This is a genomic window from Paraburkholderia saeva (assembly GCF_907164555.1).
GTDB classification, from domain to species: Bacteria; Pseudomonadota; Gammaproteobacteria; order Burkholderiales; family Burkholderiaceae; genus Paraburkholderia; species Paraburkholderia saeva.
The window spans coordinates 515,125-630,467 of sequence record NZ_CAJQZC010000001.1 but is presented as its reverse complement, the minus strand read 5'-3'; the positions used below and the strand labels follow the sequence as shown (position 1 = coordinate 630,467).

Below are 115,343 nucleotides of genomic sequence, written 5' to 3'. Positions count from 1 at the left end.
GCGCGCGTCCCAAGGTTGCTAGGGCCGCAGCGCTGGCTTTGAGGCTGGATTCAGGCCTGTCTGAGCGTGCCCGCGATTTTCTTGCCGATCTGGATGACCAGTAACCGCATTCCGATGACGACGATTCGCTACGCTCAGGGAGCCTCGATGGTTCACCGGGAGTAGTTGACATTGAGTGGCGAGGCGAGCCTGTCGCTAACCCAGCGTCGCCAGCAGCTTGATGAAGTTGCGCTTGGCGCGATACACCTGGCGAACGGTCTCGAGCTCATCAACGAACTGTGCGTGCTCCTTCAACCCTGCCCGCAACGTCCCTATGGTGCGCACGATACCAAACGCTTCGTCATATCGGGCGTTTCGTGTTCCGCTCTCCACCGCAATCGGCAGCAGTCGGTGATACAACGCAATGGCGTCGTGCGGATGCGTCTTACCGCGCACGGCCGCCATCGTTGCCCACAGGTTTATCGCCACGGGACCCCCGCAGAACGCTTCCCATGCGGTCTCGCTTTCGCACCCGGTGAGAAAAACCTTGACCAGTTCGGTGCGGCTCGGCGTCTGCCAGTAGCTGGACTTCACTTTAGTCGGCGCCTCTTCAGTGCGGACAAGCGCCCACAGATGGTTGAGTGCGCGCTCGCGCGTTGTATCGTACCTCCCGGTTGCCGTGGCGACATCCATTAGCGCCGTGAACGCTTCGGCAACGGGGCGCGACTCGAAACGCTGCCAGGCCAATGCACCGGCTTTCTCAAAATCCTCCCGCCGCAGGTACTCGGTTATGCTGAAATTCAGCAGACGCACGTCACTATTCTTCCCCGATTCCGCAAGTCCGCGCTCCGCCCAGACCAACCCTTCGTCATGACGCCCATACTTCGCGCAAAGCTCCGCGAGCTGCAAAAAACGGTACGCATTTGACAGGTCTTTCGAGCGGATGCGAATCAGTGCGTCGACGTCACCATCAAGCTCCGCGAGCGTCTCCATCGCGCGCTCCAGTCGCATCCGCAGCGGGTCGAACGACCTGTGCAGGTCGTTGGCCGGGGCGAGTTGCGGTAACTCGTCCCATCCACGCTCCACCAGTTCGCGGTAACGACGCAATCCGTCGTCGCCGAGTGATTCGCCGTATGCCGGCAATACGTTGTAAAACGTATCCCATGCCCCCTCTGTCTGCAAACGGAACAGCCGCTCCGCGAGCTTCACTGCATCAGGGGCCGTCCGGCGGCATGCATCGAGATGCACGCGCGCAAGTTCCATGATTGCCGGCATGACATCACCGCCGGAGTCATCAATCTGTTCGAGACTCTTCTCCGCACCGGCAATCGCCAGCTCCGCGAGTTCGACTACCTGCGCCGCATTCGGCCCTACGAGACGCTGGCGCAGCAGATCTGCGAGCGACATCAGGCCGTCCCCGTACGCTCCCGCTTCCCGCCAGTCGAGCGGTCGCGAAATTCGCGTTGCCTGACGCACCGCAGTCTTCATGCCTGGGAGGTCATTGGCAGTCGCCGCGCGCGCGGCAAAGAGCAGCTTGTCGCGCAGAGCCATGTCGCGCCCGGCAACTTCGAGCAGCAGGTCGCGCATGGCATCTTCACCGAGTGTCGCGACGTACTCGCCAATCATCTCTCCATGCGTTTTGCGCTTCTTGCGAGGTCTCGCCGGTTCGGCGTCGTCGGTATGGAACACCTCTTCGCCTGTGTTCTCGAGCCACGACAGCGCGACCGCTACCGCGTGTTTACAGAAAATGCCGCCGGCGCCCACCGGGCAGTCGCATTCGTACGTCAATTCGCCGTCAGCGCCAGCTCCAAGTTCGACGCTGTACCGGTGCGTGCCGCGCACATTCCCCTGGAGCACACCGTCGTGCTCCTCAAGGCGCGACACCGCCCCGTTCTGGAAATAGGCGTTGCCCCGAGTAAAGGTCTTCAGGTCGGCCAGCGACTGGACCTCGGCGAGGGTAATGACGTCTGTAAGGGAGATTGAGCGAGGCATCAGTAAGTAAAAGCGGTTCGAACCATGCCGCAAATCACGGCTAGCGCCAACAATGCTACCCGGTCCGATGCAATGTCTGGTCGCTCTGTCAGCGGGTTCGCACATCACACCCCTCGATTTTATATGGGACGCGCACGCCGGGTTCATCCGCAGGAAAATCCTTCGTGTTGCGCGAAACCAGCAACAGCGAATTAACTCGGGCCGACGCCCGAACAATCGCGTCGGGCAAGCGAATTCGCTTTTCCTTGCGAATCTTGACCGCTTGATTTGCAACGCCTCGTCAAAAGCACCGGCTTCACGTCATTCGCGATGGGACCGAAGACCCGCATTTGCCGATGTGTTGATCATCGGAAAGAGGAAGGTCCTGCCCGAAGACTCGCCAACGCAAATCCGGAGGATCTGGTTGATGGCCTGTGTCGCCAACCTTGTCCCATCTGGCGCCGGCTAAGGTTTTGAGCCACCTCGCCGGCCGGCATTGCGCGAAGAACGGCATCTGCCTGTTGCAGACACAACCTCCCGCACGCCGGCCGGGACATTTCGAAATGGACACATCGCGGCGGAATTAACGTGGCTTGATTGCGACCTTGAGTACGCCATCCCGCTGATTCGCAAAGAGGTCGTATGCGGCGACGATGTCGTCGAGAGCGTAGTGATGCGTCACCAGGACGCCGAGATCGAGGCGCTCCGACGCCACCACGTTCATCAGCCGCCGCATCCGCTCCTTGCCGCCGGGGCACAGGGCCGTGACGATGCGGTGATCGCCCAGCCCCGCCGCGAACGCGGACAGCGGAATGCGCAGATCGGACGAGTACACGCCAAGGCTTGAAAGCGTCCCGCCAGGCTTGAGAACTCGCAGGGCTGCCTCGAACGTTCCCTGCGTACCCAGGGCCTCGATCGACGAATCGACGCCGCGCCCACCCGTCAGCTTCATGATTTCATCGACGACATCGCAGTTCCTGAAGTTGACCGTGACGTCCGCCCCCATCTTCCTTGCGACGGCGAGACGCGCGTCGTTCCCGTCCACGGCGATAATCGTCGTCGCGCCCTGCAGGCGTGCGCCCGCCGTGGCGCACAGCCCGATCGGGCCTTGCGCGAATACCGCGACCGTATCGCCGATTCTGATATTCGCGTTCTCCGCCCCCTTGAAGCCCGTCGACATGATGTCCGGACACATCAGCACCTGCTCATCGGTAAGGCCGTCGGGGATGGGCGCAAGGTTCGCCTGCGCATCCGGCACGAGTACGTATTCGGCCTGCGTGCCGTCGATCAGATTGCCGAAGCGCCAGCCCGCCGTCGCCTTGTAGCCGTGGCAACCGCACTGACCCTTCGGAATCAGGTAACTGCCATCCTGGGACGGATAGCCGTCCATGGCCGCATAGGAGTTGAAGTTAGGACAGATCGCGCCCGCGATCACGCGCTGCCCTTCGGTGTAGCCCACCACCGCGGCACCCAGTTTTTCGACGATGCCAACCGGCTCGTGTCCGATCGTCAGACCTTCTACGACCGGATATTCGCCTTTGAGGATATGGACGTCGGTACCGCAGATGGTGGTGGTTGTGATGCGAATGAGTGCGTCGTTGGGGCCGACATCGGGGATGGGTTTTTCGCGAAGTTCGATGCGGCCGGGTTCGACAAAAACCGCAGCTTTCATCATGGCGGACATGATTTTCACTCCTGTGGAAAGGACTGACATGACCGGCGGGCCATCACGGCGAGCCCGCCTCGTGGCACGCCGGATTTGCCTGGCGCGCAGTACGGATAGACTACGCCGCTCGGGGCGTCTCGTGATCCTGCCGGTGCTGCCCGGCCTCAACCGGGCAAGGTCACGTTTCACACCAGCACCGCGTCTGGCCACTTGCCGCTCTCGACCAGTTGCGTCATCTGTTGCCGGACGGTTCGCAGAACCTGCCACTGGCTCGGAATGGGCGGCCGGTTGCGACCGGAGACGATCGCGACATCGCGCGCGACCTCCGGGCCGACCAGCGGCGTGGCCTGTAGCAGGCCGCTGCGCAGTTCTTCCTGGACGGCTGCGAGCGGCAGCACAGTGCACCCGCAGTTTTCGGCCACAAGCTGTTTGGTGATGTACACCGATGCGTCGCACTCCATGCTGATATCGAGCGTCTTCGCAAACCGCCCAACCAGCGATTCCGACAATACCCTCAGCCCGTGAGGATGCGAGGGCAGCACCATCGGTACATCGCCGAGACGCTCCACCGGGAAGCCCTCGCCCAGCGGGCCGAATTCAAGCGGCGCCACGAAGCTGAGCCGCTCGCGCAGGATCACGTCGACGCCGAGCGAGGCGTGGTTTTCCGGCAGATAGACAATCGCGGCATCGATCTCGCCGCTGGCGATCCATTCCTGGATATGACCGCCGAGACCCTCCTTGAAGCGCATCCTGATGCCCGGATACTGCTGCTTCAGCGCCTTGCCGATCGAGCCGAACAGGATCTTGGCGATGGTCGGCTGCGCGGCGAGCACGATGCTCGATGGCCCCTGGTGCGAAGGCGCGGAGAGTGCCTCAGCGGCGGCGGCCAGCGTGTCCTTGATTTCCCCCGCGTACTTCATCAGGCGGTGGCCGCTTTCGGTCAGGACCACGCCACGCCCGCTGCGATAGAAGAGACGCGTGTTCAGTTCGGATTCGAGCGCCGCGATACGCCGGCTCAAGGCCGACTGCGAAAGGCCGATCTCGATGGAAGCGCGCGACAGGTTGCCACTGATCGCGACGCTCAGGAACAGCATCAGATCCTCCGAATGCACTGCCGCCTCCTGATGGCGACATGCTTCACTTGAGAACGAGAGCACGCCGACCTGATTTTTGTTGGCAACAGTATATCCCGACGCCCGAAGCGTTCAGGCACGCATATGGGGATCCATGGCGGGACGGTCTGCCACCGGTCGCCGGGATCGAGGGTTGAGCAATCCTGCGTCGCGCTAACCACCGCCCACGTCGCGATACAGGCGTTCATCGTGCGGCGAACCGAGCAACGGGTCGAGTTGCTTATGGAACTCACGTGCCGCGCTGGAACTGATATGTGCCTCATAGGCATCGCGGCTTGCCCAGCTCTCGACCAGCGTGAAGTGGTTCGGGCTGGAGACCTGCCTCAGGATCTCGACATCGAGATTGCCCTGTTGCTGGCGCGAGGTCGCAGCGTACCCGTCCAGCAGGACCACCGCGCGATCCAGGCCGGTACGCGCCACGTCGAGGTGGGCGATGACCGTGACAGGCGGGCCGCCTGCGCTGCCGGCCTGCTGCCCGCTCCCGTTCGCACAACCTGCGGCGCCGAGCCCGAGCCACGCTGTCCACGCAAGCAGTGATACGAGACGTTTCATGATCGATCTCCTCTGACTCCTGTTTTTCCCGGCCAGCGCGACCTTTGCGCCGTCTCGCTGCGGCGCGCCTACTGTCGCGCCGCCCCGCGAGCACGGCAAGGCGCGGGAGCAAATAGCAGCTATGCATCGGCGTCATGGACAAAGGTGTCGAACCGGTTGCCAGGCCATATCGCCTTTGGTGATACTCCTGCTTGCAGGAACGCCGCAGCACCGTGTTGCGCGATAACCCGAACGGAACCCGCCATGCGAAGCCCGATGACCAGTATGCCTGCACGAGGGCGGACCGCGATCTTCCGTCGGCTCGGCACAAACATCCTCGCAGGCATCGGCGCTGCGTGCGTTGCGTCGCTCGTTGCCTGCTCGAACGGCGCGCTGGCGCCCCAGGTTCCGGCCGACGCCGTCGCCCAGCTCGCCCCTTCCGGCACCTTGCGCGCGGCGATCAACTACGGCAATCCGACACTCGCCACAAAGGATCCAGCGACCGGCGAACTGCACGGCGTATCCGTCGACCTCGCTCGCGAGCTTGCCCGGCGCCTTGGCGTACCCGTCGAGTTCGTCCAGTATGCTGCTGCCCGCAAGGTGGTCGAAGGCGCGCGTGAGCGGGCCTGGGATGTCGGCTTCGTCGGCATCGACCCAGACAGGGCCAGGGACATGGTGTACACAGCGCCTTACCTGATCATAGAGGGCGTTTATATGGTCCGGCAGGATTCGGCAATACGGACCAACGCAGATGTCGATCGGCCAGGCACGCGTATCGCGGTAAGCGGTGGCAGCGCCTACGACCTGTTCCTGACCCGGCAGATCAAGTATGCGCAGCTCGTGCGCGCACCGGACCCAACGCAGGTCGCCGACACCATGATCCAGCAGACGCTCGAGGTCGCGGCTGGCGTAAAGCAGCGCAGCGAGGTGGATGCAAAGCGTATAGGCGGTCTGCGCCTGCTCGACGGCAATTTCATGGTGATCAACCAGGCGATGGCAACGCTCAAGGACCGGCCCGCGGGCGCGCGCTACCTGAGCGCGTTCATCGAGGACGTGAAGGCGTCGGGGTTTGTAGCGGCTTCGCTGCAACGCAATCACATCGAGGGCGCGAGTGTCGGGCCGCTTACCTCGCCGCACGCGCCCTAAAGCGGCCCAATTCGCACGCTGCGAAACCTGACGACGCCGCCGCGATATTGCAGCACGATGCGCCCGTCCACGAGCTTGCCGTCCTGCACGTCCACCGTTTGCACGCCGTTGAGCACGACCTTCAGGTGGGCGCCTTGCGCGGTGATGTCGCAGGTGTTCCAGCGACCGCCCGCCAGCATCGGCGTCGATGTATCCGCGACGTTCACGATCGATCCCGTCCGATAGCGAGGCTCAGGCCGCTGGTCGTAGATCTGGACTTCATAGCAGTTCCTGCTCGTGAATGTCTGCGGGTCGGCGCAGCGCAGGAAGATGCCGCTCTTCGCGTCCGGGCTGACCCAGAACTCCACATGCAGCCGGAAGTCCCCGTAATGCCCCTTCGATACGAGATAGCCGCCCGCATTGCCGGTCATCCCGTCCGCCTGGATGACACCGTCCTGCGCGCGCCAGTTCGCAACGCCCAGCGGCGTCCAGTTGTCCATGCCGCCTGAGCCGTCGATCAGCACACCGCTGCTGTGGTCGACATGAGCGCATGCTCCGACCAGGCCAAGCAGACAGGCGACGGCCATCGTCCTCACGCGAACCCGATTCATGGCGGACCCTTCGCGTGTTGCCAGCGGATCACGCGAGCGTACGACGCGGGATGCAGATACGCGTCTCATTGCATGCGCCCATGGATACGCTGATCACTCGGCCCAACCAGCCATCCGCCGATTTGCTGCCTTAGCGCGAGCGTCGACTGAGCCTTGCGATGCTGGTCGAAGGCATCACGGTTGGCCCAGACTTCGAGCACGACGTAGCGGCTGTGCCGTTCCGCGTCGTCGAGCACCCTGAAGGATACGGCACCGGGTTCGCTTGCCGCTTTCGCCACATAGTCGGCGAAGATCAGCGGCGGTCGGGCGCCCTCGGGAACCGGCTGACTGGCGGGGAGAAGCTCGTAATACGTGACGACATAGAGCGGCGCGGCTGAAACAGGCGCGGCTGCCGGAGCAGGAGGAGACACGGGTGCTGGCACCTGCGCAACACCCGTGCGGCAGGCAAGAACCAGTAACGCACCAGCCAGTGCGAATCGCTTCGGCATATTTCGTCTCCTGTCGACCCGAGTTAGCGCTTCAGCTGTCGGACGGAGTTGCCGCTTTCACGCGTTACTCCGGTTCCATGCAAAGCAATGACTCTGGTCCCGTGCAAGATGTTTGTTGTCCCTATGGTGCCGGTCGCGCGCGTTGAGCGGCACCGGCCTGGGGGCATCGGACGTTGCCGCCCGCGCCTGTTTGCGTCGATTGTAGCCGCCGCTTTTGCGGCGCCCTGCGCAATTCAGCTATGCAGCGTTCACAACGCCACCCTTGCATGTACTCGATAGCTGCTGTGCATCCAGCACATGGGCGCACGGCGATGGCTGTGGCATTCTCCGGACAGCGACTCAGGCAGTGACCCCGCGCCGGCGCATACAAAACATTAGAAGATGAGGAGACGACATGGCGACCTGGTACGGCAGCATGAATCCGCCGCAAAAGCGCACATTCTGGGCATGCCTGATGGGCTGGGCGCTTGACGCCATGGACGTGCAACTCTTCGCTTTCGTTATCCCGACGCTCATCACGCTGTGGGGTATGACAAAGTCGGAGGCGGGCATCATCGGCACGTCCGCGTTGATCACGTCGGCCATAGGCGGCGTACTGGCCGGTCTGCTCGCCGACCGGATCGGCCGGGTCAAGGTATTGCAGATCACCATCGTGTGGTTCGCGGTCTTCACGGGAGCCTCTGCCTTCACGCACAGCTTTCACGAACTGCTCATCACGCGCAGCCTGCAAGGACTCGGCTTCGGCGGCGAGTGGGCGGCGGGTGCGGTGCTGATCGGCGAGGTGGTCGACAAGCGCATTCGCGGGCGGGCTGTCGGCACCGTACAGGCAGGCTGGCCGATCGGCTATGCACTCGCGGCGCTTGCCTACTTCACGATCTTCAGCCTGCTGCCCGCCGAGACCGCGTGGCGCGCGCTCTTCATGGTCGGCATCCTGCCGGCGCTGTCCGTGATCTGGCTGCGGCGCAATGTGAAGGAATCGGAAGCCTACCTCGCCGTGAAGACAGCCGGCGCGCGCGGCAGCATCGGGGGCAACCTCAAACTGATCTTCTCACGCGGCATCGCGGGCAAGACCCTGACGGCTTCACTGCTTGCGGGCGGCGCGCTGGGCGGCAATTACACCATCCTCACCTGGCTCGTCACCTATCTGCGGCAAACGCACAGCATGTCCGTCGGGGTCACCACCTGGTATCTCGCCATCAACATCTTCGGATCGTTTTGCGGCTATGTCGGCGCGGCCTACCTGAGCGACATGCTCGGGCGGCGCAAGACATTCGTGTTGTCCGCACTCGGGGCGACGCTCGCGATCCTGACCTATACGTTTCTGCCGGTCGTCGGCGTGACCATGCTCCTGCTCGGCTTCCTCGTCGGGATGTTCCAGTCGGGCATCGTATCCGGGATGGGCGCCTGCTTTTCCGAACTCTTTCCCGCCCAGATCCGCGCCAGCGCGGGTGGCTTTTCGTATAACTTCGGGCGCGCCTTCGGCTCGCTGATTCCGGCCGCGGTGGGTATCACGAGCGCCCGCTACGGCCTCGGTCCCTCGATCGGCGCCTGGGCGGCCGCGTCCTACGCCCTCGTCTTCCTCGCCGCGCTGGCGATGCCTGAAACGCGCTTCAAGGAGCTCGAACTACATGTCTAACCCCACCTTTCCCGGCACGCGCAATGGCGGCCAGATCGTGGTCGCTGCGTTGCTCGCGAACGGCGTGGATACGGTGTACTGCGTGCCGGGCGAAAGCTACCTCCCGGTCCTGGACGCGCTGCGCGACGCGACATCCATCCGTACCTACGTCGCCCGCCATGAAGGCGCGGCGGCGAACATGGCCGATGCCTACGGCAAGCTCACCGGCCGCCCTGGCATCTGTTTCGTGACTCGCGGGCCGGGCGCGACGCATGCAAGCATCGGGGTGCACACGGCAAGCCAGGATTCCACGCCGATGATCCTGTTCATCGGCCAGGTCGACACGCTGTTTTCCGAACGCGAGGCGTTCCAGGAAGTCGACTACCGGCGCATGTTCGGCGGCATGGCGAAATGGGTGACGGAAATCCAGGACCTCGCGCGCATTCCCGAAGTGCTGGCGCGCGCATTCAGCGTGGCCAGGTCCGGGCGACCGGGCCCCGTCGTGATCGCGCTGCCTGAAGACGTCCTCTTCGCGTCGGGCATCGCGCATGACGCCGGTCTTTCGCCGGCCACTCAGCCGGGCCTCGGCGCGGGCGCAACGGAAGCCTTTCGAGGCTTGCTCGCCAATGCGAGCCAGCCGCTGCTCGTAGTGGGCGGTTCGGGTTGGGACGAAGCGGCATGCGCGGACCTGCGCTCCTTCGCCGAAGCCTTCGACATACCGGTTGCCGCTTCCTTCCGCCGCCAGGATCTGTTTGACAACCGCCATGCGAACTATGTCGGCCAGATTGGCCTCGGCGTATCGCCACAACTGGCCGACCGCGTGCGATCCGCAGACCTTGTGATTGCGCTCGGCACGCGCCTCGCCGAGGTCACTTCAGACGGCTACACGCTGTTCCAGAGCCCGCTGCCAAAACAAACGCTGGTCCATGTGCACGCCGACGCCGGCGAACTGGGCCGCGTCTATCAACCCGCGCTTGCCATCAACTGCGGCATGCGCGAGTTCGCCCGCGCGCTGGCCGCCATGCCCGCAACCGACGTCGTCTGGCATACGTGGACCGCGTCCGCACGCGCGGATTATGAGCGGCATTCGGGGGAACCGGCGTCGGACGTGCCGACCGAAGGCGTCGACATGACGCAGGTGCTGAGACACCTGAACGCCACGCTGCCTGATGACGCCATCATCGCCAACGGTGCGGGCAACTATACGGTCTGGGTGCATCGCTACTACCGGTACCGCACGCCGCGCACGGAACTCGCGCCGACGAGCGGCGCCATGGGCTACGGCCTGCCGGCGGCGGTGGCTGCAAAGCTTCAGCACCCCGGGCGAACCGTGGTGTGTTTCGCGGGCGACGGATGCTTCATGATGTATCCGCAGGAACTCGCGACGGCGGTGCAATACGGCGCCGCGCTGATTGTGATCGTCGTGAACAACGGCATGCTGGGCACGATCCGCATGCATCAGGAACGGGAGTATCCGGGACGCGTGGCAAGCACGGACTTGCGCAACCCGGATTTCGTCACGCTTGCCACGGCATTCGGCGCATTCGCGGAGCGCGTCGAACGCAGCGAGGATTTCCCCGCCGCGTTTGCCCGCGCACAGGCTTCAGGGGTCGCGGCGTTGATCGAACTCAGGGTCGATCCGTTCCAGATCACGCCCGGCGCGCGGCTTCCTGCCTGAGACGCGCTGCATGGCTTCCGACAGGAGCCAGCTCCGGAAGGCTTCTGCCCCCGGGTGATTCATTGCCGCGGGCGGATAGACAAGCCAGTAGCTGTAATCGTTGAGTAGCTCGATATCGAAAGGTTGTATCAGTCGCCCACTGTTCAGGTCGTCCGCAGCGAGCATCAGGCGACCCAATGCCACGCCTTGTCCATCCGCCGCTGCCTGCAGCGCGAGGCTCGCATCGTTAAACGAAGGGCCGACGTCCGATACGAACCGCTTTATCCCTGCCTTTTCGAACCAGTCTGTCCATCCCTGCCTCGGCGTGTCATAGAGCAGGCGTACGTGGCGTAAGTCGGACGGAGCGCGAATGGCAGGCGGCCCGATCACCAGCGCTGGACTGCAGACGGGGCTCAGTCTCTCACGGCCTATCAGGTCGGCTGTCAGTCCTGCCCATTTCCCCAATCCCGAACGAATCGCCAGATCGAAACGGTCACTCGAAAACGACCAGACGGCCGCCGAACTATCGAGACGAACGTCGATGTCCGGATGTTGGGTACGAAATGATTCGAGGCGCGGAACGAGCCATCGCGATGCGAAGGACGGGAGCGCGGTGATGCGCAGAGGCCGCCGGTCAGGTTCCATCAGTCGTGCTGTGGCCGCCGCAACGCGATCAAACGCGCCCGTCAGCTCGAGAAGATAGGCTTTCCCGTCCCGGGTGAGCTCAAGCGCATGGCCCCGGCGTTCAAACAGGCGGCGGCCCAGCCAGCCCTCAAGCTGGCGGATCTGATGACTGATCGCCGCCTGTGTCACGCAGAGTTCCGCGGCAGCGCGGGTAAAGCTCAAGTGCCTTGCCGCGGCCTCGAAGGCGCGCAGCGCACTGAGTGGGGGCAAGCGTCGCATGGATGGCGTCGATTACTTTGGCTTATCGAGAGCATGAAGATAACCCGTTTGTGTGGTCGACGGTAGCCGGTTCTAATCACACACGTGCCGGGCAGGCATGGTGCCCGGCCTCTTGACGAGATAAGGCTAGCTAATGATCGCATTGAAGATATGGATTTTGTTCCTCGGTTACGCCGTACCCATGGTTGTAAGCCCGGGTCCTGGCAACACGGTGCTCGCGACTGCTGGCGGGCGCTTCGGCGTGACCGGGACACTGCCATTCTGGTTTGGCTTCGAGATGGCGAATCTCGTCCTTTCCGGCGTATACGGAGCAGGTCTGGGCAAGGTCCTGCAGGGTCATTCACAGATAGAGATCGTGCTGAAGTGGGCTGGCATCGCTTATCTGCTGTATCTCGCCTGGGGATTTTTTCGGCCAGCCAGTGGATCAGAAAAGGACGGCGAGCGTCGTTCGCGTCTGCGGGTCAAAGACGGATTTCTTGCGGTGATGCTGAATCCCAAGATTCACTCGATGATTCTTGTCATGTTTTCGCAGTTTCTAGACCCGGCGAAATCGCTTCCGACGCAGATCGTGCAGTTGTCCGCCGCTTTCCTGATCGTGTGCGTCGTCTGCCACTTCCCATGGATTTATGGCGGCCAGCTGATTCTCCGACGATTCCGTTCAGCGCGTGCGATGCGCGTCCAGGGTTGGGTATTTGGCACCAGCATGATCCTTGTTGCCGGATATGTTGCTCTTACCTGAACATCCGCTCGTGAACCCATATTGGCCGCCCTAAGTGGGCGAGTTCGCGCATCAGTCAACCAACCACGCCGGGGCGATTGTCGGGCAGGCTTCCCCGTTCCCTCGCCTGAACCACTATTTCGATCCAGTTATCCCAACTTGAGCCATCAAGGTCAGATTGCCGCCCATCCGCGGTTCACGGAACGGCCCGGCATCGTGCAGTGGCTCAAAGAGTTCAGGGTGAACCGCACGCAGGCGATAGAACTCGACCCAGCCCGCTTCGCCATCCGGCTTCCACTTTTCCTGCTTGACACCCGACTGCGCTGCAAACCAGGAGTCATCACGGTACCCGCTTGCCACAAGCTCGGCCAACCGGTTGATGCGGTGGTCCTTGTACGCGTACCAGTCCTCGCCCTTCAGTCGCGCCATCTCGGCCATCAGCACGAGCGGAGCCAAAGCATAGTTGTGATAGTGCAGCGCACGCTTGCCCCGCTTCATTTCCATAGGCAGGCTGCCGTCGTCTTCGATATCGTTGATGCCCTTTTCGTAGACGCCGCGCGCCGTATCGAGAAGCGCCGGATCGCCGGTCGCGACGGCCGCTGCCATCACGCCCACACCCGTCCAGTAGTAATGGTTGTTGCGGGTTTTCTTTGGGTTATCCCAGTACGCCATATTGGCTGTCGCTAGTTTTTCGAGCCACGCGTCGATCTCGGCACGCTGCCCGGCGGTCGCGAGTTCACGTGTTTTCAGGTACGCGATGCCGGCACCCCCGGCCACCCACTGCCGCAGATAATCGGACTGGTCGTTGTTGATGTGAATCATCTCGCCAAGCATCGCGCCATCGCGTGCCCAGCTGCTCAACCATTCGATGGTGCATTGTCCCGCAGAGACATCGTGCTTCGCCAGATAGCGATCCGACATATCGGCGACCTGTTTCGTGTAGTCGTCGAGCGGTCGGGTCATCTCGGTGTTGGCGCGCTTCTTTGCCTCGTCGATCACGGAATGTGCGGCATCGGTGTAGTAACCCTGAGCCTTGATGTCCCGCATGGCGGGAGGCGCCGACGGACAATCCATCGCGAGTGCGTCCAGCGAGAAAGCGAGGGCGGCGAGGCAAAACGTAAGACGTGCGAGCTGCATCAAAACTCCATCAAGATTGTTAGCCGTTAAGGGACATGCCGTCATTACCTGAAGGCCCAAGGCGAAAATCGATAATCACGCTATGGCTTCAGGTGAATACAACTTCCGCGTCTCGCCCGCGTCGAAGCCGTGATCGGCCATGAGGCGCTCGATTGCACGATTCACCTGATGCGGCGTAATCAGCCGCGAGCATTCGAACTGACGATCAGTGCCCGCATGACGCGGACACCACATAAAATCCTTGTGATCGAATTCGACGGTCGTGTCGTTCCAGCAACTGTTGCACGTGTGGAAATTGATCACCCGATAAGGCGTTTCGAACTCATTTTGCGGGTGCGTGAATCCGCTGATCATCACAACCGGCTTGTTGAGCGCCCACGCGAGCCATGACAAACCGCTCGACAGTCCAACGAAAAAGTCTGCGTGCATGAGGAGGCTGGCGCGCTCCTGCAACGGCAGATTGCCGGTGAAGTCTTCGGCGCCGTAAGGAATGTGATTCCACTGCAATCCGTGGCCGTTGACGTGCTCGCGATCGATGCAAAGCACGCGATATCCCCTGGCTTTAAGAAACTTGACGGTTTCAAACCAGCCCGTCGGGTTGTTCCAGTACTTGCATTGCGACGACGATTGCGCAGCGATGCATACGTAGGGTTCGGCGATGCGTCGCGCGGTGTCGCGAACGCCGATGCGCGGACGACATTCGTTTGCGGGAAGGCCCAGCAGATACGCGATTGTCTTCTGCAAACCGCTGACCCGGAAATCGGTCGGCTGATGCGTGCGGTCTTCGCAGGGAAAGAAAATGCCCAGGTAGTAGCTCGCGTAAAACTCGTGTTTGCGCGCGTCTTCATCCTGCGGACGAATGTAGTGCAGCTCTGGATACGCATCTTCGAACAAAGACCATATCCCCTCGCCCATCGAGAGATACATTTCGCAGCCGTGGCGCTTGCGAAATTCGTCGACATAGGGAAACCACGCGACGATGTCGCCAATCGTCCCGACTGGCAGACGTGCATATACCTTCTTGCCGCACAGGTCGAAATCGTGTTCGAACACGAGCTCGTCGTTGCGCATGACTTCAATGCGAAAGTTGACGAAATAGCGCTTGGTGCTCGCCACCGTCGCGTCGGCAACCACTTCGTCAAAGAGCACAACGTCCGCGTCCCGGTCGAGCAGCCGCACACGCCAGCCGTCGCCCTCAACCTGCACACGGCAGCCGTAGTTGAAGTCGAACTGGATGCCGGCAGGGCCGCTCAATGACGGCACGCCAAGGTTGACGAACGGACCTGCGTCCATCGCACCAGGCTGCGAACCCGCTTGCAGCGGCGCGCTCCCGTCCTCGCGGGGCATCACGGAAAAACTGGGAGATTCGCTCATTTTGGCTTGCTCTTTTCGCTCAAGATTCGATACATGACGCTATTACTTCTGATACGAAAGGCCGACATTGACCGCGATCGGGCTTTGATAATGCTGGCCCTTCGCATAGCTCACATCGACGTAGAAATGAGAACTGCGATTCAACGATGCCGCGACACCCGCCGAAACCGAGCCCCAGGAATCGGGCGTTTGCGCATTGATGTCGCTGCCGGCCACAGTCACCGTCTGCTGACTGTTGAAGGCGTGCACGGCGTTAAGGCTGACGAATGGTTGCATCGGGGTCTGCCACAACGTGAGGGTCTTGCTGACCGTCACGCCCGCGCTTCCCAGCGCTGTGTTGTGTGCGGCGAGCTGAATCGGCATGCCGTTGGCGAGCGTATAGCCGATCGAATTGGCGCTGAGATACGAGAACGCCACACGCGGCTCAATGATCCAGTCGCCTGCGAGTTCCAGGCGCTTGCCGCCTTCGAGGGACGCAGCGAAACCGTTGTCGTTATAGCTGCCCGTGTTGTTGCCGGTAATCGAAAGCGTGTTCGACGTGCTGATGAAACGGACAACCGCGTCCGTGAACCAGCCGTTCTTGCCGGCGAGCCCACCGTACAGACCCACGTTCCATGGATACACGCTCGCGGACCCGCTGTCGCCGGTGGTGGTGCGCGCTTCGGCCACGCCACCCGTCAGCCCGACGTACCAGTCGCCATACGGGCGCGCAAAACGCAGATCGCGGCCGAACTGCACGCCACCCGCGTCAACGGATGAGGAGATGCCCGCCGAATCGAGCGTAAAACGCTGACCGTACGCGTGAATCCACAGCCCCTGATCCGTGCCGCCCCGCAGCTCCGCCATCCGCGACATGGTTTGCTGGATCTGCTCATACCAGAGCATCGTCGAGACAGCCGGTAACGCCTGGGCGACCGACGCTGCATCACCCAGTTGCCCGGTGTCCGCGAGATAGAATTGCCCGGCGACATCCTGCAACGCGTACTTCTCGGCGCCGACATCGATGGTGCCCGACTGCAGCGTGAAATTCGCGTTGTCGTTGGTGCCGCTGACCAACGCCATGCGTGTACCTTTGGGCGCCGGTGTCGTGCTGGCGTCCTGGACGGAGAGCACGTAATTGCCGCTGCCGTTGTTGACGATCAATTGATCGCCCTGCCCTGCGGCGACGTTGGTATTCAGCGAAAACTGTCCGCTGCCGCTCAGCCCGTTCACGGTCAATGCCTTATAACCTGCTGAATCCGGTGCGCTAAAGACGACATTGCCGCCGTTAAGCACAAGCGCGTTCGCTGTCGCGTTAGCGTTGCCCGTGACGACGATCGACGTGCTGGTCGCGACAAGCAATGTGCCCTGCACATTGCCCGACGTGAAGACAGGACCGGGCACCACGCCCGTCGACGTCATACCGCCTACGTACAGCGCTGCGGTGCCCCCGCTCGTCACGACCGAGCCACTTGCCGTGCCGCCGCCGACCACTTGCTGCATGCCACCATTAGCGACCATCGTGCCATTTGCGAGACCGCCGCTCGAAACTGTCTGCGTGCCGGCCGACAGAACCAGCGTGCTGTTCGCGGTGCCGCCCGGATAGATCGTTTGACGGGCCTTCTGACCGACCGTCGTGTTGAGCGTCACGCCGCCAGCGGAGACATACTGTGTGCCGCCCGAGGAGACCGCACCGACCAGCACGGTGTTGACAGCAAGACCGCTCGTCACGGTCTGCCGTGCGAAAGGATTCACCACGGTATTGGTCGCCGTGCCGCCACTCGCCACCGAGGCGCTGCCGCCAGAATTGATCACCGCCCCGTTTGCCACGCCGCCTGCAACCGTGAGCACGCCGCCTGAATTGACCACGGTCGCGCTCGCGACACCGCCGCCGCTAACGATCTGGGTGCCGAGATTGTTAAGCGTCGCGGCCGATGCCACGCCACCCGATGACACCGCCTGCTTGCCGCCGTTGTTAATCACCGCGCCATTGGCCGTGCCGCCCGCAAGCACGGCCTGCGAGCCGCCCGAATTGATCACGGTACCGTTCGCCACGCCGCCCGCTGTGACCGACTGCTTGCCGCCGTTAAGCGTCGCCGAGGTAGCGGTACCGGACACGATCTGCGTGCCGCCGCCCATGATCACGACAAGCTGGTCGCCCGCGCCAGTCATGATCGTCTGCGTGCCACCCGAGGCAACCGTGACGCCCATCGTTGCGCCGCCTGAGGAGACAGTTTCCTTGCCGCTGACTGTCGCCGATGTGACCGTTCCGGACACGAGCTGCGTACCGCCTCCCTGTACGGTTGCAAGCTGGTCGCTTGCGCCGGCCATGATCGTCTGCGTGCCGCCCGAGGCAACGCTCACGCCAGTCGTCGCGCCGCCCGACGAAACGAACTGCTTGCCGCCCGCATTCACTGTTGTTCCGCTCGCTGTACCCGCGATGTTCTGCGATCCACCGCTGTTGACGATTGCGCCCGTGTCGTTGCCGCCGGCGAGAACGGACTGCGTTCCTCGCGAGTTCACGATCGTGGCGCTGGTGAAACCACCTGAACCGACTGTCTGCACGCCGGTACTGTTAATGGTCGTGCCCGTCGCGCTCGCGCCGGCCGACACATTTGCCGCGCATCCCGTACTCGGCGGCAGGATCTGGCCGACGCACTGGGCAAGCGCGTGATTGCTGATGGCCGGGAACACGATCGCCATAACAGCCGACAGCGCATTGACGGGCAACATCGGTTCGATGCGTGCGCGGCGCTGTTGCAGCATCGCCAGATCGGACACCACTTGCCACGGATTGGTCTCGTTCATGATTGTCTTTTTCCCTTGCCTGTACCCGTCCCCGCCGGTCCGGCGTTGCGCCGGGCTGTCGTGGGCCACCATCGTGATGTGGAGTCTCAGAAGATGTGCGTGATGCCGACGCCGCCGCCTGTTGGATTCACCCCTGGCGTGCGGGCGCTGACGCTTTGCACGACGGGTGTCGAATCGAAGTCGTACAGGCCCTGGCTTCCGTTCCAGATACGGCTGATGTAGGCAGAGACCAGCGTGCGTTTGCTGAGGCGATAGATGTAGGCCAGCGAGAACTGCTGTGCCGACGTCCCGCTTCTCACGTTCGACGCGCAACTTGCGACGGCGCCGACCGCGGCTCCCGAACACTGCAAGCTGCGGGCATAGGCATAGCCGCCGATGAATTCGTTGTTGCCGACCACTTTCCCGAGGCTGACCGTTGCGGCCTGGCGTGAGACACGGCCCGGTCCGGCTGCAGTCTTCTTGCCGTAGGTGCCGTCCGAGCCGGAATAGTCGAGACCGAACGCGAGACTGAACGTGCTTGTGAACGAGTACCGTCCGACGATACGGTTCGACCAGTCGTTTGACGACCCCTGTGCGAGCTTGTCCTGGTTCGCGCGGGACTCGTACACGTACTGCAGATACATCGGGCCGGCCCCGTAGCTCGCGGACAGCGAATACACGCGATCCGCGTTGCCGGTGATGCCGTTCGCCGGGTCGGCGCTCTGGCTGTTGGTGTAAAGGAAGTGACCGACGAGCCCGCTGGAATCTTTCGACGTCGCATAAAGCACGGCGTTTGCGACGCGGTTGTTGAACTGCAGCGACGTGCCGTTGAGCGTGGTCATCAGCGTCGTCGGGCTGGCGATCGGCATCTGGTCGCCGAGAAATTTGTAGGTGCCGACCGTGTCGTACAACGGTGACGTCAGCAGGCCGAATTTCAGCACCCCAAACGTGTCGTTCTGTATCCCGATGAACGTATCGCGACCCGCAAACTGGCCACTGGCATTCGTATTCGTACCCGTGCCCACATTGACCGTGTTTTCCAGCTGGAACAGCACGTACCACGTCGACCCGAGGTCCTCCGCACCGCGTATGCCCCAGTAGGAACCGTTGCTGGCGAAATTCGTCCTGCTGCTTTCATCTGGACCGTTACGCGCGCCATTGGCCGTCATGTAAGCAATGGTTGGGCTCAACAGACCGTAGAGTTGCAGCGTGTCGCCGCTAACCGATACGCCATCGCCGGAGACGGGTGAACCCAGCGGATTGAAGCCAGCTTCTTCGGAACCCGCGAATGTCGGCGCCTTCGCCGCTTCCTGTGCATGGGCCATGGCGCCGTACGCGAGGCACGCGCCGACGAGGCATGCTTGCTTGAAATTCTGCTTTTTCACGTTGTCTCCAGTCTTCTTCTCATTCTGCACACTTCATGAAGCAGGTCGCGTATGCGGCCCGTTGCTCCCCGGTGTCTTCGATGATTTGTCAGTGTTTCGCGACGGCTAGTAAAACGATTTCCTATATTCGCAATCTGATTCCGCTGCGTCAAGAATTTTCCGCACACACGCTCTTCGTTTCACGTTCTTTACAGGTCTTCGTTCTGCTGCGGTACAGGCTGTGAAGAAGAGCATTTAGCGGGCTTTTTCCCGGCACATTCGCAATTTCATCGCACACTTTCTGCACGCATATCCATATTCATTCGCCCGCTTGATACACCCAACAACGTTCGAACTTCCAGTCACACACAGTGAGATTAACGTTTTCCTTCGTGCATACTTTTCGACCTGCTCGGGTAGCGCTCTCCCAGGAGAGCGCTACCCCTCTCAACCCCTTACGTGGATTGCGCGAGGACGCGCGAGATCATCTGATGTTCAGCCGGGAACAAGGCATCGGCATGCCACTTCTGAAGGTCGCGAAACGCTTTGACCAGCCGCGTTCGCGTTTCCGCAGTCGCGCTTACCATTGGCCAGTTGTGCATCAGGTAAGCGAGCGGAATCACGTTGCGCCGCTCGCACCAGACATCGAACAGGTAGAGGCAGAGCGCGTGCAGATCGCGCTCGACGCCCGTTTCGATGACATCCGCTTTCATGATTTTTCCGGCCGCTCTTCCCGCTTCGTCCGCGCAGTAGTTGTCTCGCATGGCCTGCATTGCACAATCCACTTCATTGCCACCTTCCTTCAACATGCGCACGCCCACGGTCAGGCACTCACCGCGGTCGCAGCATCGGAATGCGCTCCGTCCGCTGCCCGCTTGACCAGCGTCCACAGACATACCGCACCGATGAGGTCGCCAAAACCCAGCACCGTAAAGAACGGCGTATAGCCGATGCGTCCCACGAACCAGCCAATCAGCAGCGTGAAGCAGAGATTGCCGATGCCAGCGACGAATCCGGCAAGCCCGGTCACCGTCGCGACTTCCCTGCGCGGGAACAGATCGGCGGACATCGATATCACCGTGACCGACAGCGTCTGGTGTGCAAATCCGCCCAGACACAGGAGGAATATTGCGGTGCCCGGGCTCTGAACGAATCCGACGCCAGCCATCGCGATCATCAGCACTGCGCCGAGTGTGAAGACCGCGCGCTTGCCATCGACGATCGGCGTGCCAAACCGCCGGTTTAACCAGACCGACAACGAGCCACCCATCATGCAGCCGAGGTCGGCGGTCACGAATGGTAGCCACGCGGTCATGGCAATTGTCTTGAGATCGAAGCCGCGAACCTGATAGAGATAGAGCGGCATCCAGTACACGAGCGTGCCCCAGACCGGATCCGCAAAAAATCGCGGCAGCGCAATGCCCCAGAAATTGCGCTGCGTGAGAATCTCGCGCAACAACGGGCGCGCGCTTACGTGCGCATCGACATCGGGCGCCTGGCCGGCGGCGATGTACGACGCCTCTTCGGCTGTCAGCGCCTTGTGCTCATCGGGATGGCGGTAAAACACAAGCCACAGCACGGCCCAGCACAGTCCCAGTCCGCCGGCGACGATAAATGCCATGTGCCAGTTGTACGTGAGGATCGACCATGCGATGAGCGGCGGCGCCATGATGGCGCCAAGCGACGTCCCAAGATTGAACACGCCCGCCGCGATGCCACGTTCGTGCGCCGGAAACCAGTAGGCAGCCGCGCGCATGCCACCCGGAATGAAGGCCGCCTCGACGAATCCGAGCATGCCCCGCAGCACGAACAATCCGACCCAGCCGCCTGCGAAACCGTGGGCCATGCAGATCACCGACCACGCGACACCGCAAATCAGAAAGCCTGCCCGGAGCCCGACCCGGTCCATCAGATATCCAGTGAGCGGCGCACCGATTGGATACATGACGAGAAACGCGCCCGTAATCCACCCGTATTGATGGGTGCTGATATGGAGATGCTCCATGACCGCCGGCGCTGCGACACTCAGCGAACTGCGCGCGAGATAGTTGGTGATCGTGCCAAGTGTCAGCAGACCGATCATCCACCATCGAAGACCTTTAACCTTGATTGTCACGACGTCATGCTCTCTTTCGATGAAGTACGGGCATCGGTCTCTTCCCATTGATATTGCGGCAGGCGCATCGGAACTTCATGCCGCCGCTGGCACGCGCAGTTGCGCGAGCAGTCCGCCGTCCACCGGCAACACGTGTCCTGTAACGAACGACGCCGCGTCGGAGGCGAGGAACAGCACTGCGAGCGCGGCTTCGTCCGCGCTGCCGTGTCGCGGCAGCGGCAAGCCGCGCGCTGCGGCCGGATCGACTGTGAGCGTATGCGAGTGCGGAATCTGCGCGGGAGCGATTGCGTTCACGCGGATGCCGTGGTGACCGAAGTCGGCGGCAAGACAACGTGTGAGCGCATCCATGCCACCTTTACTGACGTCGTAGATCGCGTTGTTGCGATGGGCACGCTGCGCGCCCGGCGACGACACGTTCACGATCGCACCACTGCGCCCGCTCGCAGTCCAGCCACGGATTGCATCGAGGCTGAGCGCATACGTCGCGCGCAGGTTCACCGCGATGATTTCGTCGAATTCGTCGAGAGTTGCCGTGTCGGTTGGCTTTTTTGTCTGCGTGAGACCGGCGTTGTTGATCAGGATGTCCAGGCCACCGTGCCCAGCTGCGCGCGCGAGGATCTCGCTGCGATGACCGTCGTCAGCAATATCGCCTGCGAGCACGTCGCAATGCGCACCCAGGGTGTCTCGCAATCCGGCGAGCGCGTCGCGATTGCGCCCCGTCGCCACCACGCGGGCGCCGGCTTCGCAAAAGCGCTTTGCAATTGCCGAGCCGATTGCCCCGCTCGCCCCCGTCACAACCACAACCTTGTCGCTGAAATCGAATTGGATCTGCATAGTTCTTTTAAGAGCCCGGAAGACACGTGAGATACGTGCCAGAAAAACGTTTTCCCAAATATAATTGGGGCGAGCGAGTGAAGTCAATCGTTTTCCCGATTGGTGAGCATCGGTGAAAACCCGAGGCAACAACCCGAGCGAAAACGAGACCGCGTTTCCGCACGTGATAGAGGCCGCCTGCACCGGCGCGCCACGCAAGACAGTAGTTTGAACAATCAGAAAGTGCCGTGTTTATAGAGGTAAACGAGAATTGATCGGGCGTGCACGTCCGATACATGAAAACCAGTCGAGAAGGTTTAGAGGGCGCCCGGCATCACATCTTTACTGCTGGCCGGATTTCAATTAGCATAGAAAAACGTTACCCTAAAACATATGAAAAAAACCTCCTCGACGATCCGAGACGTCGCCGCCGCCGCCGGCGTATCCGTCACCACCGTGTCGAAGTTCATCAACCACGCGCAGCGCTTTTCCCCGCCGGTCGAAGCGAGGGTCCAGGCCGCCATCGATGAACTGGGATACCGGTCGAATCCGCTCGCACGCTCGATGATCACGGGCGAGACACGCACCATTGGCCTTGCGATCCTCGACATCCTCAATCCGCACTTCACGAGCATCGTCAAGGGCGCGAACCGCGTGGCGCTCCAGCACGACTACACGTTACTGCTCGTCGATACGGAAGAAAGTCAGGACCATGAGCAGGTCTTGATCGAGGCGCTTGCCCAGCGGGTCGACGGTGTGATCGTGAGTTCCCGCATGCCGGAGCAATCCGTGCAATGGATGCTCGAGTTGCACAAGCCGGTCGTGCTCTTCGGCCGGAACCATCACTTCCCGATTCCAAGCGTGGGCACTGACAGCTATCTCGCCTCGTACATGCTTGCGAGACACCTGCTGAACCAGGGCCACCGGTCGATTGCCTACGTGGGATTTGGCCAGTCGCGATGGAATAACGAGCGGATTCGCGGCGTACAGGCGTGCCTCGCCGAACAGGGACTGTCGGCCAGCGTGTATGACGCTCAGGCGGCTTCGCCGCAGGGTGGCGAGCGGGCGTGCTCCTCCATCATGCTCGGCCCGAACCGGCCCGATGCGGTGATCTGCTACAACGACCTGATCGCGCTCGGCTTCATCAAGGCGGCCCGTGCGCTTGGCTTTTCACTGCCGCAGGACGTTTCGATAGCGGGCTTCGACAACGTGCCGTACGGCGAATACGCTTCGCCCGCGTTGACTACGGTCGACCTGCAAAGCGAAAAGATGGGCGAGATTGCGATGCTAAAGCTCATCGACGCACTCGCCGGCAAGAATGACACCGAATACTCATTACTTGAACCGCGCCTTGTCGTGCGCGACTCGACCATGCGCCGTGCAGGTGCGTCTGCGTCCGAAGATGCTTCCGCTGCCCGCGCAATCCCAATCCGGAAAGGAACCAGTAGATGAAGATCGTCGCCGTTCACGTCACACCCATTGCCATCAGCGATCCACCGTTGCTCAACGCGAGCGGCGTCCATGAGCCTTTTGCGCTGCGTTCGATCATCGAGGTGGAGACGGACAACGGGCTCGTCGGCCTGGGTGAAACGTACGGTGACAAGCCGGTGCTGGAAGGACTTCTGCGCGTCAAGGATCTGCTTGTCGGACTCAGTCCGTTCGATCTCAATGGCCTGTGGCAACGCGTGCTTTCCGTGGGTAAGCCGGTTGCACACGGTGTCGAACTCGACGTGGCGCCAGGCTCGCAGGCGAGCAGCGCCGAGCGCAAGATCTTCGGTGCATTCGAAGTTGCGCTACTCGACGTGCAGGCGCGTTCGCTTAACGTGCCGGTTTACGAACTGCTCGGCGGCGCGGTGCGTCGGCAGATCCCTTTTTCGGCGTACCTGTTCTTCAAGTTTTCAAGCGATGTCGATTCGTCATACCGGCCCGATGCATGGGGCGAGACGTTAAACGCCGAACAGCTCGTGGCCCAGGCGCGCACGATGATCGACCGTTACGGCTTTGGCAGCATCAAGCTGAAAGCCGGTGCGCTCGATCCGGACCACGAAGTCGAATGCCTGAAGGCGCTCAAGCGCGCGTTTCCGAATCACCCGCTGCGTATTGATCCGAACGCGAACTGGTCGCTCGAAACGGCGGTGCGCATGGCACAACGCCTCCAGGGCGACCTCGAGTACTACGAGGACCCGACGCCGGGCCTCGAAGGCATGGCTGAGCTGCACAAGGCAACCGGCCTGCCACTCGCCACCAACATGGTGGTGACGGATATGGACGAATTCCGCCGCAACGTCACGCTGAACGGCGTGCAGATCGTGCTGTCGGATCATCATTACTGGGGCGGCCTGCGCGCCACCCAAACGCTCGCTGCGATGTGCGATACGTTCGGGCTCGGGCTGTCGATGCACTCGAATTCGCATCTTGGTATCAGCCTGATGGCGATGTCGCATCTGGCCGCGGCCGTGCCGAATCTGACGTACGCGTGCGACACGCACTATCCGTGGCAGGACGATGAAGTCATCAAGGGCGGCAAGATCGCCATCAAGGATGGCTGCGTCACGGTAACGGATGCACCTGGGCTTGGCATCGAACTCGATCGCGATGCGCTCGCGGCACTCCACGACCAGTACCTGCATTGCGGCATCACGAATCGCGATGACGTTTCGCAGATGCGCAAATTCCGTCCCGACTGGACGCGCAAAAAGCCCCGCTTCTGATTTCTCCTCACACATCCTCCTTGACATGCAACCAAATGGTTGCATAATGAAGTCATGGATGACGATTCTGTTTTCAGGGCGCTGGCGGACGCAAGCCGCCGAGCCCTGCTCGACCGGCTGCACGAAGACAATGGCCAGACGTTAGGCGAACTCTGCCAGGGCCTGAACATGACGCGTCAGGCGGTTACGAAACATCTGTCGATCCTGGAGCAGGCGAACCTTGTTGCGTGCAAGTGGCAAGGTCGCGAGAAGCTGCATTTCATCAACCCGGTTCCCATCAACGAGATTGCAGAGCGCTGGATCAACAAATTCGAACAAACAAAATTGGGCGCGCTCGCGAGACTCAAGAAATCGCTTGAAGGAAAAGATCATGGCTAGCGCGACCGCATCGACATTCGTCTACGTCACCTACATTCGCACAACGCCCGAGCAGTTGTGGACGGCGCTGACAAGCCCCGAATTCACCCGGCAGTACTGGTTCGGCGTGGTTCAGGAGACGGACTGGAAAGTGGGTTCGTCATGGAAAATGATCTTTGCCGATGGCCGCATTGCCGACACCGGCGAGATCGTGGAATGCGATCCGCCGAAGCGCGTCGTCATCAAATGGCGAAACGAGTTCAGGCCGGAACTGAAGGAAGAAGGCTATTCCCGCTGTGAGATCGATCTCGAAGCCATGGACGATGCGGTCAAGCTCACCATCACGCACTCGATGGAAAAGGAAGGCACACAGTTCATCGGCGCGGTATCCGGCGGCTGGCCGCTCATTCTTTCGAATCTCAAGTCGCTGCTCGAGACAGGCAAACTCGTCGTACCCGTCAAGAAGACGTAAGTGCGATCAGCGGCATTCCGGCGGCCGGCGTCTTGCGTGGCCGCTCAGGGATTCAGACGCGCACGAGGCCTGTTAGTGGCCGCATGCTTCCGGCCTGTCCGAACAGCGTTGAAGCCGTGCGATGCGGATCGATGCCAAGGCTCTCGCCAGCGGCGCCAGCGATCAACGCGTCGAGCTGCGTCGTGGGTTTGAGGTCGCGTGATTCGTAGAGACTGGATGCGCTGAGGCCGGGCCAGTCAGCAAGCACGCGTCCGCCCTGCACTGCTCCACCTGCCAGCATCGCAACCGATCCCGTGCCGTGATCCGTGCCGCCCGTGCCGTTCGCCGCGGCGGTTCTGCCGAATTCGGTAGCGACGAGTACCGTCGTTTTGCTCCACTGCGGACCCATGCCGTCGCGCAACGCAGCGAGCATCGTGTCGAGTGCCTTTAGCTGGTTCGCGAGACGCGGATTCTGCGCGCTATGCGTGTCCCAGCCGCCTGTTTCGATCATCGCGATACGCGGGCCGTCGTCGCGTGACAGAAAGCTCGCTGCGAGCTTGCCCAGGCTCGCCGGGTCCTGACGCGCGCTGGCGTCGCCGGCAAGGCCTCGTGCGGCCATCGCTGATTCCCATAGCGGTCGCAACTGCGCATCCTGATCGTAAAGCTGCGAAACGCGTGTGAGCAGATCGTCAGGTGCCTGCGGCAATGCCGATGGCGCGTACGAGGTTACCTGTGCCGTGCCGCGCAACGCCATCGGCACTGTCGGCGCAAACGCGATCGCGTTTTCGCGCGTGGCCGGCATCAGCGTGACGAGGCGATTGAGCCAGCCGTCCTTCGACTGATACGGCGACTTGCCCCCTGTCTCGAGCACGTTCTGGCCGTCGAAGTGCGAGCGGTCGCGATAGGGCGATGCAACAGCGTGTACAAAGAGCGCCTGGCCGTCCGCGTACATTTTCGCGGTCTGCACGAGCGAGGGATGCAGCGCGAACGTGCCGTCGAGCTTCGTCGCGGACGCCGGGTCGATGGCGAGCGCACCGCGCAGATTTGCGTAGGCGGGGTCGGCGTAAGGCACGACGATGTTCAGGCCGTCGGCGGCGCCGCGCTGGATGACGAAAACGAAACGGCGGTCCGTCGCGACGCTGGCGAACGCAATATGCGGCGACGCGAGCATGGCGCCTGCGCCGGCTGCGGCAAAGCTCAAGAACCTGCGGCGAGTCAGCATGGTATTCATCTCCGTTGGAAGTCCGGTGAAACCAGCAGCAGCGCGATCGCAGTCGACGCGCTTTCGGCACGCGAGACAGCCGTTGCCGTCGATGGGCTCAGCGAGCCGGCCAGCAGCGTCTGCCCGAGCGTGCGCGCGTCGAGCCTGTCGCCGACACGCGCGGCGAAGCGCTGCGCCACTTCGACACGTCGCACGAGCGCATCGGGTGCGGCCCAGCTTGCAGCGATGTCGTCGTAGCCCGCAGGTGAGCCTGGCCGCCAGACCGGCTGACCGAGTTGCGTCAGAAGCGGCGCGCTTTGCAGATTGCCGAGGTCCTGCCAGCCGAGACCACGCATCGACGAGATCGTCCATTCCCACGGCGTCTTGAACTTGACGGCAACCGGCGACCACGCCTCCGGCGTATCGATCAGCGCGCGATAGATCGTTGGTAGATCACCGCCGCTCCGTATGAAGACCTCAGTCAACCGCTCGCTCACTGCCGACGGCGGATTGTCCGCCACGAAATGTCGCGCAAGCTTGCCGCCGATGTGCTGTGCGGTAGCAGGCGAAGTAGAGAGATCGTGCAGGATGGCAAGCGCCTGCGCTTCGCCAGGTTGATCGTAGCGGCGTCCCATGATCGTTCGCGTGCCCGGCTCGTGCAGCGCCGTGCGAAACACGAACGTGCCGGGTGCCGCGCCGTTCGGCTGCGGCCCCTGATAGCCGGCGACACTCCAGCCGGTCAGCGCGCGGGCGAATTCCGTGACGTCATCCTGCGTGTAGCCGCTGCGTACGCCCAGCGTATGCAGCTCCATGATTTCGCGCGCGAGGTTTTCGTTCAGGCCAGGCTTGCGAGCCGGGTTGCGCTGCGCGGCGCGCATGGCTGCCATGCTGTCCGGGCCAACGGAGCGCGTCTGGTCGAGAAACAGCTGCATGGCTGGATGACGCTCGACGGCCACGAGCATGTCTTCAAAGCGGCCCAGCACATGCGGGCGGATTGCTTCCGCTTCGAACGCGCCGGCTAGCGCGGCGACGCCTGGCTTTTCGCTTGAGACGGCGAAGTGGTTCGACCAGAAGTGCACCATTCGCTCGACGAACGGCGTTGACGTGGTGAGCGCGCTGTCGACGCGCGCGTTCACCGCGTCGCGGTAAACGTCGCGTATCTCCGTGCGCAACGCCTTGCGTGCCTCGATCTTTGCGGCTGCATCGCTGGCGGCTTGCGGGCTCTGGTTGGGTGCGTTCTGCGCGCCCTGCAGGCTCTTCGGGTTTTGCTGAAGTTGCTGACGCTGTTGCGCGAGGTTGGCAGCAAGCGCCACTGCACCTGGCTGGTTCGACCATGCCGCAGGCAACGGTTGATACTGGTCGAACTGCGCAAGCAGCCATGCCTTGGGATCAGCTGGCGGCGTATCGTCTGCGCGCGCGCCGAGGCCGAAGCGGTTGAGCGCGATCGCCGCAGCGTTCACGGTCGGTGAATTGGCCATACAGTCCCCGTCGGGCTATAAGTAACTGTTAAACGGCGGGCGGCGGAAATTCCGTCGCATCTCACTTAAGAATTATTCGCCCGGCTTTGTGCTTGCCGCCGCTGGTGGTGAGGGCTCGCGCCACTGGCCACGCAGCTTCAGGCTCTCCGCAAACTGCACGCGCTCTTCAGGCGTGAGCGTCGCCGCGAAATCGGCGACGCTGCTTTCAACCTGCGCGCGCAAAGTCGTGTCGGCCGTGCGTGTGCGGGCTAACGCGGCATCGAGTGCGGCGCGGTCGAGTTGGGGTGCAGCGAGCAGACGCAGTACCTCACGACGCCCTTCCCGACCCTCGCGCGCATATTGCCGGCCTTCACGCCGCGCGTTTTTCAGGCCGTCGATAAACGCCTGCTGGCGCTCGGGCGAAAGCGTTTCGGCGGCAAAGCGCAGCGCGCGCTGCTGCGCCGCGACGGGTGCCGTTGTCGAGCCGTGCGCCACGAACCACTGATACGCGCCACCGACGATCCCTCCAACGAGAAACACGTTGAGCACAAGCGAGCCCACCAGAATGAATTTTGATGACCGGCCGTTCATTCGCCGCTCCAGTCAGCGGATGAGCCGCCGAAACTTGTAGTCAGCCAGGACAGTTCGTGCGCCGGCGGCGGTTCGCCCGTCACCAGAAAAAACGAAACCGCGAACGCGCCGGCAAGGCCACCTGCCAGCCCGACGCCCGCGATCGCAGCACCCGACCACCACATGCGACGATGTATCCGCAGCGGACGCCTCGCAGGTGCGCTCGCGACGACACACTGTTGCAACGCGTAATCGGGGGGTGCGACGGTTTGACTGTCCAGCCAGGCGTCAATATCGGCCGACGCGGCCAGTACGGCGTCACCTTCGTGCGGATGCAACGCGGCCCAGGCCGTCGCCGCCTCGCGCTCATCGTCCGGCCAGCGACGCGGATCCGCGCCGTAAGCATCGACAATGGTGTGAAATCTTTCGGGTGTCATGGCGTGTCCTTGCCGGGATCGTTCCCGGCCAGCAGGGTGCGCAGGTTACGACGGGCGCGTGCAAGCAGGCTTTCGAGGGCATCGACCGTGATGCCCATCAGCGCGGCTGCTTCGATGTTCGAGAGTTCCTGGTAGTAGTTCAGAACGAGCGCCTCGCGCTGCCGCGCTGGCAATTGCGCAAGCGATGCGCGAACGCGTTCGTCGCGGACGTGGGCTTCGAGTCGCGCGTCGGGTAAGGCAGCGGGGTCGGCCTGATCGGGCAGGTCGTCGGCCATCGGGTCTTCGCGATGGCCACGCAGACGGTCGTAGCAGAGGTTTAGCACCACGCGATGCAGCCACGTGTCGAACCGGGCTTCGCCGGTTTTCCAGCGTGGCGCCTGCTTCCAGATGCGCACGAAGGCTTCCTGTGCGACGTCTTCTGCTTCCATAGGGTCTCCCAGCATGCGCGTGGCGAGCGACAACAGCCGCGGCAACTTGCGCGCGACGAGCATGCGGACAGCGGCCGGGTCGTGTTCTCCGACCCGCGCCACGAGTTCCGCGTCGGGATCCTGCTCGCTCAAGGCGTGCGGTCCTGTGGCGGGTGATTCGTCGATGGCGTTAGCGGCGGCTGGTAGCGCGCCATGCGGGCGGGACGAATCGCGATTCGAACGCTTGTCAAATGTTGTGGCTCCCTGGGTCGGCCTGCTTCGGCGTCGCGCGGCCGCTGGCTTGCGACTGTGGCAAGCTACTGCGTGGTCGTCAATATACGACGACTGCAGGACGGTAATACGCAGGATGCGCCGCCGGCACGACGATACAACCCGTCAGCAGCGTGGCAAGAAGGCAAGCCGAAAGAAAGCATTTCATGCGATTTTTCCATGCGTTTAGATGGAGCACGGGGCTCCGATTGTTCTTGAACGCGTTTGCGGGAAAAATCCGTCGCTGGGGGGGCGAGAAAATGAGCGGCGACAGTGCCGAGGCCGGAGATCGGTGACAACGCGGTCTGCAAATAACTCAGCGATTTGCAGGCAAGTTTCATCACTTCAGTTTCTGCACGCTGCGCCGCAAAACGTTGCGACGCAGCGCGAAAGCATACTTACTTGTGCCCGTGCGAAGGATCATCGCAATGCAGGCACTGATGCCCATCATCAACCCACGACGAGCCAAGAATCAGGCTGCAGAAATTCACACGCCGGTAGCCCGGTTCCTTCAACGCAAGCACGTCAGCCTTGACGTTGCCGAACGTCGTGTCCGGCTTGTGCCGCGTGCCCTTCGCGAACGCATCGATGATGCCTTCCTTGAAGTTCGTTTCACGCGGATGGGCGGCGACAACCTGCTTGCGCTGATCATCTGAAAACTCGTCGTAAGCAAGACCCAGCACGTCCATCTCGACACCCGCCGTCACCAGCGCGACAACCGGCTTCTTGTGCTGAGGAATGCCGGGCGTCGTATGCAGCGCGATCGAATCCCACACCATATCGACTTCAGCTTCCGGAATGCCGTATTGATTCAGGAAATCACGCGCGGCGTTTGCGCCATCCACTTCGAAACGCTCAGTCTTGCTGCTGTACGCCGGAACAAGCCCCATGTCATGGAACATCGCGCCGATGTAGAGCAGTTCCGCGTCATACTTCAGCTGTTTGCGCTCGCCAGCGAGCGCACCGAACAGGAAGACGCGCGTGGAGTGGTTGAACAGCAGATCGGGTTCGGTGTCGCGAACCAGTTGCGTGGCGTCGCGGGCCATCTTGCTGTCGGGGATCTTGATCCCGGCGATTGCATTACTCATGAGATTCTCCGTTGATTGACAGGTCCGGTCTGATGCGGCCCGATTCACCGGCACGAGTTGCTAGAATGCGGCGGAAAGGTGCGGGTAACCGTGACATTCAGTCTGGCTGCCAACGCGCCCTGGATCAACGCAATCGATACGTGTATCCCTGCCAGTCAGGCGCGATCTTCTGCCATACAGTCCGATTACGTCGAATCTGAACCTGCGGAGCTTCTGTTGATGCAAACCGTCGCCATCGCGATCTTTCCTGACGTGCAGGCGCTCGACGTCGCCGGGCCCGCTGACGTGTTCGCCGAAGCCAATTCGTTTTTGCCGCACGATGCCGGCTATAAACTCGAACTGGTTAGCACTGGCGAGGCACATATCCGGGCGTCGAACGGCACGCATCTCTTCGCCGATCGCGTGTGGGACGGCTCAGTCGATCGCTATCACACGGCGCTCGTCGCGGGCGGCCCGCTGCTGCCCTCACAACCCGCCGATGCGAGGCTTTGCGCGTGGCTCGTCGAGGTGGCATCGCAAAGCGAACGCTACGGCTCGATCTGCACGGGCGCATTCGCACTGGGACACGCGGGTCTGCTTGATCACAGGAACGTTACGACGCACTGGCAGAACGCCCGGCAACTCGCGCAGCAGTTTCCGCTTTCACGCGTCGACTTCGACCGGATCTATATCCGCGATGAACGTCTGCTGACATCCGCCGGTGTGACCGCGGGGATCGATCTCGCACTTGCACTGGTCGCCGAAGATCACGGCGCGGCGCTCGCGCTTCAAGTTGCGAAGCGGCTGGTCGTGTATGCGCAGCGTCGTGGCGGCCAGTCACAATTCAGCCCGTATCTGAGCGCGCCCGTGGACGGCTCACCCATCGCTACCGTGCAGAACTACGTGATGGAGCACATCGCGAATCCGTTGACGGTTGAAGAGCTCGCCAAAGTTGCGGGCATGAGCACGCGGAGCTTCGCGCGTGCGTTTGCGGAATCGGCGGAGATCACGCCGCATGAGTTCGTCGAGCGCGCACGGGTGGATGCTGCGCGTCGCGCGCTGGAGAGCAGCGAGGCCCCTTTGAAGACAATCGCGTACGAATGCGGCTTTGGTAACGCGGACCGGATGCGCCTCGTCTTCGCTCGACGCATCGGCGTTTCGCCTGCTGACTATCGCGCAAGTTTTCGCGCGCAGTGAGCTGCGGCGCTGTTCTGGCGAAGCGGGTACGTCGCTACTCTTTCACCTTCGCAGCCACTTGCGCAACCCGGTCACGTACGACGCCGATTGCCTGCTTCAGCGAATACACGTCCTGGAAATAGCGATACGGAATGCGTATCTGACTGGCGTTCGCATCGATGTTCTCGATCTCGTCGCGCCACTGCGCAATCTGTTTCGTGCCTGGATTCGTGCTTTTCCAGATTTCATCTTCGAGCGATTTGATTTCGCGGTACCAGACGATGAACCGTCGCTTGATGCGCGCCTCCGCCATGCGCGGCAAAGCCTGTATGAGACCCAACAACAGTGCCGCGAAAGGAACCAGGATCAACAGACGCCTTTCGATAAAACTGGCCAGCCAGAATGGCAAATAGCGTTGCAGGAACGGACGGCCGGATTTGAAGTACCGCACGCTCTCGTCGGCGACAGGAAACTCCTCAGTACTCAGGTTGGGGAACATGCCGATCGGCGTGAAGTAATCTTCGCCGCCGTGGACTGTTTTCGCCGCATCCAGCAACAGATACGCAAGCGCGGGATGCAGTGTGTCCTTCGAGACGAGCAGCGCCGTGGCAGCCAGCAACGTGACATCGGCTTGCGGCAGGTCTTTGACGATGCTCGTCGACGCGCGCGGGAAAATCACTTTGGAAAGCGATGGAAACTTTTGTACGAGCGCATCGGCCTGGGCAAAACTCATCAGCTTCAAATTGCTGTTAAGTAGCGTGACCTGCATCGCGGCGTCTGGTCTGCCGATGAAGAACGCGGCGTCCAGTGTGCCATTTTCGAGTCCTCGATATGCAGTGGGCGCATCCATTTGCAGAAGCGTCGTGTTGTCACGCGTGATGCCGCTCCACGTGAGCAGTACCGACGAAGCGTGAAGCAGGCCACTGCCCGGAACGCCTACGGAGATTCTTTTGCCACGCAACTGCGCCAGTCTGTCGATCGTAGTGGAGCCTCGATAGAACACCCATATCGGCTCATAGGAGACCGCGGCGATCGTCTGCAGGTGATCTTCTTCACTTGGACTGCTTGTGCCTGACTGGATGAAGCCGACCTCGTAAGCGCTGTCAGGATCCTTAAGGCGTTGGTAATTTTCGACTGAGCCGGAAGAACTGCGGATGTCGAGCTTGATGCCCTCGCGTTTGAGGATAGGTGCGTAGCGATCCGCGAAGCCACGATAGATGCCCTGGTCCGCGCCCGTCGTAATGACGATCGTGCGCTGGATCGCAGGTTTGATCAGCACCCAGACACCCCAGCCTGACGCGGCCAGCAGCAGAATCACGCCAGCGATCAGAAGCCACCGACGTCTCGGCGTCATTGGGGGTTTCTGGACGCGGTGAAGGGGCAGGTTCTGCCTCGCCATGGTTCGGTCTCTCGTCAGGGCGCGCGAGCGCGGTGCGGACTGGGGACAGCCTTGTGTCAGGCAGCGTTGCTGATCGTGCTTAATATGAAAAGGGATAATGCTGCCGCGTCGGGCGCTTTGTCTATACCTGCAACTACGTTTGCTGTGGGCGTTCGGGGATTTATGATGTCGAGACGCTGCCGTGGGCAGTGCCATGCCCGGATTCGAATACACTTGTAAATAAACCGGGGCGTCGAACGATGAAATTACCCGGGCGGTTAATTCAACGGAATTCTTCGGCAAGATGCGAATTATTTATTTCTGCACGTCGCCCCGGCCTGGCGAACATGCAGGCGGCGTCAAGGTGATCTACGACCACATACGCGCGCTGGTGAAACTCGGCGTGGATGCGTATGTGATGCACGAACGCAGCGGGTATTGTTACCCGTGGATCGATTCCCCTGTGCCCTCGCTAGCGGATACTGAACTGCGTTCAACCGATCACATCGTCATTCCGGAGATCAAGGCGGCGAAGCTCGCGCCCAAGCTCGTTGCGGCGGGCCTGCGATATTCGATCTTCGTGCAGAACGGCTATTACCTGTCGCAACGCGATGGAACGCTATCGGACGACGACGTCGATTTTGCCTATGAGCAGGCGTCATACATCCTGTCGATTTCGGACGACACGTCGAGCCTGATCCGCCTGCACTATCCCGAACTTGCCTCCCGCGTGGTGCGGATGACATGCACGCTGGATAGCGCGCTCTTCCATGCCAGCGACGCGAAGCAAAAGCTGATTACCTATATGCCGCGAAAAAACGGCGCGCACGCCGCCGCAGTGGTCTTCGCGCTGCACCGGTATTTATCCGACGGCTGGACCGTTGCTCCAATCGACGGACTTTCGATTTCGGGCGTTGCGGAAGTCATGAGCCGGTCGAGGATTTTCCTTTCGTTTTCCGGGATGGAAGGATTGGGCCTGCCACCCGTTGAAGCAGCCATGTGCGGCAACTACGTGATTGGCTATCACGGAGGCGGTGGAAAGGAATACTGGTTCGGGCCGAACTTTCAGTCCGTCGAAGTGGGCGACGTTGCGGGTTTTGTCGAACAGATCGTCGCACGCGTGAGGGCGATCGACGCTGATCCCGGTCTGCATGAACTGCACGACGGCATGCATTCGCTTTGCGCCCAGTTCTCGAACGCAAACGAGGACGCGCATCTGCAAGCATACGTACAGCAGTTGAAGAGCGATGCCGTGGCTGCGTGTGAAGGCAGCCACGTCCCGCTAAAGCTTCAAAAGCACCGCAAGCGTTCGATTCTAAAGCGGCTCACGTGGATGGGCCGCCCGGCTTAAGAGCAAGGCGGCCGTCGTTTTACCGCGACCGCTTCATGCGGTCGCAGCAGCGCGCATGCCAGTAGCGGCGGCAGCATCGGATCCCGAAGCTGCGACACCCTGTTTGCCCCGACGCTCAGCACCGACCGCCTGGGTTGCGCCGCGTCCGCCGTCATTCAGACGAAACACCGACACAGCGTCGCGCAGCACATCCGCCTGCCCTTCCAGCGATTTGGCCGCAGCCGCCGCTTCTTCGACGAGCGCTGCGTTGTGCTGCGTGACTTCGTCGATCTGGGTGATGGCCTTGTTGACCTGATCGATGCCGTCGCTCTGTTCAAGCGCCGCGGCTTCGATCTCGCTCATGATGCCCGTCACGCGCCCGACAGAATCCATCGCTTCCTGCATCGTGCGACGTGCTTCCGCGACGAGCGATGCGCCTTCCTGCACCTTCGCAGCCGAATCGCCAATCAGTTCCTTGATCTCCTTTGCCGCCGTGCCCGAGCGCTGCGCGAGGCTGCGCACTTCCGATGCGACCACCGCGAAGCCACGCCCCTGCTCGCCCGCGCGCGCCGCTTCCACAGCAGCGTTCAGTGCAAGGATGTTCGTTTGAAACGCAATGCCTTCGATCATGCCGATGATCTCGGTGACCTTGCGCGACGAATCGCTGATGCCGTCCATCGTTTCCGTCACGCGTGCAACAACATTGCCGCCGCGCGTGACCGTCTCCAGCGCGCCCTGCGCGAGACGGCTTGCCTGCTTCGCGTTGTCGGTGTTCTGCTTGACCGTTGCGGACAGCTCTTCCATGCTCGCGGCCGTCTGCTGAAGCGCAGCAGCCTGCTGCTCCGTGCGCGCCGACAGGTCCGCGTTGCCCGAAGCGATTTCGTTCGCGCCGAGCGTGATCGCGCGCGTGCTGCCGCGTACTTTCGAAACCGTGTCCACGAGGCCATCGCGCATATGCGTCAGCGCCGACAGCAGCTGGCCCATTTCATTACGCGACGTCGACGCAACCGAAATCGTCAGATCGCCAGCTGCGATGCTGCGGAAATGCGCGATGGTCTGGTTGACCGGGCGAATCAGCGCCACCGACAGACCGACGCGCGCCAGCAGCGCAATCACCACCGCGATTGCACCGATGCCGCCGAACAGGAACGTCGCCAGCGTGACACGCTTCGCGGCGGCGGCGGCGGCCCGCTCCTCCTGGACCGCCTGGACGCGTTCAAGCCCGTCGATCGCCTTCGCATAGGCGGCGTAATACGTGTTGGCGGTTTCGCCCTGGATCGTGCGGAACGTGTTGAAATCGAAATCGGTGAGCGCCTTGAATTCCGGTTCAATCGCCTTGTCGACGAGCGCGGTACGTGCCGCATCGACGGCCTGGGCCTGCTCCTTTTCTTCGTCGCTCGAAAACGGACCGCTGGCGTAGATGCGGAAATCGCGCGTCGACGCTTCGAGAACCTTATGGGCGTCCGGAATGAGGCCGTCGGTCTGCTTGCCGACGCTAAAGAGCGTTTCGTAGCTACCGAGCGCAAGTCGCGCCTGCAGCAGCTTTTCCGAACTCGCCTTCAGATGCGACAGTGCGACAGCACTGCGCTGCGCCTCCTCGAGCCCAGTATTCGTGAGCTTGAGCGCGGCATAACCGACGCCGATCACAGTCAGCAGGAAAGCGACGAAAACGCTGATAACCAGCGTCAGTCCACCGCGGATGGTGATGTTGTTTAGCATTGTTTCTCCGGAACGTCGGGGTCGATCGACTGCAGGCGCGCGTCGAACGGTTGGAAACCCGCGCCATCTGCGTGTTAACGGCGCCTTTTCGTAAGGAATTGATTGGGGAAATCCATGAGAAACAACGTTTCCTTACGGCTGCTGTTGACCTTTTGAATCATTATTTGGGACGCGGCGGATTCGGGTGTCGAGGCGCGCGCTATTCCGGTTTCAGGGGTTACCGTGGGTTTCGTTTGTATAATTCCGCGTCTTCGTTCAGGCTCACTTTCATGCTCAGTTTCGCGCTCGGCTTTCTCGTTTCACTGCTGGTCACGCTGTTGATCGTGCGCTATGCGCATCTGCATGAAAAATTCTCCACCGATACCGATCTCGCCGGCGTGCAGAAATTCCACGCGCGTCCCGTGCCGCGGATCGGCGGGACAGGGATTCTGCTGGGGCTGATTGTGTCTGCGTTGCAGCTGCATCGCGCCTACCCGGCCGTTTCGGGCGGGATTCTGGGTCTTGTGGCGTGCGGGATGCCGGCGTTTGCCTCCGGACTGGTTGAGGACGTCACCAAGCGCGTTTCGCCGCTGGTGCGTCTGCTCTGCACGATGGCAGCTGCTGCGTTGGCGTTCTTTCTGCTCGATATTGGCGTGACGCGGATCAGCGTGCCGCCGCTCGACTTTCTGCTTTCTTATGCGGTGATTTCTTGCGCTGTGACAGTGCTTGCAGTGGCTGCGCTAGCTAACGCGATCAATATCATCGATGGCTTTAACGGGCTCGCTTCGATGGTCGCGTTCATGATGTTCGCCTCGATGGCATATGTCGCGTTCCAGGTTTCCGATCCTATCGTGCTGTCCGCGTCGCTCATTATGATGGGCGCGGTGATGGGATTTTTTATCTGGAATTTTCCGGCGGGTTTGATTTTTCTTGGGGACGGTGGGGCTTATTTTATTGGGTTCATGCTTGCTGAGCTATCCATCATGCTTGTGATGCGCAATCGCGATGTGTCGGCGTGGTTTCCGGTTTTGCTCTTCATGTATCCGATTTTTGAGACCTGCTTCTCGATCTATCGGAAGAAGTTTATTCGGGGGATGTCGCCCGGGATTCCCGACGGCGTGCACCTGCATATGCTTGTTTATAAGCGGTTGATGCGGTGGGCCGTAGGTGTGCGGACTGCGAGGGAGTTGACCCGGCGGAATTCTTTGACTTCGCCTTATTTGTGGTTGCTTTGTTTAGTTGCGGTGATTCCGGCTACGTTGTTCTGGCGGCATACGGTGCATCTGTTTTGCTTTGTTGTTGTGTTTGCTGCTACGTATGTGTGGCTTTATGTGAGTATTGTGCGGTTTAAGTCACCGCGGTGGATGGTGGTGAGGAAAGGACGGCGGTAGTAAAGTTGCAATTAGCCATGCGTTGCAGGAATGCACCCTCGAATCTATCAACAAAAGGAACCGCGATGAAAAGGAGAATGCTGCTCGTTGGCGTTTTAGCGACCGTCGCGGCGCAAGGTGGGCTCGCAAATACTGCGACCGACAATGTGGCATGGAGCGCCCGATCCGTTGAAGCCAATAGCGCGGCGCCCGAGTGCAGTGCCTACGGAAGAAGCCCGATTGCCAATAAGTCACCAGAGTCTGATTCGGTTGGACACGCGTTAAAGGTGGCCGGCACGATAGCGGCCACCGCAGCTCTGTCTACCGTTGCGCACTACGGCGGCGCCGCGCCGAATCCTTGCAGGTCCATCAGACCCTGAGTGGCCCTATGGCAAGTATCCCAATGCCCTGCCAGTGCAATGCACAAACTCAGAGCGCGTTACCCGTGCGCAAAGAGGCGACACTTTGCAGGGTAGGTGTCACCGTCGGCTGATACTCCGGAACCCAGCGACGCAAATCCCGCCGCACCTCATCATCCGATGGCACGCGATGCTGCATCAGCCACGGCAATAGGTCGTCGATCAAGTTATCCGGAACCTCTCGCGCCTTTGCGATTCGCAGCTTTGCATGCGGCGTGCGAGTGGTCGTTTCGTCGTCCGCCAACAGTTCCTCGTACAGCTTTTCGCCGGGACGCAATCCCGTGAAGACGACCTTGATCTGCTCCTCGGTGAACCCGTAGAGGCGAATCAGATCTTGCGCCAGATCAGCGATGCGGACAGGCTGCCCCATGTCCAGGATGAAGATCTCACCGCCCTGTCCCATGCTCGACGCCTGCAACACCAGTTGCGAAGCTTCAGGGATCGTCATGAAAAAACGCGTAATCTCCGGATGCGTCACGGTCACCGGGCCGCCTCGCGCAATCTGCTCCTGAAATTTCGGAATGACGCTGCCCGCACTCCCCAGCACGTTACCGAACCGTACCGTTTCGAACTGCGTCCTCGGGCTGCTTTGCTGTAGCGTAGAGCAGACCATCTCCGCGAGCCGCTTGCTCGCACCCATCACGTTGGTTGGATTGACGGCCTTATCGGTCGAAATCAACACAAAGTGAGCAACGTCGTGACGTATAGCGGCACGCGCAACCCGATAGGTCCCGAGAACGTTATTTCGGATCGCTTGCCAACTGTTGATTTCCTCCATCAGCGGCACATGTTTATACGCAGCCGCATGAAAGACAATGTGCGGGCAATGTCGTCCCAGTACTTGATCAAGCAGCAGGGAATCCTTCACATCGCCAATCACAGGCACAAAGGCGACTTCTGGAAACTTGTCTCGCAACTCTTCATTCAGTCGATAAATCGAGAATTCGGACACATCAAAAGCAATGAGTTGCACTGGTCCAAACCGGAGAATCTGACGGCAGAGTTCGGAACCGATCGATCCGCCCGCCCCCGTGACCATGACAACGCGATTCTTCAAAAGCCTTTCGACGTGCGCAGTATCGACTGTAACTGGGTCGCGGCCGAGTAAATCTTCAAGGTCGATCTGCCGCACGCGCGACATGAAACCCTGACCTTGGGTGAGCGAGGTCAGGGCAGGCAAAACCATCGCACGCACTCCCGCCCTTACGCACAAGGTTGCAATGCGACGGTGTGCCTCCACTGAAGCGGAAGGAACCGCGATGATCACGTGCTCCACCTTCAGTTCTTCAGCGACTGTATGCAGATCACTGATTGGACCGAGCACTCTATGACCGTAGATTTCGCGCCCCTGCTTCACCGGGTCATCATCAAGCAAACCCGCAAGACGCCATTCCCCTGAGCGCTTCAGTTCGCGGACCAGATTGGCCCCCGCCGTACCCGCGCCGAGCACGAGGACAGGCTTGCCTTGCGCTACCAGGCCCCCGTAGAGATAAAACTCCTTGGCTGCGCGATACATCGCCCGCGAACCGCCCATCGTCAGGAAAAGGAGCATCGGAGACAAAATAAGTACCGATCGCGGAATGACTGGAACCGGCTGAAACAATACGGAGCAAATCACCACTACAAGCGCACCGACGGCGACCGCCTTCGCGATACGCATCAGGTCGGGCAAACTCGCGAATACCCACATGCCGCGGTACAGCCCGTAGCCGCGGAACATGCCAGCGTAAATCAGTAGCACCCAGCCGAGTGCCCGTAACGCTCCATGCCAGAAGTCCGCAGGCACCGGCCCGTTAAAACGAATCACGTATGCGAGCAACCACACGATTGCAACCGCACACAAATCGAACACAAACGCTGCGAAAGACAGGCGTCGGGCTTTGAATCTGGTCATTTGCGCAGCACCTCAGGGTTGTTCAAACGGGCGATGTAACGACGCCAGCGCAAGTCCACACACACACCTGCAAGTACAAGCACCACACCCCATAAAGCTACGACGAGCCATTGCCAGCCCGGCCGCAGCGCTTCTGCACAGAATGCAAACAGTATGCCAACGATCATAAACATGTACCAGATCCGCGCGGTATTTGCGTGCCCAAGGCCAGACTGGACCATTCTTTGATAATAGTGCTCACGGTGTGCCTGCCAAAATTTCTCTCCCCGTAAAAGCCGTTTTAGCAATGTTACAGATGCATCACTTATGAACGGAGAGAAAACCACCGCCGGAAACCAGACTGGCCAGATTCCGGAACGCCAGCCCCAATATCCAAACGCCCCAGCCAGAAATCCCAGCGGAATAGAGCCAACGTCACCAAGGAATATCTTGGCGGGGTGAAAATTGAAGAAGAGAAAGCCCGCCGCAGCTCCGGTGACAGCACTGCAGGCAAGCGCAAATGAAAGATTCGTGTGATCTGCCGCCAATGACGCGATGGAGTAGGCACCAAAACCGAAAACCGCCATTCCGCCTGCCAGACCATCCGCTCCGTCCATGAAGTTGTAGAGGTTCACCAACCAGACCAGCAGAACGCCGACCAGCACCAGTGCCCACCACGGGATATCAACCGGAAAGGTAACCAGCAACACTGCTACGGCCGCAACATGGCCACCAAACCGAACGCGGGCTGGGAGCCCCCGACGGTCGTCGATCTGGGAGAGGATTGCGAGCGACATTGCAGCAAGTACTGGTGGTGCCAGCCCAGGAGCGACGCCCAGTGTCAGGATAACCACCACCGGCACGATGCCCCACCCACCCACCCGAGGCGTGGGACGAGTGTGAAGTGAACGGTCATTCGGAATGTCCGTGGCCAGACGCCACGCGAGACCCGTCTTGAGCAGCGTCCAGAGGATAGCCGCGCTCGCGATCAGTGCAACGATGGCACACGTGAGCACCCGCAGTCCGGGAGCGGCAAATATCGAATCAGGGAACATGCGGCTGTTTCAGTGTGTCGACCGATACCACGCTGCTGTTTCCAGCAACCCGTGTTCGACTGTGTAGGGCGGACGCCAACCCAGGACTTCGCAGATGTGCCCGCTATCAACTTGCAGGCTACCGATCAACCGTTCAACCTGCGCCGAGCGTCCGGTCAAACGCCCGGCAATCCGCAGCCAGGCCGGGGGAACCGGTACCAGCCGGTCAGGCGAATTCAGTTGCGCGGCGAGCATCCTTGCCAGTTCGGTTATGGTCAGGTCGCGGGTATCCGTGACATGAAAGGTACCGCCAGCGGCTCGCGGATCGGTCGCGCAGTGAATCAGCGCATGCGCAAGATTGCCCACAAAAACCAGACTCCGCCGTGCTTTTATCGCGCCTAACGGCAACGGGATACCAGCGGAAATCGCACGCATGAGTTGCAGGAAATTTGCGCGAACGCCGGGACCGTATACGAGCGGTGGCCGGACGATCACGATTTGCAGCCCACTTTCCCGACCATAAGCCAGAAGCGCCCGTTCAGCCTCAAGTTTGGAGATTCCGTATGGGTCGCCGGGAGCAGGCTCGTCTGACTCGCGCAGCGGCCGGCCATGATCGCTCTCTGCAACCGATTTGATACTGCTCACAAACACGAACCGGTGTGCGCCAGCCAGGCGAGCCGCTCTTGCGAGGCGCAATGTACCGGCGACATTGGTTTCCCGGTAAGCCGCCAGCGGATCCATCGCCGAATCCTGCATCAAGTGCACGCGCGCGGCAAGGTGGATCACAACATCGCAACGGCAGTCGTGCGGCCAACGATCTTCGATGCCAACGAAATCATTCTCATCGACCCACTCCCGCACACCCTGCCCGACCGTATCCGGACGTCGCACGAGACCAACCACTGTGTCTCCCCGCTCGATCAGCCCGCTCGAAACCGCGCGACCGACAAACCCGTTCGCACCTGACACGACAACAGATAACGTCATAGATTTTTTTCCAACACACGGGGTATCGACGCTGCTCGTACCCACGTACGGTATGCAGGACCTGCATGCTCAAAGTATCGGACATGGAAATCCGGAGCGGAGCGACTAAAACCTGCGGCCACCCACACATTCTGTTGCTGGGGCGCCGACCATCAGGCAGGGTCCAAAGCCTTTAAGCGCTTCAAAATGCGAGTAACGGCGAATGCAGTCAGGCAACTGCGTTCTTCTTCGCTCCAAAGATCGGAGCGAATGCGGTGCGACGGGCGGGCGACACCCGGAAACTTACCCAACCTTCTGCACCCCGCGCGAACCAGGCGGCTGCTTGATCCTTTTTTAGTTTACTGACAGTCGACTGCGCACCGCGACGCGACAGGCGCACATCGATGCGCCGATTATTACTGGTCTCGCCCACTTCGAAAATCACCGTAAGCGCTGGCAATACCATCGCGCAATGATGTCCGTGCAGTCCATCCAAGCTGATGCATACGATCTACGTTCAAAAGCTTGCGGGGGGTTCCGTCAGGTTTGGTAGCGTCAAAGACGATCCTGCCGTCGAATCCCACAACATCCATTACGGTCTCGGCCAGTTCACGGATCGTTACGTCCTCACCCGTTCCAACATTGAACAGCCCTTCGCTCACACCAGATTCCATCAGGAACACACAGGCGTCTGCAAGATCGTCGACGTACAGGAACTCCCGCATGGGATTGCCCGTGCCCCATACGACCAGCTCTTTGTCACCACGCGCCTTGGCCTCGTGCGCCTTCCGGATGAGCGCGGGCAACACATGGCTGTTGTTCAGATCGTAGTTGTCGTTAGGCCCGTACAAGTTGGTAGGCATTACGGAAATGTAATGCCTACCGTATTGACGGTTATAGCTTTCACACATTTTGACGCCCGCAATCTTCGCTATGGCGTATGGCTCGTTGGTGGGTTCAAGTGGTCCGGTGAGGAGATATTCCTCCTTGATCGGCTGCGGGCAATTGCGCGGGTAGATGCAACTGGAACCGAGAAAACAAAGCCTGCCTACATCTGCGCGATGTGCGCCGTTAATGATGTTCGCCTCGACAGCCAGATTCTCGTAAATGAAATCCGCGCCATAGGTGTTGTTGGCGTAGATACCGCCGACCTTGGCTGCCGCGACAAAAATGTACTCAGGCCGCTCGGATTGCAGAAATTCGCGAACTGCCAGCTGGTCGAGCAGATCAAGCTCTGACCGCGTACGAGTCAAAATGTTGGTGTAGCCCTTCGACTGAAGGCTACGAACCAACGCCGAGCCGACCATCCCTCGATGGCCGGCAACATAGATTTTCGCGTCTTTGGTCAGACTGTCCATTATTCGCGGCCTACAGAAACTGTGAAACCCTTGCTCTTCAGCAATGCGTGCTGGCGAGCCTTATCGAGGTCGTGGGCAACCATTTCCTCGACCATTTCGTCGAGTGTGATCTTCGGAACCCAGCCCAGGCTATCCTTGGCTTTCGTCGGATCGCCGAGAAGCGTTTCCACTTCGGCGGGACGGAAATACCGCGGATCGACCCTGACAAGAACGTCGCCAACCTTAACCGCAGGCGCCTTGTCACCCGTGACCGATACTACCCGGCCTTGCTCGGTTACGCCCTCGCCCTCCCACGCCAGTTTGATACCGAGCTGCGCTGCTGCCTTGTCGATAAACGTACGCACGCTGTACTGGACACCCGTGGCGATCACGAAATCTTCTGCCTTGTCCTGCTGCAGCATCAGCCATTGCATTTCGACGTAGTCGCGCGCATGTCCCCAGTCGCGCAGTGCATCGAGGTTGCCCATGAAAAGGCAGCCATCAAGACCCTGAGCGATATTGGCAAGCCCACGAGTGATCTTCCGGGTAACAAACGTTTCGCCGCGCCGCGCAGACTCGTGATTGAATAGCACGCCATTGCACGCATAGAGGCCGTAGGCTTCGCGGTAGTTCACTGTGATCCAGTACGCGTAGAGCTTGGCAACTGCGTAGGGAGAACGCGGATAGAAAGGTGTCGTTTCCCTTTGCGGGGTTTCTTGCACCAACCCATACAACTCGGATGTGCTTGCCTGATAGAAGCGCGTCTTTTTCTCGAGGCCAAGGAACCTGATCCCTTCGAGCAGACGCAGAGCGCCAATGGCGTCGACATCCGCCGTGTATTCGGGCGACTCAAAGCTTACGGCAACGTGCGATTGCGCACCCAGGTTGTAGACTTCGTCCGGTTGCACTTCCTGCAGAATCCGAATCAGATTCGACGTGTCAGTCAGATCGCCGTAGTGCAGTTTGAGCATCGGATGCTGAACATGGGGGTCTTCGTAAATATGATCGATACGAGCGGTGTTGAACAATGAAGCACGGCGCTTGATACCGTGCACCTCATACCCTTTGCTCAACAGAAACTCGGCCAGATAGGAGCCATCCTGACCAGTAATACCGGTAATCAAAGCCTTTTTCATCTTAACTGTTCCGCTTAATCAAATTTACTGAATAGACAATATTGTTCTCAGCGCCGAATCTGAGGTTCGAGTCGCTCGATCTGCGTATCAACCATTTTTCCAACCATCTCCTCGAAGCTAATGGTCGGCTCCCAACCCAGGATTTTGCGCGCTTTTGATGGATCCGCCAATGTCTGTCCGGTTTCCAGCGGACGAACCAGCCCCGGGTCGCTCACTACATGGTCTTCCCAGTTCAGTCCGACACGGCCGTAGGCGGCCCGGCATAGATCACGAAGGGTATGTAGCTTTCCAGTGCCCACCACGAAATCATCAGGTTTCTCGTGCTGGAGCATGAGCCACATCGCTCTCACGAAATCGATCGCGTGCCCCCAGTCACGAGCGATATCGAGGTTCCCAAGCGCGAGGCGCCCGCCCGACACGATCGGTTGGCCGCGCTCGTTCAGATCGAGCGAATTTGTTATCCCCAACGCGGCGCAGGCGGCACCGTAAGCAATCTTTTGCGTAACGAAATGCAGAGGACGCCGTTCGCTCTCGTGGTTGAACAAGATTCCACTGGAAATGAACAGGCCGTAGCTCTCACGGCAAATCCGCACCATGTGGTGGGCGTAGACCTTGGCCGCAGCGTATGGATTCGCGGGATGAAACGGCGTCTCCTCACTCTGTGGGATAGTTTTCGCGCCACCGAACATTTCCGAAGACGAGGCGTGATAGACCCGAGCCTTGGGAAACGCGTGCCGCACAGCCTCGAACAGTCGAATCGCGCCCATCCCGTTGATCATGAGCGTCTCGGGAGCGCGCGCCCAGGACTCTCCCGGGCGGGATTGAGAAGCCAGATTGTAGATCTCGTCGGGCTTTGCTTCCTGCAAAGCAGTGGCTATATCGATCCCTTCTGACATGTCGCCAAACAGGACAGTGATCCGGTCGGCGAGGTGGCTCGCGTTGTTCGCACGCATCCAGCTTTCCCGACGAGCCAGACCAAAGACCTTGTAACCACGATCAAGAAGAAATTCGGCAAGAAAAGACCCATCCTGCCCAGTGATGCCAGTAATCAGTGCCGTTTTCATGTCATCACGCGCCGTTTTGGTAAGGCTACCGCCTCTTCGTAGAGTTGCAGCAAGCTGGCAGCGCTACGCTTCCAGTCAAACCGCTTTGCCTGCTCAACGGCAGCCGCGCCGAGAGCGTCTCGCTCCATTCGATTGCCCCCCAGACGCAGCATTGCTTGCGCCCAACCCTCGATGTCCTTTGGATCAAGCAGAATGGCAGCATTTCCGGCCGCCTCCGGAACCGAGCTCGAAGCGGTAGCCACCGTCGGTGCTCCAAACTGCATGCCCTCAAGGACCGGCAAACCAAAACCCTCAAACAACGACGGGTACAGATTTGCGTAGCAGTTCCGATACAACCAGATCAACTCGTCGTCCGACACATATCCGGTCATGACAATCTGCGCTTCGATACCCAGTTCGCTCAGATGCCTCTGGAAATCCTCCATCAGCCAGCCTCGGCCCCCTGCCAGAACAAGCGGCATCGGCTTGCCGCCCAAAGCAAGATACCGAGCGTAAGCCGTAGCCAGACGACGCTGGTTTTTGCGTGGCTCGACAGTTCCTACGTTCAGCCAAAAACCGCCTTCCGGAATGCCATCGAGGGCCTGAGGGCGCTTGCCGAGTGCCGACGAATCCGCGAAACGCGAGCACGGGTAGATCACACGAAGGCGGTCCGCGGGAAAATGAGGAAACACCTTCAGATAGTGTTCGCGCGAAGCCTCCGAGATTGCGACGACCCAGTCCGCGGCCGCGGCCGAGCGAAACACGCCTTCAAAGCATCCCAGTCTGTTTGCTTCGGTCGTCCATGACGGATCGACCGTAAAGCCCATATCGTAAAAGGTATAGACAAGGCGGCTCGATGCAATCTGCACTGGCGACCAGAAGTTATTGGAGTGAATGACGTCCGGCGACCCCAACGAATTTTCTGTGTCACCGCCAGTCCAGAATGCACGGGCGGTTTCCCGCGTGAGATGCCTTGGACCGTACTCCACACTTCTCCCCGGATAGGGATTTCGAACAGGCATCAACGCATCGAAGAAGAAATCACCGAAACTGGGATAGAGCGAATATTTGTGCTGAGGGGCGACGTCAATCATGGCTTGCACCAAAGCGTGCGCGAAGTAACCGCACCCTGCTTTTCCGGAGCCAGTCTGGGAGATATCGAACCCAATGTGCATGCTTTCAAATCCTGTTGCTCAGTGCAGTCGAAGGTAAGAATGACGCAGCGCTCAACGCGTCCGTCATTTCTACTGCGCAGTCAATTCAAAAAATCGAAACCAATGAGGACGACGCCCCACGAACAATGATGATCGAGATCAACCGACTTAAACCAACCAAGTTACGCGCGGCAAAAGCGGATAGGTAGCGGATGATGCCGGCCCGGCATCAAGGAGCGACCTGGCGCCTGTCGCGGGCGTCATGACGGGTCAGACGACGCAGCTTGCGGATAGGTCGCGACGATGCTCTCCCGCCGAACCGCTGGGGAATACATCCCTGCCCATTCGACGGCTCCGGTCCACTCGCCCAACATTTAGCACCCATTGTCCGCCCGGATATGTACGGTCCCCGACAGGCAGCAATGGTGACATGCTCTTCGCACCAAAGATGTTGCTGTTTGTAAAAGCTTTATAGATCAATGGCGTATAGGTTGGGGTGGTAAAAAATGAGGCGTCCCGCTCGCGAAGGCGTGCGGATAGCGACCGATCGCTAGTTTACCGTACGTTGCAAGACCGTCCGCGGGTTTGTACGAATACGACACTGCCTGGAACCGGGTGACCAGGAAAATGGCAAGGGACTGACGCGCTCGCCACGAAACGACAGGCAACCGGACATTTCGCAGATGCCGCGTGCTTACACGTTGATACATGCCGCCTTGGCGGGCTCCCTCTCAAAATTGCCCCACCCTCCCTACCTTGATATACTCGCTCCTCTAAACGACAGCGGGGATGAGTACGCACAGGGGCGTCACCGGAGCTTCAGGCCGCGGCCCATCGGTTTGCATCTTTTTTCTCTGTCAGTTCCAGCCCCAAACCTCACCGGCAGTCGGCGGGACGCGACATTGAGACGCTGCGAATACCGCGAGTCGTGCCTGTGTCGCGTAGCTGTCGAACCTGGAGCGTTGCCGCCTGGTCCCGCGGGCGCCTTGCCCGGCCGCCCGGCTTCGGCAGACATTTCCCCTACGACCGAACGATTGACACCGACGCGATGCTGCCGCCGGACTGGTAAACAATATGACAAGCATCGACATGTGTTGGCGCGTCAACCCACACATGGCCAGATCACGATTTTCGATCATCGAACGGAACTCAACGCGCCCTGCAGCAGCGACGCTCCGAGGCCACAAATTGCACTGAAGTAGTCATTCGCCTCCCGGCATCGATGACATAAAGAAAAGAGGCATCCAATTTACGCCTTGACTCGTGCGACCGCGACAGCGCGATCTGAAAGTCGAGAGATTTATCGAGGGAAGTCTATGCAGTTGATTACGACAATTCTTTGTGGCGGCGCTGGATCGAGGCTGTGGCCGGTTTCACGCGAACTGCATCCCAAGCCATTTATCCGCCTGGCAGACGGACAAAGCCTGCTGCAGAAGGCGTTTTTGCGTGCGGCGCAGCTGCCGGGTGTCGCAGAGATCCTGACGGTCACCAACCGGGACCTTCTCTTCAAAACGCAGGATGAGTTTCGTGAAGTCAACGCCACAAAGCTTCAGACCTCGTTCGTGCTTGAACCTTGCGGGCGCAACACTGCCGCGGCGATCGCCATTGCCGCGCTGCAGGTTGCCAGGCGCCACGGTCCCGATGCGCTCATGCTGGTCCTTGCGGCCGACCACCTGATTTCCGAGCAGCACGCCTTCGGCGAGGCCGTATTGAAGGCGAGTGAACTGGCTGCGACTGGCAAACTTGTAACGTTCGGCATTCAGCCCGACAGCGCCGAGACGGGCTACGGCTATATCGAAGCAAAGGGCAACGAAGTCTTGCGCTTTGTGGAAAAGCCCTCGCTCGAGAAAGCGCAGGAATACCTTGCGTCTGGGCGATTCCTCTGGAACTCGGGAATCTTCTGCTTTAGCGCCGGCACAATGTTGCAACAGATGAAGCTGCATTGCCCGGAGATTCTCGCCGCCACCGCTGCGTGTGAGGAGTTGTCGCGCGCCGCGGAAGGTGACGGGTTCAGCCAGCTCGAACTCGATGCCGAGTCCTTCAAGAACGTGCCCGACGTTTCGATTGACTATGCCGTCATGGAAAAGTCAGATCAGATAGCCGTCGTACCGTGCAGCATTGGCTGGAGCGATATCGGCTCGTGGACGGCGTTGGGTAATCTTTCCGAGCCAGACAATAGCGGAAACAGGATTCAGGGCGACGCCCTGGTGCACAACACTCACAACTGTATTATCCAGAGCACGGACCGCCTGATAGGCACGGTCGGTGTCGATGACCTCATCATCATCGACACCCCTGACGCAGTACTCGTAGCCGACAAGTCCAGCGCCCAGGATGTCAAACACATCTACGCACAACTGAAGGCCACCGGCCACGAGGCTCACAAGCTTCACCGCACGGTTCATCGCCCCTGGGGCACTTACACGGTTCTGGAAGAAGGCAACGGCTTCAAGATCAAGCGCATCGAAGTCAAGCCCGGCGCAAGCCTCAGTCTGCAGATGCATCACCATCGAAGTGAGCACTGGATTGTGGTCAGAGGCATGGCCAAAGTCGTGAACGGCGATCTTGAACTCTTCGTCAACACCAACGAATCCACGTACATCCCTGCCGGTCATAAACACCGCCTCGAGAACCCGGGAATTCTCAGTCTGGTCATGATCGAGGTCCAGAGCGGTGCGTATCTGGGCGAGGACGACATCGTTCGCTTTGAAGACATTTACGGCCGCGCCTGATTTAGCACTGGTCAGGCCTTTGAGACTGTGACGAGGGACGCTGTCCCGTAACGATGTTGACGTGTTTGTGTACCCTATCAAAACAGGCAATCTAGTTGATGAGTAACAATCATCCCGCGACGCCAGGTGCGATGCTCCGGGGCTTCCTGCAACACCGCGAGTTACTCCGGGAACTTGTCAAGCGCGACTTTATTGGCCGCTACAAGGGCTCGATGCTGGGCGTCGTCTGGTCTCTTTTCAACCCGCTGTTGATGCTGGCCATCTACACGTTCGTGTTCAGCGTTGCGTTCAAAGCCCGATGGGGCGGCCGCAGCGACGAGAGCAAGATCGCATTTGCGATTGTCCTGTTCTCGGGCATCATCGTTCACAGCTTTTTCGCCGAGTGCCTCAATCGAGCACCGAGTCTCATCACCAGTCACGCCAATTACGTCAAGAAGGTCGTGTTTCCATTGGAGATACTGCCCTGGATGGCGTTGTTCTCGGCGATGTTGCACTTTCTCGTCAGCTTTGGCGCGCTTCTGCTGTTTTGCCTGATATCCCGGGTGGACATTCACGTCGGCATTCTGCTGATTCCGATCGCCCTCCTTCCGCTGATGCTGATGATCATGGGGATGTCGTGGATTCTGGCGTCGCTCGGTGTCTACCTGCGCGATCTCTCGCAGGTCATCGGCATGCTGGTCACCATTTCGCTTTTTCTGGCGCCGATCTTTTACCCGATCGATTCGCTGCCGGAGGCATATAAGGCTTTTCTTGCCTGGAATCCAATCACCCTGCCCGTTATCCAACTGCGCAATCTGATGTTGTGGGGCAAACCCTTTCAGTGGGAAGAGTGGGCACTTAGCCTGGTGATCGGTCTGGTGATCTTCCAGATCGGATACTGGTGGTTCCAGAAATCACGTCGAGGTTTTGCAGATGTCGTCTGAAGAAATCGTCATCGACGTCCGTAACCTCAGCAAGCGTTACGAGATCTACAAGACGCCGAGAGACCGGTTGAAGCAACTCGTCCTACCGCGCCTGCACCATACAGCGAATCGTGCCGGCGCGGCGATGGGCATTGTGAAGCCCGGGCCGTCGCCCCACTACTTTCGCGAATTCTGGGCGTTGCGCGACGTCTCTTTTCAGGTTCGTCGCGGCGAGACGATTGGCATCATCGGTCGAAATGGCAGTGGCAAGAGCACGTTGTTGCAGATTCTTGCCGGCACGCTCACGCCGACCAACGGCGATGTCGACGTACACGGACGGGTCGCTGCGTTGCTGGAGTTGGGAAGCGGCTTTAATCCGGAGTTCAGCGGCCGTGAGAACGTCTTCCTGAACGGCCGGATTCTTGGTCTAAGTCAGAGAGAAATCGAAGAACGCTACGATCAGATCGTCGAGTTCGCCGACATTGGTGATTTCATCGATCAACCCGTTATGACTTATTCAAGCGGGATGTTCGTGCGGCTCGCCTTCGCTGTGCAGGCGCATATCGATGCGTCTATTGTCATCATCGATGAGGCGCTGGCCGTTGGTGACGTGTTTTTCCGGAAGAAGTGCTATACGCGTCTCGAGCAATTGCGTGACGCCGGAACAGCCATCCTCCTTGTGTCCCACTCGATGCCAGATATTGAGCAATATTGCGAGCGAGCGATCCTGCTCGATCACGGCGTCCCACAATTCTTTGGAGCGGCGTCAGAAGCGGCAAAGCGTTATTACTTGCTCCACCAAGCGAATACAACCGTCGCCGCCACGCTGCCAGAGATAGCCTCCACGACCTCTTCGCAGCCTCGCGCACTCGGTGAGGTCGGTCACCGTCCGCCTCCAGAAGCGTTTGTCGACCTGACCGCGACGTCTCAGATTACCGACGGTACCGCACACTGTGTTGGAGTCGCGATCTGTAACAAAGCTGGTGATGCGTGCAACTCATTCCGTCAGGGCGATATCGCCGTCCTTTACTATGAGTTTGAGCTGGAAAAACAGATGGGTGCTCCGAACTGCGGCATCGTATTGCAAAACGAACGCGGCATCACGGTTCATGGCAAGAATAGTTGGCAATTGCTCAATGAACTGCCACCCACCCCGGAAGTAGGTTCGAGATTAATTTGTCGGCAAGAGATCAAATTGGCGCTAGCTCCAGGCGAGTACGTCTTTGAAATCGGACTTGCATCGATATCGCAAGCAGTTTGGGAAAATCGCGAAGCCGTGTCTCATGCAGAAATGTCCATTGCAGAAGTACGCCATTGTCATGTTCCCAACGCAGGTTCTTTCTCAGTTGGCTTGGCACTTGATGAGGGCGTAGCGAAATTGACCCATCATGGCATTGCGGACCTGGATGGAAATTTGTCAATGACAATCAGCGCCTCAAGTCCACTGATAGATGCTCCGAGGCGATGACGTAAGACGCGCCGCCCAACCTATTTATAAGAATCAAGGATCGGCAATCAATACCGAATCGCTAGCGCGGACAAACGTAACTGGTTGCACTCAAAACATCATGGTGACCTCTATACAAGCCTGTTGGTGCGGAAACAACGCTTTCCGCCCGTTCGGCCCTGACTACGGCGAGTGCAAAAACTGTGGCACGCTTGTTTACCTTAAGCAGATTCCACACGAACACTCGTTCGTTAAGGATGACGACACCGATTTCTATGGGAAGAGCTATTGGCTTGAGCGTCAGCAAGACCAGTTTGGTACTGCCGATATCTATTCGCGTGCTAGACAGGACCTTACCGAGCGAAACTTGCACTGGCTTAACACACTACTCAAGTACAGGTTGCCAACGGCAAAAGTAGTGGAATTGGGCTGCTCGCACGGCAGCTTCGTCGCCTTGATGCGCCAAGCGGGATACGATGCTTCTGGCGTGGAGATGAGCCCTTGGGTCGTAGAGTTTGGCAAGAAGACTTTCGGAATACCCGTCTCCGTTGGGCCGATAGAGAATCTTGATATGCCGTCAGCTAGTGTCGACATCATCGTTGCAATGGACGTGCTCGAACATTTGGCCGATCCTGTTGCAACAATGGCGCGGTGCATGGAACTACTAAAGCCAGACGGTCTGCTTCTGATCCAGACGCCACAGTTCAAAGAGAACATGGAGTACGGGGAACTGGTTGAAAGCAGTGCACGATTCTTGGAGATGCTGATCCCTCAGGAACACATTTACCTTTTTAGCGAAAACTCTGTCACACGGCTGTTCGAGCGGTTGGGCGCAAAACACATTGCATTTGAGCGCGCAATCTTCGACCACTACGATATGTTTTTTGCAGTAAGCCGGGTGCCGTTTCAGACCAATTCGTCCGAACAGGTTGACTCTGCCTTGCAGACGAGTCCACACGGACGCCTGACAACTGCATTGTTAGATCTGCGCAAACGTGAATTGGCCGCGAATGCTGATAGGATTGCTCGCGGTGAGCAGATCGAAACGTTGACGCGTTCAGTGCATGAGTCGGAAGCCGATCGGGTTGCTCGCGGTGAGCAGATCGAAACGTTGACGCGTTTAGTGCATGAATCGGAAGCAGACCGGGCGGCGCGTGGAAATCAAATTAAGCTCCTGAGAGACGTGGTGCGGCGTGCCCATGAGAAGAACTCATCGCGCGAGGCTTTGCTGAAAGTACAAAAATCTGAACTCGCCAATCAGGAGAAGCAGATTTCGTCCCTTCTGAACGACGTAAAGGGTCTGTTCCGCCATCCGGCTTTTCGCTGGATCGCAAAATTGGGGCGCTGGAGCGAAGCAGAGAAACTTGAAAAACGGATCGATGAACCATGAGTAAGCCGCCCCTGCGGGTTGCAGTTGACTTGACACCCGTTCTGCCAGGCGGCGAGAACGGTGGCGCAAAAATTTTCGTATTGGACTTGCTGCGTCAACTGGCTGAGATGGCGCCAGAGACGCAGTTCATCCTGCTTACGCAAGCAGCGTCACACGACGAGCTGGCCGCGCTTGATCGATCCAATATGCAGCGCACGATGGTCATCGGCCCCGTCGCGGCAAACTCCGCGCGTCCACGGCTGAAGAGACTTGCTGCTCGCGTCAGCCCGCGCATTCCAGCCAGAGCGAGAAGAGTCCTGAGCCGAATCGGTTACAGGTTGAATACGAGGCTTAAGCGACGAGGAGCCGCGGCGCTACTTCGCGGTCTCGGCGTCGATCTGCTCTTCTGCCCGTTTACCGCCCCGACCTATTTTGAGCCGGGCATTCCGACCGTCTGTACGATCTATGATTTGCAGTACAAGACGTATCCGGAGTTTTTTGCCCCGGAAGATGTAGCCCATCGCGGGCAGACCTTTCTGGATGCGTCGCGCAGGGCCACGGCACTTGCGGCCATTTCCGATTACTCGCGACAATCCGCAATTGTCCATGGCGAGCTCGATCCTTCGCGCATCCGGACAATCCATTTGCGCATGGCTCGTCGGATCGCTCCCGAAACGAGTGAAGGCACACAGGTTCTGGATCGCCTCGGCCTCGCGCCTCATCGGTATCTGATTTACCCAGCCAATTTCTGGAAGCATAAGAATCACGAGATGCTGCTTACGGCTTTCGGCATGGCTTGTAGCGGTGGGGGACTGGCGACCGATATCAAGCTGGTATGTACGGGTGCTCCGGGAGCGCGCCAGGAGTGGTTAATGAATGCAGCGCGCGCCATGAATCTGGGCGACCGCATAACTTTCCCTGGGTATCTTCCGAATTCAGAACTTTCCACGCTGGTGTCGCATTGCCGTGGCGTGGTGTTTCCCTCCCTTTATGAGGGCTTTGGTCTGCCTGTCATCGAGGCAATGGCTGCGGGCGTTCCGGTAGCATGCAGCAATACGACATCACTGCCGGAAGTAGCGGCTGAGGCGGCGATTCTTTTCGATCCACGCGTTCCCGATCAGATCGCAGACGCGATGATTACGCTCGTCGGCGACGAAGCGCTTCGCGCTCGACTCATCCATGCCGGGCAACAACGTGCTAACGAATTCTCCGATTCGCGACGCATGGCAAACGAGTATTGGGATCTGTTCCTGCACGCGCTAGCTGATTCGAGACAGGAAAATCTGATAACCGGCGTGGAGGTGGATGGGTGGGTTGGCGATCGCCTGAAAATACAGACAGCTCCTTTGCAGGGCGCACGCAGTGTAGAAGTTGAATTCATGGCCCCCGCCTGGCTTCCTCAACCTTCAATTTCGATTCAGGTTTTCCGTGACGGGAACGCAGACGGGGCCCCGGTAAAGCTCAAACGTGCAACAAAAACCGTCGTTTCATTGCCCATGGATCATACGGGCAACTGCTACGAATTGCAGCTCACCCCAACGTTTGTTCCTGCACGCTGCGGGATAGGTAGTGATCAGCGTCAACTCTCGGTGATGCTGCAACGATGCAGTATCCTGGGAGACCGTTCCTCGCAAATTCAGTTGTATCCAGAGAAGGCCTCTGTATGAAAGTCAGTATCGTCACCCCTTCGTATAACCAGGGGCAATTCATCGAGCGCACACTACAAAGTGTCGCGTCCCAGACAGGCGCGGAGATTGAACACGTCGTCTTCGATGGCGGAAGTAAGGACGATACGGTCGCGGTGCTAAAAGCGTTCGTTCCGCCGGTTCGATGGGTGTCCAAAAAGGATAAGGGACAAACGGATGCCGTAAACCAGGGGATTCGCGCGACCGATGGTGAAATCATCGGTTGGCTTAACTCCGATGACGTTTATTACCCGGGCGCGATTGCGCATGTGGTGACATTTTTTGAGCAGAATCCAGATGTCGACATTGTCTATGGGCTTGCAGATCACATCGATCTCGAAGACCGGGCGTTCGAGGAATATCCGACGGAACCCTGGAACCTCGACCGATTGAAGGAAACCTGTTTTATCTGCCAACCGGCCCTCTTCTTTCGTCGACGCGTAGTTGAGCAGCATGGCTTGCTGGACGAGTCGTTGAACTATTGCATGGACTACGCGTACTGGTTGCGGCTCGGAAAAGCTGGCGTTCGGTTCGCCCTTCTTCGCGAGAAACTGGCTGGCTCCAGGTTATATGCGGATAACAAGACGCTAGGTGCGCGAGTCAAGGTGCATGCGGAAATCAATGACATGTTCAAGCATTTGTTCGGCAAGGTACCTGATCGCTGGTTGTTCAACTATGCACATGCTGTTGTTGAGCAGCGTCATTCCCGCGAAGAGGGCAAGAATTCGTTTGCTTGTCGGGTCGGGGCAGCCTCAATGTGCGCGGCCTGGAAGTGGAATCGAAAGGTGTCCAGCGCCATGCTTAAGTCCATTTACTCCTGGATTCGCAGGTAGCAATTGCCTTCGATAGATCCCGACCTGTATGCCCCCGTGACTTTACATTACTACCACATGCTAACCAAATCCAAGTAGGATCGCAGTGCTCCGCCTAGGTATAAGGGGCGCCACCTCTTGATCATTAACTGCACGCGCTAAGCGCCCAGATGCGGAGTCGACCTGTGTGGCATCATGTGGCCTACGAAAAAGCTTGCAGAAGGCGCGACTTGCCCACATATGAACAACAGACCCATTTATTGGGCCGAATCGGCCGCATTTATTTATCTTGTAGTTCCGCTATTTCTATTTTTCGCATTTTTCATTCGCGTTTCCATCGCGATTCCATCGTGCGCTCTAATTACCGCGTGCGCATACGACATTATCCGTCGAACTGAGTTGCGTGTGCCTAGCAGCCTACCAGGGCGGGCACTCATCCTGCTGGCCGTATCAATCCTGTGGATCTGGCTTTCCGGTGGCGGAGGTCAATTGCACCAAAATGGAGACTGGCTAAAGCATTACTCTGTAGTCAACTCCCTAGCGTACAGTCACTGGCCAGCGGTGGAAGCGAGGCTAGGGTTTGAGGGCGCAGCGATAAGATATTCAATCGGATGGTACCTTGTCCCCGCTTTTGCATTGAAGCTCACCAACCTTCATGCACAAAACCTGATGCTTTCCTTATGGTCCGTTGCAGGAATCTTTCTTTTCTTCAGTCTTCTGCCCGGGCTTATCGATAAAAAAAATGTCGTAATCATTGCTCCACTCGTCTTCATCACGTTTGGAGGCGCTGACTTGTTTGGCACATTGATCACCGGCTACCGACACGGCCCACCACACCACATCCAATGGTGGGCCGGCTGGATCGAATATTCCGCAAATACCACGTCCCTTTTCTGGGTCCCTCAACATGCGATACCTTCATGGCTCGGGATCGCCCTGTTGATGCGTCAGCGACTCCATCCGTCCCTGCTTCCTTATCTAGCCCCTCTCTTCGCGGCAATTCTCTTATGGTCACCCTTCGCCGCGATGGGCTTGATGCCATTCGCCGTTGTACTGGCATTGCAATATGGGCTTCGAGATATCGTTCTTGACTGGCGGTCTATGTGTTCGCTTTTTTTCCTTGCGATACCAGTCGCAAGCTACCTTGCAGCGGGAACCACTACCGTTCCACACGGCTTCATTTGGACCGTTCCCTGCACCATGGACGACGGCGCCTGCTTTACGTGGCCCGCATATTTCCTCTTTCTGGTGATCGAAGTAGCCACCCCACTCGCCATTTTGTTTTTAGGAATTGATAGCGAGAAAGGCTTCCTTTTGGCGGCGGCTATCAGCCTATGTTCAATTCCCTTGTACAAAATTGGAGTGACCAACGACTTTGCAATGCGTGCGTCCATTCCTGCAATATCGGTGCTCTCCATACTTTCAGCAAAAGTACTTATCAACGGAAACAGGCTGACCACAGTCGCAATTCTTGCCATGCTCGTTGCCGCCCTTCCAACCATTTCCGGCGAAGTTTATCGCGGCTTTTCGCCGGGCCCCGATATTGACGAGGACACAACATTCGATGCTCCTTGGGCAGAAAGGTATATTGACCAGTACTTTGCGCCGATGCCAATTTGGATACTCAGGAAGTGACAGGGCAAATATTTCCGTGCAGACACAGGTGACGCACCGGGCGAAGTTTGTCGCGGGTGCATCCTGCGGCTGAGCGGTGCTTGCCGAAGCTGCATAGTCACCAAGGTTTGCTACACTCACTCAATTCAACGGAGGAGATTCCCATGCAGCTTAGCCAAGAAGCGATCGCAGAGTTTATCACTGAGCCTTTCACGGCAGGTCGATCGACTCCACGGCTTCTCTTTGATTTTTCCATCATGGTGGCATCATTGAATCAGTCCGTGCTGGACTATCCAGTACTCGACTTCGGCGCAGGAACAGGGTGGGTTTCGGAGTTTTGTGCTCGAATGGGCCTCAAGACCGTTTCTTTCGATATTCACGGCGACCTGAAAGCATGCCTTGAAAACCGGACACGCGCGGATCGCCGCATAAACTCTGGACTGTTAAGCTTCGTGGAAGGGGATGGACATAGCATGCCGTTCGAATCCAACAAGTTCGGTCACATCCTCTGTTACGACACCGTGCATCACATGCACAACTATCCGAAGGTTTTCTCGGAGTTTCATCGCGTGCTTCGACCCGGTGGCCGCGCAATCTTCGTTGAGCCTGTTGCCAGACATAGCAAGTCGCCCGAAACAATTGCCTTTGTTGAGGCTCAGAAAAAGCACGATCCGACTTGGATCGAACGGGACGTAGTTCTGGAAGAGATGGATCAGATCGCCCGAAATGCGGGGTTCACGTCGGGCCTGTCGATCATCCCGATGCCGCATCCGCTCGCATACCAAACGTACAGCATGAGCGCGTGGCAAGAGTTTCGAAGCGGTGACACACTTCAACGCTTGCGATTTACGGATCAACTGGCTGATCTAAATTACTGGGACCGGGTGATTTTCTTCGTGGACAAGCCGTGATGGACGACGCGAGCTAGGCAGCCACCAAGTTATGACCCGCGTGAGTCGGCAGCCGAGTCGGCTGAGGCGACATGCCTACCGCGTCGGCCTACGTCTTCTGTTCCTCGAACGTAGCGTCCAGTGCTCCATCCTATGGCGATCAACGTGGCTGCTGCGTCAGCTTCACATTTCCAAAGATCGCAGAGCGCGCTCACCGGCCAAGACAAGATGAGCATCGCTTACATACAAAATCGCTTTCTAAGCAAAGAAATATGACGAACTTCTTAGGGCCGGGAATCTTCTGGTCCACTTTGCCTACCCTCGCTGGCATCCTATCGTTAGCAACGTTGATCGGCCGCCCATGGGCTGGAATGCTGCCCTACAAGCTAAGGGGACCAGTAAGGTTCTATCTTTCTCCCGCACTTGGCTTGGCCTGCTTAACTATTATTTCCAGTCTTTGTGGTCGAACTCTTCCCTTGGGCAACACGCTCCTCTCGCCGTTGCTTGTCGTCGCCCTACTTATGTTTACCGTACTTCGAGAGCAGAATGCCAAGGATGCATTTCTCCACGCCCTCGTAGTCAGTGGGTTCGGCATAGTCTGTGGCGCAAGCGTATTCGGCCCCCTCTTCGCATTCGGTGCCTTCGATGCCCACAATGATGCGTTTACCTATCTAGTCCACGGCGATTGGCTACAGGCGCACGCATTTCGGGAACCCATTTCACCCACGTCGGTAACGCCTCTCGACACACAAGTCTACATGTACCAAAGTCAGGGGTTCCGTATGGGAGGGTCCTTTCTACTAGCTGACCTTCAGGCGTTGTTAAATCTGCGCTGGTCGGACGAGGTATACCCCGCGCTTGTAACGACGGCAATTGCGGCCTGCTGTTTGACGATTGGAGTCCCTCTTAGCAGGCACCTACGCCCTTTGCACCGGCCGATCCGACTTGCCCTGCTGGCCCTGCCCGCTTTCGGTTTCGGAGGCATGGTGTTCGGTGCGAATTTCGGTTTTTTGCCACAAAGTATTGGACTTGCGCTGAGCGCAGGTCTGTTGTTTGTTGTTGGGCCATTGTTACGATGGACAGTGGCGGGTCATAACTCGTCGGTTGATATCGCGAAGGCCTCGTTTCCCTGCGCGGTGCTTTTTTCCAGCGCCATCTTCGCTTATACAGAAATTGGACCGTTCCTCGTAGTAGCCATAGTCGGCAGTGCGTTCATTCTGGCCCTGAAGTTTCGGGCTTGGCGAAATCTGTTGATGTTCATCGGCATATCGGTCGGCGTCTCGTTCATCATATTGAACACTGAGCTATTTCGCACCTATGCTTCGTTGCGAACGCAAACGGGAGCCGTTGTGGGTTCGCCTGTCGACTGGAGTCTGCTCGGTTACGTCGCCCACGCACTGGGCGTGCACGGTGGTGTATGGGGTGCAGCTTTTCAATGGACGACGCCTGAAAGTGCAGGGTCAATTTTTTTCTACCTTGGATTGTTTCTTTTTGGTCTCGTCATTGCCATTCTTGCCGCTGGCATATCCACAATATGGCGAACCACAACAAGTGGTGTTCTCCTGCCAACAGTTTTGGTGTTGGTAATTTTTGCGGTCGGCATTCTGTATTTTCGCTACTTAACTCCATCGCCCTTTCCGAAGGGTGTAGGTCAAAGCTGGAGTCAGTTCAAACTGGCCGAATGGGCAAATCCGTTCATGATGGCGCTTGTCCTGCTGGCAGTTATAAATCTCCGGCTAAAATTTTCCACGTCTTTTCGCAACATCGTTTTAGCAACGTTCGTTATCGGCTTCATTGGTAGCGCACTCGGTGGCATAGTGCAGAAGAGACCGCTTATGAAGTATTACAGCGGAATCACCGACCTTCATCAGTTCTATCGCGACCTACGCACGACCGTATGGAACATTTGCCCCCGTACAGCACCCGTTTATCTCGACTTAGAGGGAGAGAATCTCAAATTTCGACAGATGGCAGTACTGTATCTGCCTGACCGAGAATTGGAATCAGATTGGAAGGATGATGGTTACTTCTCGACGCTGCCACCGGCGCGCAGCAAGCAAGTTCCGACTGTTGGTAGCTGTGTAATTGAAAGGCTTGGCCGGAACCGGTGGCTCAGAGAAGGCACTCCAGTCGGGCCGTTCCGGGTTGGTGTTTTCGATGGCCGTGGACAAGTCCAGATTACTTCGACGATTGGAGGCTACGCTCGTGAGAGCGACGGAAGCAACTGGTGGCTTTGGGTTCCTCGAAAAGTAAGTTTCGAACTGCAGCCTTTACCGGGCTCCAAGGGAGCTCCGCGAACGAAATTGCACTTCGAATACGCTACCCGTGGGAAACAGACGCTGACGCTTGTATTCAGAATAAGCGACGGTTCGAGTCAAACGCTTCTGTTGCAAAGCAGCGGAAAAGAGATGACCGTCTTCGATGAAGAGATCGACGTACCGCCAAGCAAACTCACCGAACTCAGTATTGAGACTGACGGTACACCAACCCCACTTGCAGAAAGCGACCCTAGAGTGGCGGCTTGGATTATCCGGAATGTGACGATCGAACCGGCTTCGTCCTAGTCTTTAAGTGAACGCAGGCGCCACGCCTCGTCGTGGCGCCACGCAATCAAAGGGCGCGAATTCCACCAAGCGCCCGATCCATCTCAACCGCCACGTCCTTCCCTTCCCGAATGGCGTAATTCGTTCCGCGATCTTCCGGATAGATGTGCGCCATCGTTGAGATCAAGGCATTGGCAAAGGGAGTGCCACGGCCCGGCACATACTTTGAGTAGTCGCGTTCCGTTACCGGTTGCGCATAGTCAGCGCGCCACAAACGGAATTCCTTGATCCATGAACGCTGCATGTCCGGGAACATCCGTTTCAGATGTTCAAGGGCGTACTCGAGGTATTGATCGTCACCGTACTTCCAGACCGGGTCTGCGGTCGCGATATAGCGCGACAGGAATACGATGTGATTGCCGCCATAGTTGGCAGGCGGATCGAAGTTGGTGTGCTCAATCACGCCGACAAACGGAAATCCCGGATCGTTGACGTTCAACCAATAGGTGTCCGAGAGGCTACGGTCCATCTCGAGGACGAGGCACATATTGCCAAGGTAGTTCACGCGTCGCAGGGAGTTCGTCCATGCCTGATCTGCCACACCATCAAGCAGGTTGGCGATCACCGGGAACGCTGGCGTGAAGAGATACTGGCGCCCTGTCACCTGTTCTTCGCCCAACTGCAATGCTTCGATATTACCGTTTGCCGCTTTTACGCCCGTTGCGCGCACGTTGTATCGAACCTCGCCGCCAAGCTTGACGATCTCATCGGACATCGCCTTTGCAAGCCGGCCAAAGCCACCGCGGAAATAGGCAAGCTGTTCGCCGCCCTGCTTGTCGCGCGTGCTACCCCGCAAGACCAGTTTCTTCCAGAACCACACCGCGTTCACCGCGTCAGCAAACACCGAAAATTTCGCGTCGATGAGCGGTTGCCACACTACGCGGTAGACGGTCTTGCCGCACAGCGGCTCGAGCCATTCCCGGATCGTCAGGTGTTCGATCTGTCGCCAGTCCTTGATCTTGCGCACCTTGAATACCAGCAGGCCAAGCCGGATCCGGTCGATAAGCGACAACGGCGAGAACTTCAACAGATCGAACGGCGTAGACAGGCGCCACATCTTGCCGTTGAAGTACATGCCTGTGCGCGACGGCAAGGTCACGATTTCGTTTTCAAGGCCCAACTCCTTCACGAGCTCGGGCACATATTCGTCGTTGTTGAACCAGTGGTGGTAGAACTTTTCGATCGTCACGCCATCGCGGAACTGGAACGTCCCCGCAAGGCCGCCCGGATGCGCATCGCTCTCCACGACCAGCACCTTCCGGCCAGCCCGGCTCAATGCGAGACCGGCCGTCAGGCCGGTAAAGCCCGCACCCACAATCACAACGTCATATTGTTGATTCATCACAACATCCACTCTTGATATTCAGCCAGGAAGCCGATCGCGTGCACCTGCAGCGAACAGCTTGGGATTCAACAGGATCGCGATGCCGCCCGCAACCGTGGTCGGCAACCAGAGCGACAGATGCGAGAGCACGGCAAAGCTTGCCGCCTGCGCATCCGTACCGCCAAGGGCACGCACGGCGGCGAACGCCGCGAGATGAAATGGACCGACATAGCCGGGAGAAGAAGGCACCAGCGTCGACAGCGTCGCAATCGCCATCACCATCAGGGCCGATGCATAGCCTGCGGGCAGATCAAGACCCTGGAACATCGCCCAGAACAAACCCGCCTCCCCAGCCCACACAATCGCCGACAGGAGTACCACGCGAGCGATCGTCCGCCCGCTGCCCATGGCGCTCAGCTGCTCAATAAGCGAGGCAGCCACGCGCACGAGCTTTGCAATAACGTTTGTTCCGGCGCGGTCGAACCGCTGCGCGACCCATTCGAGCAATGCAAGCAGCGGCCGGCCGAAGATTACAATGATCGCCAGTGCAGCGGCGCCGACCACTGCAACAACCATAACCGTCTTGCCCACCCACTGCGGCAGCGGCATCGGCGAAATCAGCAGACCGATTCCCAGCGAGATCAGCAACGTCAGCAAATCAATCAGCCGCTCGAAAACGAGACTCGCCGTTGCGGTGACGCGGCTCACACCGATCGCCGACGGAAACACCAGCGCACGTACAAGGTCGCCAGCCCGCAACGGCAAAACGTTATTGAGGGTAATTGATCCAAGGAACGGAGCAATGCACTGGCGTGTCCGTACCTGCGCGCCGGCAGCTCGCAGCATGACTGTCCACCGCTCGATACGCACCGCGTAATCGATCGCAAGCGACAGAAGTCCAATTGCAAGGAAGTGCCAGCGAAATTCGACGAGCGCGACCTTTAGCGCATCAAAATCGACACGCCGAAATACAAGCACGAGGCAAACCAGAGAAATGGCGATGCCCAGAACCTGTCGGATCCAGGATTTCCAACCTGAGGACCGCGGTTTGTTCGCCGGAGACTGGTCGACGCGCGACTCTTTCTCGTTCATTGTCGGGTCCATGTTGCCCAAGGCGCCTGCCCGGATTCCCACAATTGCTCGAGGTGCCGCTTGTCGCGCAACGTGTCGCAAGGCTGCCAGAAGCCGTTGTGGGTGAAAGCCGAGAGCTGGCCGTCACGCGCAAGGTTTTTGAGCGGATCCTGCTCCCACGGCATCGAGTCACCCGACACATAGTCAATTGCGCGCGGTTCGAGCACAAAAAAACCACCGTTGATCCAGCCGATCTCATCACTCGGCTTTTCCTCGAAACTTGTTACGCCCCCATCGCGTGCGAGATTGAGAACGCCGAACCGGCCAGGCGGCTGCACGGCGGTCACCGTCGCGAGACGACCGTGTGTCTTGTGAAATGCGATCTCGGCGGTGATATCGACATTCGACAATCCATCGCCATAGGTAAGGCAGAAGGTTTCATCACCGAGATACGGCGCCACGCGCTTCAGGCGACCGCCCGTCATCGTCTCCGCACCGGTATCGATAAGCGTGACTTTCCAATCTTCCGATTGGGAATTGAGAACTTCATGGGCACCGGTTTGCAGATCGATAGACAGATCGGCGGTGTGCCGGTAGTAATTGAAAAAGAATTCCTTGATCACGTAGCCCTTGTAACCAAGGCAGATCACAAACTCCTTGATTCCATGATGTGCGTACGTCTTCATGATGTGCCACAGTAGCGGACGCCCGCCCACTTCAACCATTGGCTTTGGCTTGTGGTCCGATTCCTCGGCGATCCGTGTGCCGAGCCCACCAGCAAGTATCACAGCTTTCATTGAATCCTCTGGGTTTCTTAAAGTTTGATATCAGCCGGTACGAGATTCAGCATGTCCTCGGCAATGGCAACCGGTTCAGCGCGCAGTATCAAATAGATGCGCAAGAGATACTCCCCAAGAATACCGAGAAGCAGTGACTGAAATCCGATTCCGAAAAGTACGAGTATGTGAATGCTGGCGAGCCCTCGCGGCAATTCCGGGTGGAACGCGCGCAGGAACACGTAATAGATCGCACCGAGCGCGGTCAGCCCGAGCAGGAAGAGACCACCGTACGTCGCAAGCCGCAACGGCAAAACAGAGTGATTAAAAACACCTGCGAGCCCCAGTCTCACAAGCTGAGCCACGCCAAATTTGCTCGCCCCTGCAACGCGCGCCGCGCGTTCGTACGGAACGCCGATCTGTTTAAACCCCATTCCCGCGATCAGCCCACGAAGGTAAGGGTTCGATGAACGATACCGTTGCAATCCATCGATAACCTTGCGATCGACCAGCCTGAAATCGCCTGCGTCGCGCGGGATCGTATGCTCGCTGAGCTTGTCGACAACCCAATAGCCGACCTTGCGAAACGCGTTGATCAGCTTTCCTTCAGGACGCTTCTCGCGGATGCCATACACGACGTGATAGCCGTCGCGCCATAGCTGGAAGAAGCGTTCGAGCAATTCGGGAGGATCCTGAAGGTCCGCATCGATCTGCATGACCGCATCACCGCGCGCATGCATGTAGTTCGCGAGGATCGAGCGCTGAAAGCCGACGTTCTTCGAGAACCGGATTGCACGCACCCGGGAATCGGCTCGTGCTAGCGCAGCGAGCTTTTCCCAGGTTGCATCCGACGAATGGTTGTCGGTAAAAAGAAACTCAAGCCGGCACCTGTCGGCCATTGTGTCGCCAAGCTGACGCAGACGTGCATAGAGTGCGTCCAGATTGTCCGCCTCATTCAATACCGGGACCGAGATTGAAATCAGCGGAAGGCCGCCGGGAGTTTCCATCGATGTCATATTCTTGAAGGTCAATTGAGCGTCAGGCGACTAAGGGCAGCGTCTACGCCCTGGTCGAGCGAATAGCTCGTACGCCACCCGGTTTCCCGTTGTACGCGCGAGGGATCCCCCACCACAACGGGCAGATCATCAGGCCGTAGTGGCAACGCACCAAAATGCAGGAGCGATTCATCAGCACCCATGTGACGCGCTACGGTGCGCGCAAAATCGCCGACCGATGTCCCGACGCCTGTCGAGAGGTTGTAGGCGCCACCATTCATCCGTCCATCGCGCAACGCAAGAGCGGAGGCGATAAGCCCACGGCAGGCATCGTCCACGTACAGAAAGTCCCGAACCTGCGTGCCTGCCGACAGTTTCACCGCCTCATCGCGCGCGAGCTTCGACGCCAACGACGGCAGCAAACGATGTTCTGCTTCGCCTGGACCGTACACGTTGAACGCTCGCAGCACCGCAAACGGCAACCGCACGTCAGCGGCCGTCGCCAAAGCTAAAAGGCTTCCTGCTGCCTTTGACGCGCCATAGACTTTTTGTGTCTCCAGCGCCATATCCTCGCTCAGCATCGCGACGGCCTGCGCCGCATATTCGGCGCTACTGCCCATTGATACAACGGCGCCTACGCCATTCGCGCTCGCCGCAGCGACCATTTCAGCCGGAAGGATTGCGTTCACGCGGATGAGTTCGTCTCGGTCGCGATCGGCCGGATGCACTCCGGCTGCCGCGAGATGAAAGACCAGTTCGAAACGATGGTCCGACATTGCATGTTGAAAGGCCGTTGCATCCAGGCGCGATGCTTCGACGTTAACGACGCCTTCCACCGTGCAGCGTCGTCGGCCGAGCGTCACGACCTCATATCCGGAACCAACCAATATGCGCGCGAGATTGGCGCCGATAAATCCAGCGCCTCCAGTCAGCAACACCTTCAAGAAATCACTCCGTCACGCAAACCGTCACGCCAGGTCGCAAGCTGGTCCAGGCAAAGCTCACGCGCGTTTGCCTTGCCGCCGTGGAAAGAGCGATACCACGCGGCGGTCTCCCTGATGACCCGCTCCGTATCCCACGGAGGCACCCAACCAAGAATATTGCGCGCCAGCGAACTGTCGAGCGCGAGCGCAACCGCCTCGGGAAGCGGATTCTGTTGATAGTCGAGCGTGGGACGTTGCCAGTCGTTTGCCAGTATCTCCAGGACTTCGCGCACGCTGAACTGTCGCGTATCGTGGGGACCCAGATTCCAGGCGCGCGAAAACGTTGCACGGTCGCGCTCAAGTCCGGCGAGCAACATGAGATAACCCTGGACAAGCGCCAGTACATGTTGCCAGGGCCGCGTAGCATCAGGGTACCGGAGCGTCAGGGAACCATTGTCATTTACTGCCCGGACGAAATCAGGAATCAACCGGTCTTCGGACCAATCGCCGCCGCCAATGATGTTCCCGCCGCGAGCAGTAGCGATCCCAAGCGGATGTTGCGGATCGGAGCCAAACGAATAGCGATAGCTGTCGATGACCATTTCAGCCGCGGCCTTCGACGCGCTATAGGGGTCTTTGCCGCCCAGCGCGTCGTTTTCCCGATACGGCCATGCCCACTCATTGTTCTTGTAGACCTTGTCGGTCGTGACGCAGACGATCGAACGGCAGGCTTCTGCGGCACGCGCAGCTTCGAGCACATGGGCCGTACCAATTGCGTTCGTCGCGAACGTCGAAACTGGCTCACGATACGAGCGTCGAACCAGTGGTTGCGCGGCAAGGTGCAACACCAGTTCCGGCTGGAAGCGGGCAAAGCAGTCCTGTACGGTACCCAGGTCGCAGATGTCACCCTCCATGCTGAGCACATCATTGGCCAGCCCGGTTTCCACATACAACGAAGGCGTCGTATCCGGCGAAAGCGCCAGGCCTGCGACTTCGGCACCCAGCGACTTGAGCCACAGGCAGGCCCAGCTGCCCGTGAAGCCGGTGTGGCCTGTAACGAGAATCCGCCTTCCTGATAGCGCCGACTCGAACCCTAACTTGTCAGTCTCGCTCAAAAAACTCTCCGTCTGTTCGATCTCAATAGAATTCACCAGTGCGCACCGGCAAGTTCATTAATGTTGCAGCCCGCTTCATCGACGACGTAACCGGGGAAGTCGATAAAAGCAAAATGGCCACGAAATCGGTCGTAGCCAAGGCACTATCACGAGAATCCCCGCGACAAAATGCGTAGTATACCTGCCAGTACTAAGGGGGCGCGTTTTTTGGGAGAAAACAGACGATCGCGTTGCATAAAGAGCCCCACTTTTCGCTTGCCGTCTAGCTGTACCTGATCGAAAAAAATGTGACTGAATGTATCCTGTCTTCTCGCAGGGGCTCCAGAGTTAGTCAGCGCTGTCCATTCCGCAGCCTGCCACCTTCCCGGACGTTGAAAAAGACTCGCCCGCCAACCCGCGCCGACACCGTCACCAAGCTCGGCAATAAGACGCCAATGTTACAATCTACAAAGGTTTTCGAGGCCCGCTGGCCATTTTTTGTCAGGCCCGGGATTCACCGCGGAATCTGATTTTGATAGCAAATCAGAGTGCCGGCCAGAGAGCGCCCAAGGCCCGCGCCTTAAATGAATAACGGAGTTCGAGCGTTCCGATGAGTGCAGTCCCTCTCACCAAATCTTCAAAAATCTACGTCAGTGGCCACCGCGGAATGGTGGGCTCGGCTATCGTTCGCCGCCTCAAGGCCGGTGGCTATACGAACATCCTGACTGCAACACGCGCCGAACGGGATCTCACGGACCAGCAGGCCGTGCGCGCCTTCATGCAGCGTGAAAAGCCCGACTACGTTTTCCTCGCTGCGGCAAAAGTTGGCGGCATCTACGCGAACAATACGTTCCCTGGCGACTTCATCTATCAGAACCTTGCGATCCAGAACAACGTGATCCACTCGGCCTGGGAAGCAGGCGTCCAGCGGTTGTTGTTTCTCGGATCTTCGTGCATTTACCCGCGCGAATGCCTGCAACCGATCCGAGAAGACTATCTGCTGACCGGCCCGCTCGAACCGACCAACCAGCCGTATGCGATCGCCAAGATCGCCGGCATCGAGCTTTGCGATTCATACAATCGTCAGTATGGAACGCAGTACGCAAGCGCGATGCCCACAAACCTTTACGGTCCGAACGATAACTACGATCTCGCGACCAGCCACGTGCTACCCGCCTTGCTTCGCAAGGCCCATGAAGCAAAGTTGCGTGGCGAAAAGGAACTCGTGGTCTGGGGCACGGGCACGCCACGGCGCGAATTTCTTTATGTCGACGACATGGCTGATGCATGTGTCTTCCTGATGGAGTCGGGTATCGCATCGGGATTGTTTAATATCGGCATTGGCACCGACGTGACTATTCGGGAACTGGCGCAGACCATCGTTGATGCCGTGGGTTTTGACGGCAAACTGACCTTCGATACGAGCAAACCGGACGGCACGCCCCGCAAGCTCCTGTCAGTCGAAAAGGTAAAGGCATTGGGCTGGCAGGCGAAAACGCCACTTACCGAAGGTATTCGACTCGCCTACCAAAGCTTCCTCAACGGCGAAAAGCGGTAACGATATGGATGGACGCAAACCTCTCGTCACGGTCGTAGTGCCGTCATTCAACCAGGGACGCTTTCTCGACGAAGCGCTGAGTTCGATCTCAGCGCAAAAAGTCGCGACCGAAGTCTTTGTCATGGACGGCGGATCCACCGACGACTCCCTGTCAGTCATCCGCAAATGGGAATCCAGACTCGCCGGCTGGCGCAGCCACAAGGACGACGGCCAGGCGGCGGCAATCAACGAAGGAATCGCACGCGGCACTGCGCCATACGTCTGCTGGCTCAATAGCGACGACCTGTTCCTTCCCGGCGGACTCGACAAGCTCGTCAACGCAATGGAGCGGCACGCCGCGTGGCCGGCCGCCTATGGCAAGGCATGGCACCTCGACGACGCAAGCGGCCGTCGCACGCCCGCATGGGTCGAACCGTTCAATGAACGTCGTATGGCAACGCGCTGCGTGATCACGCAGCCAGCTTCACTCATTCGTCGCACGGCGTGGACAGCAGTGGGTGGCCTCGACGCCAAACTCAAGATGGCGCTCGACTACGATCTTTGGTGGCGGCTCTACCGTTCTGGCGGTCCGCTCGGATTCGTCGACGAAGAAGTCGCAATCAATCGTAACCACGACGAAACGAAGACCCGCATCCATCGCCGCCTCCACTACAAGGAAGCCATGGAGACCGTACGCCGCCATCACGGGCACGTGCCGTTAAAATGGTGGCTCGCCCAGCCCTACGCGGTATGGTGGAAGACTTTGATCCGATAGCATGCGCGTTCTTCACTTCTATAAGACCTACAAACCCGACACGATGGGTGGCGTCGAACAGCTGATCGGCGAGATTTGTAGCGGTTCTGCTTCAAGAGGCGTGCCCAGCGATGTGCTGACCGTAAGCAGAAACCCCACAACTGTCGATCTGGGCGACCACATCCACTATCGTGCGAAGCTCGACTTCAAGATCGCGTCGTCGGCGTTTTCAGTCTCGTCCCTGTCACGCCTGAAGGAACTGGCCGCGCACGCGGACATCATCCACTACCACTTCCCGTGGCCGTTCATGGATATGGCGCACTTTATAACGCGCCTGAATAAGCCAACGGTCGTCACATACCACTCGGACATCGTTCGGCAGAAAACGCTGCTGCACTTTTACCGGCCGCTCATGCTTCGCTTTCTGGGGAGCGTGACGCGTATTGTCGCAACTTCACCGAACTATGCAGAGACGAGCCCTGTCCTGAAGCGATTTGCAGAAAAGGTGGAAGTCATTCCGATCGGCCTGAACGAGCATTCGTACCCGCCAGCGAGTGAGGCAAAACTCTCAGAATGGCGCTCACGAATCGGCCCCAAATTTCTGCTGTTTGTCGGCATGCTGCGCTACTACAAGGGCCTGCATATCCTTCTCGATGCGTTGAAGGGATGCACGCATGACGTGGTCATACTGGGGGGAGGCCCTCTCGAAAGTGAATTGAAGGCTCAAGCTGAATCGCTGTCGCTTCGACACGTACATTTTGTGGGCGCGTTGCCAGACGAAGACAAGTTCGCGCTTCTCACGCTATGTCATGGACTGGTGTTTCCGTCGCATCTGCGTTCGGAAGCCTTCGGCATTTCACTTCTGGAAGGCGCAATGTACGGAAAACCACTGATCTCGTGTGAGATCGGGACTGGGACATCCTATGTGAACGTAAAAGATGAAACCGGACTTGTGGTCCCGCCAGATGACCCGACTGCCCTACGCCAGGCAATCGATTGCATCTGGAACGACGAGGCGCTTGCCGCGAACCTGGGCGCGGGCGCGAGAGCGCGTTTTGTTCAACTCTTTACTTCGGACAAGATGGCCGACGCTTACGTCGATCTTTATCATCGGCTTGTGGCCGAACAGTGACGCCGGTGGCCGGAGAGCCGGCCACCCAGTCTTTTTTGACCAGTGATTCGCAGTAGTATTGCGCAATCGCCCACCCAGCAACCTGACCGCTCAGGATTCCGCCAGACACAACCCCAGCGCTTCGCGCCAGTCCGGTGCGCGCAGGCCGAATACGGCAGCGAGCTTGTCGGTCAGCAGGCGTGAATTCGCCGGACGTTTGGCCGGAACGGGATATTCGGCGGCCGCGATTGGAACCACGGTCGGTTTTGAATCGAGTGCGGCCGTTTCGAAAATGGCCTCTGCAAATCCAAACCAGGAAGTCGAACCCGACGCCGTCAGGTGATAGGTTCCCGATTTCCGCGTCCACCAGTCGGTTTCACCCCGTTTGACGGCGTCGAACCCCTGTGCAACGACATGTGCCGTTAACGTGGCAATCGTCGTGCTCCAGGTAGGCGCACCGAACTGGTCCGCGACAATCCTCAACTCCGGCTTCTCCGCCGCCAGTCGAAGCATCGTCAGCAAGAAATTCTTGCCGCGCCCGCCGTAAACCCAACTCGTGCGAAATACCAGGTGCGGGCCACCGACATCCGCGATAGCGCGCTCGCCCGCTAGCTTTCCCCGACCGTACTCGTTCTGCGGATTCGTTGGGTCGTCCTCGACGTACGTACCTTCCTTTGTGCCGTCGAATACGTAATCGGTCGAAAAATGAATCAGAGGTGCACCCAGATTCGCAGCCTCCTCAGCCAGCACGCCGGGCGCCAATCCGTTGATCCGGTGTGCCAATTCGGATTCAGTCTCAGCACGATCCACGGCGGTGTACGCAGCAGCGTTGACGATCAACGTTGGTCCGATCTCCCTTACGGTCGTGCGAACCTGATCCAGGTCAGACAGATCGAGGCCACGACGATCGAGCGCCACAACCCTCCCAAGCCCCTGCAACGAGCGGACAAGCTCGAATCCCACTTGTCCATTTGAACCCGTCACGAGAATCGTCGGACGCGTCGGATCATTCATCGTTCACCTCACGCATAACTCTCCGCCTCCCCAAACCCCTTCCCTGCCGCATCCTTCGCAGCGAGCGTCGGCTCACCCTCAACCGGCCACTCGATGGCGACTTCCGGATCATTCCAGATCAGACACCGCTCATACTCAGGAAACCAGTAATCCGTCGTCTTGTACAGAAACTCAGCCGTCTCCGACAGCACGACGAACCCATGCGCAAACCCCGGTGGAATCCATAGCTGCCGGCTGTTTTCAGCACTCAGATTCACCCCCACCCACTTACCGAAATCCGGCGAGTTCCGGCGCATATCGACGGCCACATCGAACACTTCGCCCGATAAAACCCGCACCAACTTCCCCTGCGCATGCTCGATCTGATAATGCAAGCCGCGCAGCACACCCTTCGCTGACCGCGAATGATTGTCCTGCACGAACTCCACATCCACGCCCACCTTCTCCGCAAACTCCTTCGCGTTGAAGCTCTCGAAGAAAAACCCACGCGCGTCACCAAACACCTTCGGCTCGATAAGTTTGACTTCAGGCAGCGCCGTCGGGGTTACCGTGATTGCCATATAACTTTGTCCGTCAACAGATTCTTGAGATATTGCCCGTACTCATTCTTCGCGAGCGGCGCGGCCAGTTCGATGAGTCGCGCGTCGTCGATCCAGCCGCTGCGATACGCGATCTCTTCGGGACACGCCACCACCAGACCCTGCCGCTTCTGCAGCGTAGCGATAAACGTCGCTGCTTCGATCAACGAGTCGTGCGTGCCCGTATCGAGCCACGCATAGCCACGACCCATGATCTCGACACGCAGCTTCTTCGCCTCCAGATAGCGCGAATTCACATCGGTGATTTCAAGCTCGCCACGCGCAGAAGGCTTGATGTCCGCCGCAATGTTGCAAACGTCGTTATCGTAGAAGTAGAGCCCGGTCACCGCATACGGCGAGCGCGGTTTCGCAGGCTTTTCCTCGATCGAAAGCGCCTGCAACTGGTCATCAAACTCGACCACGCCATAACGCTGCGGATCGTTCACGTGATACGCGAACACCGTTGCGCAATCGGTCCGCGCACTCGCCTTCTCCAGCTGATGCGCGAGATCATGGCCATAAAAAATGTTGTCGCCGAGAATCAGCGCGCAGTCGTCGTTACCGATGAAATCGCGGCCAATGATGAACGCCTGCGCAAGGCCATCGGGTGATGGCTGCACGGCGTACTGAAGATTCATCCCCCACTTCGAGCCATCGCCGAGCATCGATTCAAACCGCGGCGTGTCGGCGGGCGTCGAGATGATCAGCACGTCGCGGATGCCTGCGAGCATCAACGTCGACAGCGGGTAGTAGATCATCGGCTTGTCGTACACGGGCAGCAGCTGCTTCGATACGGCATGCGTGATCGGATACAGCCGCGTGCCCGATCCGCCCGCGAGAATGATTCCCTTACGTGCCATTGACGCTCCCTCAGGCCTGTCCGGCGTAGTGAGTTTCCATCCAGTGACGATAGTTGCCGCTTGTCACGCCAGCAATCCACTCCGAGTTCTCGAGATACCAGCGCACGGTCTTGCGCATGCCGGTCTCGAACGTCTCCGCCGGGCGCCAGCCCAGTTCACGCTCGATACGCGTCGCGTCGATCGCATAGCGACGGTCATGCCCAGGCCGGTCTTTCACGAACTCAATCTGCTTCGCGTACGGTGCACCAGACGACGAAGGACGCAGTTCATCGAGCGTCGCGCACAGCGTGTGAACGACGTCGATGTTGGCCTTTTCGTTCCATCCGCCAATGTTGTACGTCTCGCCGAGCGCGCCCTTTTGCAGCACGGTGCGGATCGCGGCGCAGTGGTCGCCGACGTATAGCCAGTCGCGCACGTTCTTGCCATCGCCGTAGACGGGCAGCGCTTTTCCGGCCAACGCGTTGATGATCGTGAGCGGAATGAGTTTTTCGGGGAACTGGTACGGGCCGTAGTTGTTCGAGCAGTTGGTGGTCAGCACCGGCAGACCGTACGTGTGAAAATACGCGCGCACCAGATGGTCCGATGCGGCCTTGCTCGCCGAATAAGGGCTGTTCGGCGCGTACGGCGTACGTTCGTTGAACGCGGGATCGGTTGCTTCGAGCGAGCCGAACACCTCGTCGGTCGAAACGTGCAGGAAGCGGAACGCTTCCTTCTCGCCGCCCGCGAGGCCATTCCAGTAGGCGCGCGCCGCCTCGAGCATCGTGAAGGTACCGACGACGTTCGTCTGCACGAATTCGCCCGGCCCGCTGATCGAACGGTCGACATGGCTCTCGGCCGCGAAGTGCAGCACCGCACGTGGCCGGTGTGTCGCGAAGAGCGTATCGAGCGCGGCGCGGTCGCAGATATCGACGCGCGCAAAAATGTGACGTGAGTCGTTCGCGAGCGGCGCGAGTGTCTCAGCATTGCCCGCGTAGGTGAGTTTATCGACGTTGACGACGGGTTCATCTCCGTCGCGCAACCAGTCAAGAACGAAGTTGGCGCCAATAAAGCCTGCGCCTCCAGTCACCAGGATCATATTCTTCCTCAGAATCGCCTCGCGACGTGTTCGTGTCGCGCAAGCGCGCGTTCAAGGCAGCCCGCACGACCGTGCTTTGTCGTGCCGCAGCATCAAACGGGCTATTATGTCACGCTACGTTGTACAGTCCGTGACGCCATATACGAATCTGTGTAACGGTATGTAGCCACCAGCAAGCAGCCGGCAAGGCGACGGCGCTCACCGTCATTGATGCCGCATCGGTATTTTGGCGTCAATGCCCCGGCGCACATGTCGCGACTTCGTTGCAAAATATCCAATCCGTATCCAGATGACCATCCGGCCCGCACCACTTGCCTTCGGCGACCTTCAGGGCTGCCGCTCCCAGTTCCAGCAACTGCTCGCCAAAGCCGCACCTTCCGACGACACGCCGCTGTGGTTTGCCGGCGACATCATCAACCGCGGCCCCGAATCGCTCGCCACTTTGCGTGACCTCGTCGCGCTGGGCGAGCGCGCGGTCACGGTCCTCGGCAATCACGACCTGCATCTGCTGTCCGTTTCGGCAGGCATCCGCAATTCGAAGAAAGGCGACACGATCGACGAAATTCTCGACGCACCGGACGCCGACGATCTGCTGGAATGGGTGCGTCACCGTCCGGTCGCGCACTTCGAGAACAACATGCTGCTCGTGCACGCGGGCGTGCCGCCACAATGGGACGCCGCGTTCACGATGGAGATGGCGGGCGAACTCGAACGTGCACTGCGTGCGCCAAACTGGAAAGAAACGCTCGCGGGCCTGTACGGCAACGAGCCGAATCGATGGAAGCCGGGCCTGAAAGGGATCGACAGGCTGCGTCTGACGTGCACCGCGCTCACACGCATGCGCTTTTGCAACGAGGAAGGCGCAATGGACTTCACGTCGAGCGGCGGCCTGAATTCCGCGCCGCCGGGTTACATGCCGTGGTTTGACGTGCCTTCGCGAAAATCCGCCAATACGACCGTCGTTTTCGGCCACTGGGCGGCGCTCGGTCTGATGGTGCGCGATAACGTCATCGGACTCGACTCGGGCTGCGTCTGGGGTAACCAGCTCTCCGCCATCCGCCTGACCGACGATCCGGCCGGCCGCGTCGTCACGCAGGTGGACTGCGCGGCGTGTCGCGGGACGGGTAACTAGCTGGTTCGTGTGCCGTCGATGTCGATATCCTGAGTCAAGGCGACGTCGGCGGTGTCTTCAGCTTTCTGCTGCCTGGGTTCGGGAACGTCAGCCGCAAACTCATTGCCGCCCCCCTGCATCCCCCGCAACGCCCGCCCCACCACCGCCTCAGCCTCCGCCGCCAGCAACCGCCTGTCAGCGCCCGAAGCCAGCGGCGCTCCGACATAAACATGCGCGGTCAGCGGGCCACCCTTCAGCAGCGCATTCAACGAATCGCTAAGCGTGAGATCGTCGACATACGCAGGCGCCGTCGACTGCCGCCCGTGCGCATCCTCGTACATGATGCACACCGGCTGCACCGGACAGGAAGCCGACACCGCCGCCTGAAACAGGTTCGCGTGAAACGGCAGCAGCGCGAGACCATCGGACGTCGTGCCCTCGGGAAACACGCACATCAGCTCGCCCGCACTCAGCCGGTCGGCCAGTTCATGCATGATCCGCTTCGCGTCGCTGCGCTTCTCGCGCTGGATGAACACGGTCCCAAGCTGCTCCGCAAGCCACCCCACCACCGGCCAGTTGCGGATTTCGGCCTTCGAGACAAACGGCGTCGGCCGCCAGGCATTGATCACGTAGATGTCGATCCAGGAAACGTGGTTCGCCACCACCAGCGCGCCCGCATCGAGCCGCACATCGTCGTTGTGCACGACAAGGCGCATGCCGCACAGCCGCAGCATCTTCAGCGACCACGCGCGGTTGAGTTCGAGCCGCACGTCGGCGGATGCGCGCGGAAAGCGCGTCGCGACCGTCCACATGCCATGCAACAGATGCGCAACCAGTCGTGCCTTGCGTAACGCGAGCTTCATGTTCGGCGCTTTCCGTTCCTGTATCGATGTTCTGTCAATCGAGCATCAACGCTGCTCAAACGCCACGTGGCCAGCGACGATGGTCGCCCGCACGCGCGCCGGCAGTTCGTAGCCGAGGAACGGCGTGTTGTGTCCCTGGCTCTTCAGCGCACGCGGCTCGACGCGCCAGTGCCCGTTCGCATCGAACACGCACAGATCGGCCGCGGCGCCCACCGCGATACGCCCGGCAGGCAGCTTCAGCACATCAGCCGGCGACGACGTAATGCGGTTCAATGCCTTCGCCAGCGGCACATTCGCTTCGCTCGCCCACTTCAACGTCAGCGACAGGAAGAGTTCGAGCCCGGTCGCACCCGGCGTCGCTTCGGCGAACGGCAGCAGCTTTTCGTCGTCGTCGACGGGCGTATGGTCCGAGCAGATCGCATCGATCGTGCCGTCGACAAGCCCCGCGCGAATTGCTTCGCGATCGCGCTGCTGGCGCAGCGGCGGATCGAGCCGGTACTGCGCATCGAAGTAGCCGATATCGACGTCGATCAGATGCACGTGGTTCACGGTTACATCGCACGTCACCGGCAGCCCTTCCGCCTTCGCCGCCCGCACGAGCTCGACGCCCGCCGCCGACGACACATGCGAAAGATGCACGCGCGCGCCCGTCACGCGGACGAGCTCAAAAATCGTATGCAGCGCGATCGTCTCGGCCGAAACCGGCACACCTGACAAGCCGAGCCGCGAAGCCAGCGCACCGCTCGCCGCGACACCGCCCTTTGCGAGATACGCATCCTGCGGACGCAGCCATACGGTGTAGTCATACGTGCTCGCGTATTGCAGCGCGCGCAGCAGAACCTGCGTATCGACCACTGGCACATCGGCCTGCGAGAAACCGATGCAACCGGCTTCCGTCAGCTCAACCATTTCGGTGATCGTCGTGCCCTTCAGGCCGACGGTCAGCGCGCCCAGCGGATACACGTGCGCCTGATTGAGCTTGAGCGCGCGGAACTTGAGCATCTCGACGAGGCCCGGTTCATCGAGCGTCGGATCGGTATCGGGCGGGCACACGAGGCTCGTCACGCCGCCCGCGAGCGCCGCGGCCATTTCGGATTCGAGCGTCGCCTTGTGCTCGAAGCCCGGCTCGCGCAGTCGCGCCGACAGATCGACGAGACCCGGCGCGATCGACAGCCCTTTGGCGTCGATCGTCTTCGCCGCATTGAAGTCCGCCGGCGCCTGGCCCAGCGCGACGATCTTGCCGGCCGCGATGTAAATGTCCTGCTGCTGTTCGGTGCCCGCTACCGGGTCGATCAGCGTGCCGCCTTGAATATGAATCTTCATGTGCTGCCTTTTTTCTGCGTTGCGTGCCGCGCGTTCGCTCGATTCAAACGCGCGCCAGGAGTCAGTCGTTATTGCCGGCAACAATACCCATCACCGCCATCCGCACGGCGATGCCGAACGTCACCTGATTCAGGATCACCGACTGCGGACCATCCGCCACCTGCGAATCGATTTCGACACCGCGATTCATCGGGCCCGGGTGCATCACGATTGCATCGGGCTTCGCGAGCGCGAGCCGTTCGGGCGTCAAACCCCAACTCTTGAAGTACTCCTGCGCCGAAGGCAGCAACGCGCCGCTCATCCGCTCGTTCTGCAGACGCAGCATGATGATCACGTCGACGTCCTTCAGCCCTTCGTCGAGGTTGTGGAACACGCGCACGCCCATCTGCTCGAGGCCGCCCGGCAGCAGCGTGCGCGGACCGATGGCGCGCACTTCCGGCACGCCGAGCGTGGTGAGCGCATGAATGTCCGAACGCGCGACCCGCGAATGCAGGATGTCGCCGACGATCGCCACACGCAGGTTCGTGAAATCCTTCTTGTAATGACGGATCGTGTACATGTCGAGCAGACCCTGCGTCGGGTGTGCATGACGTCCGTCACCGGCGTTGATTACGTGCACATGCGGCGCACAGTGCTCGGCGATCAGATACGGCGCGCCGCTCGACGCGTGACGCACGACGAACATGTCGGCGTGCATCGCGGAGAGGTTGTTGATCGTGTCGAGCAGCGACTCGCCCTTGCTCGTCGACGATGCGTTGATGTTCAGGTTGATCACGTCCGCGGAAAGACGCTTTGCGGCGATCTCGAATGTGGTGCGCGTACGGGTCGAATTCTCGAAGAAGAGATTGAACACCGACTTGCCGCGCAACAGCGGCACCTTCTTCACCTCGCGATCCGTCACGCTGACGAACTGCTCGGCCGTATCGAGAATGTGATTGACGATCGACTTCGGCAAACCTTCGATCGTCAGCAGATGTTTGAGCTCGCCGTTTTTCGTGAGCTGCGGGTTGCCCTTCAGAAAGCCGAAGCGGAATCGGTCCCCGTCCGTCTGGGCGCTGCTGTCGGTGGAACCTGGGGTTGCGGTGGTCATCGTTGTACCTGCGTCAAAACGTGTGCTGGGATGTGTGCGTCGCCGCTCACCGGGCGACGCGACCGCCGGCGAAAGCCGCGGCGATCTGCATCCGGTTCGCGCGCTCAGTCGGCGCGCGCTTCCGTGTGAAACGTGAACGTCGGATTGTCGCCATCGCTGCGGGCCAGGACGAGCGTCGCGTCGGCCGGAACGTCAACCGTGCCGCCCGTGAAGCGAGCTGCAATCGGCAACTCGCGGCCGCCGCGATCGGCGAGCACGGCGAGTTCCACCGAAGCCGGACGTCCGTAGTCGTACAGCTCGTTCAGCGCGGCGCGCACGGTGCGGCCGGTGCCGAGCACGTCGTCGACGAGCACGATCCGGCTGCCGTCTACTTCGAAGGGCAGTGAAGTCGGGCTCGCCTGCGCGTGCAGGCCGCGCTTCGCATAGTCGTCACGATGGAGCGCCACGTTGACGACGCCAAAACTCGCCATCTTCAGGTCGCGCGCGAGCCGTTCGGCAAGCCACGCGCCGCCGCTGTAGATGCCGGCGAGCACGATGCCGCCTTCGGTGCCTGCGGGTGTTGCGATCGCCGCGCCGTACGCAGCGCGAATCTGTTCGAGGACGGCGCGATACAGCGCCTCGGCGTCAATGGAACTCATGATCGTCGGGTAGCCCGTCTAGATATTGCTGGAGGATGATGCTGGCGGCTTCGGCGTCGAGCATGTCGGCGCGGCCGTTGCCGGCGCGGATACCGGCCTTCGCCTCGACCGAAGAATAGCGCTCGTCAACCCAGGTCACCGGCAGATTGAAGCGGCCATTCAGCTGGTTACCGAAGCGTTTGGCGAGCTGCGTCATTTCATGCGGCGTGCCATCGGGATGCATCGGCAGTCCGACGACAAGCACGTCGGGCTTCCATTCGCCAATCAGTTTACCGACGGCTTCGAAGCGGTATTCCCGGCTGCGGTTCTGCACGACGACGAGCGCGCGGGCATGACGCGTCAGCGAATTGCCGACAGCGACACCAATGCGTTTTTCGCCATAGTCGAACGCAAGGAGCGTCGCCTCACGTCCGCCCGCCATGCTCACGCGTGACCTGCTTCGCCGGACAGCATCGAAAGATTGATGCCGAGCAGCGACAGCGCTGCTTCGAGACGCTCTTCGGCGGGCACGTCGAACACGATCTTCGGATCGGCTTCGACGGTGAGCCAGCCGTTCTTCGAGATTTCCTCTTCGAGCTGCCCCGCGCCCCAGCCGGCGTGGCCGAGCGTGAGCAGAAAGCGTTCCGGCCCCGTGCCGCTCGCGACGGCTTCGAGCACATCTTTCGACGTGGTCATTTCAAGCCCGCCCGGCACCGACATCGACGACGTATACGGCGTGCCGTCTTTCGGATCGTGCAGCACGAAACCGCGCTCGGTTTGCACCGGGCCGCCGAAGTACACGGGAACATGCAGGAGAGGTTCGATCTCGAGCTTCAGATCGATGCGATTGAAGAGCGCCTCCAGGTCGATATCGGTCGGCCTGTTGATGACGAGGCCGAGCGCGCCGCGCTCACTGTGATCGCACAGGTAGACCACCGTGCCTGAAAATGTGGGATCCGCCATGCTCGGCATGGCAATCAGGAACTGGTTGGTCAGATTGATGCGATCGGTACTCTTGGACATAGTTCGGATTTTAGCAAAGACGGTGCGGGATGGCGGGCTTTGAGCGTACGCAGGAACGCGTGGTTGAGGCGCGTGGGCGACACGGTTCGCAGGGCTCCGTCGACGGCGTGCATATTGCACTTTATCACGCGAGGAGCAAGGGCCTGTCAGGCACTTCGCGGGCCGGATGCGTTCTGGCTCGCGAGGTTTCGTGCGCTGACAGTTTCGCTGTGACACGCGCTGCAATTTGCGCGTTTCCATCACTGTTTCGGTGCTGCTTCCGGGTTAACGGCACGCATCCGTCATATAGCAGGGTTCGCGCCTGCCCTGCCCTCAACTTTGTGGCTCGACTTTGTTGCTCACGCGGCGCCGGCCCGCGCCGGGTCGGGCGCGCCGCCCAGTTCGATCGCGCGCGTGAGCGCCGCGAGCGCCGCACTGCTGTGAGCCGGTGCGACACCTGCCGCAATTTTGTGCAGCATCGCCCGCAACGCCTCGGCGGCGTGATCGAGCGAGCGGGCGTCCGGTGCGTCGACGATCGTGTACGAGCGCACCGCCGGCGTTGTCACCCCCGCGTGCGCGCGACGCCGCCACGCAAGCCCGAGCGCATCGGCCAGCAGCGCGACGTGGCCAAGGCCCAATGCGCAGGCGGCCGAACCGAGCCGGTACGCGGCGTCACCCGCCTGCAAGGCGGCGCTGGGGTCGGCTTTCTCGGGATTGTCGGCCTGGCGGGCGTGCTCGGAGAGCGCGACGATCGTGGCATCGGCGGTCTGAAGGAAATCTTCATACGCATGCGCGTTGACCGTGAGCACACCGAGGTCGCGGGTACGCGTGGTGCGCACGGCGGCAGGATCTGTTTGAGCGGCCTGCGCGGCTTCCGACTCCCACAGCGCTTCCGAAGCCTGCGTGCCGGCCACATGCCAGTCGACGGTCAAGCCGTAATCGTGCAGCACCTCGACCTGATCGGCATCTTCAGCCGATGCGCCGAAGAGCGCGTAGTCGCGCCAGAGCGTCGCCAGCGTCGCCCGGACGAGCGAGCGCGGCGCGAGCGGCGTGCCGCGCGCGTGATCGGCAAAGACGAGATTGCAGCGGGCGTAGAAATGACGGGCGCTATTGGACGCGTCGGTGGCGCTTCCGCCAGCGCGCAACGCTTTGGCGCACGCGCCGGCGAGACGCCAGAAATCGTAGGGATCGGGGCCGGCGGCCTCAGCGAGACAGGCATCGAGTTCGTCGAGCGCACCGTGAATATCCGGCGGCGGTGCACCCTCATGATGTGCGCGCAGAACGGGCAGCAGCGCGCGTTCGTAGCGGGCGCGCAGGCGCGTGAGCGTGCTGGCCGGTCGCGCATGCAGTGTGACAGGGGGCACTGGCCGCGCTGCGAGCGCCATGTCTTCGAACGTCGTGGCATACCCGGGAGTGTTCTGGGCGATCTGCTGGCCGAGGGCGCGATAGTGCGCGAAAAGCGCCGGCGAGCACGACAGCTCGCGCAGATTGTGCCGGCCCACGGCCGCGCGGAATATTTCAAGCGCATCGCTCAGCGCGGCGCGGTGCCGGTCATCGTGCGGCGCATCAGCCTGTGCCATCGAAGAGGCCAGCGCGAGCGCATTCGCGAAGCGATGTGCCGCGAGCCAGCCCGCCTCGCGCAGTGCGCGGGCGCCTTGCAGCAACGACGCAGTGGGATCTTCGCGCTGCACCATCGCGAGCTGAGCTTCGGCGAGGGCGGATTCCGCGCTGCGCACGATACCGCCGCGCGGATTAGGCAAGGCTTCGAAGGGACCGGTGGTAGCGTGGCGAGTGAGCATGGATAGTCGACGAAGACATCTGTGGACCCGCCTGCACCCCGGAGATGACGCGCGGCCAGCGGCGCGCATCGCGCATCGGCGCGTTGACGGTACGATGAGCACTACCCTTTTGCGACACGGCCAGAACAACGCCGTTCCCGTTGCACTTATCCGGCACACCGGCGGGCAGTAGCTGGCGCCGCGCGCTCCATGCTTGTGCCCGCGACGAATGCCTCAGGTGTTACGCAGCGAACGACCAGCGCAACCGGCGCGCGCCAACGCATCCGACCGGCAAACCGGTCAGATCTGGACCATCTCGAAGTCTTCCTTGCGGGCGCCGCATTCCGGGCAGGTCCAGTTGATCGGGACGTCTTCCCAACGGGTTCCCGGTGCGATCCCTTCATCTGGCAAACCGGCTTCTTCGTCGTAGATCCAGCCGCAGATCAGGCACATCCAGCTTTGATATTCCATTCTTATGCCGCGTCGAAAAGTCTAAAAGTCGGTTGAATCAAGGCCATGATGGTACCGTGTTGCCGCCCCACTGCCTAGCAATCCTGGTCGGGCTCGCGCGTGATCCGGGTCAATCCGGGCATGAATTTGCTCGCGCGCGCGAAAAAACGCCCTCTCATTAGATTAGGCCGCATAATTGTGGCAACTCCGGGCCGCGTGCCTGGCACCTTTTTTGACCAATCCAGCAAGACTTTCATGCCCAGCGACACTCCTCCGATCGTCCTCACCTTCGGCCTCTCCGATCCGACCGGTGGCTCCGGCATCCAGGCGGATCTGATGACGCTGGCCAGTATGGGATGCCACGGCGTCTCCGTGCTTACCGGTTACACCGTGCGCGATTCGGCAAGCTGCGACGAGGTCACGGGCCTCGACCCCGAAGTTGTCGCCACGCAGGCGCGGATGCTGCTCGAAGACATGCCGATTGCCGCGTTCAAGGTCGGCGCGGCGACGCGTGCCGAAGTGGTGAGCGCCATCGCCGAAGTGGTTGCTGACTACGACGACATCCCGCTGATCCTCGCGCCAGACTTCACGCTCGACGACGAACACGTGCTCGCCGCCGACGAACTGCGCGAAGCCATCGCCGATCTGCTCGCGCCGCAAACCACGCTGCTCGTCGCCGATTTCGCAACCTTGCTTGCCCTCGCGCAACCCGACGGCGACGCCGAAGCGCCGAGCCTCGACGCAGCGATCTCCCATTTGCTGTCGCAAGGGTGCGAATACATCCTTTCGGCGGAAACGGGCACGCATCGCCTCGTCAATACGCTCTATAGCGAAGACGGCCAGTTGCGTCAGGACATGTGGGATCGCGGTCCGAACCGCATCATGGGCATCACCGATACGCTCGGTGCGGCGATTGCTGCGTTGCTGGCGAACGGTCAGGATCCGGCTGAAGCCGTGCGCGAAGCGCAGGAATACCTGTATCAGGCGACGCGCGCCGCGTTTCGCCCCGGCATGGGCGCGTATATGCCGGACCGTTTCTTCTGGGCGCGCAGCAACGAAGACGAAGAAACGCCCCATGCAAGCGGCAAGGACGCGCCGCCAGGTGAAGCGCGTCACTGAATTTTCCGGCTGCTCCTTGAGCGAGACGGTTTGGTGAACCAGCAAACCGTCCGCGCATAAAAAAACCCGCATTTCTGCGGGTTTTTCTTTTGGGAAGCGCATCTTTCGACGCGCTCCCCGCATGTGTTCCAGACCGGGCCACGAGGGCCCGGAAACCGGAATTACATGTCCATGCCCATGCCGCCCATGCCGCCGGGCATACCGCCGCCCATCGGTGCATCTTCCTTCGGCAGTTCGCAGACCGCTGCGTCCGTCGTCAGCAGGAGACCTGCGACCGAAGCTGCGTTTTGCAGCGCCGTGCGCGTCACCTTCGTCGGGTCCACAACACCTGCGTCGACCAGGTCGACGTACTCGCCCGTTGCTGCGTTGTAGCCGTAGTTGCCCTTGCCTGCTGCAACTGCTGCCACCACGACGCTGGCTTCTTCGCCGCCGTTCGTGACGATCTGGCGCAGCGGTTCTTCCATCGCGCGCAGCACGATCTTGATACCTGCGTCCTGATCGGCGTTAGCGCCCTTCAGACCAGCGATTGCCGAGCGTGCGCGGATCAGCGCGACGCCGCCACCAGCCACGATGCCTTCTTCCACAGCTGCGCGCGTTGCGTGCAGTGCGTCTTCGACACGTGCCTTCTTTTCCTTCATTTCGACTTCGGTCGCAGCGCCAACCTTGATCACTGCAACGCCGCCTGCCAGCTTGGCAACGCGTTCCTGCAGCTTTTCACGGTCGTAGTCCGACGTTGCTTCTTCGATCTGCGTGCGCACTTGCTTGACGCGTGCCTCGATCGTTGCTGCTTCGCCAGCGCCGTCGATGATCGTCGTGTTTTCCTTGCCCACTTCGATACGCTTCGCCTGCCCCAGTTCGGCCAGCGTTGCCTTTTCGAGCGTCAGGCCGGTTTCTTCAGCGATGACCTGGCCACCCGTCAGGATAGCGATGTCTTCGAGCATGGCCTTGCGACGGTCGCCGAAGCCCGGAGCCTTCACAGCAACGGTCTTCAGGATGCCACGGATGTTGTTCACCACCAGCGTTGCCAGTGCTTCGCCTTCGACGTCTTCTGCGATGATCAGCAGCGGACGGCCAGCCTTGGCGACTTGCTCGAGTACCGGGAGGAGGTCACGAATGTTCGAAACCTTCTTGTCGTGCAGCAGCACGAACGGGTTTTCCAGAACAGCAACCTGCTTGTCCGGGTTGTTGATGAAGTACGGCGACAGGTAGCCGCGGTCGAATTGCATACCTTCGACAACGTCCAGCTCGTCTTGCAGCGACTTGCCGTCTTCGACGGTGATGACGCCTTCCTTGCCGACCTTGTCCATCGCTTCAGCGATGCGGTCACCGATCGACGAATCGCTGTTAGCCGAAATCGCGCCAACCTGGGCGATTTCCTTGTTCGTCGTGCACGGCTTGCTGATCTTGCGCAGTTCTTCGATCGCGGCCGTCACAGCCTTGTCGATGCCGCGCTTCAGGTCCATCGGGTTCATGCCCGATGCAACGTACTTCATGCCTTCGCGAACGATCGATTGCGCGAGGACGGTTGCCGTCGTCGTGCCGTCGCCTGCGTTGTCGCTGGTCTTGGAAGCCACTTCCTTGACCATCTGTGCGCCCATGTTCTGAAGCTTGTCCTTCAGTTCGATCTCTTTTGCGACCGAAACACCGTCCTTCGTGACCGTCGGGCCGCCGAAGCTGCGTTCCAGGACCACATTGCGGCCCTTCGGACCCAGCGTGACCTTCACAGCGTTCGCGAGGATGTTCACGCCTTCTACCATCTTGGCACGGGCGGAATCACCGAATACGACGTCTTTAGCTGCCATCTTCAAACTCCTTGAATTCTCTGGGATATAACCGGGATTTCAGCGATCTGTCGCTTACTTCTGCACCACGGCCATGATGTCTTCTTCGCGCATCACCAGCAGTTCGTTGCCATCGACCTTGACGGTCTGGCCAGCGTACTTGCCGAACAGGACGCGATCGCCCACCTTCACGTCGAGCGCAATCTGTGCACCCTTGTCGTCACGCTTGCCCGGGCCAACTGCCAGGATTTCGCCTTGATCCGGCTTTTCCGCTGCGGCTTCGGGGATCACGATGCCCGACGCAGTCTTGGTTTCCTGGTCAAGACGCTTGACGATCACGCGATCATGCAAAGGACGAAGGTTCATACATACTCCTCTCTGATTGAGACTGAAGAACGCTGAGAAAACCCGGCTGGCAGGGCCAACCGGAAATGTTGTTAGCACTCTCGTGCAGCGAGTGCTAATTATATGGACGGGTGGTGACAAATTCAAGAAGGCAGGTGGCGGGAAATGGTGTCGAGATTCGCTTAACTTTGAAGTGGCGTGCGTAAGTCTGAATCGCGCACCCAGAAAAATCCTGGTGAATCGCAATAATTTCCTTTTAAAACATGGAACTAGTGGTAGATGCCTGCCACCGCCAAACTGGACATCGCTCACTCGTGAACAGGCTGATCGGCAGACAGATTCCGCGAATTTTCTTTGCAGCGCTCACCCAGGGAAATCCCTTGATCCGTCGACAACGAAGGATATTCGCTCCAACTGGGACAAGATGGTCGTTCGGTTATGCGCGGGCATCCGGCAAGCATGTCTAATCCTGACCCGCGCGATCTATCGCCCAATGCTCTCTCCAATGTGCTGCTCGAAGTAGCGAGCGAGAAAGCGTTCCGACATATTCGCGGACTCGCAAAGTTTGGATAGACGCAGCGGTTCAGCGAAGCGTAAATCGATCATTGAGAGGACGCGGTTTATACGCTCCGGTTCGTGCCCCGCAGAGCCCTCTGCGCGCTCTGCGGCCCACCGCATCGACCTTGATCGCCATCATCCTGCAAATTGACTTGCATCCTGGCAAAATACTGTATAAATTTACAGCACTGTTTTTATATACAGGATCGGTTATGAACCAGCTCATCCGGATCTTGAACGACGGTGACCGCGAAACGCTTGAGTGGTTGCGCAAGCATGTCGGAGACGTGCGCGTGGCTGCTGCTGCGCGACATCTACGAGGCAACGGCAAACCGTACCTGTCTGCGGTATGCCGCTATCTCGGCGTACGCCCACCCGCGCCTCATCAACATAGCCGGCCTGTTGAAGACTGCACGGTTGGCGATAACTATCTTGCCCAGATCCGCCAGTTGCTGGCGCACCGACACCAGGCGTTGTCGAAGCATCAACCTTGACACCTCGAGTTGCCGCGAATCGTCCGGAAGATAAAAATATGATTGATGACTCCGCTCTTGATATGGATGTCCAGGATATCAATCCTGTCGCCCTCGAACGCGCACTGCGCAGTGCGTCGCTCGATCTCCAGCAGGTCATTGCCACGGTCGCAGGTCGTTACCTCGACAGTGGCCGTCGCCGTTACTCAAGCGGCGCGCGATTGCCGACCTGGCGCACACTGCAGACAATCGACGAACAGGTCTTTGAGAATCGCGGCTTTCGGGCGCGGCACAACGAGACAGTACGCTCGTCGTTTGTCCGGTTTGGCGACAGTCGCCTGTCCGGGATGGATCTCGACGAACCCGTCGACTGGCGACGTGACGACGACGACTTGCCAGTCGTGTACCTGCTTGTGCGCGCACTGGTACAGGCCGACGCTACCGATATGGCCACTCAGGACTAATGCGCCGATACCGGCCGTTGGCAGTTATCGTTTTCGATGCGCCCCAAAAAAACCATGATCCGGAAATTTCCTTTAAAAACAGCCGCGTAGATCAAGCAATCCCCTATCCATTCCGTGGTGGTTGCCGACTGCTCCCAACCCACAATTCCGGCCTTTCCGGAAAGCGCGACAACCCTGTGCGGCAACGCGTCCACAGGAAATCCTTTCCCGGCCCAACCGGACGAATGACTATCCGCGCCGACGGTCCTTTCCGGTTTGCCAGACTCAACACCACCGCCTAGACTTCCAGAGAGATGACGCAACGCAGCACGCGTCGTCATATCGGTGACTTGTTTGTCGCCGATCTTGATTCCGGGCTGCCTTCCTGCAAGAGCCCGACGAAGTCCTGGCTGTTTTCAGCCCGTTTGACCCGGCTCATCTATCGATACTGCACGTTTCGGCGCCGCGCCGGCCCACCGCACCGACCGTTCAAGGGAGTTCGAAGCGCCCATGAATCTGCCCGATCCGACATCCGGTTTGCCCACCTCGTTCACCGCGGCTATACCCAACGCGCTCATGCCCGGCGTGAAATTCGCACAGGCCGCCACGGAATACGCAGTTGATGCGTGGCAGCGCTACCTGCTGTTCGCCGATGTGATGCGCGAGCGCGGCAACCAGTACCAGGCACATCTGCACGAACGCGCACCGAACGTGCTCGACTTCGAAGCGACGTTGATCGTCGACGGCCGCAATCTGCCGCGTCCGGTCAATTACGGTCTCGTGCGTATCCTCGCGCCCGAGGACCTGAAGCCCGACCACGACGCAACCGAAGGGCGCGACCCGGGGCGTCTGCGTCCGTTTGTGATCTTCGACCCACGCGCGGGACACGGACCTGGCATCGGCGGTTTCAAGCGCGAGAGCGAGATCGGCGCGGCGTTGCGCGCGGGGCACCCGTGCTACTTCGTCGGCTTTCTGCCGGATCCCGTACCGGGCCAGACCGTCGAGGACGTGATGCGCGCGGAAGCCGCGTTCCTCGAAAAAGTGATCGAACTGCATCCGGACAGCCCAGGCAAGCCGGCAGTGATCGGCAACTGCCAGGCGGGCTGGCAGATCCTGATGACCGCCGCAATGCGCCCTGAGCTCTTCGGGCCGATCGTCGTCGCAGGTGCGCCGGTGTCGTACTGGGCCGGCTGGCGCGGCAAGAACCCGATGCGCTATTCCGGCGGAATGCTGGGCGGCTCCTGGCTCACCGCGATGACGGGCGATCTGGGCGGCGGGCGCTTCGATGGCGCGTGGCTCGTGCAGAACTTCGAGAACCTCAATCCGGCCAACACGCTCTGGAACAAGCAGTACAACCTGTACGCGACCATCGATACCGAGGCGCCCCGCTATCTGGGTTTCGAGAAATACTGGGGTGGCCACGTGTTCCTCAATGCGGCCGAGATGCAGTACATCGTCGACAACCTCTTTGTCGGCAACCGGCTCGTGCGCGGCGAAATCGTGACGTCCGACGGCATCCGGCTCGATCTGCGCAACATCCGCTCACCGATCGTCGTGTTCTGCTCGTACGGCGACAACATCACCCCGCCACCGCAGGCACTCGGCTGGATCACCGATCTCTATCGCGACGATGCCGACCTGCTCGGCCACGATCAGACGATCGTCTATGCGACGCACGACAGCATCGGCCATCTCGGCATCTTCGTGTCGAGCAGCACCGGTCGCAAGGAGCATCGCGAGTTCGTGAGCAACATCGATCTGATCGACCTGCTGCCGTCCGGTCTCTACGAAGCGCACATGGGCAACAAGACGGAGGCCACGTCGCACGCGGAATTGATCCAGGGCGATCACGTGCTGTCGATCTCGACGCGCAGCATCGACGACGTGCGCGCGATCGTGCAGCCCGATCCGGAGAGTGACCGGCGCTTCGCGACGGCCGCGTATGTGTCCAGTCTCAATCTCGGCCTGTATCGCAGCTTCATGCAGCCGTGGGTCAAGGCGTGCGTGATGCCGGGTTCCGCCGACGTTGCGAGCCGGCTGCATCCGCTACGCGTTCCCTACGAAGCCTGGTCGGACCGCAATCCGTTCGCTTCGTGGTTCGCCCAGGCCGCCGAAACCGTTAAACAGGATCGCAAGCCGGTCGCCGCCGACAATCCGTTCTGGCAGATGCAGAGTGCTGTATCGGATGCAATTGGCTCGTCGCTCGATTTCTGGCGCGACATGCGCGACACGATGGTCGAGCAGACCTTCGAAACGGTCTACGGTGCGCCGTGGTTGCAGGCGCTGGCCGGCCTTCCCGCGAAAAGCGAAAGCGAAGCCGCCAGCGCGTTGACGGAGCCCGGCGATACGGACGAGCGTAACGCGTCGATCGCGGCCGAGCACGCGCGGCTGCGCAATGAAATGACGCAGGGCGGACTTGTCGAAGCCAGCGTGCGCGCGCTGCTGTTCATGCGACGCACACACGGTGAAGCGGACGAACGCCGCTTCAATCTCGCGCGCGCGATGATCAGCACGATTTCCGATCGCGGGATTCTGGCGTTCAAGGAGACTGTGCGCGAACAGGCCAAACTGCTGCGCCTCGACACCGACGCTGCGATCGATGCCCTGCCCGCCCTGCTCGCAAACGTACCGCCTGCTGAGGTCAGGAACGCCGCACGCGATATCGAAAAAATCAGCACGACGCTCCCGCTCGATGAACAGGAGCGCGCCGATCTCGCACGCGTGCTGACAATTTTCGAGGCAGCGACGAAGGAAAGACCTGAGACGACGCGGCGTACCGCTGCGAGTCAAAAGGCAGGGTAACGACGCGCGGGTGAGCGCCCGCGCGTCGCATCGCGATCAAACGGGTGATCACAGACTTCCGTCGGGACGCGTTGCGATGAACCGCGCACCTCGGGTTTCGCTGGTCGCACGCTGCATGTCGCGACATGCGGCAAGTCGGCGACCATAAAGACCGATCAGCTCAGCGTATCCGGATCGAAGCTTCGTTCGTCGCTTCCTTCTGTCTGAGCCATCGCCCGATTCCCGGCGCCGAAGTGGCTCGCAAACTGTTCGAAGCCTTCGATCGGCAGCGGTTTGCAGAACAGGAAGCCCTGATAGGCGTGGCAACCCGCCACGGCGAGAAAGTCCCGTTGCGCTTCGTTCTCCACGCCCTCGGCGATCACGCCCAGGTCGAAGCTCCGCGCGAGCGCCACGATGGTTCGCGCGATGTCGGCGTCGTTAGGATCGTCGAGGATGTCCCGCACGAACGAACGGTCGATCTTCAGTTGGTCCAGCGGCAGGCGCTTGAGATAGGAGAGCGACGAATAGCCGATGCCGAAGTCGTCCAGCGAGAACGTCACGCCGTGCGCCCGCAGCGCACTCATCTTCTCGATGATGTCCTCGACGTTTTCCACTAGCACGCTTTCGGTCAGCTCCAGCTTCAGCCGGTCCGCCCGCGCGCCCGTCTGGCGGATGACCGTCAAGACGTTCTCCACGAAGTCAGGCTCGCGAAACTGGCGCGCGCTCACGTTCACGGCAATCGACAGATGCGCCATCGACGCGCGCGTCGCCCACGCGGCGAGCTGGCTGCACGCGCACTCGAGCACCGTCTGTCCGATTTCGAGGATCAGTCCGGTCTCTTCGGCGAGCGGGATGAATTCCCCGGGCGGAATCAGTCCGCGTTCCGGATGCATCCAGCGCACCAACGCTTCGGCACCCGTTATATGGCCGCCGTCGATGACCTGCGCCTGGTAGTGCAGCACAAACCGGTCTTCTTCAATCGCGCTGCGCAGACCCAGCTCCAGTTCGGCCCGCTTCAGCACGACGGTCTGCATCGCAGGATCGAAGAAGCACATCGCGTTGCGGCCTCGCTCCTTCGATTTGTACATCGCGAGGTCGGCCTGCTTGAAAAGCTCGTCTGTCGACGTCTGTTCGCCGTCGAAGACCGTCACACCGATGCTTGCGGTACTGCGGAACTGGACGCCGTTCAGCTGATAGGTGCTGCCGAGCACCGCGAGAATCCGTTCGCCCACCGCCTCGGTCTGCGCGGTCGCCGTCACCTTGTCGTGACCCAGATTGCCCAGCACGACGACGAACTCATCGCCGCCCACGCGCGCAACCGTGTCGCCTTCGTTCACACTGCTCGACAGACGATACGCGACCTGCCGCAACAGCAGGTCGCCCTTGTCGTGGCCGAGCGTGTCGTTCAGCGTCTTGAAGTGATCGAGATCGATGAACATCAGCGCGCCGCAGACCTTGTTGCGGTGACTGCTCGCCATCGACTGCCTGAGGCGTTCCAGCAGCAGCGCGCGGTTAGGCAGACGCGTGAGCGTGTCATAGAACGCGAGTTCGCGGATTTTCTCTTCCGCCTTCTTGCGCTCCGTGATGTCATGGTGCGTGCCGACGTAATGCGTCACCGCGCCGCCTTCGCCCGTCACGGCGGAAATGGTCAGCCACTTGGGATAGACCTCGCCGTTCTTCCGGCGGCCCCAGATCTCGCCCTGCCAGCCGCCCACGCGACGGATCGTCTGCCACATTTCCTTGTAGAACGTGGCGTCGTGAAGGTCCGATTTGAGAAGCCGCGGTGTGCGCCCGACGACTTCCCCGGCCGAATAACCGGTGCACTCGGTGAACGCCGAATTCACACGAAGAATCGTGCTGTCGACGTCGGTGACCATCATGGCTTCCTGCGAATCGAACGCAACGGCGGCAATGCGCAGCTCCGCCTCCACATGCTTGCGCTCGGTGATGTCGCGACCGCTCGTGCGAAAGCCGATGAAGTCGCCACGCGCATTGCTGATCGGCACCCACGAAACCGAAAGCCACACGTGCGAGCCATCCTTGCGCACCCAGCGAAACTCGAGATCGTCGCCGCGATAGCCCTGCAGACCTTTCTGGAATTCCGGTGCCACGCGCGGCATGTCGTCCGGATGAATCAGCGAGCGGGCGAAGTCGGGCATCGCCATGCATTCCTCGACCGTATAGCCCGTGTAGTGCTCGACCGACGGGTTGATCCAGCGCGGCTTGCCGTCCGGTCCCCACCAGATTTCCAGGTTCACGGTGCAATCGGCGATCGCGCGGAATTTCTCTTCGTTTTCGCGCAGTTCGTGCGTCATTTTCGAGGCCAGCCGCATCGCGCGGCCGCGTCCCGTCATCATGAGCCAGGTGAGCAGCGTCAGCAGCAGGCTCAACCCCGTGCCGGTGCAGGCGATCAACACCTCGGCGTTACGCCCGAGATGCGAGCGGAATTCGTCGAACGCGCTGATCGAGAGCGTCCAGTCGTGTCCGTTAAGAACCAGATATTCGTTCGTCGAGATCAGCGGCTTCGCGTTCCGGGTTCCGGCATCGGCGGTGTGATACAGCAGCGATCGTTGCGACGGCTCCACGCCGTCGTAAATGGCAAGCGCGAATCCGCTGGGCTGCTCGCCATAGAGACTCGCGATCACGTCGTGCATGCGGAACGACGCGTAGACCCAGCCCGTAATGTGCGCACGCCGCTGCGCGACGTTGTCCTGCGTCGCGCCGGGCGCGTAGACCGGCAGGTACATGATGAAACCCGGCCTGCGGTCCGAATCCATATCCGCCGACAGGCTCACCTTGCCCGAGAGAGTCGCCATGCCGGAATCGCGGGCCTTTTCCATGGCGAGGCGGCGCACCGGGTCGGCCCAGGCGTCGAAGCCAGGCGAACTGCGCGTCTGGCCGACATACGGCTCGCGCTGAATGACGGGCGCGTAATCCTCGCGATTTCCCGCCGGTTGAATCGCATAGGCAGTGATGCCTTCCGCGCGCATTCTCGCGACGTGCGCGTCCTTCTGTGCCGCCGGCACCCATTCGACGACGCCCACGGCGTGAACCCCGGTAAAGTTCACGTCGAGATTGAGCGCGCCGACGTAGCTGCGGAACTTCGAGCGATCGATCGTCTCGCTCGTCGCGAACAGGCTCTGCACGCCGCGCAGCATGAGTTCGTAGGTCGCCACGCGCTGTTCGACACGGCTCACCGCGTCGCCCACCGAATATTCGAACTGGGTGCGCAATTCGTTGCGGGTGGCCTGCCGCTCGTGATTCCAGACGCTCCACGTCACGCACAGCGACGTCGACAGGACGAGCAGCGGCAGCAGGACGGAACGCGCCCCGCTCACGGCGTCGCCTTGAAATTGACCATCGAAGCGGCGAGGTCCGGCCTGAAATACTTTTCGAAGATGCGCCGCACGGTGCCGTCCGCGCGCATCTCGTCCACGAGCGCGCGCCATTTCTCGCGTTCCGCGGCCGGCAACGCCTTGTTCGACATGATCAGACCGTGCGGCACCGAAGGATCGTTGAATTCGATGATCTGCGTGACGTCGCGAATCTTCTTTTCTTCGAGCGCGGGGTAATCGAAGGGCTCGATGATCATGCCCTGGATGCGATGCAGAATGAGCGCCTGGTAGAGCGGATCCAGCCCGCCCGCCTGACTGACACGGTTCTGCGCTGCGAGCGTGTCAACCAGCGCATTCGCCGATTCGCTATAGCGGAAACTGCGGATCACGCCGAGCTGCGCGTTTTCATCGTTCTCGAAGTCCGCGACGTTGTGAATGCCCGCGTCGTTGCGCACCAGCAGATAGTATTTGTTGCTGAAGTACCACGCGAATGATGCGTATTGGTTACGCTCGTCGTTGGCGATGCCGGAAAGACTGAAGTCGAGCGCGCCGGATTCGATCAGCTTCCAGATCCGCGCGCGCGACATCAGGCTGACCTTGATCTGGCAACCGCTGCGGCGGATCAGTTCTTCCGCGAAATCCTTGTCGATGCCGCTATCCGTATCGACCGAATACAGCAGGCCATGGTCATGCAAACCCAATGTGAAGGGACGGGAGCACGTCGGCCCAGCCGCCAGTGCATTGCCCGTCAAAGATGCCGCCAGTAGCACACCACCCAGCCAGTTTCGAATCACAGCGCCTCCGCAGCGGAACGTCGCATCGTTGAATTCCTGTCCGCAACCCCGACCCGACGGTGCGTTCCGCCGGCCTTGCCTTGCAAACTCCAGCCTGATCAGGTTTTTCGTGTGCCCATCCTGGCGCGGCGCCTGCTGCATCCGGCAATCAGCGCCCAGGAATCGGGTAAACAAATCCTCCGCACGCATTATCGGCAATAGTTAGACGTTCTTGAGTGGTGCACGTGATTTTTTCTGATTTCTGACCGGACATGCTCGTTCAGATCGGGGAGCTGGCCGTCGGTCTGCGAAACCGGCGTAGAGGTGGTTTGCAACCGGGCGTCGCGGCGTTGAGGGGGTGCGCGATGCGTGACCGGCCACCGCCTTCACCGAAAGATGGGCGCGGAAAGGTCACTGTATGGTCGCCGGTTCGAGACGAGTACGGCCGGCGCGCCGGCTCCCGCTGGTGCGGCGAGCGGCGCGCCGTGCGGGCGGCACGCTACGCTTCCGACAGAATCTGCTGGATGGCCTGCTCGAAGGTTTCGACGGGTTGCCCGCCGGAAACCAGATATCGCTGGTTGAAGATGATCGCCGGCACCGAATGAATGCCCAGGTTCTGATATTTCTGCTCTTCGGCGCGAACGTCATCTGCGTAGCGTCCGCTTTGCAGCACGTCGCGGGCCTCCGCGGCGTCGAGGCCAACGGAGCGGGCCGCTTCGACCAGGACTTCGTGGTCGCTCGGGTCCTTGCCATCGCCGTGATAGGCGCGCAACAGCGCCATCTTGAGCGCCAACTGCCTGCCTTCGATACCCGCCCAATGCATCAGGCGATGCGCATCGAACGTGTTATAGACCCGCGTGCGCGGGCCAAACGTAAAGCCCACGCTCTCGCCGCGCTCGCGAATCATCGCCTGCGTTTCGGCAATCTGCTCCGGCGTGCGTCCGTATTTCTTGCCAAGATAGTCGACGATAGCCTCGCCGCCTGGCTCCATCTCCGGATTCAGCTCAAAGGGATGCACGGCGATCTGCGCGTCGACAGCATCGGAGAGGCGCGATAGCGCGAGTTGAAGCGATGACAGGCCGATCGCACACCACGGGCATGCGATATCGGAGACAAAATCGATTGTCAGCTGTTTAGCCATTGCGTTTCTCAGCCCTCCACCTTGGTCATGATGGCCGTAGCCGGGTTGTATTGATAACCCTTCTGCGCGAGCTGCTGGGCCATCGTCGCACCGATCATCTTTTGCTGCGTTTCCCGGGAAATCAACTCGTGATCCGGCTTGACGCGCTCCAGTTCGGACGAGAGCCGACGCAACAGCGCGACCTCGCCGGTACTGCGCGCGTCGATGAACAGGATCTTCTCGCCGGCCTGACTGAGCCTTTGCTTGAGTTCCTTCGCATGCGCCGCCCACTGTTCCGCATTGGCGCGAAGTTCATTCGCGGCCTTTTCATGGGCTTTCGCCTGCGCCGATATCTGGCGTTGCAACGCGTCGACCTCTTCCGCACTTGCAGCGTCGCCCGCGTGCATTGCAAGTTGCTGCGCGCGCTGACTTTCGATCGAGTCGGTCGACAGATGCGCGGCCAGACGCTGCTCCAGTTGCGTGACATGCTTTTCGGCGGCTTCGGCGCGATCCTTCGCCGCCGACGCCTCCTGCGATACCCGGGCGAGTTCCGCGCTTGCGGCCGCTTTCGCAGCCGTTGCGGTGCTTTCGCGCTCACGCGCTTCCGCGAGTTCCCGCGTGACGCGCTGCAATTCCGTGAGTTGCGTCTGGACTTCTTCCTTGCGCGCGGCACTGGCCTTGCGCTCGGCCACGAACGCATTGCGGGCCTGATCGCGCTGGGCCTCCATCGCGGCAAGTCGCGCGACGCCTTCGTTCACCTCTGCTTTCGCCGCGTCAGCGCGCGCGGCAGCCGCACTCGCTTCCTGCGACCAGCGCGCCACTTCCTCCGACTTCGCCTTAAACGCATTGCTCAACGTGGCGATCTGCTGACGCGCCTTGTCGAGCAACTGGGTGGTCTGCGAAATCTCGTCGTTCTTGCCTGATACGATCGCGTTCAACGCTTCACCTGCTTTGCGCGACTCTTCAAGCGACACATTTGCGGCCTGCAGTTTCGCCGCTTCTTCCGCAGCGCGCTGCACGAGTTCCTCGATACGTGTTTCGGCGGCTTCGGCGCGCGATGCGGCCGCGCTCGCCTCTTGCGCCTTTGCTTCACATGCGTCGTTTAGCTTCGCAATTTCCTGCTGCGCGAGATCAAGCTGCTGGGTAGCCTGTGCAATTTCCTCGCTCTTGCCGGAGACTACTGCGGCTAGCGCTTCGCGTGCCTTAAGCGCCGCTTCAAGCGACGTCCTGGTGGTCTCGAGTTTTTCTGCTTCCTCGGAAGCGCGCTGCACGAGTGCCTCAATGCGCGCTTCGGCGGATTCCGCGCGCGACGTCGCCGCGACCGCATCCTCCGAGAGGCGTGCAGCTTCTTCGGATCTCGCCTGCAGCGCTTCGCTCAGTGTTGCGCTCTCCTGCCGCGCCGCGTCGAGTTGCTGATTCGTTTGCGCGATTTCGTCGTTCTTGCCAGCGACTACCGCGGTCAGTTCTTCATGTGCCTTGCGCGCTTCGTCGAGCGATGTCTGCGTGGCCTGCAGTGCAGCCGCTTCTTCAGATGCGCGCTGAACGAGTTCTTCGATACGCGTGTCAGCGGCCTCAGCGCGCGATGAAGCGGCACTTGCCTCCTGCGTCAAGCGTGTCGCTTCTTCCGACTTTGCCTGCAAGGCGTCGTTCAAGGTCGCGATCTGCTGTCGCGACTCGTCGAGCGTCTGACTGGCCCGCGCGATCTCATCGTTCTTGCCTGCAACGACCGCAGTCAGTTCTTCATGCGCCTTATCCGCTTCTTCAAGCGATGCTTTTGTGGCTTGCAGTGCCGCGACTTCTTCCGACACACGTTGTTCGAGTTCGACGATGCGTGCCTCGGCGGCTGTCGCACGCGATGCAGCTGCACTCGCCTCTTGCGTCCAGTGCGTTACTTCGGCGGATTTCGTCTCGCAGGTTGCGCCGAGGGTCGCAATTTCCTGACGCGCTTCGGCAAGCTGCTGACCCGTCTGCGCGAGTTCGTCGTCTTTTCCTGTAACGACGGCTGTCAGCGCTTCATGTGCCTTGCTGGCTTCTTCAAGCGATGTCTTTGTGGCTTGCAGCGTAGCCGCTTCTTCCGACGCGCGTTGTACGAGTTCCTCGATACGCGTTTCGGCCGCTTCAGCACGCGAAGTAGCCGCGCCTGCCTCTTGCGACCAGCGCGTCACTTCTTCCGACTTCGCCTGACAGGTCTCGGCGAGCGTCGCGATCTCTTGCCGCGCCTCGTCAAGCTGCTGATTGGTTCGCGCAATCTCTTCGCTCTTGCCCGCGACGACGGCGCTTAGTGTTTCATGCGCCTGATGCGCTTCTGCAAGCGACGTCTTCGTCGCTTCAAGCACCCCCGCTTCTTCCGACGCACGCTGCTCAAGTTCCGCGATGCGTGTTTCGGCGGCATCCGCGCGTGATGAAGCCGCACCTGCCTCCTGCGACCAGCGCGCCACTTCTTCCGATTTCGCCTGACAGGTATCGGCGAGTGTCGCGATTTCCTGTCGCGCGTCCTCGCGCGCCTGGGTAATGCGCGCTATCTCTTCGCTCTTCGCTGAGACGATCGCGGTCAGCTCTTCACGTGCCTTGCGGCCCGCTTCGACTTCATCCAGAACCCTCTGAAACTCTGCAAGCGCCTCGTCACGTTCGACGTGAGCGGCAGCGACGTGCTGGTTCATTTCCGCCAGCCGCTGGTTGAACGACCGCTCGGCTTCTTCGTGCGACGCCGTCCAGATGCGACCGGCGGCGCTCATCATCGTTTCGACGAGGCCTTCGGGCAATCCTGCCTGCGCCAGCGTTTCCTGCGTGGTGGGCTGTCGCGCGTCGCGCCAGCGCTGCAAGGCCGCAACGATCGCTACCAGCGAGCCGCCTCGAACCTCCGACCAGATCGTGACTGGGGAAACTCTTCTGCCTTCTTCGACCATGCGATCTGCGATAGCAGCGACCAGTTCATCTGTGATTGTGTCTGTGTCCGTAGACATAAGCGCCTCAAAAACCAGGGTGACCGGGCCAAAAATCTAGATTCTTCGATACGTTACTACGTCCAGCGATCTTCATTTGAAAGCCGTATGAAGGATTTTATCGCGTGGACAAAACTGCAGGTCAGTTCAGGCGCGCCTGCAACACACGCTCAAATGCATGCGATTGCGTACTCGCCTTGCGCAAGCGTACCGCGCCAGGCCGCACACGGCGCGCAACTCAAGGTGGCTGGATGCCGTTCAAATGTCTGAAGCCCTGCGTTGCGTCGCCCGGCTAACCGGGCGCGAGGCTGGAAATGCCGCGTCGATCGCCGCGACGCCGAATATACAGGGTCCAGCGCTACAGACGGCGCAGGGTATTCACGCAATATCGGCCGCACTCAAGGGAGCGTGCCCGCAAAATCGTCGAGTTGAGTGATGCAGGTATTCCAGCCGTCGAAGAATCCCATCTGTTCGTGCTGGTCGCGCGTGTTCTCATCGGGGTGCATCACTCTCGCCACGTACCTGCAGCCGGCGCCTTCGTCGGTCATGGTGATGATCGCGGTGAATCCCAGCCACGGCGTGTTCGGCCGCCAACCCGCAGTAAGCATCGAGGTGAACGCGATTCGCGACTGCGGGACGATTTCGAGGAAGCAACCGGGATTGTCGCTGGTGCCGCCATCGGGGCCCTGCATGAAGGTGTGAAACGCGCCGCCCGGTCGCCAATCAAAGGCCCGCACTTCGGTGGTCCAGGGGTGGGGACACCACCATTCCTTGAGCAGGTCCGGTTCTGACCACGCGCGCCATAGCGCGGCTCGTGGCGCGCGCAGTACCCTGGAGATGACCAGGTCGCGCGATTCCTCATGATCGACGGCGTCGTTTGCCATGGGTTTGCTCCTCTACATGCAGGTTTTCGACGAAGTTGGCCATGCGGTCAGACCGTTTCTCCCACATGGCGCGCTGCGAGGCCAGCCATTGCCCGGCCTGCGTCAGGCCGTCGGGGACGAGTTCGCAGGTACGCGTGCGCCCGAGCTTGCTCGTCCGGATGAGGCCGCAGCGCTCGAGCACCGCCAGATGTTTCATGAAGGACGGCAGCGCCATGTCGAAAGGCGCCGCTAGCGCTGACACGCTCTGCTCGCCGTGGCCTAACGCGCTGACGATGGCGCAGCGGGTCGGGTCACCAAGCGCCTGGAACACCTCACTCGTCGCAGGAAAATACTTAGCCATAAAGCTAAGTATAGAGCAAAAATAAAGGCAGCGAACGATGCTGCCTCATTGCAGACGACATTGGCGAGGCGAAGGCAAACGCTCGCAGCGAGCATTCCGTCAAACAGCATTCGCCTGCAAAAGCATCACTACGTTGAAGACGCCGACGCAGACAGACATGCCGCTCACATCACTTCAAACACGCTGTACGTAGGACCTTCGGGGAACCGGTGCCCCGTGCCGACTGCAACGACGCGGTTCAGCCATTCGTATTGACCGGCAGGTGCTTCGAAGATCGGGGCGATCCGGAAGTAGTAGCTCGATGGATCGACAGCTTCGCCTTTGTCGAGTCGCTGCATCACTTCCGCTGGACCGTGGCGGACACCGCGGTACGACATGGTGATCGTCGCGCCGTCGCCGGTTTGCAGAAGAAGGCGGACGTCGAGCGTGGTGCTGCCGTCGGTGCGTACGGCTTGCCAGTCGCTGCCCCCATCGAGCACTTTGCCGGACAGCCGTTCACCTTCGAATGTCCCCGATGGCACGATACCCACGCGACGAAACGAGCCCGGCGTCGCGCCGACAACAACGATCGGCTTGACGTCGAGTCGCATGACGAACAATGGCCGCGTCTGCACGCTTTTAAGCGGCGCCGGCAGGCTCTCGAAGAATGCACTGGTCATGTTTCACCTCGCAATAGATGACGCGGAACGCCCCGCGTCCTTAAGTTCATCGCCTATGTTGTTGAACCGTTTTCGCACGCAATGAAAAATCAGCGGCCTGTTCCGGTCTGGAAAAGCGCAGACGCAGCAGGCCCGCACACAAGCGTTATGAAGCTGTCTTGCCGCCGTTGATCCTGATGACCTCGCCGGTCATGAAACTTGCCTTCCGAGACGCGACGAACATAATCGCATCCGCGATCTCTTCAGGCGTTCCCGCGCGTTTGAGTGGAACGTTCGTGAGAAAGGCGCTCTTCCGTTCGGCGGTGCCGGTCAGGCGGTCGAGCATCGCGGTTTCGACCGGACCCGGCGCGACTGCGTTGACGCGCACGCCGGCTACGGCGCCCTCGATCGCGGCCGAGCGTGTCAGACCTTCCACCGCGTGTTTGCTCGCTACATAGAGCGATGCGTTTGCCGCGCCGCGCGAGCCCATCGTCGACGAGATGTTGACGATGCTGCCGCCGCCCTGCGCCATCATCGCGCGCATCTCGTGCTTCATGCTGAGCAGCGTGCCGAGCACATTGGTATCGAAGACGGCTGCATACCCTTCAGGCGTGCGGTCCGTCACCGGGCCGGACTCGCCTTCGGTCCCCGCCGAGTTGACCGCGATGTCGAGCCGCCCAAAGCGTGCCACCGTCTTCTCGACGAGGTTGCGTACTTCGTCCTCGAACCGCACATCGGACTGGATGAACTCCGCTTCCGTGCCGAGCGCGCGAAGCGCGTCGGCCAGTTTCTGGCCTTCGTTAGCGCGCCGCCCGGAAACGACGACACGGGCGCCCTCACGCGCAAAGGCCAACGCAGTGGCGCGGCCAATGCCGGTGAGCGCGCCGGTGATGAGAACGACAGGATGAGTAGACATTGCATTTCCCTCGTGAGGTTTCTGGAAGCAGCTGACAGTGCCATCAGCGCGTTACGGGCAATAGTAGGGTCCACAACACCGGAAATAAACAGGTTGAGATTCCGGTCATTTCGGACATTTCCGTCCGGCTACCGGGCCATCACGCTAGATACGCAGCGCTTCGCTGACGTAGTCGATGAAAACACGCAGCTTCGGCGACGCGTAACGGCTGGCCGGCCACAGGATCCAGAAGGTGACGGTCTGGTCGATGAAATCGTCGAGCACGATCTGTAACGCGCCGCTCGCGAGCGCATCCCGCACGATGAAGGTCGGCAGAAACGCGAGGCCCTTGTTCTGCAGCGCCAGAAAGCCCAGCACTTCAATGGTGTTGCTGACGAAGGTTTGCGGCAGGTCCGGCTCGGCTTCCGATGCCGCGAGCTGAAACGGCCAGCGCTCCAGCTTGCCGCTGGCGGGAAATCTGTGCAGCAGACAGGCGTGCCGAACGAGTTCGGAAGGATGCGCGGGCACGCCGTGCTGCCTGAGGTAACCCGGCGAAGCGACAAGCACCTGCCCGCAGGAACCGAGGCGCCGCGACACCAGTCTCGAGTCGTGCTGCACGCCCGTGCGTATCACCGCATCGAAGCCTTCTTCGATGACATCCACCATGCGATCGGAGAGATCGACATCGAGTTCGATGTCCGGATACTGCGTCATGAAGCCCTCGAGCGCCGGCATGATCAGCGCGGACAGTTGCGGCGTACTGATCCGCAGCCTGCCACGCGGGCTGCCCACCACGCTCGACAACTCGGCTTCCGCCGCCTCGATTTCGCCGAGGATGCGCCGGCATCGTTCCAGGAACAACGCGCCTTCGGCAGTCAGCGTGATGCTGCGCGTGCTGCGGTGAAAGAGGCGCACGCCCAGCCGCTCCTCGATGCGCGCGACGCTTTTGCCCACCGCCGAAGACGATACGCCGAGCAGACGTCCCGCCTCCGTAAAGCTGCGGGTTTCGGCCACCTGCACGAACATCGAAATACCGCTGAGGCTGTCCATCACCGCGTCGCCCGGCAATCAAGACTTCGCTGCATTCCGGACTTTACTGTCCGGGATATTCGGAACCTTAGCCTGTTTTTCTTGTTGCCGTCTGTCCATACTCTCCTCCTCAAGTTCGACAGACTGCCTGCTCACCGAATCGAAGCAGGTGGCCACGCCATCTCGAGGAAATCATGTCCAGACTCAACCCTGCAGCAAATGTGGACGCCGCCACCGCACGCTTATCCCTTGCGCCGCTGTACTGGCTGGCGCTCGGCACGTTCGCCGTCGGCACCGAAAGCTTCATGATTGCCGGCCTGCTGCCGGACATGGCCGCCGACCTGCACACCAGCATTGTCGCAACGGGCCAGCTTGTCACGGTTTTTGCCCTTGCCTACGCGCTCAGTTCACCTGTACTTACGGCGGTGACCGGTGCGCTCCACCGGCGCACGCTGATGATCCTGTCGCTCTCGGCCTTCGCCGTGGCAAACGTCATGGCCTGGGGCGCCCAGAACTATTGGGAACTGATGGCGGCCCGCATCCTGCTTGCCGCTGCGGCCGGCCTGTATGTTCCCGGCGCCAACGCGCTCGCGGGCGCCATCGCCGGACCCGAGCGACGCGGCACGGCGCTCGCCATCGTCAACGGTGGCATCACGATCGCGGTGGCCTTTGGCGTGCCGCTTGGCGCACTCGTCGGTGACCGGCTCGGCTGGCGCATGACCTTTGCGGGCGTCGCGGCGCTCGCGGCGGCGGCGACAGCGGGTCTCCTGATCGGCCTGCCGCGCACGATCGGCGCAGGATTGCCGACGGCCACCCTGCGCGAACGCATGCAGGTCGCGCGTCAGCCGGTCATCCTGATGACACTGCTCGTCACGACGCTCTGGGCCATGGGCGCCTATACGATCTATACGTACCTCGCGCTCTTCATTGCGAGCACCACGCCGCTGCACGGCGCGCAGATCGGGTACGTGCTGTTCACGTGGGGCGTCGCGGCGGGCATCGGCGTGTTCATCGGCGGCAAGGCAGTGGATCGCCTCGGCCCGGGCCGCGTGATCATCCCCTGCCTCGCCGTGTCGATCGTGGCGTTCTCGCTGATGTCGGCGAGTGGCCACTGGCTGTCGAAAACATGGGCGCTCGTGCCCATTCTGATCGGTGTCGTGGCCTGGGGTATCGCGCACTGGTCGTTTTACCCCGCGCAGCAGGCCGGGCTGATCCATTTCGCGGGGCTGCGCGGCACGCCCATTGCGCTGTCGCTGAATGCTTCGTTCATGTATTTCGGGTTTTCGCTCGGCGCCGCGCTCGGTTCGCTGACGTTGAGTTTCACGTCGGTGAACAACCTCGGCTGGACCGCTGCTGTCTGTGAAGTCGCTGCGCTGATCCTGACAGCGAGCATCGGCAGGCATCTGCTGAGAGCGCAACATCAGGCGATTGCTTCCGCCTCACGCATCGCTACTCCAGGGCGGATTTTTTGCCGCAACCCTTAAGGCTCACCCATGAATCTCCCACACCATACCTTCAGGATTGGCGGCGACATGGAAATCCGGCGGCTCGGATTTGGCGCAATGCGCATCACCGGCCCGGGCATCTGGGGCGCGCCGACCGATCGCGCCGAAGCCATCCGCGTGCTGCGTCGGCTGCCAGAACTCGGCGTGAATTTCATCGACACGGCGGACTCGTATGGCCCAGGCGTTTCGGAAGAACTGATCCGCGAAGCGCTGCATCCGTATGGCGCCGACATGCTCGTGGCGACCAGGGCGGGGCTGGCACGCACAGGTCCCAACCAGTGGATACCACAGGGCCGGCCGGAGTATCTGCTTCAGCAGGCCCACGGCAGCCTGCAACGGCTCGGCGTCGAACAGATCGGCCTGTGGCAGTTACATCGCATTGACCCTGTTGTGCCGCGGGACGAGCAGTTCGGCGCAGTCCGCGAGCTAATCGACACAGGTGTGGTCCGGCACGCCGGGTTGAGCGAAGTCTCGGTAGCCGACATCAAGGCCGCATCTAAACACTTCAAGGTAGCGACCGTGCAGAACCGCTTCAACCTGGGCGACCGCAGCAGCGAAGACGTGCTGGACTATTGCACCGCCCACGGCATCGGCTTTATCCCCTGGTATCCGCTGGCGGCGGGCGAACTGACCCGTGGCGGGTCGCTGCTCGACACGATCGCGCGTCGCCATCAGGCGAGCGTCGGCCAGATCGCGCTCGCGTGGCTGTTGCAACGCAGCCCGGTCATCCTGCCGATACCCGGAACGTAAAAGGTCGCGCATCTGGAAGAAAACGTGGCCGCCAGTGTCGTCACGCTTTCCGATCAGGAATTGACGCTGCTGGATCGCGCAACCGCGCAGCGTCGGCACGGCTAGTTCACATCTGTTCGCAATCCGTCGGAAGGTCGTCGCGCAGGCGTGCTCACGGCAATCCAGCCTGCGTGTCTTCGCCATCACTTGCCAGCGGACTTGCCGGCGGAACCGCGGACTACCCGCCCTGCAGTCGAGGATGCGCGAGAAAGAAACGCATCATTTCGGCACTTGCATCCGGGCCCGTCGGGTCCGTATAGCTGCCGTTCGCATCGCCTCCCGACCATGCGTGCGAGCCGCCATGAATGGTCCACAACTCCGCATCGACGCCGCCACCGGAAACCAGCCGGGAGACCGACCAGGTACGACCGCCCGCGTCGACCCGACGCGCCTCGCGATCGACGCCCCGTTGTGCACCGAAGCCATGCAGGATCCGCGCGGCATTTGCTACGTGAACGGTCGCATCCGCGTCGCCGTGAAAGACGATCATGGGTCGTTGCGGCAGATCTTCGGCGCGCTTCGTATGCAGTGGCGCACCCGGTTGTCTGCCACCCTTCATCGCTGCGAGCGCAGAAGGTAAATCGTGTGCGCAGTGCGCGGGCAGACCAGAATGCACGCCGGCTGCGGCATACAGTTCGGGATACGCGGCAACCATGATTGCCGCCATTGCGCCCCCCGCCGACATGCCGGCGACGTACACGCGCGCAGGATCGACGTGATGGGCCGCGATAATTTCGCGCGTGATGCCTGCGATCAATGACGGTTCGCCACGCTCACGATGCTGATCATCGGGTCTGAACCAGTTCCAGCACTTCGACGGATTGGCCTGACGCGGCTGCACCGGATAGGCCACGAGACATCGATGCCGCTCGGCGAGCGTATTCATCTGCGTGCCCGTTGCGAAATCGTCGGCATTCTGCGTGCAGCCGTGCAACATCACAATCAGCGGCAATGGCTCGCCCGCGTCCCCGGACGGCACGTAAAGCCGATACTGACGGTGACCTGCAGCATTCGAATACGTCAGCGTGCTGAAGTGTCCGCGGTCTTCGACGTCGACATTCGTTTCCCGTGCCGCGGGCGCGAAGGCGTCTTTCGACTTCGATTTCCACGGTGCCTTTGCCTCCGCAAACGGGAATGTGACAGGTGCGTGCGTCTCGTTTCGCGACGCGCCTTCGTTCGTGGTGCCGGCAGTGTCGCCTCGCAGCGCACGCCGGATTGCCTCTGTCGCTTCGGCTGGGCCGCGGTGACGCAGCAAAGCCACTGCCTCGCGCATTGCGTTCAGGAAGCCTTCGTTGGGTTTCATCGCGTGGGTCCGGTTACCGGCATTGTGATTGAGCGTCGCATGGCTAGCGGATTCTGCCGGCGAGCGCTGCCTTGACGGCGGGCGAGGCCTGAAATGCACCCAGTACCACGACGCTTTCGATGGTCGCGAGCGCAAGTTCGGGGGAAACGTCGGCGGCGATGCTGGCCAGCCCCAGCACCTGAATGTTCAGACGCTCGCGCGCGGCGCGAACCGCCTCGAGGTCCTGCCTGGAAAAATGCTGCAGCCCGAGCACGAGCGCCCGACGCGCAACCGTTTCCTGGACGACCTGCGCATGCAGCGCAAGCTGGTTACGGATTGCGGTGCGGATCAGGTCAGTGCGGTTCGAATAAAAACCTTCTTCCACCAGAAGATCGATCTGACCGAGATCGACCGGGCCGAGATTAATCGTAATTTTTTCAGAATCACCACCCCGAGTTCGCGGGGTGGCGACGATCGCTGGATCTTTCATTTTCCATCCTCTTGCCATCCATATGGATGGTTATAGGATGGTCTACGTTGCATTGCAACATGAAAATCAGGGGTCGGAGTGATTTCTCCGCGTCCGGGCCGCCCGGCGGGAGACGGCGACCAGCCAGCCCGCACCTCAGGCTGCCGGTCCAAACCCCGCGCCTTACCTGACTCCCGGACTCACTGCCACCAGTTGCGGCTCGCGCACGCGGTCACCGCTTCGCGCTAGCCAGCACACCACACCCGCCGCGATGATGTCGAACACCGCGAGTACGACGAAGAGCGGGCTGTAACCGACCTGCGTGACCAGCACGCCGAACAGCGCAGTGAACGCCGCAGCGCCCAGGTAGCCGGCCATGCCGCCCATGCCCGTGGCGGTCGCGACTTCGTTCTTGCCGAACATGTCCGACGTGATCGAATACAACGCACCTGACAAGGTCTGGTGAGCGAAGCCGCCGACGCACAGCAGCGCAACAGCCGCGTAAGGACTCGCCACCAGGCCGACACACGCGGGTCCGACCATACAGCACGCACCGAAAACGAAGACCATCTTGCGCGACGTGAACAGCGAGACCTTCGCGTACTTATGGAACAGCGGACTGAGGTACCCTCCCAGCACGCAGCCAATATCCGCAGCCAGAAAGGGCATCCACGCATACAGCGCGATTTCCTTCAGGTTCATGTGCCGCTCGGTCATCATGTACAGCGGAATCCATGCATTGAATGTCTGCCAGGCCGGCTCGGACAGAATCCGTGGAATGCCGATCGCCCAGAAATTGCGGCTTCGGAGCATGGCGGCCCAGCTTCGCCTGGGGGCGCCGTCATCGCTGTGCTTTGCCTCCTGTCCGCTGAGGATGTAGTCCCGTTCAGCGTCGCTTAGCAGCTTCTGATGACGCGGATGCTTGTACAGCAGCATCCACAGCGCGCTCCAGACCACGCCCGCTACACCGACGATCACAAACGCCCATTGCCATTGCCCGTGCAGCAAAGCCCAGACAACCAGCGGCGGTGCGAGCAGCGCCCCGATGGACGAGCCAATGTTGAACCAGCCGATCGCCACCGAACGCTCTTTCGCCGGGAACCACTCGCTTGTCGCCTTCACGCCGGCCGGAATGCCGGCCGCTTCGGCGATGCCAAGGAGGCCGCGAAAAAACGCAAGGCCGCGCCAGTCCGTCGACCACGCCGCCGCCGCGCAGGCCAGAGACCAGGCGAGCGCGAATGCCGCAAAGCCGATCTTGGTGCCGACGGTGTCGAGCAGATAGCCCGCGACCGGTTGCATGAACGCATAGCAAAGCTGCCACGCCACCACGACATGCGCGTACTGCGCAGTGGTCATATGGAGGTCTTTCATCAATGTCGGCGCGGCCACCGAAAGCGTGTTGCGCGCGAGGTAATTGATGATGAGCCCGGCCGCGACCAGGCTGACCATCCACCAGCGGATGCCCTTGATTTTCATGGCTGTGTCTCCTCGAAATCTCTAACTGATCAGATGGGTCGCACGACGGAATCAGCCGGGGTATCGGGGTCGGCATCCTTGCGCGAGTAGTCGAGGCCGACGAAGCTGCCGCCCTGGTAGCGTTGGCCCAGTGCATCAAGCGGGTTCGGCCGTGCGAGGATCTGCGCGGCGTATGCCTCTGCGTTCTGTGTCGGCTGATAACCCAGGCGCCCGGCACCCTCGTTGTCCCACCAGCTGCGTGTGTTGGCGGAGACGCCCCAGACGGTCATGAAGCCCACGTCTTCCGCTTCGATACAACGGTCGAGGAAATGCATCAGGTCGCGATGGCCGAACCAGGTGCTCAGGTGTCGGGGCTCGGTCGGCTGATCGAGGCAACTGCCGATACGCACGCAGATACTCTCGATGCCATGCTTGTCCCAATACATTCTTGCCAGGGCTTCGCCCCACACCTTGCTCAGACCGTAGAAACCGTCCGGCCGCAACGCGCAATCGAGAGCGAGATGTTCGGTGACCGGATACATCCCGATCGCGTGGTTCGAACTGGCGAACACCACGCGCCGCACGCCTTGCCTGCGCGCGCCTTCGTACACCTCGACAAGCGCGCGCAGGTTGTTGTCGATGATCTCGGGCAGAGGACGTTCCACACTCGTGCCAGCGAAATGGATCAGCACGTCGACTCCGTCCAGCAGACGGTCCACGACGGCCGGGTCGCGCAGGTCGCCGTGCATGACGTCCTCGCCTTCCACCAGAGGAACCAGCGGTCTGGAACCCGCGGCCGAACGCAATGCGATGCCACGTTCGATCAACGCAGTCCGCACGACCGAGCCAAGCTGTCCGCCGGCTCCACTCAGGGCAATCTTTTTCATAAGGCTCCTTCAAGTGCCCCCGAATGCTCTAACGACGCTGGCGATAACCAGCAGTCAAGCTGAGGCGGCAACGGTGATTAACCAGCTTTAGTTGTACGATAACGTACTATCTTCCATGCGCCGGCACATTTCAACCAGGCATTTACCCGCATTAAAATAAGGGGTTAGAAGACATTTCACGTGTGGTTAAGTCAGAAATAGACAGATTATTTATATGACGTCGTATCACATAGCTGCCTTTCGAAACGTCGACCGACCACCAGAAAACCGCGTGCGGCGCGATCGGGGGCACAGCGCGGCGTCGATCAATGACGCCTCATAACCACGCCTGGAAGCGCCCTGTTTGCAGACCCGCCCGGCAAGATCCCACTACAATCCAGCACTTCGATCCGACAACCGTGACTAGCGCCATGAATTACCTCCTTGCCTCGACACTCGCGGCGGTCATCGTGACCGCAGGCACAGCCGCGATAGCCGAAACATCCGGGAGCAGCGACGCATCCCGACAGCAGTGCAGCATGGGATACGTCACCGGCGTCGGCGGATCTGCGCAGAGCGTTCGCGAATACCTTGCGACGCCCGAGCGGGACCGATACCGCTACCTCGCGGACAACCCGATCCAGTGCAAGATCTCCGACGAAGGTCGCGCGTCCGGCTGCACCGGCATCACGAACCTTCGACATGAAAAAGTCAGCGTGTACGACGACACCGACAGCGCGACGATGGCGGTCGTCGCACGCGTGGAACTCGACCACGGGACATACCCGATGATCATCGTTGTGCCAAAGCAGGACGTGCAATGCGGCGAGTGAACGCTCGCAGACTCACGCCAATGTCAGCACATACAGGCGGCACATAATCTCCCTCACCTTTTCCAGCCCGGAACGAATGCTCAGTCAGACTGGCGGCCTTGTCCTCTTCGCCGCTCTCCTCCACGCAAGCTGGAACGCGATGCTGCACGGCAACCGCGACCGGTTCCTTTCCATGACGTGGATGAGCATCGCCATCGCGGCGGTCTCCACGCTCGTCATCGTGTTCACGCCGCTGCCGGCCGCTGCGGCCTGGCCATACATCGTCGCTTCGGGGCTCGTGCATATCGTCTACAACATGAGCCTCGTGCGGGCGTATCGCCGCAGCGATCTCGCACAGGCGTATCCGATCGCGCGCGGCTCGTCGCCGCTACTCGTCACGCTCGGTGCGGCGCTCTTCGCGCACGAAGCGATCCCTCCGTTGCACGCGCTCGGGATCGCGATGATCTCGGGTGGCATCATCGCGCTCGCGCTGCAGGGGCGCCACGTGTCGCGCGCGGGCGCGCTCGCTGCGCTGACGACCGGTGCGACGATCGCGCTCTACACCGTGATCGACGGCATCGGCGTACGGTTATCCGGCGGCGAGGCGCTCGCCTACACCGCGTGGATGTTCATGTTCTACTGGCTGATGCCGGTGCTGTTCGTCGCGGTGCGTGGGCTCCCGGCACTCACGACACCCGTATGGGAGGCGCCAATGGCGGTCGGCTCGTCGTTCGCTGGCGGCCTTGTGTCGATCGCAGCGTACGGCATCGTGATCTGGGCGATGCAGTCGGGCGCGATGGGCACGGTTTCGGCGTTGCGCGAGACCAGCGTGGTGTTCGCTGTGCTGATCGGGCGGGTATTTTTGCGGGAAGCGGTCAGTGGAAAACGCTGGCTCGCGTGCCTCGTGGTGACGGCCGGAGCCATCTGTCTGGGCCTGTGACCGGCCGGGTTTCGGTGTGCACCTGATGGGCTGCCTCGCGCGCAACTATCGAAGCGCCTGTGCTGTCACGCCTTGCGGAACTGTGTAGATTCCCTTGTATGCGAGCCGAAAGATGTTTCCGGTGCCGACAGAAGTTGAAGTCGTATCGCGCCGATCGCGAAGATTGACTAACCTTGTTGAACGCAATTCAACCCATGCCGTTACGCTGTTCCTGAAGCACCCGCTGCCGTCGGCGGGCCCCTGAACGAGTCGAGGATCTTCGCCCCATGGCTGACGACACTCCAGAACCGCAAGCCGTCTGCAATCCCATTACGCGCAGCGCCATTTTCCTCGTCGTCACGGTTAAGCCCGGCCGAGAGAACGCAGACACCGTACGCGCGCTATGCGCCGACGTCGAGGCACTGGTGCGTGCGGTCGGCACGCGCGCGCCGCCGGCCAACCTCTCGTGTGTCTGTGGTTTTGGCTCGGACGCATGGGACGCGCTTTTCGGCGCGCCCCGCCCCGCGAACCTTCACGCATTTCGCGAGGTGGGCGAAGGCAAACGACGCGCGATTGCAACGCCCGGGGATATCCTGTTTCACATCCGCGCGGACCACATGGATCTGTGCTTCGAGCTCGCCACGCACCTGATGGCGCGTATGGGTGACGCGGTTTCTGTCGTGGACGAAGTGCACGGGTTTCGTTATTTCGACCTGCGCGACATGGTGGGCTTCGTCGATGGAACGGAAAACCCGCGAGGCCGCGAAGCCGTCGATTTCGCTGTGATCGACGACCAGGAGCCCGAATTCGCGGGTGGCAGCTATGTCATCGTGCAGAAGTATCTGCACGACCTCGTCGCCTGGGATTCACTTCCCGTTGAAGCACAGGAACGGATCATCGGCCGCAAGAAACTGTCCGACGTCGAACTCGCCGACGATGTCAAACCCTCGTCCTCGCACAGTTCACTCACGACGATCGAAAAAGACGGCAAGGAAGTGAAGATCCTGCGTCACAACATGGCATTCGGTCGCCCGGGCGCGGGCGAGTTCGGAACCTACTTCATCGGGTATGCAAGGTCGCCCGAGCCGATCGAGCAGATGCTGGAGAACATGTTTGTCGGCCGGCCACCGGGCAACTACGACCGGCTTCTCGATTACAGCCGCGCCGTCACGGGTGGACTGTTCTTTGTGCCATCGGCCCCGCTGCTGGAAGAACTGGCGGATCGCACGCCTTAGCTGGCGGGCGATGAAGCGGTTCAGGCCGCTTCATCCGCTAGCCGGGAAACACCGCCTGCGGGTGTGGAACACGTTGCTCCTGTACGTCGCGCCATACATCGCGAATCCAGTCGCGCAGCAGCAACGATTCGGCCCAGCGGTCTGTCGTGTCGTTGCCGTCGCGGCCGATGATCGCGTAAGGCCTCGGTCCCAGCTCGCAGGTGAAAGCGAGCGTATCGTCCGCTTCCGCGCGTTCGCACCACGACGTGAAACCGTAACGCCACCAGTCGAGAAACAGGTCCACCCACATCCTGTGCGGCTCGAATGACAGCTCGATCTGAACCTGTTCGCGGCTCGCGACGCGGCCATGAAAAGCCCATGAACTGTCGAGAATGCGGCGCATCAGCGCGTGATTCTCATCAGACACCGGCCATGGAAACTCACGCCCCACGAGGTAATGCGAAATGTCGCCAAGCAGCTTTGTGTGGGGACGCGCGTCGAGCAGATCGAGTGTGAAATGCAGGTCCGTCGTCATGCGGTCGCGATGAGTTTCGATGTACACCGGAAAATCCACCTGCTCTGCAAGACGCGACCATCCGTCGAGCAGCGTCACTGCTTCGGCAATGCTGCGCGGCCGCACATCGGGCTGCAGATCGATGTGATGCACACCCGATTCGGTCGCGTTTTCGAGCACCGGCTGCAGATCATCGATCGTGCGCGGAAAGCATTGACCCTCCGCATCGAGCCCATGCGCGTGACGCAGTGCCGCGAGCCGCCGCACCTCGTCACGGTGCGCGTAGTGCGCGCTGATGCCGTCAAAACCGGCCTCGGCGATCATGCGCAGATTCTCTTCGAGCGATCGCTCGAAGCCATCGCTGTGACGCCGCTCCATCGCCCACATCGACTGGAAAACCAGCAGACGTTGACTCATAATGCCTCCGCCGTCAGCAGCGACTTCAGCTTCGCCGACGGATCCTTCAGCACCGCCGGATCGATGCGTGCGCGGCGGGCGATCAACTCCTGGGCGACGCGTACGTCGCGGGCAACCTCGCTCACCTGGCCGACACCGCTTGCGCCGACCAGCACACCTTCACCGTCGAGCGCAAAGAACAGTCGCGAAGCTGACCCGACCTCGCGCACCACGCTCGTCGTGCCGAACGCAGGCATGCCGGCGATCTGGATCGTCATGTCGTACTGATTCGACCAGAACCAGGGAACCGCCGAATAGGTCTCGCCGTAGTCGAGCATGTTGCGCGCCACGACACGCGCGTGGTCTTCGGCGTTCTTCCAGCACTCGAGCCGAATCCGGCGTCGAAACAGACGATGCGGAAACGAGCACACATCACCGGCAGCGAAGACGTAGGGGTCGTTGGTGCGCAACGTGTCGTCGACCGCAATGCCGTCGGCAACATCGATGCCGGCTGCTTCCGCGAGCGCGGTGCGTGGGGTCACACCGACACCCACGATCACCGCATCGCATTCCAGCGTCGCGCCGTCGGAGAGCTTCAGGCCCGTCACCCGCGATTCGCCCAGAATGCGCTCCACCTGCGTCGCGAAGCGAACATCCACGCTCATCTGACGATGCCGCTCCACCAGATAACCCGCGACGACTTCCGGCACGGCGCGCATCAATGCGCGCGCGGCCGCTTCGATGACGACCACTTCGCAGCCACGCGTGATCGCGGTCGCCGCGATTTCCAGCCCGATAAAGCCAGCGCCGACGATCGCGATGCGTCGCCCCGGGGTGAGTTCGTCGACGATCGACAGCGCATCGGGCACCGCACGCAGCAGATGCACGCCGGCGAGCGTGGCCCCCGGCACGGCGAGCCGGCGCGGCTCGGCGCCTGTTGCGATCAGCAGCCGGTGATAGGACACGCTGCGGCCATCGCCGAGCACCACCTTGCGCTCCGCACGATCGATGCTGCTCACGGGCGCATCGACGCGCAGATCGATACGGTTGTCGCGATAGAACGCGTCATTGAACAGCGCGCACTGTGCGGTGGTTTTCTGGCCGAGCAGCACCGCCTTGGAAAGCGGCGGCCGGTCATACGGTGCCAGGCCCTCGTTGCCGAGGAGCGTGATCTCACCCTCCCAGCCGTTCTCACGTAATGCGTGAGCGGTCCGCGCCCCGCACTGCCCGGCGCCCACAATGACCATCGCGGCATGTTCGGCAGTTTTCATGCGGCATCCTTTTCGGCCGGGGCCGGTACGCCAATCAATACGTTTTTGCCTTCGACGCGCACAGGCCAGGTCTTCAACTTCACGCAGACGGGCGGACTCAGTGGCTTGCCGCTGACGATGTCGAAGCGGCCCTGATGGAGCGGACATTCGATTTCGCCGTTCACGACGAAGCCGTCTGCCAGATGTGCCTGTTCATGCGTGCACCAGCCGTCCGATGCATGAAAGCCCTTCGCGAGCCGGTACAGCGCGTAGCTCGCGCCTTCATGATCGAAACGCAGCACGTCTTCTTCATCGATGTCGTCGGTCGTACACGCGACGACCCACTTCGTGTTGCCGGATTCGACTGTCACGACGCCTCCCACGGAAACAGGCTTTAATGGATTGAAGGTGATGCAGAAGCCCGGGCGATCTCTTTCAGGCACTGGGTTGCGCAGTGAAATTCGCCTGCCCGCCCGATGACGCATCGGGCAACGTGCGTTCGATGACGTGGGTCGGATCGCGGCGCTGCTTCCACAGTGCCGGCACCATCTCGCGATACGTCACGTAGAGGCTCGGGTACGCGGGCGGCAACTGGTCCTTGATGGCATCGTGCAAACGCGGCAGCGCATGGAACGGCACCATCGGCAGCAGATGGTGCTCGAGGTGGTAGTTCATGTTCAGGTACAGAAAGCGAAACACCGGATTGATGTAGACGGTGCGCGTATTGAGCCGGTGATCCTTCACGTTGACGCCGAGCCCGGCGTGTTGTGTGAGGCCCAGCAACTGGTGCAGCCAGCCGCCGTAGAAACGCGGCGTCCAGAGGAACATCAGCGGCAGGAAGCTGTGAAACCCAACCGCGAGAGCGAGCGTCGCGAAGATCACCGCGACATACACGCGTGACGACCAGATCATCTTCGGCTTCTCGCTGGCGGGCAGGAACGCTTCGGTCGCGGCGTCGATCTGGCCGAACGCGTGGCGAACCGTCTTGCGAACCTCGGCGGTCCCACCGACGAGCGCAAAGAAGTCGAGGAGAATCGGCAGCATTTGAGTCGGGCGTGCTACCTGAATCTCCGGATCGCGCCCGGTGAAATAGGTGTGCGTGTGATGCCGTGCGTGGCTCCAGCGCCACCAGTACGCCTCGCGGATCGTCATGAACGACGACAGGTGGTAAAACGCGTCGTTAAGCCAGCGCGTTTTGAACGGAGTGCCATGCGCGAGTTCGTGCCAGCGCGCGTCGCTCGATGAGTAGATCGTGCCGTACACGAAGAACGCCGGCACGGCCCACCAGCTGCCCCAACTGAGCCCCGCAACGACACCCGAAGCGATCAGTAGCACGAGCCACAGCCCGAAATTGCGCAAACCTGGCGCATCGCTGCGCTTCATCAGCGCCTTCAGCACCGTGCGCGGAATGCGCGGTTGATACCACTGCTCACTGATGCGATCGTCGAACGTCTCGTCTGTCAGGCCCGGCGTCGTGTTGCCGGGCGGGGGCGTCGATGACATGTTTGTCTCCTGTCGACCATGCAAGATGGTTGTTTTCTGCCAGTTGAATGCGCTCGCCGCGCGGATAACGCGGCTATGAACGCCGTCTGGCTGGAACAAACAGTACTTGATCGACAACCCGCGATCACGACGAAATTTGATGGTTTTCCCTCAAGCCTCCTGCCTGCGAATGACGGCAAGGGTACCGACTTTGACCAGAGGAATTACCCGGCTTATTGCGCCGGGCCGATGCGCAAGCGGTCCAGCAGCGCGCGACCCTGACGCGTCAGTTGCAGCATGGAGCCCTGGGGCTCCCGCTGCCGTATTTCAACAAGCTCATAACGGCGCAGCGCGAGCACATCCGGGTCGATCGTTTCCAGCCGCCTTTCGGCATCGCCGAGCAACATGAGCGTCGCGAGTTCGTGATGGCTGAGCATCCGGCACCTCCCTGCATCGATAAATGGGCAATGCAGGCATGCTAGACAAACGACACTACATTTGGGCTACGGTTGTGTTTCGGCGTGTTACGTCAAGGGAGAGGGTTCACGCTTCCAACACGCATCCGGATGTCCTTTGACCTTCGATCGCGAGCAGCGCCCGCAACTAGCGAATGCCCGCCCATGCGCGTAGCGCCTTAAAAGCGCGGCCGAACGGCACCCTGGCGTTTCGCCGTGCAGACCAGTGATGATTCGGGAGGCGAACTGCAAGCCAATGGTCGCCCTCGT

The 115,343-nt window shown here is 60.4% G+C and carries 102 protein-coding genes and 3 pseudogenes (2 of these 105 only partly in view); 34 read left to right on the top strand and 71 right to left on the bottom strand.

Annotated elements, in window-relative coordinates; all coding sequences use genetic code 11:
* A protein-coding gene (locus LPA36_RS02815) for a GSU2403 family nucleotidyltransferase fold protein (RefSeq protein ID WP_228874623.1) crosses the window boundary here: on the top strand, positions 1–104 show its end. 931 nt of this gene lie to the left of the window's left edge; 104 of the gene's 1,035 nt are visible here — the last part of the coding sequence; its start codon lies beyond the left edge, outside the window; it ends in the stop codon at positions 102–104.
* 91 nt (positions 105–195) lie between these two features.
* Here the strand turns inward: LPA36_RS02815 and LPA36_RS02810 are convergent, their stop codons facing one another.
* From LPA36_RS02810 to LPA36_RS02790, 5 genes and pseudogenes are all read right to left on the bottom strand, one after another.
* On the bottom strand, positions 196–1,971 hold the full coding sequence (locus tag LPA36_RS02810; protein WP_228874622.1) for an SWIM zinc finger family protein: 1,776 nt from the start codon (positions 1,969–1,971) through the stop codon (positions 196–198).
* A gap of 88 nt (positions 1,972–2,059) precedes the next feature.
* Positions 2,060–2,245, bottom strand: a pseudogene (locus LPA36_RS02805) (hypothetical protein); the annotation flags it as partial.
* 288 nt (positions 2,246–2,533) lie between these two features.
* Positions 2,534–3,634, bottom strand: a complete 1,101-nt coding sequence (locus tag LPA36_RS02800; protein ID WP_228874621.1) for an NAD(P)-dependent alcohol dehydrogenase — start codon at positions 3,632–3,634, stop codon at positions 2,534–2,536.
* 167 nt (positions 3,635–3,801) lie between these two features.
* On the bottom strand, positions 3,802–4,728 hold the full coding sequence (locus LPA36_RS02795; RefSeq protein ID WP_228874620.1) for a LysR family transcriptional regulator: 927 nt from the start codon (positions 4,726–4,728) through the stop codon (positions 3,802–3,804).
* Between the two features lie 174 nt (positions 4,729–4,902).
* The gene (locus LPA36_RS02790) at positions 4,903–5,301 is read right to left on the bottom strand and encodes a putative quinol monooxygenase (RefSeq protein WP_228874619.1); all 399 of its coding nucleotides are present in this window, start codon (positions 5,299–5,301) and stop codon (positions 4,903–4,905) included.
* Between the two features lie 255 nt (positions 5,302–5,556).
* On the opposite strand from LPA36_RS02790, the gene LPA36_RS02785 reads away from it, so the two are divergent.
* A complete protein-coding gene (locus LPA36_RS02785) occupies positions 5,557–6,426 on the top strand; it encodes an ABC transporter substrate-binding protein (protein WP_228874618.1) in 870 nt (289 codons plus the stop codon).
* On the opposite strand, the gene LPA36_RS02780 is transcribed toward LPA36_RS02785, so the two are convergent.
* Together LPA36_RS02780 and LPA36_RS02775 are read right to left on the bottom strand one after the other, a co-directional pair.
* On the bottom strand, positions 6,423–7,016 hold the full coding sequence (locus tag LPA36_RS02780; RefSeq protein ID WP_228874617.1) for a 3-keto-disaccharide hydrolase: 594 nt from the start codon (positions 7,014–7,016) through the stop codon (positions 6,423–6,425). The two genes, LPA36_RS02785 and LPA36_RS02780, sit on opposite strands and share 4 nt — an antisense overlap.
* A 65-nt stretch (positions 7,017–7,081) precedes the next feature.
* Positions 7,082–7,504, bottom strand: a complete 423-nt coding sequence (locus LPA36_RS02775) for a putative quinol monooxygenase (RefSeq protein WP_228874616.1) — start codon at positions 7,502–7,504, stop codon at positions 7,082–7,084.
* Between the two features lie 394 nt (positions 7,505–7,898).
* Here LPA36_RS02775 and LPA36_RS02770 point away from each other — a divergent pair, with 394 nt between their 5' ends.
* Positions 7,899–9,140 carry an MFS transporter gene (locus LPA36_RS02770; protein ID WP_228874615.1) on the top strand — a complete coding sequence of 414 codons (1,242 nt, stop codon included), beginning with the start codon at positions 7,899–7,901 and terminating at the stop codon, positions 9,138–9,140.
* Positions 9,133–10,797: a thiamine pyrophosphate-binding protein gene (locus LPA36_RS02765; RefSeq protein ID WP_228874614.1), complete on the top strand. Its 1,665-nt coding sequence runs from the start codon at positions 9,133–9,135 to the stop codon at positions 10,795–10,797. The genes LPA36_RS02770 and LPA36_RS02765 overlap by 8 nt, the downstream gene beginning before the upstream one ends.
* Here the strand turns inward: LPA36_RS02765 and gcvA are convergent.
* Positions 10,723–11,622: a transcriptional regulator GcvA gene (gcvA, locus tag LPA36_RS02760; protein WP_228874613.1), complete on the bottom strand. Its 900-nt coding sequence runs from the start codon at positions 11,620–11,622 to the stop codon at positions 10,723–10,725. The two genes, LPA36_RS02765 and gcvA, sit on opposite strands and share 75 nt — an antisense overlap.
* 190 nt (positions 11,623–11,812) lie before the next feature.
* Between gcvA and LPA36_RS02755 the strand changes: the two genes are divergently transcribed.
* A complete protein-coding gene (locus LPA36_RS02755; RefSeq protein ID WP_228874612.1) occupies positions 11,813–12,418 on the top strand; it encodes a LysE family translocator in 606 nt (201 codons plus the stop codon).
* A 114-nt stretch (positions 12,419–12,532) separates the two neighbouring features.
* On the opposite strand, the gene LPA36_RS02750 is transcribed toward LPA36_RS02755, so the two are convergent.
* From LPA36_RS02750 to LPA36_RS02720, 7 genes are all read right to left on the bottom strand, one after another.
* Positions 12,533–13,534, bottom strand: coding sequence for a mannuronate-specific alginate lyase (locus LPA36_RS02750; protein ID WP_228874611.1), 1,002 nt, complete (start codon positions 13,532–13,534; stop codon positions 12,533–12,535).
* A 75-nt stretch (positions 13,535–13,609) separates the two neighbouring features.
* A complete protein-coding gene (locus tag LPA36_RS02745; protein WP_228874610.1) occupies positions 13,610–14,908 on the bottom strand; it encodes an autotransporter strand-loop-strand O-heptosyltransferase in 1,299 nt (432 codons plus the stop codon).
* 42 nt (positions 14,909–14,950) lie between these two features.
* Positions 14,951–17,695, bottom strand: coding sequence for an autotransporter outer membrane beta-barrel domain-containing protein (locus LPA36_RS02740; RefSeq protein ID WP_228874609.1), 2,745 nt, complete (start codon positions 17,693–17,695; stop codon positions 14,951–14,953).
* Positions 17,696–17,781: 86 nt separating this feature from the next.
* Positions 17,782–19,059, bottom strand: coding sequence for a porin (locus LPA36_RS02735; protein ID WP_228874608.1), 1,278 nt, complete (start codon positions 19,057–19,059; stop codon positions 17,782–17,784).
* A gap of 434 nt (positions 19,060–19,493) precedes the next feature.
* Positions 19,494–19,751: a hypothetical protein gene (locus LPA36_RS02730; RefSeq protein WP_228874607.1), complete on the bottom strand. Its 258-nt coding sequence runs from the start codon at positions 19,749–19,751 to the stop codon at positions 19,494–19,496.
* A gap of 110 nt (positions 19,752–19,861) precedes the next feature.
* A complete protein-coding gene (locus LPA36_RS02725) occupies positions 19,862–21,154 on the bottom strand; it encodes an MFS transporter (protein WP_228874606.1) in 1,293 nt (430 codons plus the stop codon).
* A 75-nt stretch (positions 21,155–21,229) separates the two neighbouring features.
* Complete coding sequence (locus LPA36_RS02720; protein ID WP_228874605.1) at positions 21,230–21,988, bottom strand: SDR family NAD(P)-dependent oxidoreductase; 759 nt, start codon at positions 21,986–21,988, stop codon at positions 21,230–21,232.
* 372 nt (positions 21,989–22,360) lie between these two features.
* Here LPA36_RS02720 and LPA36_RS02715 point away from each other — a divergent pair, with 372 nt between their 5' ends.
* From LPA36_RS02715 to LPA36_RS02700, 4 genes are read left to right on the top strand one after another with little or no spacing between them, the layout of a single operon-like run.
* Positions 22,361–23,419, top strand: a complete 1,059-nt coding sequence (locus LPA36_RS02715; protein WP_228874604.1) for a LacI family DNA-binding transcriptional regulator — start codon at positions 22,361–22,363, stop codon at positions 23,417–23,419.
* Positions 23,416–24,678 carry a glucarate dehydratase family protein gene (locus tag LPA36_RS02710; protein WP_228874603.1) on the top strand — a complete coding sequence of 421 codons (1,263 nt, stop codon included), beginning with the start codon at positions 23,416–23,418 and terminating at the stop codon, positions 24,676–24,678. The genes LPA36_RS02715 and LPA36_RS02710 overlap by 4 nt, the downstream gene beginning before the upstream one ends.
* Before the next feature lie 54 nt (positions 24,679–24,732).
* Entirely contained in the window at positions 24,733–25,056 is a 324-nt protein-coding gene (locus LPA36_RS02705; protein ID WP_228874602.1) for an ArsR/SmtB family transcription factor, read from the top strand.
* Complete coding sequence (locus LPA36_RS02700; RefSeq protein WP_228874601.1) at positions 25,049–25,507, top strand: SRPBCC family protein; 459 nt, start codon at positions 25,049–25,051, stop codon at positions 25,505–25,507. Before LPA36_RS02705 ends, LPA36_RS02700 begins: the two co-directional genes overlap by 8 nt.
* A 52-nt stretch (positions 25,508–25,559) precedes the next feature.
* Here the strand turns inward: LPA36_RS02700 and LPA36_RS02695 are convergent, their stop codons facing one another.
* From LPA36_RS02695 to LPA36_RS02670, 6 genes are all read right to left on the bottom strand, one after another.
* Positions 25,560–26,708, bottom strand: a complete 1,149-nt coding sequence (locus LPA36_RS02695) for a DUF1501 domain-containing protein (RefSeq protein ID WP_228874600.1) — start codon at positions 26,706–26,708, stop codon at positions 25,560–25,562.
* Between the two features lie 5 nt (positions 26,709–26,713).
* On the bottom strand, positions 26,714–28,165 hold the full coding sequence (locus LPA36_RS02690) for a DUF1800 domain-containing protein (RefSeq protein ID WP_228874599.1): 1,452 nt from the start codon (positions 28,163–28,165) through the stop codon (positions 26,714–26,716).
* Positions 28,166–28,237: 72 nt separating this feature from the next.
* Complete coding sequence (locus LPA36_RS02685) at positions 28,238–28,735, bottom strand: periplasmic heavy metal sensor (RefSeq protein ID WP_228874598.1); 498 nt, start codon at positions 28,733–28,735, stop codon at positions 28,238–28,240.
* A complete protein-coding gene (locus LPA36_RS02680; protein ID WP_228874597.1) occupies positions 28,732–29,151 on the bottom strand; it encodes a hypothetical protein in 420 nt (139 codons plus the stop codon). The genes LPA36_RS02685 and LPA36_RS02680 overlap by 4 nt, the downstream gene beginning before the upstream one ends.
* Positions 29,148–29,711 (bottom strand): RNA polymerase sigma factor, encoded by a 564-nt coding sequence (locus tag LPA36_RS02675; RefSeq protein WP_324250876.1) that lies wholly within the window; start codon positions 29,709–29,711, stop codon positions 29,148–29,150. Before LPA36_RS02675 ends, LPA36_RS02680 begins: the two co-directional genes overlap by 4 nt.
* Positions 29,712–30,226: 515 nt before the next feature.
* Positions 30,227–30,916: an HD domain-containing protein gene (locus LPA36_RS02670; protein ID WP_228874596.1), complete on the bottom strand. Its 690-nt coding sequence runs from the start codon at positions 30,914–30,916 to the stop codon at positions 30,227–30,229.
* Positions 30,917–31,135: 219 nt separating this feature from the next.
* Between LPA36_RS02670 and LPA36_RS02665 the strand changes: the two genes are divergently transcribed.
* Positions 31,136–32,092: a GlxA family transcriptional regulator gene (locus LPA36_RS02665; protein ID WP_228874595.1), complete on the top strand. Its 957-nt coding sequence runs from the start codon at positions 31,136–31,138 to the stop codon at positions 32,090–32,092.
* A gap of 34 nt (positions 32,093–32,126) precedes the next feature.
* On the opposite strand, the gene LPA36_RS02660 is transcribed toward LPA36_RS02665, so the two are convergent.
* Complete coding sequence (locus tag LPA36_RS02660; RefSeq protein WP_228874873.1) at positions 32,127–33,425, bottom strand: TAXI family TRAP transporter solute-binding subunit; 1,299 nt, start codon at positions 33,423–33,425, stop codon at positions 32,127–32,129.
* 328 nt (positions 33,426–33,753) lie between these two features.
* Here LPA36_RS02660 and LPA36_RS02655 point away from each other — a divergent pair, with 328 nt between their 5' ends.
* Positions 33,754–34,800, top strand: a complete 1,047-nt coding sequence (locus tag LPA36_RS02655) for a glycosyltransferase family protein (protein ID WP_228874594.1) — start codon at positions 33,754–33,756, stop codon at positions 34,798–34,800.
* Positions 34,801–34,833: 33 nt separating this feature from the next.
* Here LPA36_RS02655 and LPA36_RS02650 read toward each other — a convergent pair whose 3' ends face one another.
* Positions 34,834–36,498 (bottom strand): methyl-accepting chemotaxis protein, encoded by a 1,665-nt coding sequence (locus LPA36_RS02650; RefSeq protein ID WP_228874593.1) that lies wholly within the window; start codon positions 36,496–36,498, stop codon positions 34,834–34,836.
* A 269-nt stretch (positions 36,499–36,767) separates the two neighbouring features.
* Between LPA36_RS02650 and LPA36_RS02645 the strand changes: the two genes are divergently transcribed.
* Positions 36,768–37,868, top strand: a complete 1,101-nt coding sequence (locus LPA36_RS02645; protein WP_228874872.1) for an MraY family glycosyltransferase — start codon at positions 36,768–36,770, stop codon at positions 37,866–37,868.
* Between the two features lie 432 nt (positions 37,869–38,300).
* Here the strand turns inward: LPA36_RS02645 and LPA36_RS02640 are convergent.
* The 7 genes and pseudogenes from LPA36_RS02640 to LPA36_RS02610 all read right to left on the bottom strand — a co-directional run.
* Positions 38,301–40,160 (bottom strand): annotated as a pseudogene (locus LPA36_RS02640) (polysaccharide biosynthesis protein); the annotation flags it as partial.
* Entirely contained in the window at positions 40,157–41,194 is a 1,038-nt protein-coding gene (locus LPA36_RS02635) for an MraY family glycosyltransferase (RefSeq protein WP_228874591.1), read from the bottom strand. The pseudogene LPA36_RS02640 and the gene LPA36_RS02635, both read right to left, overlap by 4 nt.
* A 9-nt stretch (positions 41,195–41,203) precedes the next feature.
* Positions 41,204–42,160, bottom strand: a complete 957-nt coding sequence (locus tag LPA36_RS02630) for a UDP-glucose 4-epimerase family protein (protein WP_228874590.1) — start codon at positions 42,158–42,160, stop codon at positions 41,204–41,206.
* 395 nt (positions 42,161–42,555) lie between these two features.
* Complete coding sequence (gene fcl / locus LPA36_RS02625; protein WP_228874589.1) at positions 42,556–43,497, bottom strand: GDP-L-fucose synthase; 942 nt, start codon at positions 43,495–43,497, stop codon at positions 42,556–42,558.
* Positions 43,497–44,612 carry a GDP-mannose 4,6-dehydratase gene (gene gmd, locus LPA36_RS02620; protein ID WP_228874588.1) on the bottom strand — a complete coding sequence of 372 codons (1,116 nt, stop codon included), beginning with the start codon at positions 44,610–44,612 and terminating at the stop codon, positions 43,497–43,499. The genes fcl and gmd overlap by 1 nt, the downstream gene beginning before the upstream one ends.
* A gap of 47 nt (positions 44,613–44,659) precedes the next feature.
* Positions 44,660–45,676, bottom strand: coding sequence for a GDP-mannose 4,6-dehydratase (locus LPA36_RS02615; RefSeq protein WP_228874587.1), 1,017 nt, complete (start codon positions 45,674–45,676; stop codon positions 44,660–44,662).
* Complete coding sequence (locus LPA36_RS02610; RefSeq protein WP_228874586.1) at positions 45,673–46,749, bottom strand: glycosyltransferase family 4 protein; 1,077 nt, start codon at positions 46,747–46,749, stop codon at positions 45,673–45,675. The genes LPA36_RS02615 and LPA36_RS02610 overlap by 4 nt, the downstream gene beginning before the upstream one ends.
* Positions 46,750–48,125: 1,376 nt before the next feature.
* Between LPA36_RS02610 and LPA36_RS02605 the strand changes: the two genes are divergently transcribed.
* From LPA36_RS02605 to LPA36_RS02565, 9 genes are all read left to right on the top strand, one after another.
* A complete protein-coding gene (locus LPA36_RS02605; RefSeq protein ID WP_228874585.1) occupies positions 48,126–49,541 on the top strand; it encodes a mannose-1-phosphate guanylyltransferase/mannose-6-phosphate isomerase in 1,416 nt (471 codons plus the stop codon).
* Positions 49,542–49,639: 98 nt separating this feature from the next.
* Entirely contained in the window at positions 49,640–50,464 is an 825-nt protein-coding gene (locus LPA36_RS02600; RefSeq protein ID WP_228874584.1) for an ABC transporter permease, read from the top strand.
* Entirely contained in the window at positions 50,454–51,911 is a 1,458-nt protein-coding gene (locus LPA36_RS02595) for an ABC transporter ATP-binding protein (protein WP_228874583.1), read from the top strand. Before LPA36_RS02600 ends, LPA36_RS02595 begins: the two co-directional genes overlap by 11 nt.
* 100 nt (positions 51,912–52,011) lie before the next feature.
* Positions 52,012–53,280, top strand: coding sequence for a methyltransferase domain-containing protein (locus LPA36_RS02590; protein WP_228874582.1), 1,269 nt, complete (start codon positions 52,012–52,014; stop codon positions 53,278–53,280).
* On the top strand, positions 53,277–54,926 hold the full coding sequence (locus LPA36_RS02585; RefSeq protein ID WP_228874581.1) for a glycosyltransferase family 4 protein: 1,650 nt from the start codon (positions 53,277–53,279) through the stop codon (positions 54,924–54,926). The genes LPA36_RS02590 and LPA36_RS02585 overlap by 4 nt, the downstream gene beginning before the upstream one ends.
* Positions 54,923–55,777, top strand: coding sequence for a glycosyltransferase family 2 protein (locus tag LPA36_RS02580; protein WP_228874580.1), 855 nt, complete (start codon positions 54,923–54,925; stop codon positions 55,775–55,777). The genes LPA36_RS02585 and LPA36_RS02580 overlap by 4 nt, the downstream gene beginning before the upstream one ends.
* Before the next feature lie 615 nt (positions 55,778–56,392).
* Complete coding sequence (locus LPA36_RS02575) at positions 56,393–57,391, top strand: hypothetical protein (RefSeq protein WP_228874579.1); 999 nt, start codon at positions 56,393–56,395, stop codon at positions 57,389–57,391.
* Positions 57,392–57,534: 143 nt separating this feature from the next.
* The gene (locus LPA36_RS02570) at positions 57,535–58,281 is read left to right on the top strand and encodes a class I SAM-dependent methyltransferase (RefSeq protein WP_228874578.1); all 747 of its coding nucleotides are present in this window, start codon (positions 57,535–57,537) and stop codon (positions 58,279–58,281) included.
* A 455-nt stretch (positions 58,282–58,736) separates the two neighbouring features.
* Positions 58,737–60,824: a hypothetical protein gene (locus LPA36_RS02565; RefSeq protein ID WP_228874577.1), complete on the top strand. Its 2,088-nt coding sequence runs from the start codon at positions 58,737–58,739 to the stop codon at positions 60,822–60,824.
* A 46-nt stretch (positions 60,825–60,870) separates the two neighbouring features.
* Here LPA36_RS02565 and LPA36_RS02560 read toward each other — a convergent pair whose 3' ends face one another.
* Genes LPA36_RS02560 through rfbG form a run of 6 tightly spaced genes read right to left on the bottom strand, consistent with a single transcriptional unit; the run spans position 60,871 to position 67,067 of the window.
* A complete protein-coding gene (locus tag LPA36_RS02560; RefSeq protein ID WP_228874576.1) occupies positions 60,871–62,205 on the bottom strand; it encodes an NAD(P)/FAD-dependent oxidoreductase in 1,335 nt (444 codons plus the stop codon).
* A 21-nt stretch (positions 62,206–62,226) separates the two neighbouring features.
* Positions 62,227–63,279 (bottom strand): lysylphosphatidylglycerol synthase transmembrane domain-containing protein, encoded by a 1,053-nt coding sequence (locus tag LPA36_RS02555; protein ID WP_228874575.1) that lies wholly within the window; start codon positions 63,277–63,279, stop codon positions 62,227–62,229.
* Complete coding sequence (gene rfbF, locus LPA36_RS02550; RefSeq protein WP_228874574.1) at positions 63,276–64,055, bottom strand: glucose-1-phosphate cytidylyltransferase; 780 nt, start codon at positions 64,053–64,055, stop codon at positions 63,276–63,278. The genes LPA36_RS02555 and rfbF overlap by 4 nt, the downstream gene beginning before the upstream one ends.
* A gap of 17 nt (positions 64,056–64,072) precedes the next feature.
* Entirely contained in the window at positions 64,073–65,041 is a 969-nt protein-coding gene (locus LPA36_RS02545; RefSeq protein ID WP_228874573.1) for a glycosyltransferase family 2 protein, read from the bottom strand.
* A 20-nt stretch (positions 65,042–65,061) separates the two neighbouring features.
* The gene (locus tag LPA36_RS02540; RefSeq protein ID WP_228874871.1) at positions 65,062–65,967 is read right to left on the bottom strand and encodes an NAD-dependent epimerase/dehydratase family protein; all 906 of its coding nucleotides are present in this window, start codon (positions 65,965–65,967) and stop codon (positions 65,062–65,064) included.
* Between the two features lie 2 nt (positions 65,968–65,969).
* Positions 65,970–67,067 (bottom strand): CDP-glucose 4,6-dehydratase, encoded by a 1,098-nt coding sequence (gene rfbG / locus LPA36_RS02535; protein WP_228874572.1) that lies wholly within the window; start codon positions 67,065–67,067, stop codon positions 65,970–65,972.
* 589 nt (positions 67,068–67,656) lie between these two features.
* Between rfbG and LPA36_RS02530 the strand changes: the two genes are divergently transcribed.
* The 3 genes from LPA36_RS02530 to LPA36_RS02520 are packed head-to-tail and all read left to right on the top strand — an operon-like array spanning position 67,657 to position 70,469.
* Positions 67,657–68,604, top strand: a complete 948-nt coding sequence (locus LPA36_RS02530) for a GDP-L-fucose synthase family protein (RefSeq protein ID WP_228874571.1) — start codon at positions 67,657–67,659, stop codon at positions 68,602–68,604.
* A gap of 4 nt (positions 68,605–68,608) precedes the next feature.
* Positions 68,609–69,358: a glycosyltransferase family 2 protein gene (locus tag LPA36_RS02525; RefSeq protein WP_228874570.1), complete on the top strand. Its 750-nt coding sequence runs from the start codon at positions 68,609–68,611 to the stop codon at positions 69,356–69,358.
* 1 nt (position 69,359) lies between these two features.
* The gene (locus LPA36_RS02520; protein WP_228874569.1) at positions 69,360–70,469 is read left to right on the top strand and encodes a glycosyltransferase; all 1,110 of its coding nucleotides are present in this window, start codon (positions 69,360–69,362) and stop codon (positions 70,467–70,469) included.
* Positions 70,470–70,559: 90 nt separating this feature from the next.
* Here the strand turns inward: LPA36_RS02520 and rfbD are convergent, their stop codons facing one another.
* The 4 genes from rfbD to rfbB are packed head-to-tail and all read right to left on the bottom strand — an operon-like array spanning position 70,560 to position 73,975.
* Complete coding sequence (gene rfbD / locus LPA36_RS02515) at positions 70,560–71,462, bottom strand: dTDP-4-dehydrorhamnose reductase (RefSeq protein WP_228874568.1); 903 nt, start codon at positions 71,460–71,462, stop codon at positions 70,560–70,562.
* A gap of 8 nt (positions 71,463–71,470) precedes the next feature.
* Positions 71,471–72,022, bottom strand: coding sequence for a dTDP-4-dehydrorhamnose 3,5-epimerase (rfbC, locus tag LPA36_RS02510; RefSeq protein WP_228874567.1), 552 nt, complete (start codon positions 72,020–72,022; stop codon positions 71,471–71,473).
* Positions 72,007–72,900: a glucose-1-phosphate thymidylyltransferase RfbA gene (rfbA, locus tag LPA36_RS02505; RefSeq protein ID WP_228874566.1), complete on the bottom strand. Its 894-nt coding sequence runs from the start codon at positions 72,898–72,900 to the stop codon at positions 72,007–72,009. The genes rfbC and rfbA overlap by 16 nt, the downstream gene beginning before the upstream one ends.
* Before the next feature lie 10 nt (positions 72,901–72,910).
* Positions 72,911–73,975, bottom strand: coding sequence for a dTDP-glucose 4,6-dehydratase (gene rfbB / locus LPA36_RS02500; protein WP_228874565.1), 1,065 nt, complete (start codon positions 73,973–73,975; stop codon positions 72,911–72,913).
* Positions 73,976–74,264: 289 nt separating this feature from the next.
* On the opposite strand from rfbB, the gene LPA36_RS02495 reads away from it, so the two are divergent.
* Positions 74,265–75,107, top strand: coding sequence for a symmetrical bis(5'-nucleosyl)-tetraphosphatase (locus tag LPA36_RS02495; protein ID WP_228874564.1), 843 nt, complete (start codon positions 74,265–74,267; stop codon positions 75,105–75,107).
* Here the strand turns inward: LPA36_RS02495 and LPA36_RS02490 are convergent.
* From LPA36_RS02490 to LPA36_RS02455, 8 genes are all read right to left on the bottom strand, one after another.
* The gene (locus tag LPA36_RS02490) at positions 75,104–75,949 is read right to left on the bottom strand and encodes a lysophospholipid acyltransferase family protein (RefSeq protein WP_228874563.1); all 846 of its coding nucleotides are present in this window, start codon (positions 75,947–75,949) and stop codon (positions 75,104–75,106) included. The genes LPA36_RS02495 and LPA36_RS02490 overlap by 4 nt on opposite strands.
* Before the next feature lie 45 nt (positions 75,950–75,994).
* A complete protein-coding gene (locus LPA36_RS02485) occupies positions 75,995–77,272 on the bottom strand; it encodes a dihydroorotase (protein ID WP_228874562.1) in 1,278 nt (425 codons plus the stop codon).
* A 61-nt stretch (positions 77,273–77,333) separates the two neighbouring features.
* Complete coding sequence (locus tag LPA36_RS02480; protein WP_228874561.1) at positions 77,334–78,362, bottom strand: aspartate carbamoyltransferase catalytic subunit; 1,029 nt, start codon at positions 78,360–78,362, stop codon at positions 77,334–77,336.
* A gap of 104 nt (positions 78,363–78,466) precedes the next feature.
* Positions 78,467–79,000, bottom strand: a complete 534-nt coding sequence (gene pyrR / locus LPA36_RS02475; protein ID WP_228874560.1) for a bifunctional pyr operon transcriptional regulator/uracil phosphoribosyltransferase PyrR — start codon at positions 78,998–79,000, stop codon at positions 78,467–78,469.
* Positions 78,987–79,427 (bottom strand): Holliday junction resolvase RuvX, encoded by a 441-nt coding sequence (gene ruvX, locus LPA36_RS02470; protein ID WP_228874559.1) that lies wholly within the window; start codon positions 79,425–79,427, stop codon positions 78,987–78,989. Before ruvX ends, pyrR begins: the two co-directional genes overlap by 14 nt.
* The gene (locus LPA36_RS02465) at positions 79,424–80,002 is read right to left on the bottom strand and encodes a YqgE/AlgH family protein (RefSeq protein ID WP_228874558.1); all 579 of its coding nucleotides are present in this window, start codon (positions 80,000–80,002) and stop codon (positions 79,424–79,426) included. The genes ruvX and LPA36_RS02465 overlap by 4 nt, the downstream gene beginning before the upstream one ends.
* A 338-nt stretch (positions 80,003–80,340) precedes the next feature.
* Positions 80,341–81,780, bottom strand: a complete 1,440-nt coding sequence (locus LPA36_RS02460; protein WP_228874557.1) for a hypothetical protein — start codon at positions 81,778–81,780, stop codon at positions 80,341–80,343.
* Between the two features lie 279 nt (positions 81,781–82,059).
* Positions 82,060–82,230, bottom strand: a complete 171-nt coding sequence (locus LPA36_RS02455) for a rubredoxin (protein WP_006047743.1) — start codon at positions 82,228–82,230, stop codon at positions 82,060–82,062.
* A gap of 234 nt (positions 82,231–82,464) precedes the next feature.
* On the opposite strand from LPA36_RS02455, the gene LPA36_RS02450 reads away from it, so the two are divergent.
* Positions 82,465–83,328 carry a hydroxymethylpyrimidine/phosphomethylpyrimidine kinase gene (locus LPA36_RS02450; protein WP_228874556.1) on the top strand — a complete coding sequence of 288 codons (864 nt, stop codon included), beginning with the start codon at positions 82,465–82,467 and terminating at the stop codon, positions 83,326–83,328.
* Positions 83,329–83,489: 161 nt separating this feature from the next.
* Here LPA36_RS02450 and groL read toward each other — a convergent pair whose 3' ends face one another.
* The 3 genes and pseudogenes from groL to LPA36_RS02435 all read right to left on the bottom strand — a co-directional run.
* Entirely contained in the window at positions 83,490–85,130 is a 1,641-nt protein-coding gene (gene groL, locus LPA36_RS02445; RefSeq protein WP_228874555.1) for a chaperonin GroEL, read from the bottom strand.
* Between the two features lie 54 nt (positions 85,131–85,184).
* A complete protein-coding gene (gene groES, locus LPA36_RS02440; RefSeq protein ID WP_007178996.1) occupies positions 85,185–85,475 on the bottom strand; it encodes a co-chaperone GroES in 291 nt (96 codons plus the stop codon).
* Between the two features lie 465 nt (positions 85,476–85,940).
* A pseudogene (locus LPA36_RS02435) lies at positions 85,941–86,105 on the bottom strand (AraC family transcriptional regulator); the annotation flags it as partial.
* Positions 86,106–86,137: 32 nt separating this feature from the next.
* Here LPA36_RS02435 and LPA36_RS02430 point away from each other — a divergent pair.
* Together LPA36_RS02430 and LPA36_RS02425 are read left to right on the top strand one after the other, a co-directional pair.
* Positions 86,138–86,506, top strand: a complete 369-nt coding sequence (locus tag LPA36_RS02430; RefSeq protein ID WP_407674201.1) for a hypothetical protein — start codon at positions 86,138–86,140, stop codon at positions 86,504–86,506.
* Between the two features lie 38 nt (positions 86,507–86,544).
* Positions 86,545–86,949, top strand: a complete 405-nt coding sequence (locus LPA36_RS02425) for a DUF2471 domain-containing protein (protein WP_228874554.1) — start codon at positions 86,545–86,547, stop codon at positions 86,947–86,949.
* Here LPA36_RS02425 and LPA36_RS02420 read toward each other — a convergent pair.
* Positions 86,946–87,269, bottom strand: a complete 324-nt coding sequence (locus LPA36_RS02420) for a hypothetical protein (protein ID WP_228874553.1) — start codon at positions 87,267–87,269, stop codon at positions 86,946–86,948. The two genes, LPA36_RS02425 and LPA36_RS02420, sit on opposite strands and share 4 nt — an antisense overlap.
* A 169-nt stretch (positions 87,270–87,438) precedes the next feature.
* Between LPA36_RS02420 and LPA36_RS02415 the strand changes: the two genes are divergently transcribed.
* A complete protein-coding gene (locus LPA36_RS02415; RefSeq protein WP_228874552.1) occupies positions 87,439–89,730 on the top strand; it encodes a DUF3141 domain-containing protein in 2,292 nt (763 codons plus the stop codon).
* 155 nt (positions 89,731–89,885) lie between these two features.
* Here the strand turns inward: LPA36_RS02415 and LPA36_RS02410 are convergent, their stop codons facing one another.
* The 9 genes from LPA36_RS02410 to LPA36_RS02370 all read right to left on the bottom strand — a co-directional run bounded on the left by LPA36_RS02410 (position 89,886) and on the right by LPA36_RS02370 (position 101,686).
* Positions 89,886–93,047: a bifunctional diguanylate cyclase/phosphodiesterase gene (locus tag LPA36_RS02410; protein ID WP_228874551.1), complete on the bottom strand. Its 3,162-nt coding sequence runs from the start codon at positions 93,045–93,047 to the stop codon at positions 89,886–89,888.
* On the bottom strand, positions 93,044–93,838 hold the full coding sequence (locus LPA36_RS02405; protein ID WP_228874550.1) for a substrate-binding periplasmic protein: 795 nt from the start codon (positions 93,836–93,838) through the stop codon (positions 93,044–93,046). The genes LPA36_RS02410 and LPA36_RS02405 overlap by 4 nt, the downstream gene beginning before the upstream one ends.
* A gap of 478 nt (positions 93,839–94,316) precedes the next feature.
* Positions 94,317–94,958: a DsbA family oxidoreductase gene (locus tag LPA36_RS02400; RefSeq protein WP_228874549.1), complete on the bottom strand. Its 642-nt coding sequence runs from the start codon at positions 94,956–94,958 to the stop codon at positions 94,317–94,319.
* Positions 94,959–94,966: 8 nt separating this feature from the next.
* Complete coding sequence (locus LPA36_RS02395; protein WP_228874548.1) at positions 94,967–97,900, bottom strand: DNA-binding protein; 2,934 nt, start codon at positions 97,898–97,900, stop codon at positions 94,967–94,969.
* Positions 97,901–98,277: 377 nt separating this feature from the next.
* Positions 98,278–98,763 (bottom strand): SRPBCC family protein, encoded by a 486-nt coding sequence (locus LPA36_RS02390; protein ID WP_228874547.1) that lies wholly within the window; start codon positions 98,761–98,763, stop codon positions 98,278–98,280.
* Positions 98,738–99,103, bottom strand: a complete 366-nt coding sequence (locus LPA36_RS02385) for an ArsR/SmtB family transcription factor (RefSeq protein ID WP_228874546.1) — start codon at positions 99,101–99,103, stop codon at positions 98,738–98,740. The genes LPA36_RS02390 and LPA36_RS02385 overlap by 26 nt, the downstream gene beginning before the upstream one ends.
* Positions 99,104–99,267: 164 nt before the next feature.
* Entirely contained in the window at positions 99,268–99,762 is a 495-nt protein-coding gene (locus LPA36_RS02380) for a DUF3237 domain-containing protein (protein ID WP_228874545.1), read from the bottom strand.
* Between the two features lie 145 nt (positions 99,763–99,907).
* Positions 99,908–100,657, bottom strand: a complete 750-nt coding sequence (locus LPA36_RS02375; RefSeq protein WP_228874544.1) for an SDR family NAD(P)-dependent oxidoreductase — start codon at positions 100,655–100,657, stop codon at positions 99,908–99,910.
* Between the two features lie 144 nt (positions 100,658–100,801).
* Entirely contained in the window at positions 100,802–101,686 is an 885-nt protein-coding gene (locus LPA36_RS02370; RefSeq protein WP_228874543.1) for a LysR substrate-binding domain-containing protein, read from the bottom strand.
* Between the two features lie 173 nt (positions 101,687–101,859).
* Between LPA36_RS02370 and LPA36_RS02365 the strand changes: the two genes are divergently transcribed.
* Positions 101,860–103,149 carry an MFS transporter gene (locus LPA36_RS02365; protein ID WP_228874542.1) on the top strand — a complete coding sequence of 430 codons (1,290 nt, stop codon included), beginning with the start codon at positions 101,860–101,862 and terminating at the stop codon, positions 103,147–103,149.
* A 9-nt stretch (positions 103,150–103,158) separates the two neighbouring features.
* Positions 103,159–103,920: an aldo/keto reductase gene (locus LPA36_RS02360; RefSeq protein ID WP_228874541.1), complete on the top strand. Its 762-nt coding sequence runs from the start codon at positions 103,159–103,161 to the stop codon at positions 103,918–103,920.
* A 217-nt stretch (positions 103,921–104,137) separates the two neighbouring features.
* On the opposite strand, the gene LPA36_RS02355 is transcribed toward LPA36_RS02360, so the two are convergent.
* From LPA36_RS02355 to LPA36_RS02340, 4 genes are all read right to left on the bottom strand, one after another.
* Entirely contained in the window at positions 104,138–105,262 is a 1,125-nt protein-coding gene (locus tag LPA36_RS02355) for an extracellular catalytic domain type 1 short-chain-length polyhydroxyalkanoate depolymerase (RefSeq protein WP_228874540.1), read from the bottom strand.
* 43 nt (positions 105,263–105,305) lie between these two features.
* Positions 105,306–105,731 (bottom strand): CopG family transcriptional regulator, encoded by a 426-nt coding sequence (locus LPA36_RS02350; RefSeq protein ID WP_228874539.1) that lies wholly within the window; start codon positions 105,729–105,731, stop codon positions 105,306–105,308.
* Positions 105,732–105,893: 162 nt separating this feature from the next.
* Entirely contained in the window at positions 105,894–107,186 is a 1,293-nt protein-coding gene (locus tag LPA36_RS02345; RefSeq protein ID WP_228874538.1) for an MFS transporter, read from the bottom strand.
* Positions 107,187–107,215: 29 nt separating this feature from the next.
* The gene (locus tag LPA36_RS02340) at positions 107,216–108,052 is read right to left on the bottom strand and encodes an NAD-dependent epimerase/dehydratase family protein (RefSeq protein WP_228874537.1); all 837 of its coding nucleotides are present in this window, start codon (positions 108,050–108,052) and stop codon (positions 107,216–107,218) included.
* A 410-nt stretch (positions 108,053–108,462) separates the two neighbouring features.
* Between LPA36_RS02340 and LPA36_RS02335 the strand changes: the two genes are divergently transcribed.
* The 3 genes from LPA36_RS02335 (at position 108,463) to LPA36_RS02325 (ending at position 110,997) form a co-directional block, all read left to right on the top strand.
* Positions 108,463–108,864, top strand: a complete 402-nt coding sequence (locus tag LPA36_RS02335; RefSeq protein ID WP_228874536.1) for a hypothetical protein — start codon at positions 108,463–108,465, stop codon at positions 108,862–108,864.
* 76 nt (positions 108,865–108,940) lie between these two features.
* The gene (locus LPA36_RS02330; RefSeq protein WP_228874535.1) at positions 108,941–109,783 is read left to right on the top strand and encodes a DMT family transporter; all 843 of its coding nucleotides are present in this window, start codon (positions 108,941–108,943) and stop codon (positions 109,781–109,783) included.
* A 266-nt stretch (positions 109,784–110,049) separates the two neighbouring features.
* Entirely contained in the window at positions 110,050–110,997 is a 948-nt protein-coding gene (locus LPA36_RS02325; RefSeq protein WP_228874534.1) for a Dyp-type peroxidase, read from the top strand.
* Between the two features lie 37 nt (positions 110,998–111,034).
* Here the strand turns inward: LPA36_RS02325 and LPA36_RS02320 are convergent, their stop codons facing one another.
* The 6 genes from LPA36_RS02320 to LPA36_RS02295 all read right to left on the bottom strand — a co-directional run.
* Positions 111,035–111,907 (bottom strand): sugar phosphate isomerase/epimerase family protein, encoded by an 873-nt coding sequence (locus tag LPA36_RS02320; RefSeq protein ID WP_228874533.1) that lies wholly within the window; start codon positions 111,905–111,907, stop codon positions 111,035–111,037.
* Positions 111,904–113,157: an NAD(P)/FAD-dependent oxidoreductase gene (locus tag LPA36_RS02315; protein ID WP_228874532.1), complete on the bottom strand. Its 1,254-nt coding sequence runs from the start codon at positions 113,155–113,157 to the stop codon at positions 111,904–111,906. Before LPA36_RS02315 ends, LPA36_RS02320 begins: the two co-directional genes overlap by 4 nt.
* Positions 113,154–113,507 (bottom strand): non-heme iron oxygenase ferredoxin subunit, encoded by a 354-nt coding sequence (locus tag LPA36_RS02310; protein ID WP_228874531.1) that lies wholly within the window; start codon positions 113,505–113,507, stop codon positions 113,154–113,156. Before LPA36_RS02310 ends, LPA36_RS02315 begins: the two co-directional genes overlap by 4 nt.
* A 64-nt stretch (positions 113,508–113,571) precedes the next feature.
* On the bottom strand, positions 113,572–114,639 hold the full coding sequence (locus LPA36_RS02305) for a fatty acid desaturase family protein (RefSeq protein ID WP_228874530.1): 1,068 nt from the start codon (positions 114,637–114,639) through the stop codon (positions 113,572–113,574).
* Between the two features lie 212 nt (positions 114,640–114,851).
* Entirely contained in the window at positions 114,852–115,055 is a 204-nt protein-coding gene (locus LPA36_RS02300) for a hypothetical protein (RefSeq protein ID WP_228874529.1), read from the bottom strand.
* Positions 115,056–115,221: 166 nt separating this feature from the next.
* Positions 115,222–115,343, bottom strand: partial view of a glycosyltransferase gene (locus LPA36_RS02295; protein WP_228874528.1) — the final stretch only. 1,000 nt of this gene lie beyond the right edge of the window; the window shows 122 of its 1,122 coding nt (coding positions 1,001–1,122); the start codon falls outside the window, past its right edge; it ends in the stop codon at positions 115,222–115,224.

What these genes read in the sequence shown, in the direction of transcription:
- LPA36_RS02810 (WP_228874622.1), bottom strand. Translation starts at nt 1,971, where the DNA reads ATGCCTCGCTCAATCTCCCTTACAGACGTCATTACCCTCGCCGAGGTC.
- LPA36_RS02800 (WP_228874621.1), bottom strand. Translation starts at nt 3,634, where the DNA reads ATGTCCGCCATGATGAAAGCTGCGGTTTTTGTCGAACCCGGCCGCATC.
- LPA36_RS02790 (WP_228874619.1), bottom strand. Translation starts at nt 5,301, where the DNA reads ATGAAACGTCTCGTATCACTGCTTGCGTGGACAGCGTGGCTCGGGCTC.
- LPA36_RS02785 (WP_228874618.1), top strand. Translation starts at nt 5,557, where the DNA reads ATGACCAGTATGCCTGCACGAGGGCGGACCGCGATCTTCCGTCGGCTC.
- LPA36_RS02780 (WP_228874617.1), bottom strand. Translation starts at nt 7,016, where the DNA reads ATGAATCGGGTTCGCGTGAGGACGATGGCCGTCGCCTGTCTGCTTGGC.
- LPA36_RS02775 (WP_228874616.1), bottom strand. Translation starts at nt 7,504, where the DNA reads ATGCCGAAGCGATTCGCACTGGCTGGTGCGTTACTGGTTCTTGCCTGC.
- LPA36_RS02770 (WP_228874615.1), top strand. Translation starts at nt 7,899, where the DNA reads ATGGCGACCTGGTACGGCAGCATGAATCCGCCGCAAAAGCGCACATTC.
- LPA36_RS02765 (WP_228874614.1), top strand. Translation starts at nt 9,133, where the DNA reads ATGTCTAACCCCACCTTTCCCGGCACGCGCAATGGCGGCCAGATCGTG.
- LPA36_RS02755 (WP_228874612.1), top strand. Translation starts at nt 11,813, where the DNA reads ATGATCGCATTGAAGATATGGATTTTGTTCCTCGGTTACGCCGTACCC.
- LPA36_RS02750 (WP_228874611.1), bottom strand. Translation starts at nt 13,534, where the DNA reads ATGCAGCTCGCACGTCTTACGTTTTGCCTCGCCGCCCTCGCTTTCTCG.
- LPA36_RS02745 (WP_228874610.1), bottom strand. Translation starts at nt 14,908, where the DNA reads ATGAGCGAATCTCCCAGTTTTTCCGTGATGCCCCGCGAGGACGGGAGC.
- LPA36_RS02740 (WP_228874609.1), bottom strand. Translation starts at nt 17,695, where the DNA reads ATGAACGAGACCAATCCGTGGCAAGTGGTGTCCGATCTGGCGATGCTG.
- LPA36_RS02730 (WP_228874607.1), bottom strand. Translation starts at nt 19,751, where the DNA reads ATGAAAGCGGATGTCATCGAAACGGGCGTCGAGCGCGATCTGCACGCG.
- LPA36_RS02720 (WP_228874605.1), bottom strand. Translation starts at nt 21,988, where the DNA reads ATGCAGATCCAATTCGATTTCAGCGACAAGGTTGTGGTTGTGACGGGG.
- LPA36_RS02715 (WP_228874604.1), top strand. Translation starts at nt 22,361, where the DNA reads ATGAAAAAAACCTCCTCGACGATCCGAGACGTCGCCGCCGCCGCCGGC.
- LPA36_RS02710 (WP_228874603.1), top strand. Translation starts at nt 23,416, where the DNA reads ATGAAGATCGTCGCCGTTCACGTCACACCCATTGCCATCAGCGATCCA.
- LPA36_RS02705 (WP_228874602.1), top strand. Translation starts at nt 24,733, where the DNA reads ATGGATGACGATTCTGTTTTCAGGGCGCTGGCGGACGCAAGCCGCCGA.
- LPA36_RS02700 (WP_228874601.1), top strand. Translation starts at nt 25,049, where the DNA reads ATGGCTAGCGCGACCGCATCGACATTCGTCTACGTCACCTACATTCGC.
- LPA36_RS02695 (WP_228874600.1), bottom strand. Translation starts at nt 26,708, where the DNA reads ATGCTGACTCGCCGCAGGTTCTTGAGCTTTGCCGCAGCCGGCGCAGGC.
- LPA36_RS02690 (WP_228874599.1), bottom strand. Translation starts at nt 28,165, where the DNA reads ATGGCCAATTCACCGACCGTGAACGCTGCGGCGATCGCGCTCAACCGC.
- LPA36_RS02685 (WP_228874598.1), bottom strand. Translation starts at nt 28,735, where the DNA reads ATGAACGGCCGGTCATCAAAATTCATTCTGGTGGGCTCGCTTGTGCTC.
- LPA36_RS02680 (WP_228874597.1), bottom strand. Translation starts at nt 29,151, where the DNA reads ATGACACCCGAAAGATTTCACACCATTGTCGATGCTTACGGCGCGGAT.
- LPA36_RS02670 (WP_228874596.1), bottom strand. Translation starts at nt 30,916, where the DNA reads ATGAGTAATGCAATCGCCGGGATCAAGATCCCCGACAGCAAGATGGCC.
- LPA36_RS02665 (WP_228874595.1), top strand. Translation starts at nt 31,136, where the DNA reads ATGCAAACCGTCGCCATCGCGATCTTTCCTGACGTGCAGGCGCTCGAC.
- LPA36_RS02660 (WP_228874873.1), bottom strand. Translation starts at nt 33,425, where the DNA reads ATGACGCCGAGACGTCGGTGGCTTCTGATCGCTGGCGTGATTCTGCTG.
- LPA36_RS02655 (WP_228874594.1), top strand. Translation starts at nt 33,754, where the DNA reads ATGCGAATTATTTATTTCTGCACGTCGCCCCGGCCTGGCGAACATGCA.
- LPA36_RS02650 (WP_228874593.1), bottom strand. Translation starts at nt 36,498, where the DNA reads ATGCTAAACAACATCACCATCCGCGGTGGACTGACGCTGGTTATCAGC.
- LPA36_RS02645 (WP_228874872.1), top strand. Translation starts at nt 36,768, where the DNA reads ATGCTCAGTTTCGCGCTCGGCTTTCTCGTTTCACTGCTGGTCACGCTG.
- LPA36_RS02635 (WP_228874591.1), bottom strand. Translation starts at nt 41,194, where the DNA reads ATGTTCCCTGATTCGATATTTGCCGCTCCCGGACTGCGGGTGCTCACG.
- LPA36_RS02630 (WP_228874590.1), bottom strand. Translation starts at nt 42,160, where the DNA reads ATGACGTTATCTGTTGTCGTGTCAGGTGCGAACGGGTTTGTCGGTCGC.
- fcl (WP_228874589.1), bottom strand. Translation starts at nt 43,497, where the DNA reads ATGGACAGTCTGACCAAAGACGCGAAAATCTATGTTGCCGGCCATCGA.
- gmd (WP_228874588.1), bottom strand. Translation starts at nt 44,612, where the DNA reads ATGAAAAAGGCTTTGATTACCGGTATTACTGGTCAGGATGGCTCCTAT.
- LPA36_RS02615 (WP_228874587.1), bottom strand. Translation starts at nt 45,676, where the DNA reads ATGAAAACGGCACTGATTACTGGCATCACTGGGCAGGATGGGTCTTTT.
- LPA36_RS02610 (WP_228874586.1), bottom strand. Translation starts at nt 46,749, where the DNA reads ATGATTGACGTCGCCCCTCAGCACAAATATTCGCTCTATCCCAGTTTC.
- LPA36_RS02605 (WP_228874585.1), top strand. Translation starts at nt 48,126, where the DNA reads ATGCAGTTGATTACGACAATTCTTTGTGGCGGCGCTGGATCGAGGCTG.
- LPA36_RS02600 (WP_228874584.1), top strand. Translation starts at nt 49,640, where the DNA reads ATGAGTAACAATCATCCCGCGACGCCAGGTGCGATGCTCCGGGGCTTC.
- LPA36_RS02595 (WP_228874583.1), top strand. Translation starts at nt 50,454, where the DNA reads ATGTCGTCTGAAGAAATCGTCATCGACGTCCGTAACCTCAGCAAGCGT.
- LPA36_RS02590 (WP_228874582.1), top strand. Translation starts at nt 52,012, where the DNA reads ATGGTGACCTCTATACAAGCCTGTTGGTGCGGAAACAACGCTTTCCGC.
- LPA36_RS02585 (WP_228874581.1), top strand. Translation starts at nt 53,277, where the DNA reads ATGAGTAAGCCGCCCCTGCGGGTTGCAGTTGACTTGACACCCGTTCTG.
- LPA36_RS02580 (WP_228874580.1), top strand. Translation starts at nt 54,923, where the DNA reads ATGAAAGTCAGTATCGTCACCCCTTCGTATAACCAGGGGCAATTCATC.
- LPA36_RS02570 (WP_228874578.1), top strand. Translation starts at nt 57,535, where the DNA reads ATGCAGCTTAGCCAAGAAGCGATCGCAGAGTTTATCACTGAGCCTTTC.
- LPA36_RS02560 (WP_228874576.1), bottom strand. Translation starts at nt 62,205, where the DNA reads ATGAATCAACAATATGACGTTGTGATTGTGGGTGCGGGCTTTACCGGC.
- LPA36_RS02555 (WP_228874575.1), bottom strand. Translation starts at nt 63,279, where the DNA reads ATGAACGAGAAAGAGTCGCGCGTCGACCAGTCTCCGGCGAACAAACCG.
- rfbF (WP_228874574.1), bottom strand. Translation starts at nt 64,055, where the DNA reads ATGAAAGCTGTGATACTTGCTGGTGGGCTCGGCACACGGATCGCCGAG.
- LPA36_RS02545 (WP_228874573.1), bottom strand. Translation starts at nt 65,041, where the DNA reads ATGGAAACTCCCGGCGGCCTTCCGCTGATTTCAATCTCGGTCCCGGTA.
- LPA36_RS02530 (WP_228874571.1), top strand. Translation starts at nt 67,657, where the DNA reads ATGAGTGCAGTCCCTCTCACCAAATCTTCAAAAATCTACGTCAGTGGC.
- LPA36_RS02525 (WP_228874570.1), top strand. Translation starts at nt 68,609, where the DNA reads ATGGATGGACGCAAACCTCTCGTCACGGTCGTAGTGCCGTCATTCAAC.
- LPA36_RS02520 (WP_228874569.1), top strand. Translation starts at nt 69,360, where the DNA reads ATGCGCGTTCTTCACTTCTATAAGACCTACAAACCCGACACGATGGGT.
- rfbD (WP_228874568.1), bottom strand. Translation starts at nt 71,462, where the DNA reads ATGAATGATCCGACGCGTCCGACGATTCTCGTGACGGGTTCAAATGGA.
- rfbC (WP_228874567.1), bottom strand. Translation starts at nt 72,022, where the DNA reads ATGGCAATCACGGTAACCCCGACGGCGCTGCCTGAAGTCAAACTTATC.
- rfbA (WP_228874566.1), bottom strand. Translation starts at nt 72,900, where the DNA reads ATGGCACGTAAGGGAATCATTCTCGCGGGCGGATCGGGCACGCGGCTG.
- rfbB (WP_228874565.1), bottom strand. Translation starts at nt 73,975, where the DNA reads ATGATCCTGGTGACTGGAGGCGCAGGCTTTATTGGCGCCAACTTCGTT.
- LPA36_RS02495 (WP_228874564.1), top strand. Translation starts at nt 74,265, where the DNA reads ATGACCATCCGGCCCGCACCACTTGCCTTCGGCGACCTTCAGGGCTGC.
- LPA36_RS02490 (WP_228874563.1), bottom strand. Translation starts at nt 75,949, where the DNA reads ATGAAGCTCGCGTTACGCAAGGCACGACTGGTTGCGCATCTGTTGCAT.
- LPA36_RS02485 (WP_228874562.1), bottom strand. Translation starts at nt 77,272, where the DNA reads ATGAAGATTCATATTCAAGGCGGCACGCTGATCGACCCGGTAGCGGGC.
- LPA36_RS02480 (WP_228874561.1), bottom strand. Translation starts at nt 78,362, where the DNA reads ATGACCACCGCAACCCCAGGTTCCACCGACAGCAGCGCCCAGACGGAC.
- pyrR (WP_228874560.1), bottom strand. Translation starts at nt 79,000, where the DNA reads ATGAGTTCCATTGACGCCGAGGCGCTGTATCGCGCCGTCCTCGAACAG.
- LPA36_RS02465 (WP_228874558.1), bottom strand. Translation starts at nt 80,002, where the DNA reads ATGTCCAAGAGTACCGATCGCATCAATCTGACCAACCAGTTCCTGATT.
- LPA36_RS02460 (WP_228874557.1), bottom strand. Translation starts at nt 81,780, where the DNA reads ATGCTCACTCGCCACGCTACCACCGGTCCCTTCGAAGCCTTGCCTAAT.
- LPA36_RS02455 (WP_006047743.1), bottom strand. Translation starts at nt 82,230, where the DNA reads ATGGAATATCAAAGCTGGATGTGCCTGATCTGCGGCTGGATCTACGAC.
- LPA36_RS02450 (WP_228874556.1), top strand. Translation starts at nt 82,465, where the DNA reads ATGCCCAGCGACACTCCTCCGATCGTCCTCACCTTCGGCCTCTCCGAT.
- groL (WP_228874555.1), bottom strand. Translation starts at nt 85,130, where the DNA reads ATGGCAGCTAAAGACGTCGTATTCGGTGATTCCGCCCGTGCCAAGATG.
- groES (WP_007178996.1), bottom strand. Translation starts at nt 85,475, where the DNA reads ATGAACCTTCGTCCTTTGCATGATCGCGTGATCGTCAAGCGTCTTGAC.
- LPA36_RS02425 (WP_228874554.1), top strand. Translation starts at nt 86,545, where the DNA reads ATGATTGATGACTCCGCTCTTGATATGGATGTCCAGGATATCAATCCT.
- LPA36_RS02420 (WP_228874553.1), bottom strand. Translation starts at nt 87,269, where the DNA reads ATGACGACGCGTGCTGCGTTGCGTCATCTCTCTGGAAGTCTAGGCGGT.
- LPA36_RS02415 (WP_228874552.1), top strand. Translation starts at nt 87,439, where the DNA reads ATGAATCTGCCCGATCCGACATCCGGTTTGCCCACCTCGTTCACCGCG.
- LPA36_RS02400 (WP_228874549.1), bottom strand. Translation starts at nt 94,958, where the DNA reads ATGGCTAAACAGCTGACAATCGATTTTGTCTCCGATATCGCATGCCCG.
- LPA36_RS02395 (WP_228874548.1), bottom strand. Translation starts at nt 97,900, where the DNA reads ATGTCTACGGACACAGACACAATCACAGATGAACTGGTCGCTGCTATC.
- LPA36_RS02390 (WP_228874547.1), bottom strand. Translation starts at nt 98,763, where the DNA reads ATGGCAAACGACGCCGTCGATCATGAGGAATCGCGCGACCTGGTCATC.
- LPA36_RS02385 (WP_228874546.1), bottom strand. Translation starts at nt 99,103, where the DNA reads ATGGCTAAGTATTTTCCTGCGACGAGTGAGGTGTTCCAGGCGCTTGGT.
- LPA36_RS02380 (WP_228874545.1), bottom strand. Translation starts at nt 99,762, where the DNA reads ATGACCAGTGCATTCTTCGAGAGCCTGCCGGCGCCGCTTAAAAGCGTG.
- LPA36_RS02375 (WP_228874544.1), bottom strand. Translation starts at nt 100,657, where the DNA reads ATGTCTACTCATCCTGTCGTTCTCATCACCGGCGCGCTCACCGGCATT.
- LPA36_RS02370 (WP_228874543.1), bottom strand. Translation starts at nt 101,686, where the DNA reads ATGGACAGCCTCAGCGGTATTTCGATGTTCGTGCAGGTGGCCGAAACC.
- LPA36_RS02365 (WP_228874542.1), top strand. Translation starts at nt 101,860, where the DNA reads ATGTCCAGACTCAACCCTGCAGCAAATGTGGACGCCGCCACCGCACGC.
- LPA36_RS02360 (WP_228874541.1), top strand. Translation starts at nt 103,159, where the DNA reads ATGAATCTCCCACACCATACCTTCAGGATTGGCGGCGACATGGAAATC.
- LPA36_RS02355 (WP_228874540.1), bottom strand. Translation starts at nt 105,262, where the DNA reads ATGAAACCCAACGAAGGCTTCCTGAACGCAATGCGCGAGGCAGTGGCT.
- LPA36_RS02350 (WP_228874539.1), bottom strand. Translation starts at nt 105,731, where the DNA reads ATGAAAGATCCAGCGATCGTCGCCACCCCGCGAACTCGGGGTGGTGAT.
- LPA36_RS02345 (WP_228874538.1), bottom strand. Translation starts at nt 107,186, where the DNA reads ATGAAAATCAAGGGCATCCGCTGGTGGATGGTCAGCCTGGTCGCGGCC.
- LPA36_RS02340 (WP_228874537.1), bottom strand. Translation starts at nt 108,052, where the DNA reads ATGAAAAAGATTGCCCTGAGTGGAGCCGGCGGACAGCTTGGCTCGGTC.
- LPA36_RS02335 (WP_228874536.1), top strand. Translation starts at nt 108,463, where the DNA reads ATGAATTACCTCCTTGCCTCGACACTCGCGGCGGTCATCGTGACCGCA.
- LPA36_RS02330 (WP_228874535.1), top strand. Translation starts at nt 108,941, where the DNA reads ATGCTCAGTCAGACTGGCGGCCTTGTCCTCTTCGCCGCTCTCCTCCAC.
- LPA36_RS02325 (WP_228874534.1), top strand. Translation starts at nt 110,050, where the DNA reads ATGGCTGACGACACTCCAGAACCGCAAGCCGTCTGCAATCCCATTACG.
- LPA36_RS02320 (WP_228874533.1), bottom strand. Translation starts at nt 111,907, where the DNA reads ATGAGTCAACGTCTGCTGGTTTTCCAGTCGATGTGGGCGATGGAGCGG.
- LPA36_RS02315 (WP_228874532.1), bottom strand. Translation starts at nt 113,157, where the DNA reads ATGAAAACTGCCGAACATGCCGCGATGGTCATTGTGGGCGCCGGGCAG.
- LPA36_RS02305 (WP_228874530.1), bottom strand. Translation starts at nt 114,639, where the DNA reads ATGTCATCGACGCCCCCGCCCGGCAACACGACGCCGGGCCTGACAGAC.
- LPA36_RS02300 (WP_228874529.1), bottom strand. Translation starts at nt 115,055, where the DNA reads ATGCTCAGCCATCACGAACTCGCGACGCTCATGTTGCTCGGCGATGCC.